Origin of the sequence: Halomonas sp. LC1 (assembly GCF_030247125.1) — a bacterium.
Taxonomy (GTDB): domain Bacteria; phylum Pseudomonadota; class Gammaproteobacteria; order Pseudomonadales; family Halomonadaceae; genus Vreelandella.
Window position 1 is genome coordinate 1 of sequence record NZ_JASSPG010000006.1, and the last position, 112,261, is coordinate 112,261.

A 112,261-nucleotide genomic window follows, 5' to 3' on the forward strand; every position below is an offset into this window, starting at 1 on the left:
TTATACCGCAAAGAACCCAGCCAGCCGGCTGGGTTTTTTGTTGCGCGCTCGAAAGCGCGCCATGACCAGCCCCGGGCACCCTGTGCTCGGGGCTTTTTGGCTGTGCCTCCCGAATGTTTAAGCACTGAAAAGTGACGCTACGGGTGCACAAAGTTTCCTTGAAACGGCTGTTTTAAAAAAATAAATAACAGGGAGTTACTGCTCTTTGGTGGCGGCAAGGCTGCCGAGCAACTAGTATGAGCGGGTACCTATCATTTAAGCAGCATCTCAGGAGGAGACGCGATATGAGTACCCCATTGATGAAGAAGCTAGCGGTTGCGCTACTGATGGCCATGATGATGGGCGGTTTAGCTGCCTGTGATAACCAGGGCCCTGCCGAAGAAGCAGGTGAAAACATCGATGAGAGCATGGAAGATGCAGGCGAAAGCCTAGAGGACATGGGTGAGAATATCGAAGAGTCTGCAGAGGAGTAAGAAAACGACTCTTTGCAGCGTACCGATATGCTACCGATATAAAAACAGCCGCTTAGAAGCGGCTGTTTTGCGTTTTGAGGCTTGGAAAGTAGTTTGGTCATGCACCTGGGTTTTGCTCGATACCCTGTAGATACCAAGGTGCCTGATCGCGCATGGCACGCGTCAAGTGCCACGTTTCGTTGAACTCGGTTTGCTCACCGTTCTCTTCCAAAATACCGTGGAAGATGACGGTGGCTTCGGCGTGGCCATCGTACTCATTGATATCGCCAAGCTCTGCAAACAGTCGCACGACCTCAGTGCGATTATTGGCAGGCTGCTCGGCGCGCTCCTGGCGAAGTAGGTTGTAGAGCTCTGGCGTCACGTACTCCTGGATTTGGTTGAAGTCGTTATTATCCCAAGCACGCTGCAGCGTCATGAAGTGCTCTTTGGCACCGCCTAGAAAACGCTCCTTGTCAAACCAAGCCGGTGTGCTTTGTAAGCCACTGGCTAAGCTGCCTGGAGACGCTGTGACGTTGTTTGGGGTGTACTGAGTCTCTTGGCGTTCGCGCTGATAGCCTGCCGGGTGGGCGGATGCAGGACGACGCTGACGCATGAAGGCGCGGAAAGCGAAGATCGCCAGCGCAGCAACGCCTACCATGACGAGCAGATCCATCAGACGCAGCTCGTCAAACGCACCACCGAAGAAGAGCGCTGCCAGCAAGCCGCCTGCCAGTAGGCCGCCCATCATGCCACCCATACCTCCACGGCGAGCAGCGGTGGCGGCGCCTGCGCCCTGCTGGGTGCTTTGTTGGGCCTGTTGCTGTGCGGGCGTGCTAACCGGTCGGTCAGCGGAGCGTGACACGCTACCCATGCTGCTACCACCACCTAGGCGGCGTGCCTCCGCGTGTTCGATGGCGGCGCTAACGCCCATAACGCTCACCAATAGCATGACAAAGAATTGCCTTAACATGTTGATTCTCCAATGAGGATGCAGGTAATGCCAACTGCTTCAGTGCGAAGCAGATAGAAAAGGGTGGGCCATCAGTTTACCGTGTAATACCTCGCCTAGGTGATGGTGAGAGTCACTATAAAGACAAAAAAAGGAGCAGAAAGTGCGTTTAGATCAGGCTCGAAGCATCTTGTTGATGATCGATTTTCAGGCGGGTTTATTGCCCGTGATCGAAGGCGGTGAGGCGGCTCTTCGAGAGGCGGCTTGGCTGGCAGGTATCGCCAACCAGTTGCAGGTGCCCGTATGGCTCACCGAGCAGTATCCCGAGCGACTAGGCGGGACCGCAGCGACCCTGCTGGAGAGCTTGGACACACATACGACATGGCAGAAGCGACACTTTAGCGTGACCGAGGAGCCCGCGTTTTCGCAGGCGCTGGCAGCGTTGGGCCGCAGCCAGGTCGTGGTGTGCGGCACGGAAGCCCATATTTGCGTATTGCAAAGTGCACTGGGCCTGTTAGCGGCAGGGTATGAGGTGTTTTGGCTGAGTGAAGGGGCCGCCAGCCGCCGTTCCGAAGAGGCGCGTCTTGCGCGCGAGCGTGCCTGTGCCCAGGGGGCGGTGGCGGTGTCTGCCGATATGGTGGCCTATGAATGGCTACACTGCTGCGATACGGCCACCTTTAAAGAGATTCACCGCCGGTATTTAAAGCCAAGATCGGCGCAAACGGTCACATTTTATTAACCTTAACGCTCCGTTTCGCGACGAGTGAATACGAGCGTATCGCCTTCGGAAGCGGCGGCATCAAAGCGGTAGCCTGCCACATCGAAATCTTTGAGCGCGTTGGGGTCATTGATCTGCTGCCGAATGATCCATGCGCTCATCAACCCCCGCGCTTTTTTCGCATAGAAACTGATGATTTTGAACGTGCCGTTTTTCTCATCCTTGAAGACGGGAGTCACCACTCGGGCATCCAGTTTTTTCGCTTCGATGGCTTTGAAGTATTCGTTGGAGGCTAGGTTTACGAGTACCTTCGACCCACTCTCGGCGATCGCGCTATTCAGGGCAGGCGTCAGGATCGGCTTCCAATAGGCGTAAAGATCCTTGCCTGCGTCGTTGGGCAGTTTGGTACCCATTTCCAGACGGTAGGCTTGGATCAAGTCCAGCGGGCGGAGCAAACCATAGAGGCCCGATAGAATGCGCAAATGCTGCTGGGCAAACCGATTGTCTGCATCGCTGAAGGTTTCGGCTTCCAGGCCAGTGTAGACGTCTCCCTGAAATGCCTGCACGGCGGGTTTGGCGTTGTCCAACGAAAAGGGTGGCTGCCACTCGGCAAAGCGAGCCGCGTTCAGGCCTGCTAGTTTGTCGCTGATGCCCATTAGGTCGCTGATTTGCTGAGGAGAGTAACCGCGTAAGATATCGATCAGCGGCTGGCTGTACTCGAGAAAATCTGGCTGGCTGACCTTCTGGGTCGTCGGGGGTGTTTCAAAATCCAGCGTTTTGGCGGGGGAAATAACGCTCAGCATGGCGTGCTCCTTGTGCCGTGACAAAAGAGGGTCGCTTCTCGGCATGAGATGCGACCACTAAATAGCTAGCAAGATTATATCAAGCCTCGGCGGCGGCCGAGGCTATCGACACGATAGGAGCCGTTAGGGGCAGGGATTCGGCATGCGACGATGGATATCGTCGATGGCGGTCAAAACGTCGTCGTCGAGCTTCAGGCTCTCACTGGCGAGGTTGCTCTCCAGCTGCTCCATCGTCGTGGCCCCAATGATATTGCTGGTCAGGAAGCTGCGTGAATTGACAAATGCCAGCGCCATTTGCGCGGGGTCGAGCCCATGCGCTTTGGCCAGGTCGACGTAGGCGTGTGTCGCGGCCTCGGCTTCGGGTGATGTGTAGCGCTTGAAGCGCTCATAGAGCGTCAAACGGCCCTTTGGCGGCTGGGCGCCGTTGAGGTACTTCCCGGACAGCACGCCAAACCCCAGCGGCGAGTAAGCCAGTAACCCGACGTCTTCGCGATGGGCAATTTCTGCCAAGCCCACTTCGAACGAACGGTTCAGCAGGTTATAAGGATTTTGGATGGAGGCAACGCGTGGCAGGCCCAGCTGGTCTGAGAGCTGCAGCATTCGCATGACGCCCCAGGGCGTTTCATTGGATAGACCGACGGCGCGAATCTTACCGGCATCGACGAGCTCTTTCAGGGCGGAGAGCGTCTCTTCCAGCGGGGTGGCGTCTTCCTGCTCCGCATGAGTATAGCCGAGCTTGCCAAAAAAGTTGGTGTGACGGTCAGGCCAGTGCAACTGGTACAGATCGACGTAGTCCGTTTGCAGGCGCTCCAGGCTGGTATCAATGGCCTGGTGGAGGTGGTCGCGGCTCATTTTAGGGCCGCCGCGAATATGTTCTAAACCTGGCCCTGCCGCTTTGGTGGCAATGATCACATCGTCGCGAGCGCCTCGAGCTTTTAACCAGCTGCCGATATAGGCTTCCGTTAACCCCTGGGTTTCCGCCTTTGGCGGAACGGGGTACATCTCCGCCGTGTCGATAAAGTTAATACCAAACGCTACTGCGCGGTCGAGCTGTTCATGAGCCTCAGCTTCGCTGTTCTGTTCACCAAACGTCATGGTGCCTAGACACAGTCGGCTGACCTCCATTCCGGTTCTACCCAGTGGGCGCGTTTGCATGGTTGTCTCCTCGCGTGGGCGAAAACGTTGCTGGAAAGTGAGCGGTGCCAATCGCCATTACCAGCCTGTGGAAGGCATGTTAGCGAGGGTCTACAAAAGCAGCAAATCAAGAGGGTTGAGTCGGGGCGAAGGCAGGCGTATGCTTGCCAGCCCATCGACCGGCCAAGCGCCGGTTTATCGCATGGTTAGCCGTCGTGGAAGGTGAGATGGTTAGCCGAAGGTCTCAACAGATAGGCAGGGTGGTTTGCCATGCCGCAGGCATCATCGTTGTTTACCCGGTTGGAATTTCGTCTAGCCGAGCAGCTGTTTCACACCCGTTGGTTACTCCCGCGTTCACCGCGTACGCAGCGCCTCACCATGCGACTGTTCAAGCGGTGTGCCGAAGCGGGGCACCCGGATGCACAGTCCATTTATGGACACATGTTGTTTCACCGCAGCTTGTCTCCACAGGACAAGGCGCGTGGCGCACGCTACGTACTGGAAGCGGCCCAGGCAGGCGATGTAAAGTCGCAGTATCAGGTGGCACAAATTCATGAACACGGCTGTGTGCAGTATCCCCGCCGTGAAGATTATGCGGTGACTTGGTACGCCCGTGCGGCGCAGGCAGGCCACTACCTGGCTGCGGAGCGTTTGGCGCGTGCCTACCGCTTGGGTGAGCTAGGCTTAGCAGTGGACCATGAGCAAGCCGACTACTGGCAGCGCATGGCCGAACGGCAGCCTGCGGTGGAAATGGCCGCCGCCTGAGCCCCGTATCCGGTGGCGAGACAGAAAAGAGGAAATCAGTGTCCGAGACGCTACCTACAGTGCTAGATATCGAAGCGTCCGGATTTGGGCGCGGCAGCTACCCGATCGAAGTGGGCATCGCCCGCGCCGACGGTAGCTGCTGCGCGTTTCTTATTCAGCCGTTGGATGAGTGGGTGCATTGGGATCCCAAAGCCGAACTGCTGCACGGCATTTCGCGTGAGCGGCTGATGAAAGAGGGTTACCCGGTGCGCCAAGTGGCCCAGTGGCTCAACGATGAGCTGCGGGAACTAGGTAAGGCGTATAGCGATAGTTGGGGCTACGATAACACCTGGCTGTCGTTACTGTTTCATCACGCTGGCATGCTGCCCCGTTTTCGTCTGGAAGCGCTGCGCATCCTGCTCAGTGAAGAGCAGCAGGCGCTGTGGAGCGATACCAAAGAGTCCGTCGTGGCCGAACGGGGCATCCACCGCCACCGTGCAGGGGAAGATGCCCGACTGCTCCAGCTTACCTATCAGCGCACTCGCACACTGACTCTCAAAGCCTAATCGTAGCTCGACGTTCGTTAATCCAACTGGGCTTCCAGCGCCTCTAAAAGACGCTCTGGCGTCGAAGCGTCGAGCAGCATGTCACGTGTCGTTTGGGCCAGAAAGCCGTGGCTGACCGTGCTATCCAAAAACGCCAGCAGCGGCGCGTAAAAGCCTTCGGTATCCAGCAGCCCCATCGGTTTGTCGTGAAGCCCCAGGTAGCCCCACGTCCAGATTTCGAACAGTTCTTCGAACGTACCAATCCCGCCCGGTAGAGCAATGAACGCATCGGCATTCGCCGCCATGGTGGCTTTGCGCTCGTGCATGTTAGGGACGCGAATCAGCTCCGTTAAGCCAAAGTGTGCCTGTTCGCGTTCGACCAAGTGATCCGGCATAACGCCGAGTACGCGACCGCCCGCCTCGAGAGCCGCATTGGCCAACTCTCCCATGAGCCCGACCCGTGCACCGCCATAGACCAAGGTGTGGCCGCGCTGCCCAAGGGCCGTGCCAAGGGAGCGCGCGGCCTGCCGGAAGGCCGGGCTGTTACCTTCCCGAGAACCGAGGTAAACACAAATACGTGACATCGTCAGGGCGTCCTTATCGCAGCGGGGTAGAGAGAAGCGGGCGGCGTTAGCCTAGGCAGCGCTGAACGTCATAGTGTTCGTCCATCCACTGGCCGATGACATTGTTCCCGCACAGATGGTGAGCGTACTGGGTGTGTAGACAGCGCACCTGCTGCCAGTTACTGATGCCGCCTACACCGCGTTCGGTGAGTACGTCGGTGTAGCCCAGGCGAGCCACTTCTTCGCGCTGAGCCTCGCTCATCGAGCGCCAGCGGGCATCGACGTAATCGCGATGACTTTGCTGATAAGCGGCGAGGAAGTCCGGCTCTTCCTGCAGACGCTGCTCGAGGGACTTGATCACGCCCACGGCTTCGATGCGCGAAATTTCGATTTTCAGCAGGTCCGAGCAGAGCCAGTACAGCGTCGGGAAAGGTTTACCATCCACGATAGGTGCCATCCGCAGTACGAGCGGCGTACCTTGGGCGTCGGTGGCTGCAACGGCTTCGATACCGCGAGGCGCTCGCCCGAGCTGTTGAGTAATGATCGCCAGCTGGCGCTCGTCGGGTGCTTGGTCGGTACGAATTACCATTGCGTCAACGTCTCACTTTCGGTCGTCTTGAACAAATTTAGTCGAACGGCCAACGGCGCGGAAAAAGCAGCGGTTGAGCTGTTCAGGAGAGGCGACGTAGCGCCACTTCTCCTCGCAGTACTCGGCGGCGCGAGCCATCAGCACGTCGTAAAGTCGATTGAACGGGGCATCATAATCGTACGGGTCTGCACCGAACAAGCGGATATGCGGGTAGTCGGCGAAGCGCTCCATGAAATAGCGCTCCAAGTCGGCTTCCACGGCGCGGTGCTGCGCCGTGTTGTCCGGATCAATCCAGAGATTATAGCGGATGACCATGGTGACTCCTGGAAGGCCCCACCATGTCAGGCGGGGGAATTAAGCGGAAGCGGGCGCCGTCTCTAAATGCGCCAACAACGCCTCACGCAGGGCACCCTCGATAGGAACGGCTCGCTTCTCCTGATGATCGTACTGCACCATCACCGTGTGCCCCAAGTTGGTTAGCGTACCATGCTGCCGGGCTTCCTGGGTGACGGTAAACGAGCTGTTGCCCAAACGGGTCAAGTAGGTACGGATTTCGATATCGTGGCCGTAAAACAGTTCAGCGCGGTAGTCCACTTCCATGCGCGCCATGATCAACCGCCACTGTTGGGGGTTCAGGTCGGGCGTGAAGAGTTTGAACAGGTCATTACGCGCCAGCTCGAACCACGCGGGGAGGCGCGTGTTATTGATGTGGCCCAAGGCATCCGTATCGTAAAACGCCGGTTCTATGGTGCGAGTAAACATGACGCGATCCTTATTATTAGTGTGCGAAGTAGCCCTGCTCCAGAATTAACCCAAGCGAGCGCTTGGTCAAGTGTTGCGGCGCTGGTGCCATGCCGTCAACTGCATCCAGCCAAGTAGCCACAGCGTGGCGGCGAGAAACCCCGCCAGCGTTCCCCAGAATAGCCCCAGCGTACTATAAGTATAAGAAACGCATAGGGTATAGCTGAGTAGCGAACCAAGGCCCATGGGGTAGTGCTTGATGACCGTAGCGACGGGAGCGTGACCGTGCCCCACGTGAAGAATCAGTAAAAATGGCAGCATGGTGACGGGAAACGCTGCCAGCGTGCCAGCCCATTCGGGCGGCAGCCAGTGGGCAATGCGCGTGATGACAAAAATGATGGCTGTGGCGAGTCCAGCCCGAGCCACCAGCGCGGGCCAAGAGAAGGTGCTGCTGGCGGTGCTCTTCACATCTGGAATGGTGCGAAACAGCCAGCTGAAGAGACCAATGGCGCACAGGGTGACCAGCGTACCGCTAAGGCGCGTGAAGTTGAATTGGGCCAGCAGCGTGCTGACCGCCAGCCACGCAGCAAAGCCCCCTAGCACGCCGCCCAATACCCCTTTGATGCCTGGCTGGCGGCCTGTGATGAGATACCCTGCGCCTAGCGCCATGGTCGCCGTGAATCCCGCTAGGGTATGCACGGCACTTTGGGTGGCAAAAGCAGGCGATATCTCCAAGCCGATAAAAAATAGCGCCAGTGCCGTGCCCAGCGGATAGCCCGAGAGCAGCCCAGCAATGCGGGGGCTAGCCCGCACGGCGACGGTGCCCAACCCCAGCACCATGCTGACGGAGAGGCCAAGCTTAGCCAGTTGCCAAGTGAGTGGAACGTCTACCATAGGGCGTTTTCCTTTCGTTATTATGGGGGCATGAACATGGCACAACGGTTATTAGCGCAATGGGGATGTACCACCGTTTCATCATTATCCGTTTGGGAGGCTTGCTGCCGTGACCCATTCTCCAGACTCAGGCGCCCATGCGCTTTCCCCGCCGCCCAAGCCCGATGGTTGCGAACTTTGTCAGCGCGCATCGCCGCTGACCAAGCATCATCTCATTCCCAGAACGCTGCACAACAAGCCGCGTTATCAAAAGCGCCATAGTCGTGAGGAGCGGCTCACGGCCATCGTGTGGCTGTGCCACCCGTGCCATAAGCACATTCACCGGCTGTACAGCGAACGTGAACTGGCCGACCGCTTTGCCAGTTTGGCGGCGCTCAAGGACGATGCCGATATTCGCGCTTTCGTCGAATGGCTGGCCACCAAGCCGGCTGGTTTCAAGCCAAAATCGCCCGTGCGCAAGCGACGCTAGACCAGTCGAAGCCCTTGCTGGTCGCGCCAAGCAGCGTCCAACGCCTCGGTGAGCGGCTCGACGAGGTGGCCGGGCAGCGCGGCACGAGCCGCCTCCAGCGAATCGAACGAGCGATTGCGTAACCAACAGTAGGCCCAGGCGCAGGCTTCCTCGTCGCTTTGCGGGGTAGGCCGAGCAGGCATTTGGTTGAGGAGAAAAACGGCCGTGCGCGGTGCCCACAGGGGCATCTCGCCCTGCTGGTCTTGGCTCCACTGCTCCAGCGTGGCTCCGCTTGGCGTGGCCTCCGGAGTGCCTAATTTGGCGACCCTAGCGGTTTCCGCCAAAATCAGCGCGAGCTGGTCGGCATCCGCCTTTCCCAGCGAGCGCCATTGCCGCAACAGCGCCGAGAGGCCTGCGCGCATCTTGGTATAAAAGTCATCTTGCGGCATGCTCAGTGTCTACTCCCGTAGAAATAAGTGAGATGTGTTATGGCGTTCGATTTTGCCACGCCCGTGGAAAGGCGCGCTCCCGAAGGACAGTATGTCTCGCAGAAGTGGCACCGCTACGCGGCGGACGTGCTGCCGCTGTGGGTCGCCGATATGGACTTTCACTCGCCGCCCGCGGTGATCGACGCGCTCCAGCGACGGGTCGCTCACGGCGTTTACGGCTACGGCGAAGTGCCCGCGACGCTGAGTGAGGCGCTGTGCCAATGGAGCGCTCATCACTATGCGTGGTCCATTGAACCCGAATGGCAGCAGTGGCTGCCGGGCGTGGTGCCTGCACTGCACTTTGCCGCCATGGCCTTGACGCAGCCTGGCGAGGGCGTGCTCACCATCGCGCCGATCTACCCGCCCTTTCTGGCCGTGGCCGAACGCACCGGGCGGCTAGCGCAGCAGGCGATGTTAGCGGAGCCTGCTGCCCCTGGCGAGCCTTGGCGGCTGGATATCGAGGCGCTGGAAGCAGCCATCACCCCGCAGACTCGGCTGCTGCTGTGGTGTCATCCGCATAACCCGACCGGGCGCGTATGGACACTGAGAGAACTTGAGCAACTCGCCGCCGTGGTCGAACGCCACGATTTATGGGTGGTCTCCGACGAGCTGCACTGTGATTTGCTGCTGGATGAAGGCGCGCGCCACCGCCCCCTGGCGGCGCTGTTTCCTGAGCTGGCCAAACGCACGATTACCCTCTGGGCACCCTCGAAAACGTTCAATCTGGCCGGGCTCACCAGCGCCTGTGCGGTCATTCCTGACCCTGCGTTGCGGCACCGTTTCGCCGAGGCTACCAAAGGCTTTTTGCCGGACGGCAACGTATTGGGCTTGGTCGCTGCCGAGGCGGCGTATCGCGAGGGCGAACCCTGGCGTCAAGCGCTGCTGGACGTTCTACGCCGCCATCGGACAGCGCTGGAAGCGCGTGTAGCAACCTGGCCTGGCGTGTCGCTGAGCGCACCAGAGTCGACCTATTTGGCGTGGCTGGATATGCGTGATGCGGGCTTGGGGGAGACCCCTGCCCAAACGCTTTTGGAAAAGGCAGGGGTAGCACTCTCTGAGGGGGCGGCTTTTGGTTGCCCTGGGTTCGTGCGGCTCAATTTCGGCACCACCGCTTCCCAACTGGAAGCGGCGTTATCACGGATGGATGCGCTGTTAAAAGCGTAACGTTGCCTTCGTCAGGCGCTATCAATAGAGCAGGGCGAACAGCTTGCGGCGGTAGGTGACCGTGAGAGGGTGGTCAGCCCCTAGCGCATCGAATACCTGTAGCAGCGTTTTGCGGGCCGCGTCATCGTTATAGGCGCGGTCCTGCTTCATCAGCGTCAGCAGTGCGTCGAGGCCGGCATCATACTGACCATCGGCCACTTGGCGCAGCGCCCGCTGGTACTGCGCTTCGCTGTCAGTGCGATCACCCAGCGCGGCAATCTCTTCCGCTGAGAGCGCCTGTTCGCTGAACTCGATGCTGGCGCGAACGCCACGAGCGGGTGCTGCATCGCGCTCCTCTGGCGGCAGGTTATCCAGCACGCTTCTCGCTTCGTCGCCGCGCCCCTCCGCCACCAGCGTTTTGGCAAAACCAATGTGGTACGCGTAATGCTCCGGGTATTGGCTCATCAGCGTTTGGTAAATTTCCCGCGCGCCTGCGGCATCGCCCGCGCTCAGGGCGTCTTCTGCCTGCTCTTCGGGGCTGGGCGGCGCGTCACCGGGAGCGGGGAAGTAGCGGTTGAGCCACTCGCGTACTTCTTTCTCTGGCAAAGCGCCCTGGAAGCTATCCACCAAGCCTCCCTGGCTCACCAGCTTCACGTCCGGCACCGAGCGCACGCCTAACTGACCTGCGATCTCTGGATTCGCTTCGACATCTAGCGTTGCCAGCAAAAACGCACCGCCGTACTCGATGGCCAGCTTCTCGAGCACTGGCATCAGGTTTTTACACGGCTCGCACCAGGGTGCCCAGCAATCCAGCAGCACCGGTACCTGCATCGAGGCTTCTAATACCTGCTGGATGTTGCCCGCGTTGAGTTCAATGATGACCTCTTCGCGCGTCACGCTGGGGCGCTCGCCACCGGTAGGCGTGGCAGTGTTCGCGACAGGGTCGGCAGTCATCGGGTTGCCGGTACGGGGATCAATAATCGACATGGGTAAACTCTGCATCGCATGGAAAAGGTTGCTCCATGATATGCAGGCAGCCGCCCGGGGATTCAAGGAAGTGAAGGGAAATAAAGCGCGGAGACGGAAGAACGCACACAAAAAAGCCGATTCTCGAAAGAATCGGCTTTTTCTATGTTTGGTAGCGGGGACCGGATTTGAACCGATGACCTTCGGGTTATGAGCCCGACGAGCTACCAGACTGCTCCACCCCGCATCAACGTGTGGCGTATTCTACGTATTTTTGACGCTAAGTCAACCCCTGCCATGAAACGTTTCCTTGCTGGCGGTCAGCTTCATCGTGCTGCAACATTGAAAGAGTAAAGCTATGCTTCCAATAGGCATAATAAAAAGCTTACTGTCGGTGTGTCGCCCAATAGAACAAGCGGCGTGCTGTGAGTGAAAGAAGCGCGAAAGCGCTTATTCAGAATGGCTTGCGACGCCATAACAGTGCTTAAGGTCCAAGCCATTTGTCATATCAGGGAGGTAGTCAATGGCCAATCAAGCCCCCGTCGCCTGGGTAACTGGTGGAACTGGTGGAATCGGGACGGCAATTTGCCGTTCGTTGGCGGATGCGGGTTATCTGGTCGTGGCGGGGTATCACAATCCCGACAAGGCCAAGACCTGGCTGGCAACACAACAAGCCGACGGCTATAACAACATCGCGCTGTCGGGTGTTGATTTATCCGACCACAATGCCTGCGTCGAAGGTGCCCGTGAGATCCATGAAACGCATGGTCCGATCAGCGTGCTGGTCAACTGTGCCGGTATCACTCGCGATGGCACCATGAAAAAAATGTCCTACGAGCAGTGGTATCAAGTCATCGATACCAACTTGAACAGCGTCTTCAACACCTGCCGCAGCGTCATCGAAATGATGCTGGAGAACGGTTACGGTCGCATCATCAACATCTCTTCCATCAACGGGCGAAAAGGCCAGTTCGGTCAGGTGAACTACGCCGCAGCCAAAGCGGGCATGCACGGCTTGACCATGTCGTTGGCGCAAGAAACGGCCACGAAGGGCATTACCGTAAACACCGTTTCGCCTGGCTACATCGCCACCGATATGATCATGAAAATTCCGGAGCAGGTGCGCGAAGCGATTCGTGAAACGATCCCGGTCAAGCGCTACGGCACTCCCGAAGAGATCGGCCGCCTGGTGACGTTCCTGGCCGATAAAGAGTCAGGTTTCATTACAGGGGCTAACATCGATATCAACGGTGGCCAATTCATGGGCTAGGCCCAAGCCATCTGACACGGGCTCTTTCCACAAGAAAGAGAACGCAAAACGGGAGGCGATCTGCCTCCCGTTTGCTATGTGACGCTCACCTATTGAGGGCTACGATTAGGGCTGCGGTGGGCGCGCTAGGCGGCCCAGTAGGTTGTCCAATTCGTTGACCTCTTGCTGCCAAAGACGGTTTGGCATGGGGCCGAGGGCCAACAGGTCGACCAGCACTTCCTCCAGTTCGTCCGCTTTGCTGCGTTCGGCGTTCAGGCCGTTATTCAAGCGCTCTACCTGAATGGCAAGCCGCAGCGGCTCGTCTCGCTGCTTAACGCTACCTAGGGCAAGCAGCGATAGATGCACCCGCAGTCGAGCCAACTGCTCCTCGACGTCGCCCTGCTGTTCGCTGGAGAGAGGCAGCGTGGTAGACGAGCGAGCCTCGTTTCGCCGTTGATGCGCATCGCCATACGTTGCGGGCAGCGGTGTGGACAGCTCGCTATTGGCGTCCACCGGCGCTGGATGACCACCACTAAGCGCCTGATGGTCGGCCGCTAGGTGCGCATTGATCAGGGGCAGGAGGGCGTGCCACTGCTGTACCTTGTCGACGACCTCAAGGCGGCTCAAGCGTTCGCGTTTGGCGCGTACGATGCCGCCAAGCCGCTTCTGCATGCCGTCGCTACGGCGGTTGCGGGGCAGCGGCTCTAGCTGCTGAAGGCTGGCTAGGTAGGCGTCCAGCCGCTCGGACTCGTCGGCGTGTGTGGGTTGCCAGCTATCCATGTCGTCGATGAGGCGCTGAAGCTGGTCAAGCGTTTGCTGCTGACGAGCGGCTTGCTCATGTTTTTGAGCGTCGCGCTGCGCAAAGAGCTGGTCACAGGCGCTGCGGAAGGTCTTCCAAAGCGCTTGCTCATCGCCCTTCGGCGCACGCCCTAGTGAACGCCACTGCTGCTGTAGCCGCTTGGTGTGTGCAATGCGCGCTGTCAGCGACTGCTCGGTATCGTTCTGTAGCGCTTGGACCTGCTCGATCAGTGCGTGCTTTTGCGCAGCAATCTGCTCGGCGCGCTGGTCGATCAGCGCTTGCAGGCGATGGCGAATCGCCCCAAAGCGGCGGCCAATGGCTTCGGCGTGCTCCCGGGGGACGGGTGAGTAGTGGCGCCACTGGTGGCGCGCTTTGTCACGAATCTCCCGCAGCACGTCGGGGTCGGCGTCCTCGGCGGGCTGAGCCAGTAGCGTTTCGAGCTGCTCACAGAGCGCTTCGCGTCCGCGCAGGTTAGCGTCGCGCTCTTGATCGAGCTGGGCGCGCCAGGGCGCCAGACGCTCATGGATACGATCGGACGCTGCCCGAAAGCGCGCGGACTGCTCTTTATTGGCCGCCGCATCGCCTAACGCCTTCCACTCTTTCACCAGTTGGCGATGATGACGGTCCAGCGCTGATTCGGCCATGTGAGGGTCGTCGGCCAGAGCGTCGATACTCGCGCAGAGCTGCTCACGCTTGGGGCCTGCCACAAAACCGCGCCAGTCGCGCAGCTCAGCAAGCCGCGCGCCAAGATGTTTCAAGCGACGCTTGAGCGGCTTGGCCTCCTCGCCCGTAAGGGCATCGAGAGTCGGCTTCAAACGTTGATGGAGGCGGCTGGCGCTCTTGAACGCGCCGCGTTCCAGCAAGTGCTCGAAATTATCGAGCTCCGCTTCAAACGCATTGAGCGACGCTCCGGTGGGGGTGGCTGCCACTGGCTGGGTAGCCAGCTGCTTTTGCGCCTGGGCAAGCAGCGCGGGCGGCGTCAGTGTCTCGGGCCAGCGGCACGCTTTGACATGCTTGGCTAGCGCCTGGTCATCGCTGTTGGCCAGGGCATGCTCCACGGCGAGGCTTTCCGATTGCCAGCGCTGCCACGCCTCCATGCTCTGTTCGTACTGCGCCAGCGACTGGCTGTAACGCTGCTGAGTGGTGTCGTTAGGGGGGTGGAGATCGGACAGCGCCTGCCAGCGCTGGCCTAAGAGCTGGCGTTGGGCGCGCAGGCTGTCGATATCCTGGGCGGTCAGTTCGTCGGCGTGGGCCAGCCCTTCCAGGGTCTCTTCTAACCCCTCTAATAAATGATCGCGAGTGCTTTCCGCTTCGGCACGGCGAGCGAGGCTTTGTTGACGCGCCTGCTCCTGGGTGTCGTGATCGTGCAGGGTTTTGCGGCAACTCAGCATGGCCTGATGGAAGCGCTGCTCCTGGCTGAGGCTGGGTGAATGGCTGAGCTGCTGCCACTCGCGCTCCAAGTGGCGCAGGCGCCCACCGTAAAGCGGCTCCCAAGGCGCACGCGCGTGCTGCTCTAATTGGTTCAATAGGTGCTCGCGCTGGGCCTGCTGCTCTTCGAGCCACTGTTCGTCGTTGCGCCGCTGGGTGAGCTGCTCCTTGGCGTAGCGCATGACCTGGCGATCACGCCGCGCCTCTTTCAATAACCGCTTGAGCGACGCCTCACCGCTAATACGCTGCGCGGCCTGATGGCGTACCGCGGCCACGCTGTTGTGGCACGCCTGGTGGACGAGATCGTCTTCATCGTGCAACTGTTCAACGGCAGTGAGCCGCAGCCCCAGGTTATCGCCCTGCAGGGCAATCGCGTTGAGCAGTCGCTGGTCGCTCAGCAGGGCTACCTGCGCTTGGCGCTGCTGTAGGTCGATATGGCCCTCGGCACCGGTGAGGCGTTGACACACGGCATTGAACCACGCTTCGTCCTCGTGATGCTGCGGATAGGCGGCCAGCAGTTTGTCGATATCGTCGAGCGCGAGCAGGGCCGCGAGCTGAATTTTACTGTCGCTGTCGCCAGCGAGAGACAGAAGGGCCTCCCGCTGCTCTGAATGCTGCGGGTCGAGGGATTGAAGTGCCTTGCGGCGCACCTCGGGATCGGGGTGTTGCCACCGAGGAGCGAACAGGCGTCGTAACAGTCCGTGCATGGATCATCCTGCTGTGAGGTGCGGAACGTAAAAAAAATCAGACATCGATGAGCAGGCGGTTGCAGTCCTCGTCGCTGTCGCTTAGCTTTGCCGTTGCGCGGTGAGTTTTCCAGCCGGCCACCCCGCAAGGCGCGAGATTGCGCTACCCTTATCTTACCTGAACATGACATGGAGTTCGGCCATGAGCCTCAACGCCAACAGTGCCGACGTAGCCTTCACCTTCAAGGGCGGCATGCTGCCGATGACCGTCATGGAGTTGACGAGCGCTGACCCGGAGCGTATCCGGCGGCAGCTTGCTGGCAAACTGTCGCAATCTCCCGCGTTCTTTCAGCATACACCCGTTGTGCTTAGCGTGGAAAAACTCGATGAGCCGCACCTCGCCCTGGAGCGGATCTGCGCAGTATGCCGTGATCACAAGCTGTTACCCGTGGCCGTCCGTGGCGGTGCCGAGCCGATTCGTCAGTCGGCGTGGGCGCTGGGGCTGGGCTGGTTTGCCCCCGTGGAAGAGGGGCGAGCCCGTGCGTTGGAAAGCGTCGAGCCCCTTGCCGACCCCGACGAGGTCGACAGCGAACCGGAGACGAGCGGTTTGGGAGCCACCCGGCTGTACCGGGGAACGGTGCGGTCCGGCCAGCAAGTGAGCGCCGCCGAGGGGGATTTGATCGTGATCGGTGCGGTCAACGCCGGCGCAGAGGTGCTGGCAGCAGGCAGTATTCACGTGTACGGGGCCCTGCGTGGCCGCGCGTTGGCCGGCATTCATGGTAATACCCAGGCAGGTATTTACTGCCGTGAGCTGGAGGCCGAGCTGCTTTCCGTAGCGGGTAACTACAAACGGCTGGAGGATATCGACTCCCAGCTATTAGGGCGGGCAGCCGAAGTCCATTTTATTAAAGAACAGTTAGATATTAAGCCGCTGGGGTAAGCCGCATGAGGGAGTGCCGGTTAGTGCTTCTTGCCTAGCGACGCCACCGCTGCGATCCGTTACAGTGTGCTGTTTTGATGACATTGATGTTCCCGTTATGCGGGCAGCGCCACGCGATCGCGCTCGCAATGAACGACTTCAAGAAGGAAGTGACTCTTGGCCAAAATTATAGTTGTGACCTCAGGTAAAGGGGGGGTCGGTAAAACCACCAGCGCCGCGGCGATTTCGACAGGGCTCGCGCTGCGTGGCAAGAAAACGGTGGTGATCGACTTCGACGTAGGATTGCGCAACCTGGACTTGATCATGGGCTGCGAGCGTCGGGTGGTGTATGACCTGGTCAACGTGATTCAAGGCGAGGCGGGGCTGAATCAAGCGCTGATCCGCGATAAGCGCGTTGAGAATCTGTTCATTTTGCCAGCCTCGCAAACCCGGGATAAGGACGCGCTCACCCAAGAGGGGGTCGAGAAGATCCTGGAGCAGTTGAAAGACGACTTCGACTATATCCTGTGCGACTCTCCCGCCGGTATCGAACGCGGTGCGCAGTTGGCGATGTACTACGCCGATGAAGCCATCGTCGTGACCAACCCGGAAGTCTCGTCGGTACGTGACTCAGACCGTATCCTGGGACTTCTGGGCTCGAAAACCCAGCGTGCCGAGCAGGGGCTTGACCCGGTAAAAGAGCACCTGCTGATTACCCGTTACAACCCTGCCCGTGTCACTTCCGGCGACATGCTGACGCTGGACGATATTCGCGAGATTCTCGCGATCGATCTACTGGGTCTGATTCCCGAATCCGAAGCCGTACTGCGTGCCTCTAACCAAGGGGTGCCCGTCACTCACGATGGTTCGAGCGATGCCGGTCAAGCGTATGCCGATACCGTGTCACGCCTGCTGGGAGAGGAGATGCCGCTGCGCTTCCATGTGATGCAGCGCAAAGGATTGCTGAGCAGGATGTTTGGGGGTAGTCGTCGATGAAACTGCTGGAGTTCTTGAAGCGTGAGCGCAAGAAATCCGCCTCGGTGGCCAAAGAACGGTTACAAATCATCGTGGCGCATCAGCGTAGCCAGCGTGGTCAGCCTGACTACATGCCGCTGCTTGAGCGCGAACTGCTCGAAGTGATTCGTCGTTATGTGCATGTGGACGACGACGCCATTCAAATTTCGCTGGATAGCGAAGATAACTGCTCGGTGCTGGAGCTCAACGTGACGCTGCCCAAAAGCTAGGCGTACACGAGCACGGTGAGGGGCGGCGAGAAGCGCCGCGGGTGTGCTAGTCTTGGGCTTTTGTTCCCATCCAGCGAAAGATGTTACGGCGCATGGGTGGGCTGTCACGCTCAAGGGAGTTTGCATCCATGGCGCCACCGAATGCCGCCCCTGCCAGTTTTCTCTGGCACGATTATGAGACCTTTGGTGCCGATCCGCGTCGCGATCGGCCCGCTCAGTTTGCTGCATTACGCACCGATGCCGACCTCAATGAAATCGGCGATCCCATCGAGCTCTACTGTAAACCCGCCGATGATTACCTGCCGCACCCTGCCGCCTGCCTGATCACCGGCATCACGCCTCAAAAAGCGCAACGTCGGGGGCTTCCCGAAGCCGAGTTCGCGCGCCAGGTACAGAGCGCCATGAGCGAGCCCGGCACCTGCGTGGCCGGCTACAATAGCCTGCGATTCGATGATGAAGTCTCCCGCCACCTGTTTTATCGTAACCTGCTCGATCCCTACGCCCGCGAGTGGCAAAACGGCAACTCCCGCTGGGATTTGATCGACGTGGTGCGGGCGTTCTATGCGCTGCGCCCAGAGGGCATCGAATGGCCCCTGCGGGAAGATGGTGCGCCCAGCTTTAAACTGGAGCACCTCACCGCGGCGAACGGCATCGCCCATGAGGGCGCCCACGATGCGGTGGCCGACGTGCGCGCTACCATTGCACTGGCGCGGCTGCTGAAAGCGCGTAATCCCAAGCTGTTCGACTACTTGCTCGGCCTGCGCGGCAAGCGCGCGGTGGCCAAGCAGCTCGACCTCCCCAGCGGCAAACCGCTGCTGCACATCTCCCGTCGTTACCCGGCCAGCCGAGGCTGTAGCGCCTTGGTGATGCCCCTGGCGGAGCACCCTACCAACCCTAACGGGGTGATCGTGTACGATTTGAGCGTCGACCCCGGCGATTTGCTGTCGCTCAGCGCCGAGCAGATTCGTGAGCGGGTGTTCGTCAGCCAGCAGGACCTTTCTGAAGGGGAGGCGCGCATCCCGCTCAAAGTCATTCATATCAACCGCTGCCCGGTGATCTTTCCAGCCACGGTGCTGAAAGACGTGGAGGGCGAGCAGAAAGGCGAGTACGGCGCGATCGTGGCGCGCTTGGGGATTGATATCGCCGCCTGCCGAGGGCACTGGAAAACCCTGCGCGAGGCCAGCGGCGTGGCGAAAAAGGTGACCGAGGTATTCAGCGGCGGCTACGAAGAGTCGCCTCAAGACCCCGATTTGATGCTCTACTCCGGCAGCTTTTTCTCTGCGGCGGATCGTCAGCAGATGGAGCGGGTGCTGGCGATGGATCCTTGGGACTTGGTGGGCCAACGCTTTGCCTTTCAAGACCCGCGCCTGGAAGAGATGCTGTTTCGCTTTCGCGCGCGCAGTTACCCGGACACCCTAGAGGGCGAAGAGCGTGAGCAGTGGGAGGCGTTTCGTTGGATGCGCATGAATGACCCGGCGCTATCGGGTTTTACGCTTAAAGCATTTGCCCGGGAAATCGAGCGTTACAATCAGCAGTCGCTCACCGATCATGAGCGGCAGATTCTCGAAGAGCTGGTGATGTTCGTCGAAGCCATGATGCCAGCCCAGGCGTTCGATGCCTGAGCTGGCGAGCGGTTAGCGTGGGTCGAAGGGCGCGAGCGTCTCACGGTAAGCGCCGATGTCGCTGGGTGCATCGCCCGGGTTGAATCGGATGTCTAGCGGGTGAGCGAGCAGCGAGGGCCACAGCGCCTGTAGCTCTTCGACGCTGACCTCGAGTGCCCGCTGTGCGATGTGCGCCTGACGGTCAAAGCGTACCTCGTCCAGTGCGGTGGCTTGCCAATAGCGGTTAGCCATGCCCTGCAGGCTGGTATCCCGCTGGCGCAGGCGGTCATGAACCGCTTGCCGGTGGGCCGCCAGCTCTTCATCGCTCAGTGTCTCGAGACGCTCACCGGCGGCTGCCATGAAAGCGTCCATTCGTTCGGCAATGGTGCCGCTATCCACATCCGGTGACTGTACGACCAGGCCAATGCCCGGCGCTTCCAGCAGCGGTGAATAGCCCGCGTTGACGATGTAGCCAAGCTGCTCCTCGGTACGCAGCTGTTGATAGAACGGCGTGTCCAGCCATTGGGCGAGCACGCTCAGGCGCGCCTGCTCGTCGATGCTGGTGTCGCGTCCCTGCAGGTAGCGCAGTACCAGTGACTCCTCACGGGTGCTATGGGGGTGAAGTACCGTTGGCTCCTCGCTCGCCTCCAATGGCGACAGAGGGGGAATGTCATCCCGCGTTAAGCGGGGTGTCAGTGCGCCGCGAATAAGGTTGGCCTGCTCCCGTGCCTGGTCGGCAGTCAGGTTACCCACGGCCATGGCGTCGATGTAAAGAGCATCGAGGAAACGCTCGCGGAAATCTTCCAGATTATGCTTCTCAAGCCGCTGGCTGGCGGCCAGCAGTTCGTCCGTCGACCACTGCGGGGAGAGCAGCGCCTCACCCAGGGCTCGGCTGGCTTGGCCGGTCAACGATGCGCGTGGCGCGTTGCGCCACTCCCGCTGTAGCTGGTAGCGCACCCGCTCAAAGGCGCCAGCAGAGATATCCGCCTGCTGAAGCTGCTCGATGGCTTGCTCGATGAGCGGCGTTTGGCCATCCCGCCAACCAGAAAACGACAGCGTCATACCGCGCGCGTGGGCGTATGCGCTAAACGACTGCCCGGCAAGCCACGCGGGGTAAAGCGACTCGTTGAGGCTGTCGTTCAGCCAGCCTGCCAACAGACGCATGAGTACCGCTTCTTCTGCCGAGTAGCTAGCGCTGGGATGCTGCAGGCTCACCCGCCACTCGACGCTGGGCGTATTGAAACGGCTCTCCTGCATGTGCCAAGCGGTAAACGTGGGCGTCTCGATCAGTGTCGAAGGCTGCTCGTCCTGGCCCGCCTGAAGGGTGAGGTCGCTGGCAACGAAGGGGTTCGGCTCGGGAAGCGCGAGACCGTCCAAGGCCTGACCGGTCGTGGTGGGCGGCAGCTCTTTCCACTGAGTGTTGAACCAGGGGGTTACGGTGTCGCTCTCTACGTCCGGCGCGGAGTAGACGCGCAGCATGTTGTCGGACGTTAGGGCGTCCAGGTAGCGCTGCTGGCGCTCGCTATCCATGCCGTCCATGCGGTACGCGGCGTATTGCACGTCCTCGACCGGGTAGCGCGAAAGGCTCATGGCTAGGCGGGTAGCCTCTTGCTGAGGAGCGCCGTGCTGCTGAAAGCGAAACGCCTGCTCGCTGAGGCTTTTTTGCTCGTCGTAGCGCCACTCGGCCAGCCCTTCTGCCCGAATCTGCTCGACCGCGGCAAACAGCGTGGCTTCGATGTCGTCGAGGCGTTCGGCACCTGCGGGCGTCAGGCTAATGGAGACGGTAAACAGCGCCTCATTGCCATCGCCGCGCCCCACGCCCGCAGAGAGCCCGTCGGCCAAGCCTGCTTCACGCAGCACGGCCAGTAGACTGCCGTCGCCCTCATCGCCCAGTAAATGCGCGATGAGCTGAGTTGGCTTGGTGCGATACTCGTCGGTAGGGTCAGGAACGGGGAAGTAGAAGCGCAGTTGGCGACGATCCTGCAGCGACTGGCGCTCGATATAGCGCGGCAGCGTGTCGGGGTCGATCAGTGGCGTGTCAATCGTGGGGGCGCTCAAGTCGTGATCGGGAATATCGGCAAACCGCTCCACCACTAAGGCTTCCAGTTCGTCGAGCGGTTGGGGGGCTACTACCGCTAAGTTCATCACGTTGGCATCGTAGTAGCGGTGGTAGAAGTCGATCACCCGCTCGCGCAGCGTTGCCTCGCCTTCGGGCGGGTTTGCCAGCGTGTCTCGGCTGCCCACTGCAAAGCCGGTGGTGGGGTTCTCCGGGTTGAGCAGTTGATTCAGCACGTCGTTCTCACGCCGCGACTCATCGCGGATGCGCGCCATGTACTCTGAGTGCACGATGTTGCGTTCGCTCTCCAGATGGTCGGCATTGAACAGCGGCGAGAGGAAAAACTCGCTAAAGCGGTCTAGTGCGCCGGGCAGCGCTGAAGGCTCAATATCGAAAAAGTAGTTGGTGTCCTGCTGAGCCGTAAAGGCGTTATGAGAGCCTGCGTTGTCGGAAATGTATTGCTGGTAAGCATCCGACTGGGGGTAGGGCTCGGTGCCCAAAAACAGCATGTGCTCCAGAAAGTGGGCCAAGCCCTGGAGGTCGTCGGGATCCTGCGCGCTGCCGACCCGCACGTTCATGGACGCGGCGGCCTTGTCGGCATCGGGGTCGCTGACCAGCAGCGCCTGTAGGCCATTGTCGAGGGTGATGACCCGGTAGTCGCGGTCATCGAAAGGACTGATGGTCGGGGTAATGGCCTCGGCGACCGGGCTCTCTTCTGCCCAGAGGGGAGTGGCGGGCGCCAAGAGCAGGCCGATGGTCAGGCCAACAACCGCGCGCCTTGCCTGCAGGCGAGGCGGAATAACAGACATAGTGGGCAACATTACGGCTCCTGTGACACGGTCCAGCGCAGCATTGGCCCTGTGGGGTGCGCGCAAGAGGGTGACTGGTAGGCAGGGTTATTCACATGCTTTGATACCGGAAAAGCGCCCAACAGTTCCAGCGGGGCGGGCATCAAAAGCGGTGTCAGCGACGCAACGTCCGTGTTGGGGTCTAGCCATTGGTGTAGCGCCTCTGGTGGAAGGATCACCGGTAAGCGATCGGTGAGCGACGATAGGCAGGCATTGGCAGGCACGCTGATCAGCGCCGTCGAGTCGGTAAAGGTGGTCAGCGTGGTGTGGTAACGACACCAAAGCGCGCCGAGCAGCAGCGGGGTGCGATTCACGTGGGTCACCAAAAACGGCTGCTTACTGCGTGCCTGGGGCTTCCACACGTAAAAGCCGCTCACCGGAATCACGCAGCGCCGCGCACTGAAGGCCTCCTGGAACATGGCGCGTTTGCTGAGCGTTTCCGCCCGCGCGCAGTGCGGGGCGTGGTCGAGAACCTTGAGCCACGGCGGCGTCAGCCCCCAAAAGAGCGGCGTGTGGGTCAACTGCCCCTGCTCTAGACGAAGGGCCGACACGGGCTGGCGCGGTGCTAAGTTGGGAGACTCGATGAGCGAAGCAGTGCTTTTGAGGTTGGGCGCAAGGCGGGCGAGCGATAGGCGCTGTACGTGTAGGCGTCCCGTCATGCCGGTCTCCTTTAGGCGCGATACCTGCGGCGCTGATGCAAAATGGCAAAGGGAAGTCGTAATACGTTAAATGTGGCGTTTTAGTGTCGAAAACAGTGTTCGATGTAAGGTATCCTATCGTATACCTTGCTCACGCTAAAGCGCGAGGAGGCATTCTTCCCTGTTTGCCGTTGACCTGAAGAGATCGCCATGGCCCGTCCTAGACAGCATGCGCCCGATGCCCTCCACGCGCAGGTCATGCACGCTTGTGATGAGTGGTTGGCTAAGCAGCCAGTCCATGGTTTATCACTGCGTGCTTTGGCCAGAGAGGTGGGCTGCGCGCCCAGTACGCTGCTAAAACTCTACGGCAGCTTTAACAATTTATTGCAGCACGTCAACGTCGAAACCCTCGCACGTTTGCAGCACACTATTACGAGCTTGGCCGAAGACGACCCCGAGCCGTGGTTGCGCTCTCTGGCCCACGCTTACTGGCGATTCGCCGAGCAGGATTGCTACCGTTGGCAGCTACTGTTCGACTACCCGCTGGCTCAGGAAGGCGAGCTGGACCAGCGTCAGAGCGATCTCATCGAAGCCCTGTTTACCCAGGTGGAAACGTCGTTAAAGCAGTACCAGCCCGTTCTGGACGATCTGGAAGCGCGCCGCCTTGGCCGCACGCTGTGGGGCAGCGTTCACGGCTTGGTGCAGCTGGGGTTGAACGAGCGGCTTGGCTACTGGCAGGGGCAGCAGCTCAAGGTCGATGAGCTGTTGGATCAACTCATGAGCACTGTGCTGGCCGGGTTACGACACCGGGGGGCAGCGACGTGACATGGGGGATCAACGCCACTCGGTGCCTGCTGCGTCGTGTCATTTACGTGGCCATGCGCGGCTGTTACCGGCTGTCGGTGCATGGTCAAGGTCACGTACCTAAACAGGGCGCGGCGCTGGTCGTCTGTAACCACGTGAGCTTTATGGATGCGCTGGTGCTGGGCGGTGGCAGCCCTCGTCCGCTGCGCTTCGTGATGGACCAGCCCATTTTTGAATCCCGCTGGCTGAAGTGGTGGTTTCAACTGGTGGGGGCGATTCCCATCGAGTCGGAGCGCCATAGCCCAGGAGCGCTGCGGCGTACCTTGGATGAAGTGAGCAAGGCGCTGCGCCAGGGCGATATCGTGATGGTGTTTCCCGAGGGGCGTTTGACCCCCGATGGCGAGATCCACACGTTCCGCCGTGGGCTCGAAACCATCCTGGCTCGTGACAATGTGCCGGTGATTCCAGCAGGGCTGGCCGGGTTGTGGGGGTCGTGGACGTCTCACTACGGCGGTAAGGCGCTGAAGAAGTGGCCGTCACGCTTTAGGGCGCCGGTGAGCCTCCATTTTGGCCCGCCCATTGCCGTCCATGAAGTCGAAGGCGTCGCGTTAAGGCGCTTTTTGGAGCAGCGTGTCAGAGCATTGAAGGCCGCAGGCGACAGCGAGATCGCCCGCAGCCAGTCAACAACGCAGAGTTAGCGGCGAGGCAGGCGCAGCTTTTGCCAGCAGCGCGCTGACGTGATCAGGTTGTCGCGAATCTCCAGAATCTCCATCCGCGTATTGCCAATTTGTAGACAGGCCGGGCCTTCCGGGAAGGCTTCCAGGTGCTCCAGAATCAATCCGTTCAGCGTCTTGGGGCCGTCGGTGGGCAACTGCCAACCGAGCATCTTATTGATCTCGCGGATATTCGCCGTGCCTTCGATGACATGGCTGCCATCGTCCTGCTGATGAATCTCGTCATCTTCGGACACGTCGGTCGTGAACTCGCCGACGATCTCTTCGAGAATATCCTCCAGCGTGACCAACCCTTCTACATCGCCGTACTCATCCACCACGATGCCGATCCGTCGCTTCTGCTTCTGAAAATTCAGCAGCTGGGTATGCAGCGGCGTTGACTCGGGAATGAAGTAGGGCTCCCGCGCTTCTTGAACGATGGCCGCTTTGGTGACTTCGCTGCGGGATAAGAAGCGTGCGGCGTTACGCAGGTGCAACATGCCAATGATGTTGTTGATATCGCCTTTGTAGACCGGCAGGCGTGTGTGCTGACTGGTCCGAATTTGAGTCAGAATATCTTCCAGCGAATCGTCCAGGTCGATGCCCAGCACTTCGTGTCGGGGCACCATGATGTCGTTCACCGTAACGTTCTCAAGGTCCAGAATCGACAGCAGCATGGCCCGGTGGCGGTAAGGGATCAGCGTGCCTGCTTCGTGCACCACGGTGCGCAGCTCGTCGCGGGTCAGGCTGTCGCCGCCGTTATCCACGCTTTTGACACCGACTAACCGCAGCAAGCCGTTCGACATCACGTTGACCAGCCATACCAAGGGGTAGAGCAGTTTGAGCAGCGGCTCCAAGGCAAAGGAAGTGGGGTAAGCGATGCGCTCGGGTTTGATGGCCGCGTACGTCTTGGGCGTCACTTCCGCGAAAATCAGAATGGTGATGGTCAGCAGTGCGGTAGAAATAGCAGGGCCTGAGACGTCGCCAAAAAAGTGAATGGCGATGATGGTGGCAATCGAGGCTGCCAGGTTATTGACGAAGTTGTTGCCAATCAGGATGACGCCAATGAGACGATCGGGCCGGGTGAGCAGGCGCATCACGCGCTTGGCGCTACGGTCGCCGCTGTTAGCCTGGTGGCTAAGCCGGTAGCGGTTGATCGACATCATGCCCGTTTCAGAACTAGAGAAGAAGGCAGACAGCAGGATGAGTAAGGCTAGCAGGCCGAACAGTAACCCCAGAGGGAAGTCGTCGCTCAAGTCGAAAATTCCTTTATGACGTATTAAGCTCGATTTGTAGAAGCATGGCAGTGGCGTGTCAAGCGCACGTGTGCGGGGGCGCTAACCGCTAAGCGCGTGGGCCTAGCGATTCAGCAGGATTTCCAGCACAAACTTACTACCAAAGTAGGCCAACAGTAGTAGGGCGCAGCCACCCAATGTCCAGCGTACGGCGCGCATGCCGCGCCAGCCAAAACGATAGCGGCCCACTAGCAGCGTCGTGAAAATAACCCACGCGCCCAGCGAAAGAGCGGTTTTATGTACCAGGTGCTGAGCAAACAGGTTATCGAGGAAGATTAAACCGCTGATAATCGAAAGGGTCAGCAGTACAACCCCTGCCCATATCAGCTCAAACAGCACGCGCTCCATGGTGGTGAGCGGCGGCAAAGACTGCACAATGCCACGGATATGGTGGTGGCGCAGTGCCTGATTCTGTAGTCCTACCAATACCGCCTGAACGGCAGCAATGGCCAGCACGGCAAAGGCCAATGCGGAGCTAACGGCATGGAGCAGGATGCCTAGTGTTAAGCCGCTATGGCTGCCCTGGCTAGGCAGCCAGGTGGCAACAATCAGGGCGATCCCAGCCAGTGGAAACAGGGCAATGCCGGCATTGAGCACAGGTTTGAATAGACTGGCCACCAGCACAACATTGACCGCTACTGCCATGAGCAGCGTCGCGCTGGTGGTGAAACCCGGCAGTAGCCCAGGCGATTCGCCAACCAGTTGGACAACGACCGGGATATGCAGCAGCAGGCCCAGCGCGCCCAGTAGGCGTACCATGCCCTGGCGGGGAGGCACCCGGCGAAACAGTGTCATGCCCTGCCAAATAGCAGCAGCGACGTAAAGTATAAAAGCGATCGTGGCGAAAGGGAGCGCCTGCATGATGCTATCCGTGCGCCTTGCAGCGCGTTGTTGAGACAATGGTTGAAAAACGGCTGATCAGTCCAGCAAATAAGTCCAGCAAAGTTAACATCTGGCCATTTAGGACGGCTTGCCTACTATAACCAATCAAAGCGGCGTCGCACAGCCATCAAGCGCCAATGGTGACGCCCATGGAGACTCGCGCCACGAGCGCGTATAATCGCGGCCACATTCGTCCGGTGAATACGCCCGGCGACAGCGACGGAGGCAGAGGCCCCATGTTTCAGAATCTGAGCGAGCGTCTTTCCCAGACGCTGAAGTCGATCAAAGGCCAAGCACGGCTAACCGACGACAATATCAAAGATACCCTACGCGAAGTACGCAAAGCGCTGCTGGAAGCCGACGTGGCGCTGCCGGTTGTCAAAGCGTTCATTGAGCGGGTGCGCGAACGGGCGGTGGGGCAAGAGGTTTCTAAAAGCCTCTCGCCGGGCCAGCAGTTCGTTAAAATCGTCCAGCAGGAGCTGGAAGCGATTATGGGCGAGGCCAACGAAGGCCTCAGCCTAAAAGGTTCCCCAGCCGTGGTGCTCATGGCGGGTTTGCAGGGGGCGGGTAAAACCACCTCCGTCGCCAAACTGGCCCGCTACCTGCGCGAGCGCGAGAAGAAAAAGGTGCTGGTGGTCTCGGCGGACGTTTACCGCCCGGCGGCCATCGACCAGCTCGAAACCCTGGCGAAAGAGGTCCAGGTCGACTTCTTCCCTTCGCGCTCGGACCAGAAGCCGGTCGACATTGCCAATGCGGCCATCAAGCACGCCAAAATACAGTTCCATGACGTCGTGCTGGTGGATACCGCAGGCCGCCTAGCCATTGACGAAGCGATGATGGCGGAAATTCAGGCGCTGCATAAGGCGATTTCCCCCCAGGAAACGCTGTTCGTCGTCGACGCCATGACCGGCCAGGATGCGGTGAATACGGCGAAAGCGTTCCACGACGCGCTGCCGCTCACCGGTGTCATCCTCACCAAGGCAGATGGCGATGCCCGTGGCGGTGCCGCGCTCTCGGTGCGCCATATTACCGGCAAGCCCATCAAGTTCATGGGTGTGGGCGAGAAGGTTGATGCGCTAGAGCCTTTCCACCCCGACCGCGTCGCGTCGCGCATCCTGGGCATGGGCGACATGCTGTCGCTGATTGAAGAGGCCGAGCGCACCGTCGATAAAGACAAAGCTGCCAAGCTCGCCAGCAAAGTCAAAAAAGGCGATGGCTTTGACCTGGAAGACTTCCGCGACCAGCTTCAGCAGCTCAAGAAAATGGGCGGTATGGGTGGCCTGCTGGGCAAGCTGCCGGGCATGGGCCAAATGGCCGAACTGGCCCAGGGCCCTGGCCCTGAAAAAGAGCTAGGCAAGCTGGAAGCGCTGATTAACTCGATGACGCCCAAAGAGCGCCGTAAGCCAGAGATTATTAACGGCTCACGTAAGCGCCGTATTGCCGCAGGTGCCGGCCTTCAGGTGCCGGACCTTAACCGCCTGCTAAAGCAACACAAGCAGATGCAGAAAATGATGAAGAAAGCGGGCAAGAAAGGCGGTATGCAGAAAATGATGCGCGGCATGTCAGGCATGATGGGCGGTGGTGGCGGCCCTGGTGGCATGGGCGGAATGGGCGGCGGCGGCGGTTTGCCCTGGCGGTAAGCGGCGCCCCTTACGTATTTTGAGCGCTTGGCAAGGTTGACGGCCTGTGAGTTTTCTGGCTGTCAGGCTTTCCAAGCCGAGCGCATTTGCGTAGAATGCGGCCTCTTCATGCGTGGGTGTTGGCAAAATGTGCGTTAGCACGGCTCCAATGCTTGCCAGTGAAGGTCCTGATGGTGCGTTGCCAAGGCTTATATAAGCAGGTGGTGCACCAAGAAAACAGTATGACGAGTGTTCTGATAGCGGTTAGCGCTATATCCCACTCTCGTAACCTCAACCGAAGGATAGTTATCGTATGGTTACCATTCGTTTGGCACGTGGTGGCGCCAAAAAGCGTCCCTTTTATCACCTGACTGTTACCGACTCTCGCAACGCCCGTGACGGCCGTTTCATCGAGCGTATTGGTTTCTTCAACCCGGTTGCCCGTGGTCAGGAAGAGCGTCTGCGCGTTGATCTGGATCGCGTGACTCACTGGCAGAGCCAAGGCGCCCAGCTGTCTGGTCGTGTTGCTGAGCTGGTTAAAGAAGCGCGCAAACAGGCCTAAGCCTGTTGCTCGTCGCAAGTCATAGCAATAGATGCTGTTGTAGCCGGAGTGGTCGTCGATGACGCGTTTTAACACTAGCCATACTGACGACACGCACGTAGTGCTTGGTAAGCTCACCAGCCCTCACGGGATTAAAGGTTGGCTAAAGGTGTACTCCTATACCAATCCCATGGACAGCATTTTAGATTACCCCGAGTGGTGGGTGCGCCAAGGGGAAACCTTGACGCGCATGACCGTGATTCAGGGGAGTCGGCAAGGCAAAGGGCTTGTCGTGCAGCTGAAGGGCATCGATGACCGAACGGCAGCCGAGGGGCTGGCGCAAGCGGATATCCTCATGCCTAAAGAGGCACTGCCTGAGCTTTCCGATGACGAATATTACTGGCATGAGCTTGAAGGTCTTACTGTCTTCACTCAGTCAGGCGAGCGGTTAGGGCAGGTCAGCTACCTGTTTGAAACCGGCGCAAACGATGTCATGGTGGTACGCGGCGATAACGACTCAATCGATAAGCGCGAGCGGCTGTTACCCTTTCTGCCCGATGATGTGATTGTTGATATCAGCCTGGAAGACGGCCGTATGGTGGTTAACTGGGACCCTGAGTTTTGATGAGCCAAGACGCTTTGAACGAACTTACGGCGACGGATACAACGGTGGCAGCAGAGGAAGCCGCAGGTAGTCAAACAGACGCACCAGCGATGTGGATTGGGGTTGTGTCACTGTTTCCTGAAATGTTCGATGCGATTACCCAGCAGGGTGTCATCGGTCGGGCGGTAGAGAAGCAGCGCATTGCCCTAGAGTTCTGGAATCCGCGGGATTACGCCACCGACCGCCACCGCCGCGTGGACGATCGCCCCTATGGCGGCGGCCCTGGTATGCTGATGAAGGTAGACACCCTCAGGGCGGCTATCTTTGATGCTCGCCAACGTGCCGAGCAGGCCACCGGCCTTACGCCGACAGTGATCTACCTATCGCCCCAAGGGCGCCGGTTGGATCAGCAGGGGGTGCAAGCACTCGCCTCGGCAGGCCCGCTGGTCGTGGTTGCTGGGCGTTATGAAGGCATCGACGAGCGTGTGGTGGAGAGTGACATCGATGAAGAGTGGTCGATTGGCGACTATGTGCTGAGTGGCGGTGAGCTGCCCGCGATGGTGCTGATCGACGCAGCGGCAAGGCTGGTACCCGGCGTGCTGGGCCACCAGGATTCCGCTATCGAAGACTCGTTTAATGACGGCTTGTTAGACTGCCCGCACTATACCCGTCCAGAAGTGATCGACGGGCGCCAAGTGCCTGAGGTGCTGCTCAGCGGAAATCATGCAGCCATCAAGCGCTGGCGGTTGAAGCAGTCGCTGGGGCGTACCTGGCAGCGTCGTCCTGACTTATTGGCAGGGCGCACTCTTAACGCCGAGCAGCAAGCGCTGCTAGACGAGTTTATCGAGGAACACGCTCTGCGCACTACCTCGGATAGCAGCGAGTAGAGCAGAGCGGCGGTGCAGGACGAATACGCAGTTAGCGTGCGTACCTGCGTCACCCATAACGACTCCCGCGTGGCTCGCTTCGAGCGCCGGGATCACGGTTTGCCCCTTCCACAACTGCGTGGCAAACCATTACGTTATTTAGGAGTTTGAAGATGAGCAGCAAGAACAAGGTGATCCAGGCGATCGAAGCCGAGCAGATGAACAAAGAGATTCCTGCTTTTGCACCGGGCGACACCATCGTCGTTCAGGTTAAAGTAAAAGAAGGTACTCGTGAGCGTCTGCAGGCGTTTGAAGGTGTGGTGATCGGCAAGCGTAACCGTGGCCTGAACTCCGCTTTCACCGTGCGTAAAATCTCCCACGGTGTTGGCGTTGAGCGTACTTTCCAGACCTACAGCCCGCTGGTTGACTCTATCGAAGTCAAGCGTCGTGGTGACGTTCGTCAAGCCAAGCTGTACTACCTGCGCGAGCGCAGCGGCAAGTCGGCGCGTATCAAGGAAAAGCTGGCTTAATCGCCACTTTTTCACGGGCGCCTGGCGCTCGGGTACGGAAAACCCCGTCACCGCTTTGCGGGGCGGGGTTTTTGTTTGTGGCCTCACCGTGAGACCGTTAGCCTATGAGCGTGATTGATGCCTATCTGGATGCCCTGTGGTTAGAGCAGGGAGCCAGCGACCATACGCTAGCGGCCTACCGGCGCGATTTAACCGCCTGGCAGCAGCAGCTTGAAAACGACGGTGACACTTTGCTCACTGCCTCGCCAGCGCGGTTTAGCATCTGGATGGAGCAGCGTCGCGAGCAGGGCTACCAGCTGCGCAGCAACGCTAGGATGCTCTCGTCGCTACGCGGCTTCTATCGTTGGGCACGGCTCTATGGCCATATTGACAGCGACCCGCTCGCTAATGTGTCACTTCCTAAAGTGCGCCCCAGCCTGCCCAATACGCTGGAGGAGGAGGAAGTAGAGCGCTTGCTGCTGGCCCCGGATGTGAGCACGCCGCTTGGCGTGCGTGATCGCACCATGCTGGAGCTGCTCTACGCCTGCGGGCTGCGGGTATCTGAGTTGGTGGGACTGACCAGTGACGCAGTGAATTTGCGTCAAGGGGTGGTGCGCGTGCGCGGTAAAGGGGATAAAGACCGCCTAGTGCCCATGGGGGAAGAGGCCGCCGAGTGGCTAGCGCGCTACTTGAAAACCGCACGCCCGGCATTAATGCAGGACCCGACGCGCCCGGCGCTGTTCCCAGGGCGGGGCGATAACGCCATGACACGGCAAACGTTTTGGCACCGCATCAAAGCCCACGCTATCACGGCGGGGATTTCGCGTCCGCTGTCGCCCCACACGCTGCGCCACGCCTTTGCAACCCATTTATTGAATCATGGGGCGAATTTGCGGGTCGTACAGCTGCTGTTAGGCCATAGCGACCTATCCACCACGCAAATTTATACCCACGTTGCCCAGGCGCGCCTGGAGCAGCTACATGCCGAACACCATCCGCGAGGTTAATGAAACAATGCGCCAACGTATGCCCTCAGTTGCGAAAACCTGTGCCCTCTGGCTGTTGCTGGCGGGCAGTGTACTGCCTGCCTTTGCCAGCGCCGATGATGCCGCCGAGCGTCTTGCTGAGACGTTGCAAGTTAACGGCCAATCAATGCCGGTAGAGCAAGTGAGCGCCACGCCGATGGAAGGGGTTTACCATGTTCGCCTTGAGAGCGGCGAGTCGTTTTACTCCAATGCGGACGGCAGCCATTTTCTGGTAGGTGACCTCTACCAAAATGCGGATAATGGTCTGGTGAATTTAACCGAGCAGTCTCGCAACCAAGAGCGTGCCGCGGCGCTGGCCACCGTCTCGGAGAGCGAGCGGGTGGTGTTTCGCAGTGTCGATGAGCCCAAGGCCACGGTGGTGGTGTTTACCGACCCCACCTGCCCCTACTGCGAGCGCCTCCATGAGACCGTGCCCGAACTCAACGAGCGTGGGATTGCGGTACACTACCTAGCCTTCCCGCGGGCCGGTATGGGGAGCGGTGCGGCTAACACTCTGGAGCAGGTATGGTGCTCGGATAACCGCAGCGAGGCGATGAATCAAGCGAAACAGGGCCAAACCATTGCCGCGTCGGCTAGCTGTGATAATCCGGTAGCTGAGCAGTACGCCCTGGGGCAAGCGCTGGGTGTACAGGGCACACCAACCATCATCCTGCCCGATGGGCAAATGGTACCTGGTTTTGTACCCCCCGACCGGCTCGTTGCCATGTTAGGCTTGGAAGATGAATAACGTCACCTAAGTGACGAACGAACACGCTGAGACACTGATTTAAGAAGCGGCACCTGCGGGTGCCCAACACGAAAGGGGAAGTATTTTGAAACCGGTAAGAGTAGGCATTTGTGGGTTAGGTACGGTAGGTGGCGGCACCTTCAACGTATTAACGCGTAACGCCGACGATATTAGTCGCCGCGCAGGCCGCCCGATTGTCATTGAGCAGGTTGCCCACCGCAGTATCCATCCCGACTGCGATATTACCGGCATTAACGCCACCACCGACGTATTCGAAGTGGCTAACAACCCCAACGTGGATGTGCTGGTAGAGCTGATTGGCGGCTACGATATCGCCCGTGAATTGGTGCTCACTGCGATTGCCAATGGCAAACACGTAGTGACCGCTAACAAGGCGCTAATCGCGGTTCACGGTAATGAGATTTTCCGCGCAGCCCATGAAAAAGGCGTGATTGTCGCCTTTGAAGCTGCTGTCGCAGGCGGTATCCCCGTCATTAAATCGCTGCGTGAAGGCCTGGGTGCCAACCGTATCGAGTGGGTGGCCGGTATTATCAACGGCACCGGCAACTTCATTCTGACCCATATGCGCGACGAAGGCCGTGCCTTTGAAGACGTGCTGGCGGAAGCCCAGGCGCTTGGCTACGCCGAAGCTGATCCCACCTTCGACGTGGAAGGGATCGACGCAGCCCACAAGCTGACCATCCTGGCCTCGATTGCCTACGGCGTGCCGCTGCAGTTTGAAAAAGCCTTCACCGAAGGGATCTCCCGCATTACTGCCGAAGACGTGGAGCAGGCCGATAACCTGGGCTACGTCATCAAGCACCTGGGGATCTCCAAGCGCACCGATCAAGGGCTGGAGCTACGGGTACACCCCACGCTGATTCCTAAAGAGCGTATGCTGGCCAATGTGCACGGTGTGAAGAATGCGATTGCGGTGATGGGCGATGCGGTTGGCCCCACGTTGTACTACGGTGCGGGTGCCGGTGCCGAGCCAACGGCTTCGGCAGTGGTCGCTGACCTACTGGACGTGGCGCGGGATATTGCCACCGACCACCACTACCGCGTGCCCTACCTGGCGTTTAGCGGCATCGATGAAGATGTTAGCCAGCTGCCGATTATGCCGATGGAAGAGATCACCACGGCCTACTACCTGCGCCTGCTGGCGGTTGACCGCCCCGGCGTGCTGGCCCGTGTCGCAACCATCCTGGCCGAGCAGGGCATCTCCATTGAGGCGCTGATCCAGAAAGAGGCCACCGAAGGTGAGCTGGTGCCGATCATTCTGCTGACCCACAGCACTAAAGAGAAGCAGATGAACGAAGCGATCCGCGAAATCGAAGCCATGGCGGACATCGCAGGCCCCGTGACGCGTATTCGCGTGGAAAGCTTGGACGAAGGAGAGTAACCCATGCGCTATATCAGCACGCGTGGCCAAGCGCCTGCCCTCTCTTTTGAAGAGGTGGTGCTCACCGGCATGGCCAGCGACGGCGGCCTCTACGTACCGGAAACGCTGCCCGAGTTCTCTCAAGAGGAGCTGGCCAGCATGGCCGGCCTCTCTTATGCCGAGATCGCCTTCCGGGTGATGAAGCCGTTTGTAAACGGTGAGATCGACGATGACACCTTCCGCCGCTTGGTAACCGAGGCGTATGCCACGTTCAACCACGACGCGGTGGTGCCGTTAAAACAGTTGGATGCCAACCACTTCCTGTTGGAGCAGTTCCACGGCCCCACCCTGGCGTTTAAAGACGTTGCCCTGCAGCTGCTTGGCCGCCTGCTGGACCACTTCCTGAAAAAGCGTGGCGAGCGCGCGGTGATTATGGGCGCCACCTCCGGCGACACCGGCTCTGCAGCCATCGAAGGCTGCCGCCACTGCGACAACCTCGATATCTTTATTCTGCACCCCCATAACCGCGTGTCCGAAGTGCAGCGTCGCCAGATGACCTCGGTGCTGGCGGACAACGTCTTCAACATCGCCATCGAGGGCAATTTCGATGATGCCCAGGCGATGGTCAAGGCCAGCTTTGCCAACCAGGCGTTCCTGAACGGCACGCGGCTTGTGGCGGTGAACTCGATCAACTGGGCGCGCATCATGGCCCAGATCGTCTACTACGTGGCCGCAGGCGTGGCCTTGGGTGCCCCCCAGCGGGAAGTGAGCTTCTGCGTGCCGTCGGCCAACTTCGGCAACGTCTTTGCGGGCTACATGGCGTACAAGATGGGCCTGCCGGTGAAGCAGTTCATTATCGCCACCAACGCCAACGACATTCTGCACCGCACCCTGGCGGCCAACGACTTCTCCAAGAAAGAGCTGGCGGCCACGCTGGCGCCTTCCATGGATATCGTTGTGTCGTCCAACTTCGAGCGCCTACTGTTTGACGCTTACGACCGTGACGGTGCCGCTGTGGCCGCGCTGCTGGAGCGCTTCCAGCAAGAGCCCACCGCGCTTGCCGACGCGCCGCTGGCCAAGCTGCGCGAGAAGTTCGCCAGCCATAGCGTGGATGATGAGACGATTCTGGAAGTGATTCGGGAAGCCCACCACCGCACCGGGGAAATTCTCGACCCGCACACGGCCACCGGCTACCGCGCCGCCGAGCGGGCGCGTGTGGATACCTCCACGCCGATGATCACCCTGGCCACCGCCCACCCGGCGAAATTTGCTGAAGCGGTGGTTAAGGCGGGCTTCCAGGGCGTTCCGCTGCCGACCCACATGGACGACCTGCTGGAGCGTGAAGAGCGCTACACGGTGCTACCGGCAGAGCTGAGCGCGGTGCAGCGGTTCGTTGCCGATAACCGTCGCTGAGGTGGCATGACCCAGGTGCCGCTCTCTGCGCGAACACTCGCTGCACACAATAGCCGTCCCCGCCTAGAGCCTCGTCCCCTGGACGAGGCCGTGTATGCCCGTGCTCAGGCCGAAGGTTTGAGCGAGCTGCAGGCGCGGCTGCTGGCGTCGCGGCTTCCAGGCTACACCGGGGAGCTGGAGCCTCTGGTATCGCCAAGCCTGCGTTATCTGGTGCATCCCGAAAAGCTTGCCGATGGCCGCCGCGCCGCTGAGCGGATCGCCCAGGCGGTCGCTGAGGGCGAATCCATTGGCATTCTGACCGACTACGATGTGGATGGAATCACCTCCCACGTGGTGATTCGGCGCACGCTGGTCGAGCTGTTCGGCGTGCCCGAGCATAAGCTGCACAGCCTGATTGGCCACCGTATTCACGATGGCTACGGCATCAGCCTGCCGCTGGTGGAGCGAACCCTCGGCTTAAAACCGCTGCCGACGCTGGTGATTACCGCCGACTGCGGCAGCTCCGATGAGCCGCGCATTGCGCGGTTAAGCGCGGCGGGTATCGATGTGGTGGTCAGCGATCACCACGCTCTGCCGCTGGAAGGCCCGCCGCCTTCCGCTTACGCCTGTGTAAACCCGACCCGTAGCGACTGCGACTACCCCGATAAAACCATCGCGGGCTGCATGGTGGCGTGGCTATTAATGTCGCTTGCCCGTAGCGTATTGGTGGAGTGGGGCGTACTGCCCGAGGCCACGCCGAAGCTTTCGCCGTGGCTCTCTTATGTCGCATTAGGCACCGTGGCGGACTGTGTATCGCTCGGCGGCAGCCCCGCCAACCGAGCGGTGGTGAGCCACGGCCTGACGCTGATTAACCGCATGGACGCCGCCTGCTGGCGGGCCATGGCAGCGCGCTTAGGGGCCGATAGCGTGCCCTTCAATGCTGAAACCTTGGCGTTTCAGATGGGTCCGAGGATCAATGCCCGTTCACGGCTAGATGACCCCTACGCGGCGCTGCATTTTATGCTGGCGGAGAGCGACAGCGTCGCTAACCGGCAGCTAGAGGTGCTTGACCAGGATAACCAGTCCCGCAAGGCGATTGAGGCGGATATGGCCGAGGAGGCGCGGGCACTGGCCGCTCCCGCCTTGGAGGCCAACGAGCCTGCGGTGGTCGTACTGCTGGAAGATGGTCACCCCGGCGTGCAGGGCATTGTGGCCTCGCGGTTGGTGCAGGCTTACGGTCGCCCGGCGGTGGTGCTGACGCGGGCGGCGGCACCCAATATGCTTACCGGCTCCGGCCGCTCTATTGACGGGCTGCATTTACGGGACGCACTACAGCGCACCTTTGAGCTTGCCCCAGAGGCACTGCTGCGCTTTGGGGGGCACAGTGGCGCTGCAGGCGTGGGCGTGCCACGGGAGCAGCTCGACACCTTCAAAGCCGCGTTTTTGCAGGCGGTCGGTGAGCAGCTTGGCGACACGCCGCTCTACCCGCGCCTGTGGACCGATGGCGAGCTCTCCACCGCACAACTCTCCCTGGCGACGCTGGTTGAAATCGAGACGCTGGGCCCCTACGGGCGGGAGTTCGACCCACCGCTGTTTGAAGGGCGCTTCATTGTGGAAGCGCTGCGCCCGGTCGGCGCAGAGGGCTCGCACCTGATGATGGAGCTCTCCATGGGGGCCGTGACCAGCAAAGCGATCTGGTTTCGTGCGCTCACGCCGGGGGAGCTGCCCTCGTTTAGCGTGGGCGATACGCTGCACTGCGCTTACAAGCTCAATCGCAACCGCTGGCGCGGTCGCGAGTCACTGCAGCTGATGGTGGAGCACGCTAGCCCCGTTTAATACTCTCCGCTATCCTCGCGTCCTTGGCCGCTTAAGCGGCCGCTCTAATAATCCCAAAAAAGGACGCACTCATGCGCATGGAAGACCTGCCTAAAGACCCCCACAAGCCCTATGAAGACATCATGGCGATGCTGTTGGGGACGCTGTTTGTTGCTCTCGGAGTGACGTTCTACACTCACGCAGTGCTGCTTACCGGCAGCACCGCAGGGATGGCGCTACTGCTCAATTACCTGACCGGGTGGGGATTTGGCGTGTGGTTTTTTGCCATCAACCTGCCGTTTTACTATCTGGCGATCAAACGCATGGGGTGGAGCTTTACGCTGCGCACCTTTGTCGCCATCGGCTTGGTCTCGCTGTTCTCCGAGCTTACTCAGGGGTGGGTCGAATTTGCCAACGTGCCGTCGCTCTACGCGGCGCTGATGGGCGGCGCATTGATGGGGATTGGCATGCTGATGCTGTTTCGCCACCGCACTAGCCTCGGCGGTATCAACATTCTCGCCCTCTACCTCCAGGACAAGCACGGCCTGCGGGCGGGCTATGTGCAGCTCGGCATCGATGGCGTGATTCTGCTGGTGGCACTCACCCAGCTACCCCTAGACCGCGTAGGCTACTCGGTGCTGGGGGCGCTGATGCTCAACTTGATCATCGCCCTGAACCACAAGCCAGGGCGTTATATCGGAGTGAGCTAGTCGGCTTAGCTGAGCCAAAACCACCAGACGATCAAGCCAATGACGGCAATACCCGCAAGGTTGATCAGTAAACTCATACGGCCTCCTGTTGGCTGGGCTTCCATAGCCGCAGGCGGTTGGCGTTGCTGACCACGGTGATCGAAGAGAGTGACATGGCAGCGCCTGCGATAATGGGAGAGAGCAACATGTCAGTCATGGGGTAGAGCACGCCAGCGGCAATCGGGATGCACAGCACGTTATAGCCAAACGCGCCGATCAGGTTCTGTTTGATGTTAGAGAGCGTGGCACGGCTCAGTTCAATCGCCGTGGCCACGCCGTGCAGCGAGCCGCGCATCAGCGTAATACCGGCGCTCTCCATGGCGATATCGGTACCCTGACCAATGGCAAAACCCACGTTGGCCCGGGCCAGCGCGGGGGCGTCGTTAATACCGTCGCCCACCATGCCGACCACTTCGCCTGCCGCTTGGCGGCGCTCAATCTCGGCGTGCTTGTCGTCGGGCGTCATGCCTGCCTTGAACTCGCTAATGCCTACCTCGCGGGCCACCGCAGAAGCGGTATGCTCGTTATCGCCCGTCAACATCACCACGGTTAACCCATCATCCTGCAAGCGCTTCACGGCGGCAGCGGCATCTTTGCGCAGCGGGTCGCTAACGCCGAAGAGGGCGGCCAGCTTGCCATTCACCGCTAAATAGACCAGCGAGCGCGCCTTGGCTTCCAGCTGGCGAATGTGCTCGTTTGCTGGGGAAAGGTCGACGCCAGATGCTTCCAATAAGCGCGCATTGCCCAGCAGCAGCGTGTCATTGGCTTGGCTGGTGCCTTTCACACCGCCGCCGGTCACGCTATCAAAGCTAGCCAGCCTATCGGCGCGGGCATCATGCTCTTCGGCGTAGGCCGTCAGCGCTTTGGCAAGGGGGTGCTCGGAGCGGCTCTCTAGGGCGGCCACCCAGGCCAGCACTTGGGTGCTGTCGTTATGCAGCACCGTTGCCTCGGTCACACGAGGTTTGCCTTCGGTCAGAGTGCCGGTCTTGTCCACCACCAGTGTGGTCAGGCGGCTCGCGGTTTGCAGCGCTTCGCCACTGCGCACCAGCACGCCATGCTCGGCGGCTTTGCCCACGCCAATCATAGTGGAAATGGGAGTGGCCAAACCCAGCGCGCAGGGGCAGGCGATAATCAGCACGGTGGTCGCGGTCACCAGCATGTGAATGACCACCGGAGCAGGCCCCAAGTTGTACCAGGCCAGCGCCGTCAGCACTGCTATGATCATCACGGCGGGCACGAACACGCCGGAGATTTTATCGGCCAGCTCGCCAATCGGCGGGCGGGAGTTTTGTGCGCTGGCCACCTGCTCGGTGATACGTCCCAGGCGGGTATCGCGGCCAATGCGGGTGGCGCGGTACACCAAGCTGCCGTTGCCATTCACCGTGCCCGCGCTCACCTCGTCATCCGCTGTTTTGTGCACCGGCACGGGTTCGCCGGTGAGCATCGACTCATCGATATAGCTCTGGCCGTCGAGCACGACACCATCCACCGGCAGCCGCTCACCGGGGCGCACGCGAATATGATCATCCAGCGCTACGTCGTCTACCGCAATCTCTTGCTCCACACCGTTACGAATGACCCGTGCCGTTTTTTCCTGTAAGTCGAGCAGGCGTTTCAGCGCGCTGCTGGTGCGGCCTCGGGCGCGTAGCTCCATAGCGTTGCCCAGCAGAATAAGCCCGACCACCATGGCCGACGCTTCAAAATAGATGCTCTGAGCCACCTCCGGCAGCCAGGGGGCGAAGAGCACCACCATCATCGAGTAGAGCCAGGCGGTGCCGGTGCCCATCGCCACTAGGGTGTCCATGTTGGCTTGATGATGCTTGAGCTGTTTCCAGGCGTTGGTGAAAAAGTGCCGCCCGGGAAAGGCCAAAATAGCGAGCGTCAGCAGGCCAATCACCAGCCAGTACAGGCGGCCAACGTCCATGGGGTGTGGGTGATAGACGAACATGCTCAGCATCAGTGGAATCGCGAGGGAGAGTGACAGCACGCTGCCCTTGAGGCGCTGGCGATAGGTAACGGCCTCTTGCGCCTCGCGAGTACGCTCGGCTTCGCGCATATCCACAATCGGCTCGGCGCGATAGCCCGCCTCGGCAACGGCGGCCATTAGCGCTTCCTGAGTAGCGCTGCCGGTGACGTGTGCGGTGTGGGTGCCAAAATTCACCGAGGCGCTGTTTACACCGTGCGTGTTGGCCAGTGCTTTTTCGACGCTTTTGACACAGCCCGCGCAGGTCATGCCGCTAATCAGCAGGCGCAGTTGGGGTGCATCCGCGTTGGCGCTCTGCGATTCAGCGAGTTCAGGCGCGTCGGGATGTAGTGCGTCACTCGCGTCGTCGCTGGGTGGATAGCCCGCTTCGTTGAGTGCACTATCCAGCGCCTGATCATCGAGGGAGCTGGCCACTTCCAGGCGCTTTTCGGCAGGGAAGCCATCCACCTGGGCGGCCGGGTCCTGGGCTTGAATGGCCTCACGCATGCGCTTGACGCAGCCCTGGCAGTTCATGCCCGGAACGGTGCGTATCAGCATCACGGTTTGTTCGGTGTCGCGCTGCATGGGGCCTCCTCAGGAAAACTTTCGATCAAACGGCACAGGCTGTGACCATCGGGGGTGCCGTCGGGCATGTCTTGCCAACTGTCGAGCGCTTGCTCCATTCGCTGGGCGAGCGCTTCGAGTTCGGCGATGCGTGCGCGTATTTGCGGCAGCCGATGAGCGAGCAGATCACGCACTAGCGGGCAGGGGGAGTCGCCTTGATCGGCATGAGCCAGAATGTCGCGAATTTCCGCGACGCTGAATCCCAGTTTTCGCGCCCGCTGAATAAAGTGCAGCCGCTCCAGGTCGTTATTAGAAAAGAGCTGGTAGCCGTTTTCAGGGTGCCTACGAGGGGAGAGCAGGCCTTCGCGTGTGTAGTGGCGAACCGTCTCTGGCGTCACGTGAGCACGCTTGGCTAGCTCCCCCACTTTTAAATCGCTCAATGACATGCCCAATCCCCGTGTAATTGACGTTCTGTGAGTGTAAAACCCTTGGGTAACCCATAGGTCAAGCGTTACCGTTGCCTCAGTCGAAAGGACTAAAACACTGATTTAAAACGGTCGTGCGACTAATGTATAAGAAAAAAACAAAATAAAACGCTCGTTTGCCCTTGAACCAAACCCGACATTGGGCGAAAACTGAGATGTAGGAACAACGCGGGTGGATGGCAGAGTCCGCCGGATCATCGGGAGAGAGGCCCACAATGCATAATAACTTCAAAAAACTAACCCTAGTGGCCGCGGTAGCAGCAGTAGCTTTTGCTAGCCAAGCCAACGCAGGCGGATATCAAATCAACGAGCAAAGCGTCAGCGGCCAGGGCTACGGCCATGCAGGACGCAGCTCCAACGTTCATGATGCTACGATCGTGTACGGTAACCCGGCGGGTATGTCGTTCCTCGACCGCGCTCAGATTACAGCGGGTGGTACTTTCCTAAGCGTCGATACGGATATTAGTAATGTCTCGGCCAACCGTACGTTGGATGTCGGGGTTGCTCAAGGCGGTGCCCCGGTAGGGACTCAGGTGCCCATAGGTGCGATTCCGGGCACGAATGATGGCGATATGGTGCCGGGTACTTTAGTGCCTTTCGCGTTCTATGCTCACCCAGTCAATGAACAACTGGCGTTTGGTTTTGGCGTTTACGCCCCGTTCGGTTCTAAAACCGAGTACGAAGATACCTTCCAAGGCCGCTACTTTGGCGACTACACCGAGCTTCGTGTAGTGAGTGCGCAGCCGACCGTCTCTTACCGCTTTAACGATCAGTGGTCGGCCGGTATCGGCATCACGTACAACCAGGTAGAAGGCGAGCTGCGTCGTCAATTGCCTACCAGCGCCGCTTTCAATGCCGCCGAAGATATAGATTCGCGGGTGGAGGGTGACGACGATGGATGGGGTTATAACCTGGGGGTGATTTATCAGCCAGTGCCCGAAACCACGCTGGGTTTGACCTATCGCTCAGCCGTGGATTACGAACTGGAAGGCACCTTCCAAGCCACGGATCCGCTGGGTAACGTAGTGCGTGCGGATACCGCTAACCTGGATCTGACTACGCCTGAAACGGTCAACTTCTCGTTGACCCAGCAGATGACGGATCGCCTGAAGCTGATGTTTGGGGCTTCCTGGGTGCGCTGGAGTCAGTTCGAGGAAATATCGATTCTGGGCAGCCAGGGTAATGAAATTACCAACGAGCAGCAGAACTATTCGAACGCTTGGGCCTTTGCGACGGGCGGCGAGTACCAGCTTACGCCGAGTCTTGCGCTGCGCGCGGGTGTGACGCTCGACTTCACACCCACCAATGACCAAGACCGTAGCGTACGTATCCCGTCCGACGAGCGCCGTATCTTCTCTATCGGGGCGGGTTGGAGCCCCACACCCGACCTGACCCTGGACTTCGCTTACTCCTACCTCACCGAGCGCAGCACCTTTGTTGAGCAAGACCGCCAAGATTTGCTTGCCAGTGCCCAAACCGGTGGTGTCCCCGTTGGCGGTGCCACTTACTCTGCGGACTACAAAAACGAAGCCCATGGCTTCGGTGCCCAGCTGACCTATCGGTTCTGATCGGCTGCTCGCGCTTACTGATCGATCTGCGACACACTGACCCGGCTTCGGCCGGGTTTTTTACGTGAGGAACGAAGGGCTGGGTGGATGCGGTGAGCGCTGGGTTTCGTTACAATGCGAGCCAGAATATCGCCGCTGGGGTAGCTCGCGCAGGTGTCTCCGCCTAACCGTGAGCCGCTCCAGCGGCGCCTGTCTCTTTTATGCCGTGTTGAATACGGCCGTGAGACATCGCCCATTACTGACCAAGGCTAGAGCGATCCATGTTGGAAACCAACCCGATTCATCACCAGATCAAGGACCTGTCTGAGCGGACAGACGTTCTTAGGGGGTATCTTTGACTATGCCGAGCGTAAAGATCGGCTAGAAGAAGTTTCCCGCGAACTCGAAGACCCCAACGTCTGGAACGACCCAGACTACGCCCAAAAGCTGGGCAAAGAGCGCGCCTCCCTCGAAGCCATCGTGGCGACCATCGACGAGCTGGACCAGGGCTTGGCGGATAGCCGCGACCTGCTGGAACTCGCCGAGATGGAAGAGGACGAAGGCACCGTCGAGGAAGTGCGTAAAGAGCTCAGCGGCTTACAGGGCGCGCTGGAAAAGCTCGAGTTTCGCCGCATGTTCTCGGGAGAGATGGACGAGAACAACGCCTATCTGGATATTCAATCGGGCTCCGGGGGCACCGAGGCGCAGGATTGGGCCAACATTCTGCTGCGCATGTACCTGCGCTGGGCCGAAAGCCACGGCTTCAAAACCGAAATCATCGAGATTTCTGCTGGGGAAGTAGCGGGCATCAAGTCGGCATCGCTGCATATTCAGGGTGACCATGCGTTTGGCTGGCTGCGCACGGAAACCGGCGTTCACCGCCTGGTGCGCAAAAGTCCGTTCGATTCCGGCGGCCGCCGTCACACCTCGTTTGCATCGGTGTTCTTGTCGCCGGAAATCGACGATAGCTTCGAGGTCGAGATCAACCCATCCGACCTGCGTGTCGATACCTACCGCTCCAGCGGTGCCGGGGGTCAGCACGTCAACACCACGGATTCCGCCGTGCGAATTACCCACGAGCCGACCGGCATTGTGGTGGCGTGCCAGAGCCAGCGTAGCCAGCATGCCAACCGCGACTTTGCTATGAAACAGTTGAAGGCGAAGCTGTGGGAACACGAAATGCAAAAGCGCAATGCGGCCAAGCAGGAGGCGGAAGACTCCAAAGCCGATATCGGTTGGGGCAGCCAAATTCGCTCTTACGTACTGGATGATCAGCGCATTAAAGACCTGCGTACCGGCGTTCAGTCCAGCAACTGCGACAAAGTGCTCGACGGCGATTTAGACCAGTTTATCGTCGCCAGCCTGAAGCAGGGTTTGTAATCTTTTTAGCGTTCGAACATGAATAGGGTGCCCGATGGCTAACCAAGACGCGTCTTCTCTCGATAATGAAAATCACCTGATCGCCGAGCGCCGTGCCAAGCTGGCGGCCCGCCGTGAGCGGGCGGCCGAGCAGGGCAAGAGCGCTTTCCCGAACGATTTCCGCCGCGACAGCCTCACCGTCGAGCTGCACAACTTGCTGGGCGAGAAAGACAAAGCCGAGCTGGAAGCGTTGAACCACCCAGCGTCGGTGGCCGGTCGTGTGATGCGCAAACGTGGTCCTTTCATCGTGATTCAGGACGTGGCGGGCCAGATCCAGCTCTACGTGGATAAAAAGGGGCTGCCGGAAGACGTGCTGGAAGACATCAAGGGCTGGGACATCGGCGATATCGTCGCCGCTCGTGGCCCGGTGCATAAGTCGGGTAAAGGCGACTTGTACGTGATGATGGTCGAGGCGCAGCTGTTGACCAAGAGTCTGCGTCCGCTGCCGGACAAGTTCCACGGCCTGACCGATCAAGAAGCCCGCTATCGCCAGCGCTACGTGGACCTGATCATGAACCCGCAGTCGCGTAAGGTCTTCGAGACCCGCGCAGCGGTGATCAGCTCCATGCGCCGTTTCTTCGAAGCCCGTGGCTTCATGGAAGTGGAAACGCCGATGCTGCAGCCGATTCCCGGCGGTGCGGCGGCGCGTCCGTTCATCACTCACCACAATGCGCTGGATATCGATATGTACCTGCGTATTGCCCCGGAGCTTTACCTGAAGCGTCTGGTGGTGGGTGGTTTCGAGAAAGTGTTCGAGATCAACCGCAACTTCCGTAACGAAGGCTTGTCCACGCGGCACAACCCCGAGTTCACCATGGTGGAGTTCTACTGGGCCTACGCCGATTACCGCGACCTTCTGGACATGACCGAAGCCATGCTGCGCACCGCGGCGCAGGAAGTGCTGGGCACTACTACGATCACGTACCAAGGGGCCAGCTACGATTTCGGCCAGCCCTTCAAGCGTCTCACCCTGCGCCAAGCGATTCTGGATCACGGCGACGGCATCACCGACGCCGAGCTGGACACCCTGGATGCTGCCCGTGCTGCGGCAGAAAAGCTCGGTATCAAGGTCAAAGAGAGCTGGGGGCTAGGTAAAGTTCAAACCGAGATTTTTGAAGAAGTGGCGGAACACAAGCTGGACCAGCCGACGTTCATCACCGAATACCCGGCCGAAGTCAGCCCGCTGGCGCGTCGTAACGATGCGGACCCCTTCGTCACGGATCGCTTCGAGTTCTTCGTCGGTGGCCGCGAGATCGCCAACGGCTTCTCGGAGCTGAACGACGCCGAAGACCAAGCAGAGCGTTTCCGCGAACAGGCGGCCGAAAAAGACGCCGGTGACCTGGAAGCCATGTACTATGATGCCGACTACGTGCGCGCCTTGGAGTACGGCATGCCGCCGACGGCGGGCGAGGGCATCGGCATTGACCGCTTGGTGATGCTGTTTACCGATAGCCCCTCCATTCGAGATGTGCTGCTGTTCCCGGCCATGCGTCCCGAAGTGGATTGACGCTCAACTGGGCGGGTTGCGGACGAAAAGTTGGTAAGGGCGCGATTTAGCGCCCATAATGGTCAACGTTTCGACGGCGAGGAGAATCCCATGAAACTGCTAAATCGCTCTGCCCTGAGCGTCAGGCCGACCCAGACCTTCGTGGACTGGATCAATGCGCTCGAACCCACCATGGGAGACGACGACCTGACCCTGGACGACGTCGAACGTGAAAGTACGGTATACCTGATCCCCGAGATGGATACCCCAGAGGCGTTGGAGACGTTCGTGCGTGAGCGTCACGTAGAAATCCTAGAGACCGAGCTGCGCGCTTGGGAAGAGGATGAGCGTCAGTGGCCAGAAAAACTCGATTGGTCGCTGTTTCAGGACTTCCTGCGCGTGGAGCACAGCTACCTCGCCATCGACCTGGACGACGAAACGGCTCTGGAAATCTCGGATGTTGACGACGCACTGCTGCTCGACAACGAACAAGATTAGCGTGCTATTATTTTTAGCATGAGCGCACTGTAAAACCGGCTTCGGCCGGTTTTGCCGTTTCAGAGGGTGTTGTTCAGGAATTCATCACCATGCGACTGTTTGAAACTCGCCCCGGCGACGATGGGCTGCCCGGGCCTGAGCGTTTGTTGGCCGTGCTGGCGCTAGTGACCGGCACGCTGATGGCGGTAGTCGATACCACCATGATCAATTTGGCCTTGCCGACCATCGCGGCGGACCTAGACGTCTCGGCATCCCGGGCGGTGTGGATCACCAATCTCTTTCAGGTCGTCTGTGCGGCCTTTTTGCTCGTGTTTGCCGGAATCAGCGAGTTGATCACTCGCCGACGGCTGTATCTGTTTGGCTTGGCCACTTTCGTGCTGGCGGCACTCGGTGCCGCGCTGTCGCGTAACCTCGAAACGCTGCTCGTTTTTCGTGCGCTGCAGGGCTTGGGCGCGGCGGCCACGCTCTCCATCGGGCCGTCGCTCTATCGCGCTATTTTTCCCTCTCGGCTGCTTGGCAGCGCGCTGGGGCTGAGCGCTCTGGTCGTGGCTGGCGGCTATGCCGCAGGCCCCACGCTCAGCGGTGTGATTCTCTCGTTCGTGGAGTGGCCGTGGCTGTTCGCGCTCAACCTGCCGCTGGGGCTCTGCTCACTCTGGCTGGCGCGACGCGCACTGCCGAAAGAGACGCCGCGACAAGGCAGCTTCGATACGCTGGGGGCGCTCTACTCGATGCTGATGCTGGCGAGCTTTTTTATCGCCATGGACGCCGTGGGACACGCCGCGCCGGTGTGGCAGAGCGGCGGTTGGGGGCTACTGGCAGTGGCAGCCTGCGTGCTGTTCGTGCGTCGCCAGCACCGGGCACCTTACCCGTTGCTGCCGCTCAGTGTGTTTGCCGAGAAGCGCTTTACGCTGGCGGTGTCGGCCTCCGGTTTGGCGTTTATCGGTCAGGGGCTCACCTTTGTAGCGCTGTCGTTTTTCTACCAAGAACAGATGGGGTTTTCGCCTCTGGAGACGGCGTGGCTGTTCACGCCATGGCCGCTGGCGATCATGCTGGTGGGGCCCGTCGCAGGGCGCTTGGCGGATCGCGTTAACCCCAGCCTGCTGTCGAGTACGGGACTGGTCCTGCTAATCGTCGGGCTGGTGGCGCTGGCGCTGGTGGACGAGAGCACGGGAGTGGTGGGTAGCCTGTGGCGGACGGCACTCTGCGGGATCGGCTTTGGGCTTTTTCAGCCGCCGAATAACCGCGAAATGATGGGCAGCCTGCCGCCAGAGCGCAGCGCCAACGTCTCCGGTGTGATGAGTACGACCCGTACGGTGGGGCAATCCTTCGGGGTGGCGCTCGTGGGGGCGGCGCTGGCGCTGGGAGCGCCGATACAGGTCACGCTGTGGCTGGGGGCAGGAACGACGCTGTTGGCGCTGCTGGCGAGCCTGTCTCGGGTGTCGCTGGCCCAGCGGGCGCTCATCGAGCGGCGGGCATCGTCTGTTGGGAAGTAAGGGCGTACAATAGAGGCGTTGCTGACGGAAGGAGAGTCCCATGGCGATACAGACACAAATTGAGCAAAAGTTGGCGTCGCTAACCCCAGACGTGCTCCAAGTCGAGAACGAGAGCCACATGCATAACGTGCCGGCCAACTCTGAAACGCACTTCAAAGTCACCCTGGTAAGCGATAGCTTCGACGGCATGATGCCGGTGAAGCGTCACCAGCAAATATACGCCCTGTTGGCCGACGAGCTCTCGGGCCCGGTCCACGCGCTGGCGTTACATCTCTATACGCCCCGTGAGTGGCAGGCGCGCGGCAGCGAGCGTCCCAACTCTCCCAACTGTCGTGGCGGCGGCCAGTGACCCCAGAAGTCACTCGTCGGCACTATCTGGATGCCATGGGCATTACGTCCTGGGCGTCCCGTTATCAGTTGCCCAACGCCCTGCCAACCGGCGCCTGTGAGTGGGAGGACGCACCGGCCAAAGCGGCCCCGCGCGAGCGCCTGCAGGCGTTGCTGGACGACGCCCCTGCGCCTCGCCCGCCGCGTCAAGCCGATGCCGAGCCAAACGCGCCGTCGGTGACGTCGCCTTCAGCCGTCAAAGCGCTGTTAGGGCAGGCCGTGACGGCGCCTCAACCGGAAGCCGCCCCTGCGCCTGAACCGGCGGCCCCGCCCCGCGAGCGCGCCAAACCGCTGAACTTCCGTCTTTCCTGCGTCTGTCTTGGCGGGCGGTGGTTGAGTCTCTGTGAAGGCACGCTATCGGTGGTGGAACAACAGCTGCTGGCCAATATACTGCGTGCTGCGGGCATATGGCGCGGTGAGCTGCCGACGGTGACTCACTTCACCTGGCCACCCATGGCCACCGCTTTCGAGCCGGAAGAGCCCCTCGAAGAAGCCCAAGAGGGCGTGGCGGCGTTCATTGCCGGGGCAGCAAGTCGGCAAGGCTGGCAACTAGAGCAAGTGCTGTGGTGGGGCGCAGAGACGGCCTCGCCCGACTTGGCGCGCGTCATCGCACTTAATGAAGGGCAGAGCCAAACGCTCGCGCTACCGGTTTGGCAGGGCCCCTTGCTGGCAGCGCTCATCCAGAACGCTAGCGCCAAGCGCGCGCTATGGCCCCATTTGGTGGCATTAGGCAAGCAGTGGGGCAAGGTGTGATTCGTCGGCTGAGCGCGGTCGACCGAGCGCCTTTGCTCGCGCTCGAAGTCCTTGCGCAAAGCGGCGCCAGTGGCCAGCAGCTAGAGGAGGCGCTGGCCGATGAGCAAGCGTGGATCTTGGGGGATTGGCAGGGCGACGCGCTCGCAGGCTACGCCCTGATCGCGAAACTACCGTTCGATGCCGAATTACAGGCCATTGGCGTGCGGCCTGATTGCCAGGGGCAAGGCATAGGGCGACGCTTGTTGGATGAGATTATTGCTGTGGCAACGGGCTGGCAAGCCGAGCGATTACTGCTGGAAGTGCGCGCCGGAAACCAGCGAGCTCTTGCGCTCTATCGGCAGGTAGGTTTTCAGGAAGATGGTCGTCGGAAGGGCTACTACCCGGCCGCCAACGGCGCGACCGGGCGGGAAGATGCGCTACTGATGTCTCGAACGCTGGCTTAGGACGCGCTGCTGTCGTCCATACCGTCGAACTTGCTGAGCACACCCTGCAAACGGCGCTCCCACTCTTCGCGCTCTTGTTTTAGCTGCGCATTTTCGTTGCGCAACTCTTCGTTTTCCAGCTTCATCATCTCCAACGCCTCGACGGTGTCGGTGACTTTCTGCTCCAACTGATTGAACAACTCAAGGCTCATGCCTACCTCCAGTAACGAACGACAGGCGGCTGCCTGTCGTCTTGCCATAAAATGGATCGCGATGTGTGACGTAATGGGGCGAGCGTAACGCCGCTGTTACTTGGCGGCAAGCGCTTTACGCGGGTAACCGTCGATAGAGCCTGGCCATGCTTTCACCTGCCTGGGTTTCACGATGGAGCTGCCAGTTGGCCGGTACCGTTGGTGTCAGGCTCTGTTCGGTTTCCAAGTAGATCATCGCTTCCTTGGCTAACCATCCGTGTGCTTCTAATGCGCTGCAGCAAGACGCGGCCCATCCCTGGTGGAAGGGCGGATCGAGAAACACCACGTCCATCGGCTGTCCTGGCGACGCGACGAACGCTAGGGCATCGGCGGTGATGACCTTGCCCTGCGCGGCTTTCAAGGTGGTGAGGTTCTCACGAATATGCGACGCCACCTGGGCGTCACGCTCGACGAACGTGACCTCGGCGGCCCCCCGTGAGAGCGACTCGATGCCTAGCGCGCCGGTGCCTGCAAACAGGTCCAGCACCTGCTTGCCGTAGAGGGCCTGGCCTAGCCAATTGAACAGCGTTTCGCGTACGCGGTCCGGCGTGGGACGCAGGCCCGGGCGGTCGAGTACGGGTAGCTGACGGCGGCGAAAATCACCGCCGATGATGCGCAGCTTCCCCGGCAGTTTGGCTTGGCCGCGAGAGGATGTCGATGGGCGCGAGGAAGCGCGAGAAGGGTGTTGTCGTTTCATATCGCGATTGTAGCGGGCTACTTATCCAAAGTCTTGGTCTGCGGTGGTAGGATAATCCCAATGATCACCTATTTAGTCGGATGACACCTATGTTCGGTTTTTTCAAACGTAAGAAAAAGCACGACTCCCAGCAGGAGCCTCAAGACGCCCAGGAGCAGCCAGCGCTGCCGGAAGAGCCCGAAGGCGCGCCCGATACGGCGCCTGAGGCGGAGGTTTCAGCCCCGGCGACATCGCCGGCCGAGCCGCAGGAAGAAGAATCCCTTAAGCCGGCAGCGCGCGAGGACGCCGACGCGCTCGCTCAGGGGCAGTCGCCCGAGCCGGTGAACAAAGAGGACGTGCAGCCCACCGGGGTCGATGAGGACGTGGCCCCGGCGCCGATGATGGATACTGTGCCAGAGCCAGAGCCAGAGCCAGAGCCAGAGCCAGAGCCAGAGCCAGAGCCAGAGCCAGAGCCAGAGCCAGAGCCCGCCGCGAAGCCAGCCCTTCAAGAGAAGCCGGTGGCGGAAAAGGGCGAAAAGAAAGGCTGGTTTGCGCGCATCAAGTCTGGTCTAGGGAAAACTCGCGCCAACCTGACCGACGGTCTGGCCGATCTGTTCCTGGGCAAAAAGCATATCGATGACGAGCTGCTGGAAGATCTGGAAACTCAGCTGCTCATGGCCGATGTGGGTATCGAAGCGACGAGCGAGATCATCGAGCGTTTGGAAGCGCGGGTGTCCCGCAAAGAGCTGAACAACCCCGAGGCGCTCTACCGTGGCCTGCAGGAAGAGTTAGCCGCGCTGCTGGCCCCCGTGTCGGCTCCGCTCAGCTTCGAGAAAGAGAGTGATGGCCCCTTCGTGATTTTGGTGGTCGGGGTCAATGGCGTTGGTAAGACCACCACCATCGGTAAGCTCACCCAGCGCTTTCAGCGCGAAGGTAAGAGCGTCATGCTGGCGGCCGGGGATACTTTCCGTGCCGCGGCGGTCGAGCAGTTGAAGGTGTGGGGCGAGCGGAACAGTGTGCCGGTTATTGCTCAGCATACCGGTGCCGACAGCGCTTCGGTGATATACGACGCGGTGGCGGCCGCCAAGTCTCGCGGCGTGGACGTGCTGATCGCCGATACTGCCGGGCGGTTGCACAACAAGAGCCACCTGATGGAAGAGTTGAAAAAAGTCCATCGGGTAATGCAGAAGCTCGATGACACAGCGCCCCACGAGGTCATGCTGGTACTGGATGCGGGCACGGGGCAGAACGCCATTTCCCAGGCCACGACCTTCAACGAAGCGGTGCCGATTAGCGGGATTACTCTGACCAAGCTGGATGGCACCGCCAAAGGCGGCATCATCTTCGCGCTGGCAAAGCAGCTCGAGACGCCGATCCGCTTCATTGGGGTAGGCGAAGGTCTGGACGACCTGCGCCCCTTCAACGCTAACGATTTCGTCAACGCGCTATTTGACCGCCAGGGAGACGATGGCCGCGCATGATTGCCTTTGAGCACGTGGGGAAGCGCTACGGAGGGCGCTTCGAGGCGCTGGCACACCTGAACTTTCGCGTCGCGAGAGGTGAAATGGTGTTTCTCACCGGCCACTCGGGAGCGGGAAAAAGTTCGCTGCTGCGCTTGATCATGCGGCTGGAAAAACCCAGCCGGGGACGCGTCGTCGTGGCCGGGCACGACATCGCCCAGCTCCACGCCAGCCAAGTGCCGTTCTACCGCCGTCAGATTGGCGTGGTGTTTCAGGATCATCAGCTGCTGTTCGATCGTAGCGTGTTTCACAACGTCTCGCTGCCGCTGGACATTCAGGGGGTGGAACCCCGCGAAGCGGCCCGGCGCGTGCGCGCCGCGCTGGACAAGGTTGGCCTGTTACACCGTGAAAAAGCCTTGCCCATCGAGCTGTCGGGCGGTGAGCAGCAGCGCGTGGGCATCGCCCGCGCCGTGGTTAACAAACCCGCACTGCTGCTGGCCGACGAACCCACCGGAAACCTCGACCCCCAGCTCTCTGCCGATATCATGGCGCTATTCGAAGACTTTAACCGTATCGGCACCACGGTGATGATTGCGAGTCACGACTTGGCGCTGATCGCGCGCCTACGTCATCGAATTCTGCGCCTGCGTGATGGGCGTCTCGTCGCCGATGAGGGGGCCGTATGAAGCGCTCGACCACCCCTCGCCAAAGCGGCGCTGCTCCGCGTCCGCGCGCCGCCCGCGCGCCCGTGAAGCCCGCTACGCCTACACCCGAGAAAACGCCCCGCAGCGGCGCTCGCTCTCAGCAAACGCGCGTTAGCAGTCGCCTGCGAGCGTGGGGCCGTCACCATCGCGCCATGGCGCTGGATAGCCTTTTTCGACTGGTGCGCTACCCGCTGGGCAACTTGCTGACCATGCTGGCGATTGCCATCGCCCTGGTGCTTCCCGCAGCCCTGTGGCTGACGCTGGACAGCGCCAAGCTGCTGGACGCCGAGCTGGATGAAAGCGCATCGCTCACCGTGTACCTCGAGATGGGCGTCGACGCAGCGCAAGCGTCCCGAATCGAAGAGGCGGTGAGCGCTGATGACGGCGTGGCCAAGACGCGCATGATTAGCCCTGAGCAAGGCATGGCGGATTTTCAGCAGTCGCTGGGTATCGACGATACCCTAGCAGGGCTCGAGGACAATCCGCTCCCCGCGAGCATCGTCATTTCCCCCCAAGATGTAGAGCCCGCTGCGATGGCCGAACTGGCCGAGCGATTGGAGGGGTTAGCTGGCATCGACGAAGTCCGCGTGGATTTAGCCTGGGTCGAGCGGCTGCGCCATTTGGCGGCACTCGGCCGCCGCGTTGCGCTGGCGCTGGGCGTGCTGTTCGGTTTCGGTGTGCTGCTGGTCGTTGGCAATACCATCCGCTTGGCGGTGGAGAGTCGGCGTCGAGAAATCGAAGTGGTGATGCTGATCGGCGCGACACACGCCTTCGTGCGTCGACCCTTCTTGTACAGCGGTGCCTGGTATGGCGCGGGGGGAGGGCTCCTGGCGCTGGGGCTGTTGGCCTTGGGCAACCACTGGCTATCGTTGCCAGTGGCCGCGCTGGCGGCCAGCTACGGTGCCAGCTTCAGCTTGCCGCAGTTGGACGTGACAGGCTCTACAATTCTGCTATCTTGCAGTACACTACTTGGCTGGCTAGGCGCTTGGCTTGCCGTCACGCGTCATCTGTCCAGTATTCGCCCGCGCTGAGCCGACGCCTGCACCGCTGTCATCATAGAGTTACATGCAGCGTCTAGACTCGATACCCTGTGTCATGCGGGCAACCACGGGGAATATCTACCCCCGTTGGTCGATGCAGTGTTGGCATCGGTCATTTGAACCTTAGGCTTCGACTAAGGTCTTAAGCGTTAATGCAAGACGTTTGGCAGCACGTATTCACGTCACGCCAGCACGTCAACCACGATAGGTTTTAAGGGAGACCACCTGCACATGAGCACTAGTCTTCTACCGGTGGGACAGCTTTCGCCAGGTAACGACCTGGGAGGCTATATTCAAGCGGTGAATGGCATCGCTGTGCTGAGCGTCGAGGAAGAGCGCGAGCTAGCGTTCCGCCTCTACGATGAGGGCGATCTGGAGGCAGCGCGCCGGTTGGTGCTGTCGCACCTGCGGTTTGTGGTGCACATTGCCCGCAGCTACTCAGGCTACGGCCTGCCGCAAGCGGACTTGATCCAAGAAGGCAACGTAGGCTTGATGAAAGCCGTGAAGCGCTTCGACCCGAATCAAGGGGTGCGCTTGGTGTCGTTCGCCGTGCATTGGATCAAAGCCGAGATTCATGAGTTCGTGCTGCGTAACTGGCGTATCGTCAAAATCGCCACCACCAAGGCGCAGCGTAAGCTGTTCTTCAACCTGCGCAGCGCGAAAAAGCGTTTGGCATGGCTGAACAACGACGAGGTCGATGCGATTGCCAAAGACCTCGACGTGAAGCCGGAAGTCGTGCGCGATATGGAAGGCCGCCTCTCGGCATTCGATGCCGGGTACGATGCGTCGCCCAGCGACGACGAAGAGAGCACGTACCAAGCGCCAGCGTACTTCCTCGACGATGCCTCCGCCGACCCGGCAACGCAGCTCGAAGATAGTGACTTCGAAGAGGACTCCACGCGCCGTCTTCAATTGGCGCTCAAAGGGCTGGATGAGCGCTCGCGGGATATTCTGCAGCGCCGCTGGCTCACCGACGATAAAGCCACGCTGCACGATTTGGCCGATGTGTACGGCGTTAGCGCCGAGCGTATTCGCCAGCTCGAAAAGAACGCCATGAAGAAGCTTCGCCAGAAAATGGGCGACGCGGTGATCGCAGCGTAACGCTGAGTCGTCACGATAAAAAACGCCCCGACGGTTCGCACCGCCGGGGCGTTTTCGTTTGCCTCGTTCGTCTGTCACGTCATGCAGGTTGGGCCGTGGCCCGTAACAGCTGGCCCGAGATCAGCGTCCACTGGTCGTCCCAATACTCGGTAGGTAGCCGCTTGAAGTCGCTGCGTACGTATTGCGAAATACGCCCCTCGGCCTGAGCGATCAACAAATTGGCGGCGGCCGAGGCGGAAATGCTGGTGCGCAGCCCTTCGCGCAGCTCGGCTTCACGGAGCACCTGCTTGAGCTGGGTCTCTAGGCGCTCGAAGAGCTGGTGTACCCGCTGGCGCAGTCGAGCGGTCTCTCCGGTGAGCACATCGCCTCCCAGTACCCTGGCAAGCCCTGGGTTCTTCTCGGCAAACCCAAGCAGGAGCGAGAGAATCGTTCCGCAGCGGGTGGTTGCGTCGGGAATATCATCGAGAATGCGGGTGATTCGGGCGAAAATGCTCTCTTCGATAAAGTCGATCAAGCCCTCGAACATGCGCGCCTTGCTGGGAAAATGGCGATACAGCGCCGCTTCGGAAACGCCCACTTGGCGCGCCAGGGCAGCCGTGGTGATGCGTTTACCGCTATCCTCTTCCAGCATGATGGCCAGCGCCTGCAGTATCTGCTCGCGGCGGCGAGGTTTGCGATCGTCACTCATGACTCTTGCCCTCCGTCGCGATTAGCCTGCGTCAGTGATCAGGGTGCCTACCCCGGCGTTGGTGAAAATTTCCAGCAGTACGGCGTGGGGCACACGCCCATCGATGATGTGGGCGCTGTTCACGCCGCCTTTCACCGCGTCCAGCGCGCAGCGGATCTTGGGGAGCATCCCGCCGTAGATGGTGCCGTCGGCAATCAGACCGTCCACCTGAGCGGTCGTGAGCCCGGTCAGGACCTTGCCTTCGCTGTTCATCAAGCCTGCCACATTGGTGAGCAGCATCAGCTTTTCGGCGTTCAGCGCTTCGGCCAGCTTTCCTGCCACCAGGTCGGCGTTGATGTTGTAGCTGTTCCCTTCGTCATCAACCCCGATAGGCGCGATGACCGGGATGAAGTCGCGAGCGGCCAGCATCTCGATGAGGTCGGTGGAGATCGACTCCACTTCGCCCACGTGGCCAATATCGATGATCTCCGGCGCGGTCATCTCCGGGCTTTGGTGCTCTACCTTGAGCTGGCGAGCGCGAATTTGAGCGCCATCTTTTCCGGTCAAACCAATCGCTTTGCCGCCGCTTTGGTTGATCAGGTTGACGATGCTCTTGTTGACCAAGCCGCCCAGTACCATCTCGACCACGTCCATGGTTTGGGAGTCGGTGACCCGCATGCCGTTGACGAAGCGGGATTCGATATTGAGCTTCTCCAGCAGGCTGCCAATTTGCGGGCCGCCGCCGTGCACCACTACCGGGTTGATGCCAACCTCTTTCATCAGCACGATGTTACGAGCAAACGAGTCGATCAGCGTGTCTTCGGTCATGGCGTTGCCGCCGTATTTGACGACGACGGTTTTACCGGAAAATTGCTGAATATAGGGAAGTGCTTCTGACAGCACCTCCACAACGACCTGAGGGTCGCGGCTAGCTGAACTCATGACGATGTCCCTTGGCTCTTTTTTAATGTCGGTTGCGTCGCTGTGCGCGGCTGGCAATCACAGCCTGTTTAACACGTCGCGCGTTCTAAAGGCGCGATCATGCCGTTGTGGTGGCCGGTATGGTCAGTGTAGGTGCGACACCGTGCAGCGCGTTTGCAAAGCGTTCACGGATGCGAGCAAGTGCTTCGCTGTCCTTTCCCTCGAAACGCAGAACCAGTGCAGGCGTCGTGTTTGAGGCGCGGCATAATCCCCAGCCGTCTGGGTAATCAACGCGAATGCCATCCAGCGTGGTTTTGATACCTTCGCCGAAGTCGCCCTCTCTGGCAAGCGTCTCGATAATGGCAAATTTTTCTTCATCGGCAACGCTGATATTGATCTCTGGCGTGCTGACATCCTGGGGGAACTGGTCGAAAAAAGCGTCCGCATCGCCTTGGAACTGGGAAAGGATCTCCAGCAGTCGAGCGGCCGAGTAGAGGCCATCATCGAAACCGTACCAGCGCTCTTTGAAAAAGAGATGACCGCTCATTTCACCGCCCAGCAGCGCGCCGGTCTCTTTCATCCGCGCTTTGATGAGCGAGTGGCCGGTGCGCCACATCTCGGGATCACCGCCTGCCTCGCTAATCACCTTCGCTAGGTTGCCGGTGCACTTGATATCGAAGACGACTTTGGCGCCCGGGTTGCGCGACAGCATATCGGTGGCAAACAGCATCATCAGGTGGTCGGGATAAATCATGCGCCCTCGGGGCGTGACGACGCCTAGACGGTCACCGTCGCCATCGAAGGCCAGGCCGATGTCGGCACCGGTCTGTTGAACATGGCGAATCAGGTCCTGCAGATTTTCAGGCTTACCGGGGTCGGGGTGATGGTTGGGGAAGCGCCCATCGATCTCGGCGAACAGCGGCGTGGTGGCGACGCCCAAACGTTCGACGAGCTGGGGGCCTAATTCGCCTGCCACACCGTTGCCGCAATCCACCACGGCGCTGAGCGGGCGTGCCAGCGTCACATCGCTCAAGATGCGCTCCAGGTAGGTGGCGCGCAAATCGTGGTGGCGAACGCTACCGTTGCCTTGAGTGAAATTACCTGCCTGAATGCGCTCAAAGAGCGCAGTAATCGCGTCGCCCGATAAGGTGTCCCCCGCCAGGACGATTTTAAAGCCATTGTAGTCCGGCGGGTTGTGGCTACCGGTGAGCATCACGCCTGAGCGGCTCTCTGCCAGCGTATGCGTGGCAAAGTAGAGGACCGGTGTGGGCACCATGCCGATGTCGATCACGTCCCGCCCTGCGGCCTGTAGGCCGCGAATGAGCGCCGCCTGCAGGCGCGGCCCAGACGTGCGGCCATCCCGGGCCACGATCACCGTCTGTTCGCCACGAGCGGCCGCTTCGGAGCCGACGGCGCGGCCAATCAGCTCGGTGGTGGCGTCGTCAAGTGTGTCATCTACTACGCCGCGAATGTCGTAGGCGCGAAATATCGAAGCGGGTACGGTCATCATCGATCCTTGAAAACGCTGATAGGGGAGTGAGTCGGCGCGTTATTGACGCCCGGTGCTGCCAAAACCGCCGCTGCCGCGGGACGAGTCGGTGAAGCGATCGACGAGGTCGAGATCAGCTTGCACCACGGGCACCAGAACGTATTGGGCGAGCCGTTCGAAGGGGGTGATCGTGAAGCTGGCCTGACCGCGGTTCCAGACCGAGATCATCAGCTCGCCCTGGTAGTCGGAGTCGATCAAACCTACCAGATTGCCCAGTACGATGCCGTGTTTATGGCCAAGGCCAGAGCGCGGCAAAATCATGCCCGCTAAGCCTGGGTCTTCGATATAGATGGCCAGCCCGGTGCGCACGAGCTGACACTTGCCAGGGGCGAGCGTCAGCGGCTCATCCAGCAACGCCCGTAAATCCATGCCTGCAGAGCCTGCCGTGGCGTAGGTGGGCAGATAGTCATGCAGACGCTCGTCCAAAACGTGGCACTGTAGGCGCGGGCGGGGGCTACTCATGGTCAGGCTCCAGAGGTGGTCAAGGAGAGTTGTGTGAAAGCGCGTTGAACGATCAGCGCGGCCAACTGGGTTTTGAGTTGCGGCGCCGCCGCCCATTGCTCGCTTCCATGGGGCGTTCGCCATAGCAGGAGCGCTGCGTTGTCGTCGCTGCCAAAGCCCAGGCCCTGCTGGGAAACGTCGTTGGCGACGATCATGTCGAGCCCTTTGCGGGTGAGCTTGTCCTGGGCGTAGCGATCCACGTCCTGGGTCTCGGCGGCAAAGCCCACGACGAACGGGCGCTGGCCGTCTGGCAGTGCCGCCACGTCGGCAATGATGTCGGGGTTTTTCACCAGCGTGAGCGTCAGGGTGTCCTGGTCGTCGGTTTTTTTCAGCTTGTGCTCGGCCGCATGGGCGGCGCGGTAATCGGCCACCGCTGCGCAACCAATGAACAGTGCTGCCGTTGGGGCGAGACGCAGCGCTGCCTCGTGCATCTGCAGGGCCGTATCGACGCTGATCCGCTCGACCCCCTGAGGGGTGGGCAGATTGACCGGGCCGCTGATCAGCGTAACCCGTGCCCCTTGCGCGGCGGCTTCGGCTGCCAGGGCATAGCCCATCTTGCCTGAGCTGTGATTCGACAGGTAGCGGACGGGGTCTAATGCTTCCCGGGTAGGGCCAGCAGTAATCACCACGTGCGGAGCATCTTGGGAGGCAATGGACGGTGGAGCAAAATGGCGGCGAAGCGCTTCAGTGATCTCCTCAGGCTCGCTCATTCGCCCTGGGCCGACGTCACCGCAAGCTTGGTCGCCTGCGGCGGGGCCAATGAGCTGCCAGCCGTCGCTGGCCAGCTGGGCGACGTTGCGCTGAGTGGCGGGGTGGCGCCACATGGCTTGATTCATCGCTGGCGCGATGAGTCGTGGCGCCTCGGAGGCCAAGCAGAGCGTAGTGAGCAGGTCATCCGCCATGCCGTGCACCAGCCGCGCGATCAGGTCGGCCGTGGCCGGGGCGATGACGATGGCATCCGCCCAGCGGGCGAGCTCGATGTGTCCCATGCCGGCTTCCGCGTCAGGATCGAGGAGCGAGGTCCGCACGGGCTCGCCCGAGAGCGCCTGAAGCGTGAGGGGCGTGATGAAGGCTTGGGCCCCCTCGGTCATGACCACGCGCACTTCGCAGCCCGCCTGCTTGAGCAGCCGTACGATCAGCGCGCTTTTGTACGCCGCGATGCCCGCGCTAACGCCGAGCAGCAGGCGCTTACCCGCAAGTGACGACAAAGGGGAGTGCGAAAGTGAGGCCATGGTGGGCAGTCCAGTGTGACGATCAACAAGGGGCTTACCATACCATTTGACCGATTATTTTGGCATGCTCAGGCGAGCGCTAATAAAGCTAGGTAAAGTGAGGTGTGCGGTAGGCATCGCTCATCAAGTGTAGAGGCAGGGAGGCGTCGAATGGGAATTAATCACTGGCCTGAGGGCGAGCGGCCACGGGAAAAACTGCTCAATATGGGCGCTCAGGCGCTCTCGGATGCGGAGCTTCTGGCTATTTTTCTTCGCGTAGGGGTGCAGGGGCGCTCTGCGGTGGATTTGGCGCGGGACCTGCTTACCAGTTTCGGGGGATTAAGGCAGTTGCTGGAAGCCGACCAAACCCAGTTCTGTGCCGCTCGTGGGCTGGGGAGCGCTAAATTTGCGCAACTACAGGCCACACTTGAGCTTTCAAGGCGGCATTTAGCCAGCCAACTGGCGCGTGGCAATGCGTTAACCTCACCTGCCTTAGTGCGTCACTACCTGAGCTCTCAGCTGCGTCATTTGGGGCATGAAGAGTTCGCGGTACTTTTTTTGGATACGCAGCACCGAATTATTCGCTATGAATCCCTGTTTCGCGGTACCCTAGACAGCGCATCCGTTTATCCCCGCGAAGTTGCCAAGCGTGCGCTGGAACTACACGCTGGCGCTGTCATCCTGGCCCACAATCACCCCTCGGGTGTGGCTGAGCCCAGCGATGCCGATCGACGTATCACCGAACGCTTGAAAGATGCCCTTGCACTCTTTGACGTGCGGGTTCTCGATCATTTTGTGGTGGGAGACGGAGACGTGGTGTCGTTTGCCGAGCGTGGCTGGCTATAGCCGTCATATCAGCAGGAGAAAACGTGCGGCGGGTCGTAAGGCCAATGCCTCTTTTCTAAGTAAATTGTCCAAAAACGCGCTTTTTTGGCCTTTTTGGGCGGTTTCGCTTGCTGGTAGCTAGGTGCTCTGGTATAAAGTGCCACCTTTGAACTTGGGTTGAATAACGGATTTGGGTACAGCTAGGCGGTTAACTGCGTCGACTCCCTCCCTGCTCCGGTTTGCCCGACAGTTTTGAACAACTCGCCAAGCGGTTGGAGGCTCTCATGTCCAAAGTATGTCAGGTTACCGGCAAGCGTCCGGTAACTGGTAATAACGTTTCTCACTCCCAGCGTAAGACACGTCGTCGTTTCTTGCCGAACCTGCACACCCATCGTTTTTGGGTTGAATCCGAAAACCGCTTCGTCAAGCTGCGCGTTTCCTCCAAAGGCATGCGCATCATCGACAAGAAAGGTATCGAGACGGTTCTGGCCGACATCCGCAAACGCGGCGACGCTATCTAAGCTAGCTTCTGCTAAGCACTTTTGGGAGAGTTAAACCATGCGCGATAAGATCAAGCTGGTGTCTAGTGCCGGTACTGGCCACTTCTACACCACTGATAAGAACAAGCGGAACACCCCGGATAAGTTCGAATTCAAGAAATACGACCCGGTGGTCCGTAAGCACGTCATCTACAAGGAAGCCAAGATCAAGTAATCGCGGTTACGATGATCGGCTTTCACCGCAGGCGAGCGCCTGTTGAAAAACCCGGCCTAAAGCCGGGTTTTTGCATGTCTGTCGTTAGTGCCCTGGCTGGTCCTGGCTGTCACGGCGCTGTCATCATAGGCTTTCATCATGCCCGAACTGCCTGAAGTAGAAACCACACGACGTGGCATTGCCCCCTATCTCGAAGGGCAAGAGATTACCGAAGTGCGAGTGCGCCAGCCGCGCTTGCGCGTGCCGGTGCCTGACGATCTGGCCGATCGCCTGATCGGCGCGCGCGTCGGCGAGCTGGCGCGCCGCGCCAAGTATTTGCAGATGCCGCTAGCTATGCCCGATGGCCATGCCACGCTGCTGTGGCACTTGGGCATGTCGGGAAGCCTGCGTATTGCGCGCCTGGGCGACGTGCCTAAAAAACACGATCATGTGGATCTTGTGACGGCCAGCGGCTATGTGCTGCGCTACCATGACCCGCGGCGGTTTGGTTTCGTCGACTGGCAGCAGGGCGACGGCAGTCGCGATACCCGCCTTGCGCATCTTGGCCCCGAGCCGCTGAGCGAGGCCTTCGATGGCCAGTGGCTCTACCGCCTGTCCCGTGACAAGCGCGTGGCAGTCAAACCCTTTTTGATGGATAACCGTGTGGTCGTGGGTGCGGGCAATATCTATGCCGCTGAAGCGCTGTTCATGGCTGGTATCGACCCGCGCCGTGCGGCGGGGCGTATCTCCCGGGCGCGCTACGATGCGCTGGCGGCCGCCGTCAAAGAAGTCTTGGCGGCAGCCATTACCCAGGGCGGCACCACGCTGCGCGATTTCGTCAGCGGCCAAGGAGAGCCCGGTTATTTCGCCCAGCGGCTGAACGTTTACGGTCGCCACGGGCAGCCCTGCCTGCGCTGTGGCAGCGAGCTGAGGCGGATCACTCTGGGCCAGCGGGCCAGCGTGTTTTGCCCCGGCTGCCAGCGCTAATCGCCGCCTTGGGCGGCGACCTGTTTTGCTTATGCGGGCAGCGCGTCGACGTTGCTCGCCTGCTCTTTTGGAGATTGTTGTGACTCAACGCCTGCGCCTGAACAAGAACGCCGATCGCCGCTTGAAGGCTGGCCATCTGTGGATCTACTCCAACGAAGTCGATATCAAAGAGACGCCGCTGAAAAACTTTGCGGCGGGTGAGCCTGCGCTCGTGGAGGCGTCCAACGGAAAAACGCTGGGCGTGGCTTACGTGAATCCCCACTCGTTGATCTGTGGGCGCGTCATGTCCCGCGATCCTGAAATGCGCCTGGACCGCTCGCTGTTCGTGCATCGTTTCAATCAAGCGCTCGCGCTGCGTCAGCGCGTGTTCGATCAGCCGTTCTATCGTCTGATTCACGGTGAAGGCGATCTGCTGCCGGGCTTGGTGATCGACCGGTTTGGCGATGTGCTGGTGGTGCAGCTCAACACCGCCGGTATGCAGGCACTGGCAGAGGAGATCGTCGATGCGCTGGAGAAAGTCGTCAAGCCGAGCGCCATCGTCTTCCGTAACGACACCGGTGGCCGCCGTCAGGAGGGTCTGGAAGCCCACGTGGAAGTGGTCAAAGGCACGCTGCCCGATGAAGTGCTGCTGGTCGAAAATGGCGTCACCTTTGCCGTGCCGGTGCTGAACGGCCAGAAAACCGGCTGGTTCTACGATCATCGCGTCAACCGCGCTTGGCTCAACAGCCAAGTGGCGGGTAAGCGCGTACTGGATGTCTTCAGCTACGTGGGTGGCTGGGGCGTTCAGGCAGCGGCCAGCGGTGCCTCAGAAGTGCTCTGCGTGGACGCATCCGGTGCGGCGTTGGAGCAGGTGGCGCGCAACGCCGAACTCAACGGTGTTCAAGAGCAGGTGGCGATTGGCGAAGGCGACGCCTTTGAAGCCCTGGCGGCATTGAAGGCGGATGGCGAGCAGTTCGACGTGGTGATTCTCGATCCGCCTGCGTTCATCAAAAAGCGCAAGGACATTCCCAACGGTGAGCGCGCCTACTCGCGTCTCAATCGTGAGGCGATGCGTTTGCTGGGCCGCGACGGCCTGCTGCTGTCGGCGTCGTGTTCCATGCACTTGGCGTCCGAGCGCTTGGTCGACGTAGTCCGTGGCGCGGTGCGCCACCAGGATCGTCACGGCCAGGTCATCTTCCAGGGCCACCAAGGGCCGGATCATCCGGTACATCCGGCCATTCCGGAAACGGCCTATTTGAAGGCGCTGGGCGTTCGCGTATTCCGCGATTGACCCCCCGCTAACCGTCAATATGAGGTAGAACAAGGAGAGAGCCACATGGAGTGGGCATTGCCAGACCCGTTTGTGATCGACCTGAAGGTGCTGCCCGAGGCGATCGATGCCTATCAGCACGTCAATAACAGCGAGTACTTGCGCTGGGTTGAGCAAATTAGCTGGGCGCACTCCGAGGCACTGGGGCTCTCTCTTGAGCGCTACCGAACGCTGGACAGGGCAATGGTGGTACACCGCCATGAGCTGGACTATCTCGCACCCGCCTTTTCCGGCGATGCGCTGCAGCTTGCGACTTGGATCGTCGCCTGCGACGGCCGGTTTAGCCTAACCCGTCGCTTTCAGTTGAAGCGTGTGGAGGATGGCAAAACGCTGCTCAACGCCCGCACCCGATTTGCGTGCGTGGCCCTCTCCAGCGGCCGCCCGAAGCGTTTGCCCGACGAGTATCAGCGTATCTATGGCAGTGCGGTGATCGAGGAGCGATGAGGCGGCGCTGAGGAGCGTCGATTTTTTCGTGTGCCGCGCTCACGCACTAGATCTTTCTGTTAAAAAACGCCTTAGCCGGCGTTTTTTTCGTTTTGATTCATAGGGGTGGTGGTTCTCACCGGCTGTGCTGTAATGCAGTGAGCGACGTGTCGTTCATCCGAACTGTGGAGAATTCAGCCATGAAAATTGCCGTTCCCAAAGAGATCAAAAATCACGAGTACCGTGTCGCCCTTACGCCGACAGGGGTGCGCGAGCTAACCGGGCGTGGCCACCATGTCTACGTGGAGAGTGGCGCGGGCGACGGCGCAGGCTTTCCCGATAGCGCTTATCAAAGCGCGGGCGCCACCATCGAAAAAAGCGTGGAGGCGCTGTGGCAACACGCCGAGCTGATCTTGAAAGTCAAAGAGCCGCAGCCAGAGGAAGTCGCGCGTCTCACCCCGGAGCATACGCTGTTTACCTACTTGCACTTGGCCGCTGAAAAGTCCCTCACCCAAGGGCTAATAGAAAGTGGTGCCACTTGTATTGCCTACGAAACCATTACCGATGCCAAAGGCGGCCTGCCACTGCTTGCCCCCATGAGCACCGTCGCTGGCCGAATGGCCGTACAGGCGGGGGCGCATAGCCTGGAGAAAGCGCAGGGCGGTTCTGGCGTACTGCTGCCGGGTGTCCCCGGTGTGTCGCCAGGCAAGGTGACAGTGATCGGCGGTGGCGTGGTGGGCGAGAACGCTGCTCGCATGGCGCTGGGACTGGGCGCGGACGTCACGATTCTGGATAAATCCATTGCCCGGCTGGAAGTGCTGGATGATCGCTATCAGGGGCGCATCAAAACCGTTTACTCCACGGCCGACGCGCTGGATCACGCGGTACGAGAGTCGGACATGATCGTGGGGGCCGTGCTCATTCCGGGGGCTGCAGCCCCCAAGCTGATCACGCGCGCCATGCTGGCAGACATGAAGCCGGGGAGCGTACTGGTAGACGTGGCGATCGATCAGGGCGGTTGTTTCGAAACTAGCCGGCCCACCACCCACGCCGAGCCGACGTATCTCGTGGATGGCATCGTTCACTACTGCGTGGCCAACATGCCCGGCGCCGTAGCGCGGACCTCTACGCTAGGGCTGACCAATGCCACTCTCCCTTTCGTGCTGGCGCTCGCCGATAAAGGTTGGCAACGAGCCCTCGCCGACGATGCGCACTTTTTACCCGGCTTGAACGTACATAACGGTCAGATCACGTACCGCGCGGTCGCAGAGGCCTTTGGGTTGGAGAGCGTGGACCCCGGCAGTGTAGTGGGATGATAAAGGGGTGAAGCGTGGTCTAGCGCTCAATAGTGGGGCGGAACGTCATCTTCAGGGCGGAAACTGCCTTGGGTATCACCCGCCTGGAGCGCCTGATGCTGTTCCCGTAGCCGTTCGCGCATCAAGGCGCTAAGTTGCTCGAGTTTTTCCAAGCGGCGCTCTTGCTGGGCGACCGCTTGGTCGAGCGTATCCAACCAGTGTTCCTGATAAGCCAGCCGACTCTCCATCGATTCAAGACGTTGAGTGAGCTCGGCAGGCGATAATTCGTTTGTCATGATAACATCGTCACCTTGTGTAGTATGCTCGGTACTGTTAGGAATGGGCCTGGTAGTTCGAGTATTGTCCTTCGTCTGTTACCCATACAACAAGAGAGCTTTCATCATCTATGAACCCAAAAGTTGTTTTTCGCTGTTTCTTTATCAGTATCTTACTCGCCGCCCCCACGCCGCTTTTGTTGGCGGGGATCGTTCATTTAACCAATGCACCGATGGCTGATCAGTGGTTGGCCGAAGCGGCGTTTAGTGTGTATGCCGCCGTGGCCCTTGGCTGCTTTGTCATGTTGTTTGTGGGCACGTTAGCCGCAGCGGCTCTGGCACCGCCGATGGTGGTGAAAGCGGATGTGGCACGAGTAAAACCAGCACCGCGCCAGCCTCAAGCGCCTGCTCCGGTGGCGGAAGATGATGAAGAGGAAGATATCATCGACCCCAACGATGGCCGTGAAGAGGGAGAGGTCAAGTGGTTCAACACCAATAAAGGGTACGGCTTCATTACCCGCGATAACGGGGAAGACGTGTTCGTTCACTTCCGTGCGATTCGTGGCCGTGGCCCGCGCATGCTGGCTGAAGGTCAGATCGTTCGCTATCACGTCATTAAAAACGATCGCGGTCTGCAGGCCGATGACGTCAGCATTATCGAGTAAGCGTTCAGGCGCTGCCGCATAGGCGCAGCGCTAACGGGCGTGTCGGCGTGCCGATAGAGAAAACCCCCGCAACGTGCGGGGGTTTTTGCGTTTAGCGGCCTGAGTCCGGCCATTCGATGGCGCTCTCCTGCCCGCCGGGCAGCACTTGCCAAAAGCGGTCAGGGTCATCGCCGGGGTGCCAGCCTCCCAGCGAGCAGCGGACTTCCACCTGCAGCGCTTCGGCGGCGTGCTGGGCGCACTCTTGGTCGGTGTGCCACGGCGTCTGGCTGCTGTCGAACCAGAGACTGGCAAAACCATCGGCAGCGTTGTCCACCAGCAGCACCGGCACGCTATCGCCCTGATGTTGGCCGCGGGTTTTCCATTTCCCCTTGCCTGCCGGGCTGAGGGGTGGTGCGCTCAGGACCTCGGCCAGCCAAGCATTGACGTCATCCAGCGTGACCCGCGCCAGATACACTTCGATATCCGGAAACCGCTCCATCATACGCTTACCTCATCGGTGGTCAGCAGCGCTTGCAGGGTTGCTTCGTAGATGCGGCTCAGCCCATCCAAATCGCTGGCCCGCACGCGCTCGTTCACCTTGTGGATGGTGTCATTGAGCGGTCCGAGTTCGACCACCTGGGCGCCTAGGGTGGCAATGAAACGGCCATCGGAGGTGCCGCCGCTGGTGGAGAGCTGCGGACGCTCACCGGTCACGGCTTCCACGCCACGAATCGCCGCATCCACCAGCTCGCCTTCTGCGGTCAGGAATGGCTCGCCGTTCAGGGTCCAATCAATGTGGTACTCGAGGCCGTGCTGATCCAGAATCGCCTCGGTGCGTGAGCGCAGCTCGTCATGGGTGACTTCGGTGGAGTAGCGGAAGTTGAACACCACCTCTACCTCGCCAGGAATCACGTTGGTGGCTCCGGTACCGGCACGCATGTTCGAGATCTGAAAACTGGTCGCAGGGAAGAAGTCGTTGCCTGCATCCCAATGCTCGTTGACGAGCGCATCCAGGGCGGGCATCGCTTGGTGAATCGGGTTGCGCGCTAGGTGGGGGTAGGCCACATGGCCCTGCACGCCTTTCACATGCAGCACGCCGCCCAAAGAGCCACGGCGCCCGTTTTTGATCACGTCGCCCAGGCGAGCGGTAGACGAGGGCTCGCCCACGATGCAGTAGTCCAAGCGTTCATTGCGCTCGCGAAGGTGTTCGACCACCGCGCGGGTGCCGTCGATGGCGGGCCCCTCTTCATCGGAGGTAATCAAAAACGCGATCCGCCCCTCGTGGTCGGGGTAGCGGGCGACAAAGCGCTCCACCGCCGTCAGCATCGCTGCCAGGCTGCCTTTCATGTCCGCCGCGCCGCGCCCGCACAGCATGCCTTGGTCGTCGATACAGGGCTCGAAAGGCGGAAATTCCCAGTTGGTGTGTGGCCCGCTGGGCACCACGTCGGTGTGTCCGGCAAAGGCAATCACCGGGCCGTGATGACCGCGTACGGCCCAAAAGTTCTTCACGTCGCCAAAGGGGAGCTGCTCGATATGGAAACCGAGCGCCGTTAAGCGCTCGATCATCAGGTTCTGGCAGCCTTCATCGTCGGGTGTCACCGATGCCCGGCTAAGCAGCTCGAACGCCAGCGTCAGCGTCGGCGACAGTGAGTCAGGCTCAGTTATGGGCATGCAGCGCCTCGTTCAGCGCAATGGCGCTTTTATTGGTCAGGCACTCGATGCGGCCACTCTGTGAGTTGCGGCGCAGCAGCAGGTCGTCTTGGCCTGCCAGCTCGCGGGCGGCAACGGTATTGACTTCCTGGCCCTGGTCATCCAATAGCGTCACTTTGGAGCCTGCGGTGATGTAGAGGCCAGCTTCGACGGTGCAACGGTCACCCAGCGGAATGCCGATGCCGGCATTGGCACCAATTAGGCAGCCTTCGCCCACCTTGATGATGATGTTGCCGCCGCCCGATAGCGTGCCCATGGTCGAGCAACCGCCGCCCAGGTCAGAACCTTTGCCGACCATCACACCTGCGGAAATGCGTCCTTCGATCATGCCGGGGCCTTCGGTGCCCGCGTTGAAGTTGACGAACCCTTCATGCATGACCGTGGTGCCTTCGCCCAGGTAAGCGCCCAGACGTACGCGGGCGGTGTCGCCGATGCGGATGCCGGTGGGCACGACGTAGTCGGTCATTTTGGGGAATTTGTCCACGCAGTCGACGGACAGCGTGCGGCCAGCCAAGCGTGCCTTGAGACGGCGGGCGGGCAGCTCTTCAATGTCGATGGCGCCTTCGTTGGTCCAGGCGATGTTTCGCAGCAGGCCGAACATGCCGGTCAGGTCCAGACCGTGAGGCTTCACCAGGCGATGCGACAGCAGGTGCAGCTTCAGGTACACCTCAGGGGCGGTTTGCGGCGGCTGGTCGCTCTCCAGGAACATCGCCACCAGCGGGCGCTGGCTAGTGGCCAGCGACTCGGCCAGGGCGGCCTGCTCGGAGTGGCCTGCCGCTTCCAGCGCTTTGGCCAGGCGGGTGCAGTCTTCCGGCAGGAAGCTCACCGGGGCATTGCCTGTCGGTGCATCCAGCGCTTCTTTGGCGGCGGCGACCAGGCTCGCATCCGGATTGAGCAGCGGGGCCGGGTAGTAGATTTCCAGCCAGTCGCCCTGGGTGTTTTGGGTGCCGATTCCAAGCGCGAAGCTCAGCATAACGCGTATTCCTTAGAGGTTAGTGAGAGAAAGTGAGTGAGAGAAGTCGAGTCCAGGTTAGCCGCTTAGCGTGTCATAGTCGCCGTCACGGTAGCCGATCATGATGGTGCCGTCGTCGAGTTCCAGCAGCGGCCGCTTGAGCAGTGTCGGGTGCTGGAGCAGCAGCTGACGCGCCGAGTTGGCATCGTAATCCTTCTCTTCGTCAGAAAGATCCCGCCAGGTTTTGCTGCGCTTGTTGATTACCTCGACCAGCGGAACACGGTTCAGGATGTGTTCGAGTAGCGCCGCCGAAAGGCCATCTTTACGCAGGTCGTGGGTTTTATACATCAGCGCTTTGTCGTCCAGCGCTTTGCGCGCTTTGCGGCAGGTGTCGCAGTTATGAATGATGTAGAGCGTCAGCATAGAGCCTCCTGTCGTCGTCTTAGGCGGCGCGGACTAGCCGCGCTCGATCAGTTGGCGAAGGCGCGTGGCCGCTTCCAAAGTCGGCTCAAGCTCCGCCACTAAGGCTAAGCGTAGCCGACCCGCGCCAGGATTATGGCCGTTGTGGCCTGGGCGGCCCATTAAACTGCCAGGAAGCACGCTCACGTGTTGTTCGCTGAATAGCCGCTGGGTAAAGGCGATATCGTCGCCGCCCGGCACCGCAGGCCAGAGGTAGAAGCTCGCTTCGGGGGTGGGGAAGTCCATCACCGGGGCGAGTACTTCCGTCACCGCGCTGAACTTTTCCCGGTAGGCGTCGCGGTTGGCGCGCACGTGGGTTTCGTCCTGCCAAGCTGCGATGGACGCGTGCTGAAGCGGCAGCGACATGGCGCAGCCGTGATAGGTGCGGTAGCGCTTGAACGGGGCGAGTAGGTCCGCATCGCCCGACACGAAGCCGGAGCGTAGGCCCGGCAGGTTGGAGCGCTTGGAGAGCGAGTGGAAGACCACGCAGCGGCGGTAGTCATTGCGGCCAAGCTCGGCACAGGCCTGTAAAAGCCCGGGCGGCGGCGTGTTCTCGTCTAGGTAAAGCTCGGAGTAGCACTCGTCGGAAGCGATGATGAAGTCGTGCTCATCGGCCAGGGCAATCAGCTGTTTGAACTCGGCCAGCGGCGTGACGGCCCCGGTCGGGTTGCCCGGCGAGCAGAGAAACACGATCTGCACGTCGCGCCAAGTGTCGGCGCTGACCGCTGAAAAATCGGGGCGGAAGCCGTTTTCGGCGGTGCAGTCCAGGTAGAGCGGCTGGCCGCCTGCCAGTAGCGTCGCGCCTTCGTAAATCTGGTAGAACGGATTGGGCACGGCCACCTTGGCGGGGCGCGTTCGATCCAGCGCGGTCTGCACGAAGGCGAAGATCGCTTCGCGAGTGCCGTTCACCGGCAGTACCTGGCGTTCGGCGTCCAGCCCCGCGAGGCCAAAGCGCTGGGTCGCCCAGGCGGCGATGGTCTCACGTAGCGCGGGCAGGCCGTTGGTGGCCGGATAGCGGGCCATGTCGAGCTGGTGGGCAATGAGAGCGTCCAGCGCGCCTTGATAGGGGGAGTGCTGAGGTTCGCCGATCGTCAGCGGAATATGCGTCAGTCCCGCCGGGGGCGTGAGTGTCGCTTTGAGGGCGGCCAGCTTTTCAAACGGATAGGGGTGTAGGGCGTTGAGATCAGGGTTCATGGCGCGTCCGTTGAGAGCGTAAGGGCGGGAGCGGTAGGCAAAACCATTTATCGAACCGCCGATTATAGGCAAGCCCTGGGGCAGGCTCAAACCTAACCACCAGGGCAGGGCGACTTTATGGTTTAGACGCCTAGCACTTCTATCAGCCGTTCGCGAAGCTGCTGCTGGCGTTCGGGGTCGGTGAGCGGCTCGCCTGCCTTGGTGGTAATGAAGAACACGTCCTCTACCCGCTCGCCCAACGTGGCGATCTTGGCAGCCGAGAGGGCAATATCCTGCTCCATGAAGATGCGCCCTACCCGAGCCAGCAGGCCGGGGCGGTCGGGGGCGGTCAGTTCCAGCAGGGTACGCTCGTTGGCCGGGTCCTGTTCGATCACCACTTCGGTTGGCACTTTGAAGTGCTTGAGCTGGCGCGGCGTGTGTCGGGTGACGATCTCGGGGTAGTCGTCTGGGTCGTCCAGCTCTTCTACCAGGTGGCTGCGCATCTCTTCGATGCGCTCCGCGTCGCGAATCGGCTGACCGTGGCTATCCAGCACGATGAAGGTGTTGAGCGTCCAGTCGTTGTGCGACGTGGCAATGCGCGCATCGTGAATCGAGAGCCCGAGCTGTTCCATGGCGGCGGCGGTGGCGGCGAACAAGTCATCCACCGAGCGGGTGTGAATGAACACTTTGGTGCCGCCTTCGGCCATGTCGGCGGTGGGCGCGCTGATCAACACCAGCGGCAGCGGCGAGGGCTGGTGCGCCAGAATGCCTTGTGTCTGCCAGACGATCTCGCTGGGCGCGTACTGCAGGAAGTAATCTTCCCCCAGCGACTCCCACAGCTGGTCGATTTGGCCACTATCGACGCCCACCGTTTGTAGCAGCGAGCGTGCCTCAGTGCGGGTTTCGCGCACCCAGTCGTCGCGATCCGGCGGGTTTTTTAGCCCGCGCCGCAAAGCGCGTTTGGTTTCGGCGTGGAGCTGGCGCAATAGAGATGCCCGCCAGCCGTTCCATAGGGTGGGGTTGGTGGCGTTGATGTCAGCGACGGTGAGCACGTAGAGGTAGTCCAGGCGGGTCTCGTCGCGCACGATCAGTGCGAAGTCGCGGATTACGTCGGGGTCGCTGATATCACGCTTCTGGGCAGTCATCGACATCAGCAGATGATGCTCCACCAGCCAGCTCACTAGGTTGGTGTCGTGCTGGGAAATGTGGTGGCGATGACAGAATTGCTCGACATCCCGTGCGCCGATTTCGGAGTGGTCGCCGCCACGGCCTTTGCCGATGTCGTGGAACAGGCCCGCAATCCACAGCAGGTCCAGCTTGGGTAACTGGTGGATGAGCGTCGCTGCCACGGGGAAGTCGCCCTTGGCCTCTGGCTTGCGGAAACCGTGCAGGAATTTCAGTAGGCGCAGGGTATGGGCATCGACCGTGTAGATATGGAACAGGTCGTGCTGCATCAGCCCCACGGCGCGACCAAACTCCGGCAGGTACTTGCCGAGAATGCCGTAGCGGTTCATGCGTCGCAGCTGGCGAGGAACGTTCCCCGGTGCCCGCATGATGGCCATGAAGAGTCGCTGGTGGCGCGGGTCTTCCCGGTAGTGATCGTCGATTTGATGGCGATGGTCACGAATCAGCCGAATGGTGTCGGCGCGAACCCCCTCGATCTCCGGGTGCTTGGCCATCAGCAGGAAGAGTTCCAGCATGGCCGCGGGGCGCTCGCGAAAGAGGTTGCGCGAACGTACCTGGATATAGCCGCCCTTGGTTTCGAAGCGCTCGTTGAGCTTGACGGTTTCCAATGACTCCTTGCCGCGCAGAATCACTTCGTCAAAGTGCTGCAGCAGCATGTCGTTGAGCCCGGCAAGGGCCGTTACATGGCGATAGTAACGCTTCATGAACTGCTCGACGGCGAGCCGTTCGGGAGTGTCCTTGAAGCCGAACATCTCGGCAATGGTGCGCTGGTGATCGAACAGCAGCCGATCTTCGGCTCGGCCTGTGAGCATGTGCAGGGCGTAGCGCACCTGCCAGAGAAACGCCTGGCCCTGGCTAAGAATGCGCAGCTCGGCGTCGTTCATGAAGCCGTTGGCGACGATGTCGGTGTACTGCTCGGTGCCAAAATGGCGCTTGGCCACCCAGCCAATCATCTGGATATCGCGTAGGCCGCCGGGGGAGCTTTTGAGGTTGGGCTCCAGGTGGTACTCGGAGTTGTTGTAGCGGTAGTGGCGGGCGATCTGCTCCTGCCACTTGGCCTCGAAAAAGCGGTCGGCGGGCCACAGGTTCGGCGTGCTCAAGCGTTCGCGCATTTTCTCGCGCAGGCTCTCCGGTCCGGCGATGAGGCGCGACTCCAGCAGGTTGGTGATCACCGTCACGTCTGCTTCAGCTTCCCGTTCGCAGTCGTTGAGTGAGCGCACGCTGTGGCCGATCTCCAGGCCGATATCCCAGAGAAAGGTGATAAAAGCGCTCAGCGGCTCCCGGTAGGGGGTGTCATCGTCGTGTTCGAGCAGTAGGAGGAGGTCGATGTCCGAGTGGGGATGCAGTTCACCACGCCCGTAGCCTCCCACCGCTACCAGCGCGACGCCGTCGTCGGGCCAAGCGTGCTGGGCCCAGGCAATGGCGAGAAGCTGGTCGAGATACCACGCCCGGCCGCGGACTAGGTCGCGGATATCGGCACCGGCGCGAAACTGCTCGTCCAGCCGTGCCTGAATGTCTCGTAAAGCCGCTTTGAAGGGGGCGATGGGAGAGCGTGACCCGGCAAGCTCGGTGCGAAACAGATCGAGATCGTAAAGCGACGTGTCCGGCTCGAACCGGTAGTGGTGAAGAAGCATCAGCGATTCAGGAAGCTAAAGTCTTCGTCGCTGCGTGCCGTCAGCACGTCAACGCCGGTGTCGGTGACGAGCAGGGTGTGCTCCCACTGGGCCGATAGGCTGCGATCTTTGGTGACGGCGGTCCAGCCATCGCGCAGTACCTTGGTTTTGTAACCGCCCACGTTGATCATCGGCTCGATGGTGAAGCACATGCCCGCTTCCAGGCGGATGTCGGCATCGGGGGCGTAGCCGTCGTAGTGCAGGAACTGCGGGTCTTCGTGAAAGTCGGCACCAATGCCGTGGCCGCAGAAATCACGTACCACCGAGTAACCATGGGCTTCGGCGTGCTGCTGAATCACACGGGCAAGCTCAGAAAGACGCACGCCAGGCTTGACCAGCTCGATGCTTTTATAAAGGCACTCTTGGGTGATGCGGCACAGGCGTTCGCCCTGAATGGTGTCGCCCACCACGAACATCACGCTGGAGTCGCCGTGGTAGCCATCGGGCGTGCGTACGGTGATGTCCAGGTTCATGATGTCGCCGTTTTTGAGCTTTTTGGCGTCATCGGGGATGCCGTGGCACACCACATGGTTGATGGAGGTACAGGTTGCTTTGGGAAAGCCGTGGTAGTTCAGCGGTGCCGGCGTCGAGCCCAGCTCGTTAACGATGTACTCGTGGCACAGGCGGTCGATCTCGCCGGTGCTGATGCCCGCTTTGACGTGGGGCGTGATCATTTCGATAACGCTGGCCGCCTGGCGACCGGCTTCGCGCATTTTCTCGATTTCAGAAGGCGTCTTGATGGGAACGTTCATGAATTCTCGATGTGGCTTCTGGGTAAGTGATGAGCGGCCAATTGCGCGTTGAAACGCGCCTGCGGCTTCATCTTGGCAATGATCTATGGTATAAAGCCGCGCGCTTTCCTGCAATCGCCATCCAATGCTTCTTTACTGGCTGGCGCGGCGCGAAAGGGCAACGAGATCGCAACGCAGCACCGCTGGGTTGCACAACAGCAAGCCTTGAAAACACACATGCACCGGCACATGGTCCCGGGTGCCTTTAGCGACGTTCGAGGACGCTACTGGTCGGATCCATGGGGTGCGTGGAGGCCTAACCCGAGTTTCAGGAGTTTTACCATGTCTCACGTCAATATGCGTGACCTGCTGAAAGCAGGTGCTCACTTCGGTCACCAAACCAAGTACTGGAATCCGAAGATGGGTAAATTCATCTTCGGCGCGCGCAACAAGATTCACATCATCAACCTCGAGCACACCCTGCCGGCGCTGAACGAAGCGATCGACGTGGTCGAGAAGATGGCGGCATCCAACAACAAAATTCTGTTTGTTGGCACCAAGCGCAGCGCTAGCAAGATCATCAAAGAAGAAGCGAATCGCGTTGGCCAGCCGTTCGTCAACCATCGCTGGTTGGGCGGCATGCTGACCAACTTCAAGACCATTCGTCAGTCCATCAAGCGTCTGCGTGACCTGGAAGTCATGCGCGAAGACGGCACCTTCGAGAAGCTGACCAAGAAAGAAGTCTTGATGGCAACGCGTGAGCAAGAGAAGCTTGAGCGTTCTATCGGCGGTATCAAGAACATGGGCGGCCTGCCGGACGCACTGTTCGTTATCGACGTTGACCACGAGCGCATCGCGATCAACGAAGCCAACAAGCTGGGTATCCCGGTCATTGGCGTGGTAGATACCAACTCCAACCCGGATGGCGTTGATTACGTGATCCCGGGTAACGATGACTCCATTCGTGCCATCCAGATCTACGTGAAGGCGATTGCCGACGCGTGTGGCCGTGCGAAAGAAGGTCGTCCGGACGAGTTCGTCGAAGTGACTGAAGAAGAAGCCGCTTCTGCCGACACAAACGCTGCCGCCGAGTAAGGCGACAGGGGTGCGGCGGGCAGGTTGAGCCGCATCGTGTTAAGAGGGGGCCTTATGCCCCCTTTTTCCCGCTTTGGGTTCGCCCTGGCGGGCCGATCACGCCGGATCAATGCCGGCAAGCGCTCTGCAAAGTGATACGCAACGGTCATTTATCGTGCTTATACTCTGTAGCGCGTTTAACTCTCAGTTAGAACCATTTCCGAGGTGAAATCTCATGGCAGCTATCAGCGCCTCTCAGGTGAAGGAACTGCGCGAACGTACCGGTCTTGGCATGATGGAGTGTAAAAAAGCACTCACCGAAGCCGACGGTGACATCGAAGTCGCGATCGAAAACCTGCGTAAAAGCTCTGGTCTTAAAGCCGCGAAGAAGGCGGGTCGTACCGCTGCTGAAGGTGCGGTCGTTACTCGCGTAGCAGACGATGGCAGCTACGGCGTCATGGTCGAAATCAACTCTGAGACCGATTTCGTTGCCCGTGACGACAACTTCATCGACTTCTCCAACAAGATCGCGGATGCGTTCTTTGCGGCGAAGAACGAAGACGTGGCCGCGGTGATGGCGGGTGACCTTGAGTCCGCTCGTGAGCAGCTGGTTCAGAAAATCGGCGAAAACATCGGCGTACGTCGTGCCGTTGTCGTCGATGCCGTTGACGGTGGTCTGGTGGGCGAATACGTTCACGGCGGCCGCATTGGCGTTCTGACCGTCCTGAAAGGCGGCACCAGCGAAGCAGCCAAAGACGTTGCCATGCACGTTGCTGCGATCAACCCGGCCGTTGCCCATCCGGAAGAGATGCCGCAAGAGCAGCTGGACAAAGAGAAAGCGATCATCCTGGCCCAGCCGGACATGGCCGGTAAGCCTGAGCAGATCGCTGAGAAGATGGTTCAAGGCCGCCTGAAGAAGTACCTGGCCGAGAACAGCCTGACCGAACAGCCGTTCGTCAAAGACCCGAACCAATCTGTTGCTGAGTTCGTCAAAGCAGCCGGTGGCGAAGTGGTCAGCTTCACTCGCTTTGAAGTGGGCGAAGGCATCGAGAAAGAAGAAGTCGACTTCGCTAAAGAAGTCATGGAACAGGCTGGCCGTCGCTAAGGTCAGAGGTTCCAGCAAGAAGATGGCGTGCGCGCGAGCGCACGCCTTCGTGTATCCGGCCCCTGTGAAATACAGGCGCTAGCTCGCCCACCTGTGCCCAGGTCTGCCCCAGGAGAGATGCCATGTCACGTGATATTCAAGAGCCTACCCCTACTGCTGCCCCCAAAATCGATAAGTCGAAGTCGAAATACAAACGTATTTTGCTGAAGCTGTCGGGCGAAGCGCTGATGGGTGAGCACGATTTTGGTATTGATCCGAAAGTGCTGGATCGTATGGCGCTCGAGATCGGCCAACTGGTCGGTATTGGCGTACAGGTCGGTATCGTGATCGGTGGCGGTAACCTGTTCCGTGGCGCGGCGCTCAACGAGGCCGGTATGGATCGGGTCACGGGTGACCACATGGGAATGCTGGCAACGGTGATGAATGCGCTCGCCATGCGCGATGCGCTGGAGCGCTCCAACATTCGCTCCCGCGTGATGTCAGCGATTCCCATGAGTGGTGTGGTGGAGCATTACGACCGCCGCACTGCCATCCGCTATTTAACGTCGGGCGACGTGGTGCTGTTCTCTGCGGGCACCGGAAACCCGTTCTTCACCACGGACTCTGCGGCCTGTTTGCGCGGCATCGAAGTGGATGTCGACGTCGTCATCAAGGCCACCAAGGTGGATGGCGTGTACAATAAGGACCCGGTGAAGCACCCCGACGCCGTAAAATACGACCAGCTCTCCTATGACGACGCTCTGGACCAGAAGCTGGGCGTAATGGATTTGACCGCAATCTGCCTGGTACGTGACCATAATATGCCGGTGCGGGTATTTGATATGAACAAGCCTGGTGCCCTGCTTAACCTCGTGGTTGGAGGCAAGGAAGGCACGCTGATAGACAGAGGGTAACAACGTGATCAACGACATCAAGAAAGATGCAGAGTCTCGCATGAAGAAGAGCGTTGAGGCGCTGCACAGCAACTTCAACAAGATCCGCACGGGCCGTGCTCACCCTAGCATCCTGGATGCCGTGACCGTCGAGTATTACGGTGGTCAAGTGCCGCTGAACCAAGTGGCGTCCGTGAACGTTGAAGATGCGCGTACCTTGACCGTGGCTCCTTGGGAGCAGGGAATGGTGCCGAAAATCGAAAAAGCGATCATGACCTCTGACCTGGGTCTGAACCCGTCCAGCGCCGGTAACGTGATTCGTGTACCGATGCCGATGCTGACCGAAGAGACCCGTAAAGGCTACATCAAGCAGGCGCGTAGCGAAGCGGAAACGGCGCGTGTGGCCGTGCGTAACGTGCGTCGTGATGCCAACGGTGATTTCAAATCCTTGCTCAAGGACAAAGAGATCACCGAAGACGATCAGCGTCAGGGCGAAGACGAGATCCAGAAGCTGACCGACAAATATATCGCTGAGATCGACAAGGCGCTGGCCGCAAAAGAACAGGATCTCATGCAGGTATAACCCCCTGCGTTCACTCTGCCACGGGCGGCTTGGCCGCTCGTGGGCCATCGCTTGGCTTACTTATGACTGATCTTTGGTGCGAGAACCCATGACGTCTCCGCAGCTTCCCCAAGAGCAGCTGGGTGGCACGACGCTTTCTCGATCCGAGGAAGCGCTGCCGTCCCATGTTGCTATCATTATGGATGGTAACAACCGCTGGGCGCGGGCACGTGGGCTGTCCGGTGTACGCGGTCACCGCGCCGGTGTCGAAGCCGTGCGCGCAGTGATCGGGCGCGCGGCAGAGCGAGGCGTCCCGACGCTGAGCCTGTTCGCGTTCTCCAGCGAGAATTGGAAGCGTCCCGCCGCTGAGGTGAACGCGCTCATGGAGCTGTTTTTGATGGCGCTCAAGCGCGAAGTCAAAAAGCTCAACGAGCGCAATATCCGCCTGTCGATTATTGGCGAGCAGCGTGGCTTTTCCCATGCGATTCAAAAGCATATCCAGCGCGCCGAAGCGCTGACCGCCGATAATACCGGCATGCATCTGGTGATTGCCGCGAACTACGGTGGCCAGTGGGACATCGCCCGTGCCGCCCGCCAGCTTGCCGAGCAGGTGGCCGCCGGAGAGCTGTCGCCCGAGGCCATCGACGAAGCACGCTTGGATGCGGCCATGAACACCGACCAAGTACCGCCGGTGGATCTATGTATCCGTACCAGCGGCGAGCAGCGGCTCTCGAACTTCATGCTCTGGCAATTGGCCTATGCCGAACTGCATTTTTCGCCCTTATTATGGCCAGATTTCGATGGGGCGGCCTTCGACCAAGCACTCGACGATTTCTGCTTACGACGTCGCCGCTTTGGAATGACCGACGAACAAATAGAGGCGCAAGGTGCTTAAACAGCGGATGATCACCGCAGCCTGGTTGGCGCCTGTGACGCTGATCGGTCTGTTCGGCTTACAGGGAGGTGCCTTTGCGCTGTTTACAGCGCTGATCGTGCTGTTAGGTACCTGGGAGTGGACCAACCTGGCGGGCGTAGGCGCTTCGCGTACCCGGCTGGCACTGGTCGCGGGAATGGCGGTGCTGCTGGCGCTTTTATGGCTCGGCGGCGCGGCGTATGCGGTGTGGCCGCTGTGGCTCGCTGCTGCCGGTTGGCTACTCAATCTCTACTGGGTGACCCAGTACCCCCACAGCAGCCAGCAGTGGCACACAACGTCGCGCCGCCTGCTGATGGGCGTTTGGGTGTTACTGCCGTGCTGGGTGGGTTTCAATGTACTGCGCGATAGCGGTGCGGTGTGGCTGCTGTTCGTGCTACTGCTGGTCTGGACGGCCGATATCGGCGCCTATTTTGCCGGCCGTCGCTGGGGCAAGCGCAAGCTGGCCCCACGGGTGAGCCCGGGAAAATCCTGGGAAGGCGTCTACGGCGGGTTGGCCGCCACGACGCTGCTGGCGATGCTCTTTGCGCTTTGGCAGCCTCTTGGACCCATGGGCGGGGTAGCGCTGGTGGTGATTACTGCCGTGGTGACGCTGACCTCCGTGCTAGGGGATCTGTTTGAAAGCATGTTGAAGCGCTACCGCAATATCAAAGACTCCAGCCAGCTACTGCCGGGCCACGGTGGTGTGTTGGACCGTATCGATAGCCTGACCGCAGCTATTCCCATCTTCGCGCTGTTCTATCTGCAGGTACTGTCACTTCAGGTGAGCGCGCTATGAGTCACGTCTCAGTTCAGTCGGTCACCGTGCTCGGTGCGACCGGCTCCATCGGTAAAAGCACCCTGGATGTCATCGCCCGTCACCCCGACCGTTACCGTGTGCATGCGCTGACGGCGCATACGTCGAAAGAGTCGTTGCTCGACCAGTGCATCGCGCACTCACCGCAGTTTGCCGTGCTGGATACCGATGCCGATGCCCAGTGGTTGCAGCGAGCGCTGCGCCGCGCAGGTGTCAGCACAACGGCGCTGGCTGGGCAGGAGGCGCTGTGTGAGGTTGCGCGGGCGGCAGAGGTCGATACCGTGATGGCAGCGATCGTTGGGGCGGCGGGGCTGTTGCCCTCACTGGCGGCCGCCGAGGCGGGCAAGCGCGTCCTGCTGGCCAACAAAGAAGCGCTGGTGATGAGCGGTGCGCTGTTCATGGACGCCGTCGCGCGCTCTGGGGCCACGCTGCTGCCGATCGATTCTGAACATAATGCCATCTACCAGTGTCTACCCAGCGAGCATCGTGGCGGGTTAGCCAAGCATGGTGTGCGGCAGCTGCTGTTGACGGCCTCCGGTGGGCCATTCCGTGGCTGGTCGGCGGAGCAGATCGCCAGTGCCACGCCCGATCAAGCCTGTGCGCATCCCAACTGGTCCATGGGTCGCAAGATTTCGGTGGATAGCGCGTCGCTGATGAATAAAGGCCTCGAACTCATCGAAGCATGTTGGCTGTTCGATGCCACGCCCGAGCAGATTCAGGTGGTCGTCCATCCGCAGAGCGTCATTCACTCCATGGCGGCCTACGACGATGGGTCGGTGATCGCCCAGTTGGGGAATCCCGACATGCGAACGCCCATCGCCTATGGCTTGGCTTGGCCTGAACGGATCGACGCCGGCGTGGAAACGCTCGACCTGTTCCAAGTCGCCCGGCTCGATTTCGAAGCCCCTGACGAGACACGCTTTCCCTGTCTGCGCTTGGCCCGGGAGGCCATGCAGGCCGGTGGCGCGGCCCCGGCGGTGTTGAACGCGGCCAACGAAGTGGCCGTCGAGGCCTTCTTGGCGGGGCACATCACGTTCGGGGCGATTCCAGCGCTGGTCGCAACGGTCATGGGGCTGGCGTATCCCGGTCAAGCCGATTCGCTGGAGCGAGTGCTGGCGGCGGACCGCTGGGCGCGCGAGCAAGCGGCACTCACCTTACGTCAGTTAACCGCTTAGTCTCAGTCAACGCTGAGCAGCGCGTCGTGGAAAGGAGCGAAAAGTGGGCCTGATACAGAATATCTTAGCCGTCATCGTCGTGTTGGGACTGCTAGTGACCTTTCATGAGTTTGGTCACTTCTGGGTGGCGCGTCGCTGTGGCGTCAAAGTGCTGCGGTTTTCGGTAGGGTTTGGTAAGCCGCTGTGGTCGACGGTGGATCGCCACGGCACCGAGTTTGCGGTGGCGGCCATTCCGCTGGGCGGCTACGTCAAGATGCTAGACGAGCGCGAAGCGCCGGTGCCAGACGATCAGTTGCATCACGCCTTCAACCGCAAGACCGTGTGGCAGCGCATTGCGATCGTCGCCGCAGGCCCCATTGCCAACTTCCTACTCGCCATCGTCGCCTACTGGGCGCTGTTCGTGGCGGGCACGACGACCGTGGCCCCCCTCGTAGGCGAGATCACTCCGAACTCGCCCGCTGCTCAGGCTGGCTTGGAACAGGGAAGTGAGATCACCGCCATTCAGGGCGAGTCGATGCGCTCCTGGGAGGAGATCAACCTGAAACTGGTGTCCATGATCGGTTTCAGCGGCGACCTCACCATCGAGGCCATGCCGGAGGGAGCAAGTGCGACGCGCGGCTATCAGCTGCCGGTCGATGATTACATGGTACGCCAAGACCCACCGCAGCCACTGCAAACGCTGGGCTTCTCTCCTTGGCAGCCTAACGTGCCGGCGGTGCTTGGTCAGGTCGTCGAAGGACAAGCGGCCGAGGCGGCCGGGCTTAGAGCCGGTGATCGTATCGTCTCGCTCAACGGTGAACCCATCGACGACTGGATGCAGTTTGTCGCGGTGATTCGCGATAGCGCTGGCGAGACCCTGCGCGTTGGGTACCAGCGTGATGGGGAGCAGGGCACGCTTTCGCTCACCCCAGGACGTAATACGCTGGAGAGTGGTGACGAGGTTGGGTACATTGGAGCCGGTGCAGAGCCGTTTAGCTGGCCTGAGTCGCTGCAGCGCGAGATCCGCTACGGGCCGATCGAGGCCGTCGGGCAAGCGCTGTCACGCACCGGTGAGATGGTTCTGCTGACGGTGGATGCGATCCGTAAGATGTTGGTAGGGCTGATCTCCCCGTCCAACTTGTCCGGGCCGATCACCATCGCACAAATTTCCGGCGATTCGGCACGCGCGGGGGTAGAAGCCTTCGTGGGCTTTCTCGCGTATCTTTCGATCAGTTTAGGGGTGCTGAATTTGCTGCCCATCCCCGTGCTCGATGGCGGTCATCTGCTTTACTATTTCGTCGAGGTATTACGTGGGCGGCCGGTTTCTGAGCAAACACAAGCGATAGGGCTGCGCATCGGGTTAGCCATGGTCGGCACCCTGATGTTGATGGCGCTCTATTTCGATTTGATGCGCCTGTGGTAATAACGCGTGTAGCGCGCAGGATGCCTTGTCATCTGCCTGCACAAATGTATATGGTGCCTGTCTTAACCGACGGGCAGACCAACGCGAGCGAACTGACTGCATGAAAATCAAGACCCTTGGAATGGCGGCACTCTTGCTGGTAGGCGCCAGCGGCGCCCAAGCACAATCCTTTGATGTTTCAGACATTCGTGTGGAAGGACTGCAGCGGGTTTCCGCCGCCTCGGTCTTTAATGCGTTTCCCGTGAGCGCGAACGACCGCGTCGACGAGCAGCAGCTCGCCGCCGCCGCACGGGACCTGTTCGCGACCGGACTGTTTGAAGACGTCTCGTTGGCCCGGGAAGGCGACGTGCTGGTGATCCAAGTGGTCGAGCGGCCTACCATTGCGCGCTTGAACATCGAAGGCAATGACCAGATCTCCGATGAAGATCTGCGCAACGGCCTGCGCGAATCGGGCCTGTCGGAAGGCCAAGTGCTACAGCTCTCCACCCTCGACGAGATCGAGCGTGAACTCGAGGGCGTGTATCAAGCCCAGGGGCGCTATAGCGCCGGTATCAATGTGGACGTCGAGGAGATCGATGAAGGCCGCGTACAGGTCAACATCGATATCAACGAAGGCGAAGTCGCCAAGATTCGTCAGATCAACATCGTCGGCAACCAGGATTTCGACGATGAAACTCTGCGGGACGTTTTCGAGTTGAATGACCGCCCAGGGCGCATCTTCGGCTGGTTCTCCAACGACGAGTACTCTCGGGAAGCGCTTTCTGGCGATATCGAGCGTCTACGGTCATTCTATCTGGACCGTGGCTACGTCAACTTTGACGTCACGTCGACCCAGGTATCGATTGGCCCCGAGAAGTCCGACATCTTCATCACCCTCAATATCGATGAAGGCGGTCAGTACCGTGTAGGCGATATCCGCTTTGCCGGCGATCTGCAGATCAGCGAAAACGAAGCCCGCAACCTGCTCGAAATCAACAGCGGCGATATCTTCTCCCGTGGCGATGTCAACGCCTCGACGGAAGCGCTGCGCCAGCGCCTGGGCGCGGAAGGCTTCGCCTTTGCCGAGGTGCAGGGCATTCCTGAAGTGGCCGATGACGGCGAAACGGTCAATCTCGTGATCGCCGTGAATCCAGGTCAGCGCGCTTACGTGCGTCGTATCGAGTTCTACGGCAATACCACGACCCAAGACGAAGTGCTGCGTCGTGAGATGATCCAGCTCGAAGGTGCCCCGGCATCGACGGAGTCGATCACTCAGTCGCGTCAGCGTCTGGAGCGTTTGGGCTTCTTTAGCCAAGTGGAAGTCGACACGCAGCCGGTGCCGGGTGAGCCCGATCTGCTGGACGTGACCTATAACGTGGAAGAGCAGCCTTCAGGTTCGGTCTCTGCCAGCGTCGGCTTTTCGCAGAGCGCGGGCGTGATCTACGGGGTCGGCCTGGCTCAAAACAACTTCCTCGGCACCGGTAACCGCGTCAACGTCGGCGCCCAGCGCAGTGACACCTTCACCAGCGTCAATTTTGCTTTCACCGATCCTTACTGGACGCTGGACGGCATCTCTCGCGGGTACAACGTGTTCTACCGCGAAACCGACTACGCCGACTCCGATATCTCGACCTTCTCGACCGATGCCTACGGTGCCGGTATCAACTTCGGCTACCCCATCAGCGAGTTGTCGCGTCTGAATTTTGGTGCCAGTGTCGAAGACGTCACGGTGAAGACCTACTTCGACACCGCCTCTGAAATCCGCCGCTATGTGGAAGATCAGGGCGAAAACGCACAAAGCCTCAAGCTGACCGCGAGCTGGACACGCAACAACCTGAACCGCGGCATCATGCCGACCGCCGGTAACTACCAGCGCGTCTCGTTGGAAACCGGCGTGCCGGGTAGCGATGCGGAGTACTACAAACTCCAGGCCCGCGCACAGCAGCTCTTCCCGTTTAACGATGACGAAACCTGGGCGCTGAAGTTCAGCGGTAATCTGGGCTATGCCGATACGCTGGGCAGCAACGACCCCTACCCCTTCTACGAAAACTTCTACGCAGGCGGCCTGGGCTCGGTGCGTGGTTTTACCTCCAACACCTTGGGCGAGCGCACCACGCCCGCCCGTGAGGGTGGCCGTGACCGCACCTTGGGCGGTAACGTACTGGTAGAAGGCTCCGCCGAAGTGCTCTTCCCGATGCCGTTCGTAGAGAACCAGCGCTCGGTGCAGCCTTCGCTGTTCTTAGATGCCGGTAACACCTTCTTGAGCTCGTGCTACGACGTGCTCGACGCCGATGCAGGACGCCAGCAGTGCAGCTCCGGCGTGGATCTAGGCGACTTGCGCTACAGCGTGGGTGTGGGTCTTTCGTGGCTGACGCCGGTGGGCCCGCTGACGTTCAGCGTGGCTGAGCCGCTGAATGACGAAAGTGGTGACGATACACAGTTCTTCCAGTTCTCGCTGGGTCAAACGTTCTAATTTAAGGAGTATCACCATGATGCGTAAACTGACCGCTGCTGTGTGTCTATTGGGGGCGATGACCCTCCCGGCCTACGCCGCTGAAGTCGCGGTGTTGGATTGGCGTGCGGCACTGATGAATACTCAGTCGGCCCAATCCTCGCTGAGCCAGCTCGAAGGGCAGATCGGCAGCCAGCAGCGCGAAGCCGAAGCGCTGGGTGGCGAGCTGCAGCAACTCCAGACGCGCCTTCAGCAGGAAGGCGAGACCATGTCGCAATCCGAGCGCGAGTCGCTGATTGCTGAACTGCAGGAGAAGGGCGGCCGCTTCGAACAGCTGCGCCGTGAAGTGCTGCAGGCACAGCAGGCTTCCGAGCAGCAGTTCCTGCAAGGGGCCGAAGCCAAGCTGGAGCAAGCAGTAGAGCAGGTGCTGGAGCGTCACAACATCGACGTGCTAGTGGAGCCGCAAGGCGTACTGCACTCCTCGACGGACCTGCCCAACGTGACGAACGAAGTCACTCAGATTTTCGATTCGCTGAACTAATTTTATGACCCTCGGTGCGGCTTAGCCGCACCACTGCTTCCTTGGGCTCCCATGACGCACGCTTCTCACTACCTCACCCTTGCGGATATCGCACGTCATCTCGACGTTGATTTCGAAGGCGACGCCAATCAGCCAATCCGCGGTTTGGCAACGCTCAAGGAAGCAGCGTCGGATCAGGTCGCTTTTCTAGCCAATCGCGCCTACTTGAAAGACTTGGCCACGACGAAGGCGGCGGCCGTTCTGCTGCATCCAGAGCATGGCAAGAACTGCCCGGTGCCACGCTTGGAGATTGAAAACCCCTACTTGGGTTACGCCAAGCTGTCGCAACTGTTCGATCCGTTACCGGCGCGAGACGTGCCGGGCATTCACCCCTCTGCCGTCGTCGCCGATGGCGTCACGCTGGGCGACGGTGTCTGTGTGCAAGCGAATGCGGTGATCGAGTCTGGCGTCGTGCTGGGAGATCGCGTGGTCGTCGGGGCAGGCAGCGTGATCGGCGCGGACTGCGTGATTGGCGACGACACGCGGCTACACGCCAATGTCACCGTGTGCCACGGCGTCGTGATGGGCAAGCGCGTCATCCTGCAAAGCGGCTGTGTGATTGGCGGTGACGGCTTCGGCTTTGCTCACGATGGGGCAGGCTGGCACAAGATTGCGCAACTGGGTGGCGTGGTGCTTGGCGATGACGTGGAAGTCGGCAGCTGCTCCAGCATCGACCGGGGCGCGCTGGGGGATACGGTGATTGGTAACGATGTCAAAATCGACAGCCAAGTCCAGATTGCGCACAACGTCACCATTGGTGACCACAGCGCGCTGGCAGGCTGTGTTGGCATCGCCGGCTCTACCAAAGTGGGCAAGCACTGTATGCTGGGCGGCGGTGTCGGGCTGTCGGGCCACCTGACCATTTGCGATGGCGTTCAGGTCACGGGCATGAGTTTGGTCACCAATTCGATTCACGAGCCGGGGGTGTACTCGTCGGGTACCGGCGCCATGAGCAACACCCAGTGGCGAAAAAATGCGGTGCGCTTCAAGCAGCTCGACGATATTGCCAAGCGCTTGGCGCGGGTGGAAAAAAGCCAGCGAGAATCGTGAAGAAAGAAGGATTTCCTGAGGGAGTGGCTTGAGGCTTCATAGCAGCAGGTTATAATCCACTGCCTTTTTACCAGTAGGATTACTGGTGCGCGCCTGATACTGCTCAGGCCTTTTGTCATTTTAGAGGTCGTTACGATGGTTATGGATATCAACGAAATTCGCGAATACTTGCCCCACCGCTATCCGTTCTTGCTGGTGGATCGAGTCACGCAGTTAACCGTGGGCGAAACCATCGTTGCGTACAAAAACGTGAGCATCAATGAGCCGTTCTTCAACGGCCATTTTCCTCACCACCCCATCATGCCCGGTGTACTGGTCGTTGAAGCGCTGGCTCAGGTATGCGGTATCCTAGGGTTCAAAACGGTCAATAAGCTGCCGGCTGACGGCTATGTATACTACCTCGTAGGCAGCGACAATGTCCGCTTCAAGCGTCCTGTCATGCCGGGTGATCAACTGACGCTGGAGGCGAACGTGATTCGCGGCAAGCGCGGTATCTGGAAGTTTGCCTGCCGTGCCACGGTAGACGGCGAGCTGGCCTGCGAAGCAGAAATCATTTGTGCCGAGAGGAAGGTGGCTTGATACATCCTACTGCTTTGGTCGACCCAGCGGCACGGCTTGCTGATGACGTTGAGGTTGGCCCGTTCAGCGTGATTGGGCCTGACGTCACGATTGGCGCAGGCTCGGTCATCGGCCCCCATGTGGTGATAAAAGGCCCCACGGTGTTGGGGGAGCGTACGCGTATCTTTCAGTTTGCCTCGGTGGGCGAAGACTGCCAGGACAAGAAGTACGCAGGTGAACCGACGCGCCTAGTGATGGGTGATGACAACGTGATTCGCGAGGGCGTAACGCTGCATCGCGGCACCGTGCAAGACCGAAGCGAAACCACCATCGGCTCCCGTAACCTGTTCATGGCCTACGTACACGTGGGCCATGACTGCGTCATTGGCAACGACTGTATTCTTGCCAACCAGGTGACGCTGGCGGGCCACGTGACGCTGGGCGATCATGCCATTTTGGGTGGCCTGGCCGCCGTGCACCAATTCTGCCATTTTGGCGACCATGCCATGGCGGGGGGGGGCTCGATCATCACCAAGGACACTCCGGCCTACGTGATGATCAACGGTAATCCGGCAGAAGCGCGCGGGCTGAACCTCGTCGGCTTGAAACGCCGTGGGTTTAGTCGCGAAGCGATCGCCGCGCTAACCTCTGCTTACAAGCTGGTGTATCGCCAAGGCTTGACCGTCGAACAAGCGGTCAGTGAAATGCGCAGCCGTTTCGATCTACCGGAAGTCGCGCTGTTTGCCGACTCTATCGAGCGTTCAACCCGCGGTATCGTTCGCTAACCTTTTTCTAACCGGCTCTCCCGTCACTATGACACTGCAGCGCGTATACCTTGTGGCAGGCGAACTCTCTGGCGATATCCTCGGTGCGGGATTGATGCAGGCGCTGCGCGCCCGTCACCCCCAGGTGGAGTTTCGCGGTATGGGCGGTCCCCGTATGGAGGCCCAAGGCCTGAAGAGCCGTTTCCCCCTTGAAACCCTCTCGGTGATGGGGTTGGTCGAGGTGCTCAAGCACCTGCCAGAACTGGTTCGCGTGCGTCGCACCCTGCGCGAAGAGGCGCTGGCCTGGCAGCCGGACGTCATGATCGGTATCGATGCACCGGACTTCAACATTGGGCTGGAGAAGCAGCTGCGTGCCGCTGGCGTCACGACGGCCCACTACGTGAGCCCCTCGGTATGGGCGTGGCGGCAGGGGCGGGTGAAGAAGATCGCCAGCGCCGTGGATGCCATGCTTACGCTGCTGCCCTTCGAGGCGGACTTCTATCATCGCCACCGAGTGCCGGTCGCCTTCGTAGGCCATCCGCTTGCCGACGAGCTGCCGCTGGAGAATGATCGTGCCGAGGCCCGCCGTACGCTAGGGTTGAACGCGGACGCGCCGGTTCTAGCGCTGCTGCCCGGCTCCCGGCGGAACGAAATCCGTTTTATGGGTGCCACCTTCTTAGATGCGGTGACGCTGCTGTGCCAGCGCCACACAGGGTTGCAGGTGGTGATACCTGCGGCCACCGCCCAGCGCTATACCGAGCTTGGCGAGCTGCTATCAGGCTACCCCGCGTTGGCCCAGCGGGTCACGCTTCTGGAGGGCCAAGCCCGCGAGGCGATGGTCGCCAGCGATGCGGTACTGCTGACCTCCGGTACGGCGGCGCTAGAGGCCATGCTCTGCCATCGCGCTATGCTGGTGGCGTACAAAATGGCGCCCGCGACCCATTGGCTCGCCAAACGGCTGGTGAAAACCCAGTGGATCTCACTACCCAATTTGATTGCCCAGGAGAGCGTGGTGCCTGAGCTGATTCAGCACGCGGCCACGCCGGAGGCGATTGCCGAGCAGATAAGCCAGCTACTTAGCGATGCCAAGACGCGTCACGCTCTGGAGGCACGCTTTGCCGCGATGCATGCCACGCTGCAGCGCACGGCCAGCGAGCGCGCCGCGCAGGCGATTACCGCCTTGGTTGCAGGCGAGCCGCTGGAGGCTAAACCGGATGGCGACTAAACCAGCCGACTTTCCGCCGCTCGTGGTGGAGTATGCGGGGGATTTTCTGGCGGGGGTCGATGAGGTCGGCCGTGGGCCGCTGGTGGGGAGCGTGGTAGCCGCCGCCGTGATTCTGGACCCCAAGGCACCTATCGACGGCTTAACCGACTCCAAGAAGCTCACTGCCCGCAGGCGTGAGTCGTTGGATGTGCTCATTCGCGAGCGTGCGCTGGCGTTTGCAGTGGCGGAGGCGAGCGCTGAAGAGGTCGACTCGCTCAATATCTATCATGCGACGCATCTGGCCATGCGCCGCGCGGTGGATGCGCTGCTTCCCCAGGCCGAATACCTGCTGGTGGATGGCAACCGCCTGCCGGGGCACGCGCTGCCGGGCCAGGCCGTGGTGAAGGGCGACGCCCGCCACCCCGCGATTGCCGCCGCCTCGATTCTGGCCAAGGTGGCGCGGGATGCACAAATGGCCGAACTGGATCTGCGCTATCCTGAATATGGGTTTGCCCGCCACAAAGGGTACCCCACCAAAGAGCACCTGGCGGCGCTGGAAGCCCACGGTGCACTGGCCGAGCACCGCAAAAGCTTCGCGCCCGTACAGCGCCAGTTAGCGCTGCTGTAGTCGCACACTTCATTTTGTTAAGCGTTCAATGCTGAGAGTCCCATGACGGTTCCGTTCGTTCATCTTCGTTTGCACAGTGAATACTCTCTGGTCGATGGCTTGGTTAAACTCAAGTCACTGGTCAGCACGACCGCTGAGCGCGGGATGCCGGCGCTGGCGCTCACCGACGAAGCCAACCTGTTTGGTTTGGTCAAATTCTACAAAGCCGCTCAGGGCGCCGGGTTGAAGCCGATCATTGGCAGCGATCTCTGGCTCTCAAATCCCCACGACGATGCCCACCCGTACCGCATCACGCTGCTAGCGATGAACGATGTGGGCTATCGAAACCTGACCGAGCTGATCTCCAAGGGCTGGACCGATGGCCAGCGCCAGGGGCGGGCAATCCTCGATAAACAGTGGGTGCTGGCGCAAAGCGAGGGGTTGATTGCCCTGTCGGGCGGGCGCGAAGGCGAGATTGGCCGCCATCTGCTCTCCGAGCACGAGCGGGAAGCGCGCCAACTGCTGGAAGAGTGGCAGCAGGCGTTTCCCGACCGCTTCTACCTGGAACTCATCCGCACCGGCAGACCTCTGGAAGAGGCGTGCGTACACGCCAGCGTTCAACTGGCGATCGACACCGGCACGCCCGTCGTCGCCACCAACGACGTGCGCTTTCTAGAGCGTGAAGACTTCTGGGCCCACGAAACCCGCGTTGCCATTGGTGAGGGGAAGGCGCTGGACGACCCGCGCCGCGAGCGCCGCTACACCGAAGAGCAGTACCTCAAAAGCCCGGAAGAGATGGCAGCGCTGTTTGCCGATATTCCCGAAGCGCTGGAAAACAGCGTGATGATTGCCGAGCGGTGCAGCGTCGATGTGCGCTTGGGAGAGATCTTTCTGCCCGAGTTCGGCATTCCTGAAGGCATGACCCAGGATGAGTTCTTTCGCAAGGTCTCCCACGATGGCTTGACGGAGCGGCTCGATTTCCTGTTCCCCGCCGAGCAGTACCCGAGAGACAGTGACGCGTTTCGCGAGATCGACCAGCGCTACCGCGACCGGCTGGAGTTCGAGCTCAACGTTATCATTCAGATGGGGTTCCCTGGTTACTTCCTGATCGTGATGGACTTTATCCAGTGGGCCAAGGACAACAACGTGCCGGTAGGCCCGGGGCGTGGCTCCGGTGCGGGGTCTCTGGTGGCCTATGCGCAAAAAATCACCGACCTGGACCCCATCGGCTACGATCTGCTGTTCGAGCGCTTTCTTAACCCTGAGCGTGTCTCCATGCCCGACTTCGACGTCGATTTCTGCATGGAGAAGCGCGACAAAGTCATCGAGTACGTGGCTGACCGCTATGGCCGTAACGCGGTCTCCCAGATCGTCACCTTCGGCACCATGGCCGCCAAAGCCGTGGTGCGCGACGTTGCCCGCGCTCAGGGAAAGCCCTACTCACTGGGGGATAAGCTCTCCAAGCTGATTCCCTTTGAAGTGGGCATGACGCTGGCCAAAGCCATCGAGCAAGAGCCAGCCCTCAAGGAGTTCATCGAGAACGACGAAGAGGCCGAAGAGATCTGGGAAATGGCCCTGAAGCTCGAGGGCACCACGCGCGGTACCGGCAAGCACGCGGGCGGCGTGGTGATCGCCCCCACCAAACTCACCGACTTTTCGCCGCTGCTGTGCGACGAAGATGGCTCGGGGCTGGTGGTGCAGTTCGATAAGAACGACATCGAAGACGCCGGGCTGGTGAAGTTCGACTTCCTGGGCTTGCGCACGCTGACCATCATCGACTGGGCGCTGGAGATGGTGGACAAGGTGCGCGACGCTGCTGGCCAAGGCCCGCTCAATATCGACGCCATCCCCCTGGACGACGGCAAAACCTTCGAGATGCTCAAACGGGCGGAGACCACCGCGGTCTTCCAGCTCGAATCCCGCGGGATGAAGGAGCTGATCAAGCGCCTGCTGCCGGACTCGCTGGACGATATGATCGCCTTGGTGGCCCTATTCCGCCCCGGTCCGCTGCAGTCGGGCATGGTGGATGACTTCATCAACCGGAAACATGGCCGGGCGGAAGTCTCTTATCCACACCCGGATTATCAGCACGATCTGTTGAAACCGGTGCTGACGCCCACCTACGGGATCATTCTCTACCAAGAGCAGGTCATGCAGATCGCTCAGGTGATGGCAGGGTACACCCTTGGCCAAGCCGACATGCTGCGCCGTGCCATGGGTAAGAAAAAACCCGAAGAGATGGCCAAGCAGCGGGCAGGCTTCATGGAAGGCTGCGCGGCCAACGGCATCGATAAGGATCTGGCGGGCAACATCTTCGACCTGGTAGAGAAGTTCGCCGGTTACGGCTTCAACAAATCACACTCGGCAGCCTACGCGCTGGTGTCGTATCAGACCGCATGGCTGAAGGCGCACTATCCAGGCCCCTTCATGGCGGCGGTGATGTCCACGGAGATGGACAACCTGGACAAAGTGGTGCCGCTGATCGAAGAGTGCCGCCACTTGAAGCTCACCGTGACGCCGCCGGATGTCAACGTAGGTGGCTACAAGTTCACCGTGGATACCGACGGCCGGGTGGTGTACGGCTTGGGGGCGATCCGTGGCGTCGGTGAAGGGCCGATTGGTGCCATCGTCGAAGCGCGTCAGGCCGACGGGCCGTTCAACGATCTGTTCGACTTCTGCCGTCGTATCGATCCGAAACGGATGAACAAGCGCACCCTGGAAGCGCTGATACGCTCTGGCGCGTTGGATAATCTGGGGCCCAATCGGGCGGTGCTGTTCGCGGCGATGGAAGATGCGCTGAAGGCCGCCGCACAAAATCATGCTAACCAGAACCTGGGCATGATGGACATGTTTGGCGATGCCTTTGCTGCCGAGGAAGAGACCAGCGATGTCTACGCCGAGTATCGTCATGTGCGCGAATGGACCGACCGTGAGCGGCTCTCCGGTGAAAAGGACACCCTGGGGCTCTACCTGACCGGACACCCCATCGACGAGTACGAACGCGAACTCAAACGCTTCGTGTCGACCCGTATCAGCGATTTGAAACCCTCCCGGGAGCCGCAGCGGGTAGCGGGCTTGGTGGTCGCCATGCGCACCATGAAGTCCAAACGTGGCGACACCATGGCATTCATCACCCTGGACGACCGCACCGGACGTATTGAAGCGTCGCTGTTCGGCGAACTTTTCGAGCAGCTACGCGGCCAAATCGAATCGGATCAAGTGATCATCGTGGAGGGCGAAGTTTCCAGCGACGACTTCTCCGGCGGCCTGCGCCTGCGCGGTAAAGACGTGACGCCGATGGTCACGGCCCGCGTGCGCTACGGCCAAGCCGTCGAGCTAGCGCTGGATGCCGGACAGATCAATGGCCGCTTGGTCGACAGCCTGCGGGATAGTTTGACGCCCTTTCGGGATGACACTGGACTGCCCGTGCGGCTGCAGTACCGCCATCCGGACGCGGTCGCTTGGCTGGAGCTGGCCGAGGAGTGGAAGGTTGCGCCGAGCGATGATCTGCTGCTTGCGCTGCGTGATGTGCAAGGGCAGGTAGGCGTCCAGCTACGCTACCGTTAATCACCCCGCGTGTGAGCGCTCCAGGGCGCTCGTGCGGAATTGGGCGGGCATTGCCTTGCGTGGCAGGGTCAGGGTGCGATAATGGCGCCCAATATGCGCGTTTCGACAAGGCTTATTTTTTATAGGCAGCTTACAGGCAGAGCCGATGAATCCTAACTATCTCGATTTTGAACAGCCCGTTGCCGAACTCCAGGCAAAAATTGAGGAGCTGCGTTTGGTGAGTTCCGACAGCCAAGTGAATCTCTCTGATGAGATTTCACGGCTGGAGGAGAAGAGCCGCAAGTTGACGGAATCCATCTTCAAAGACCTGACACCGTGGCAGGTGTCGCAGCTTTCGCGGCATCCCCAGCGTCCTTACACGCTGGATTACTTAGCGCACATCTTCACCGATTTCGACGAGCTGCACGGCGACCGTAACTTTGCCGACGATGCCGCTCTGGTCGGCGGGATCGCCCGCTTGAACGATGCCCCGGTCATGGTGATTGGACATCAGAAAGGCCGCGACGTAAAAGAGAAGGTGCGCCGTAATTTCGGCATGCCACGCCCGGAAGGCTACCGCAAGGCCTGTCGCCTGATGGAGATGGCCGAGCGTTTCAAGATGCCGATTTTGACCTTCATCGACACCCCAGGGGCCTATCCGGGTATCGACGCCGAAGAGCGCGGCCAGTCGGAAGCGATTGCCTATAACCTGGCGGTCATGTCGCGCTTGAAGACACCGATCATCTCCACCGTGGTGGGCGAGGGCGGCTCCGGCGGCGCGCTGGCGATCGGCGTGTGCGACGAGCTGCACATGCTGCAGTACTCCACCTATTCGGTGATTTCTCCGGAAGGCTGTGCCTCCATTTTGTGGAAGAGTGCCGAGAAAGCCTCCGACGCGGCCCAGGCCATGGGCATCACCGCCGAGCGTTTGAAAGAGCTGGGCTTCGTGGACTCGCTGATCAAAGAGCCGCTGGGCGGCGCTCATCGTCATCCGGTCGACACCGCTGCACGGGTGAAGGATGCGCTGTCGGCTAGTCTCGAACGACTGCAGGCGCTGGATAGCGACGCCCTGTTAGAGCGCCGCTACGCGCGCTTGATGAGCTATGGCGCCCCAGCCGCCTAACCGGCTCTTAGGCCTGCTCGATGACGCCCTGGCGGAGACCCCGCCGGGGCGTTGCGTTTGGGTCGCCCTCTCCGGCGGACTGGACTCCTCGCTGCTGCTGGCGCTGGCTGCCGAGGTGTGTCGCGGCAGCGGCCATAGGCTGCGCGCGCTGCATGTCAATCACTGTCTTCAAGCCGCTTCCAGCGCCTTCGAGCGTCACTGCCAGCAGCTGTGCGAGCACCAGGGCGTCCCACTCACCATCGAGCGTGTGACCGTCGATGAGCAGGGGGACGGGGTGGAAGCCGCTGCCCGGCGTGCCCGCTACGCGGCCTTTGCGCTGCATGTGCCTGCGGGTGACACCCTATGGCTGGCGCAGCATCAGGACGATCAGGCAGAAACGTTGCTGCTGGCGGCGCTGCGGGGCAGCGGCATTCGCGGGCTGGCAGGCATGCCATACCGACGGGAGTGGCAGGGCATTACGCTACTACGCCCGTGGCTTGGCGTCAGTCGCCAAACGTTGGCCGATACGGCTCACGCGCTATCGCTTGACTGGTGTGAAGACCCCAGCAATCGCGATGTGGCGTTTGATCGTAATCGCTTGCGCCATGAGGTCTTGCCAACGTTGGCGCAGCGCTGGCCAGGGGCGGTGCGCTCGCTGGCCCAAAGCGCAGGGTGGGCTGGCGAGGCCGATGCGCTGCTGGCCAGCTACGCCGCCGATGAGTTGGCCGCACTCACGCTAGCGCCGGGCTGCCTCGACGCGTCGGCACTGGTGGCGCTGCCAATGCCCCGCCAGCGCCTGCTGGTGCGTACGCTCTGCCAGCAACGAGGGCTGCCAACGCCTCCCCAAGCGCGTTTGACCAGCTTGCTCGACCAGCTGAACGCTGCCCGGGATGCTCAGGTGCTTGTGGAGTGGCCCGGTGCCCAGGCGCGGGTGTGGCGTCGCAGGCTTTATCTCATGACACCTGTGAGCGCGCTACCGCATTGGCAAATGCCTTGGGACGGCACGCCGGGGGTGACAACGCCCCTGGGGCCGCTGCAGCTTCGCCTGGCTGACGATAGCGATTCAGTCGCCCCCGTCATGCTGCGCAGGCGACGAGGCGGCGAGGTGCTCGACCTGCCAGGGCGTGGTCGACGCGACCTAAAACGCTGGCTGCAAGAGCAGGCACTGCCACCCTGGGAGAGGGAGCGTTTGGTGATCGTCATGGCGGGGGAGCGTTGTCTGGGGGTGCTGCAACCGCCTGCCCAAGTGCTCTGGCAGGCGGAAGGGACTGTGTTTCAGCGCGAGGGTTAGGCAGGGTTGTTCAAGTGGAGCACAAACCCTGCATTGGCCATGAAGGCCTGCTCCTGCTCCAAATCGGTGCTGAGCAGCGTGGGTTCATCGCTGGGGGGCAGCGTGATGGTCAGCGACTCGTCTTGGCTGTCCGCGTTGATGTCAGGCGGTAAGGGAGCGCCTTCCGGGCGGGAGTGGTTGATCAAGACGGCGAGGCGCAGCAGGCGAGCCAGTTTGGCGGCGCTTGGCTGCTGCGAGGCCGGCAGGGCTTGCCACTCCTTGGTCGGGAATTTACGCCGATGGGCGCGCACCAAAAACGCCAGCAACCGCTGCTCAGGGCGAGAAAAACCGGCCAGGTCGGAGTGTTCGAGAAGATAAGCGCCGTGGCGATGAAACTGGCTGTGAGAGATCGCCAGTCCGATTTCATGCACATGGCTGGCCCAGGTCAGGTAGTGGCCCTGCTCGGCGGTCAGTTTCCATGCCGTTTTGACCTCATCGAACAGACGCGTGGCCGTATCGGCCACGTTTTCCGCTTGGCGTGTATCGACATCGTAGACCCGTTTGAGCATCTCCAGTGTGTTGGAGCGGGTGTCTTCGGCGCTATTGCGCCCGGCCATGTCGTACAACACGCCTTCGCGCAGCGCGCCATCGGCAAAGCGCATCTGCTCGAGATCGAAAGCCTCGAAGATGGCGCTCAAGATGGCAATGCCCGCAGGGAAAACGCGCGCCCGATCGGGTTTCAAACCCTCCAGTTCGACTTTGTCGAGCTGTTTGCACTTGAGCAGCCGCTCGCGCAGCTTCTTGAGTCCGCTGCGCGTGATCACTCCCTCTTGTGGCGTGTCACCATAGGCGAACAGGACGCTAGCGGCGGCCTTGATCGTGCCGCTGGAGCCCACGGGGTCGTCCCAACCCAAGCGCTGGTAGGGGCGCTGGATGTTGGCCAGCTCCGAGAGGGCCGCCAGCTCGGCGCGGCGCATGCGTTTTTCGGTCAATTCGCCGTCGGCGAAAAAGCGACCGGTAAAGGTGACGCATCCCATGCGCAGGCTCTCCAGCGCTTTGGGTTCGAAGGCCTCGCCGATAATGAACTCGGTGGACCCGCCGCCAATATCGACAATCAGGCGGCGGCCGCTTTCTGCCAGCGCGTGAGCGGCGCCCAGGTAAATCAAGCGGGCTTCTTCGCGTCCGGCAATGATCTCGATGGCGTGGCCGAGCTGGGCTTCCGCGCGCTCGATGAACGTTTGGCTATTGTGAGCGTCACGCAAGGCGTTAGTGCCCACGACGCGAAGGTTAGGGCCTTCGATATCGGTCAAAAACGGCGCAAAGCGGCCCAGGCAGTCGAGCGCGCGCTGCATGGCGGCCTCGCTGAGGTAACCGTTCTCGTCTAGTCCTGCCGCCAGTTGGACCTTTTCACCCAAGCGTGCCACTACTTGTAAACGTTCGTTCTGGTAGTTGGCCACCAGCAGGTGAAAGCTATTGGAGCCAAGGTCAATGGCGGCTAGGCGCTGCGGCTCACCGCTCTCGAACTCGGCAGTGGGGGCGGCGATGGGGAGCGAAATGTCCTTGGGCATGAGCTATCCTTCAAATTGGCTATGCCAAGGTTGCGGTGACCTCTGACTATTGTCAATTGCCAAAGGCTTGCGTTTGTCGCGGGCCTTGACTACCATCGAGCTACTGGCTTGATCCGAGTTGGCTTGTTCGTCTTAACAAGCGCACTGACTCGGGCACCCCGAGCAGTACGTATCCAGATGGCATCAGCCAGATGTCCAAGTCGTCAGATAACCCGCTGAAACGCATTCTCCGTGCCAATCAGATTAACTAGTTTATTTGCACCCTCATGCTAAGCAGTCAGTAATGCCACGTCTACGTGTTCGGCATTGTCGCGGCGACTGCCCAGCTTTTATCACTCGAGCGTGTGCCTAGATGGGGTCTGAACGCATCACTCGGCGCTTAGCCCTATGATTTCGGCCACGCCTCCTGTCTTATTCCCGGCGCCTAGCGCCTAGCTTTCATGAGCAATTTTCTAACACACCGATGAATCTCACTGAACTCAAGCAAAAAACCGTTCCCGAGCTGCTCGATATCGCCCGCGAAATGGGCATCGACAACCTGGCCCGTTCGCGCAAGCAGGACATCATTTTCGCCATCCTCAAGAAGCACGCCAAAAGTGGCGAGGATATCTACGGCGACGGTGTGCTGGAAATTCTTCAGGATGGCTTTGGCTTCCTGCGGAGCGCCGACAGCTCGTACCTCGCCGGACCGGACGATATCTACGTATCGCCTTCACAGATTCGTCGTTTCAATCTGCGCAAGGGCGACTCCATTTCCGGCAAAATCCGTCCGCCCAAAGAGGGTGAGCGCTACTTTGCCCTGCTCAAAGTCAGCCAGATCAACTTTGATCGCCCGGAAAACGCCAAGCACAAGATTCTCTTCGAGAACTTGACGCCGCTGTTCCCGGACGACCGTCTGCGCATGGAGATCGGCAACGGGTCGACCGAAGACCTGACGGCCCGAATCATCGATTTGACTGCGCCGATTGGTAAGGGCCAGCGCGGCCTGCTGGTGTCTCCGCCGAAAGCAGGTAAGACGCTGATGTTGCAGAATATTGCTACCTCCATCACGCGTAATAACCCCGAGTGTCATCTGATCGTGCTGCTGATCGATGAGCGCCCGGAGGAAGTCACCGAGATGTCCCGCACCGTGCGCGGTGAAGTGGTCGCTTCCACCTTCGATGAGCCGCCTGCCCGCCACGTGCAGGTAGCCGAAATGGTCATCGAAAAAGCTAAGCGCTTGGTAGAGCACAAGAAAGACGTCGTGATTCTGCTCGACTCCATCACTCGTCTCGCACGTGCCTACAACACCGTGGTACCCAGCTCTGGCAAGGTGCTCACCGGTGGTGTGGATGCCCACGCGCTCGAGAAGCCGAAACGCTTCTTTGGTGCCGCGCGTAACATCGAAGAGGGCGGCAGCCTGACGATCATCGCTACCGCGCTGGTCGATACCGGTTCGAAAATGGACGAAGTCATCTTCGAAGAGTTCAAGGGCACCGGTAACATGGAAGCGCACCTGGACCGCAAGCTGGCGGAAAAACGCGTCTTCCCGGCCATCAATATTCGCCGCAGCGGTACGCGTCGCGAAGACCTGCTGGCCTCTGAGGATGAAATGCAGCGCATGTGGATTCTGCGTAAACTGCTCAACCCGATGGAAGATACGGCGGCCACCGAGTTCTTGATTGATCGTCTGAAAGACACCAAGACCAATCTGGAATTCTTTGAAGCCATGAAGCGCCGCTAAGGCGCTTTGCATAGGCGTAGCGCCAAACGGCATCAGACAGCCGGGTTGAGGAGAGGGCATTGAAGTACAACGACTTGCGCGACTTTATTGCGGCGCTAGAGGCCAAGGGTGAGCTAAAGCGCATCACGGCCGAAGTAGATCCCTACTTGGAAATCACCGAAATCTGCGACCGCACGCTGCGTGCCGGTGGCCCTGCACTGCTGTTCGAAAATGTGAAGGGTCACGACATGCCGCTGTTGGGCAACCTGTTCGGTACTCCGAAACGGGTAGCGCTGGGCATGGGGCAGGATTCGGTCGAGGCGCTACGAGAAGTGGGCAAACTGCTGGCTTTCTTGAAGGAGCCGGACCCGCCCAAAGGCCTGAAAGATGCCTGGGACAAACTGCCGATCTTCAAGCAGGTGCTAAGCATGGGGCCCAAAAGCGTCAAGCGTGCGCCGGTACAGGAAGTCGTTTACGAAGGCGATGACGTGGACTTGGGCCGCTTGCCGATCCAGCACTGCTGGCCGGGCGATGCGGCACCGCTCGTCACTTGGCCGCTGGTGATCACCAAAGGGCCGCACAAAAAGCGCCAGAACCTGGGGATCTATCGTCAGCAGAAAATCGGCAAGAATCGCCTCATCATGCGCTGGCTCTCCCACCGCGGCGGCGCACTGGATTTTCTCGAGTTCCAAAAAGCCCATCCCGGTGAGCCGTTCCCCGTGGCGGTGGCGCTAGGCGCTGACCCAGCGACCATTCTTGGCGCAGTGACGCCGGTACCCGACACGCTGTCAGAGTACGCCTTTGCAGGTTTGCTACGCGGTTCGCGCACCGAGCTAGTCAAGTGCGGCCATGCGGATCTGGAGGTTCCTGCCTCCAGCGAAATCATTCTGGAAGGCTTCATCTACCCAGACGATATGGCACCGGAAGGGCCATTTGGTGACCACACGGGGTACTACAACGAGGTGGATCACTTCCCGGTCTTTACCGTGACGCGGATGACCATGCGTCGCGATGCGATCTATCACTCCACCTACACCGGCCGTCCGCCTGATGAGCCTGCCATTTTGGGCGTAGCGCTCAACGAAGTGTTCGTGCCCATCCTGTGCAAGCAGTTCCCTGAAATCGTCGATTTCTACCTGCCGCCAGAGGGCTGCTCCTACCGTATGGCAGTCGTCACCATGAATAAGCAGTACCCCGGCCACGCCAAGCGCGTGATGATGGGGGTATGGAGCTTCCTGCGACAGTTCATGTACACCAAGTTCGTCATCGTGCTGGATGACGATGTGGATGCACGCAACTGGGAAGACGTGATGTGGGCGATCACTACGCGCATGGATCCCGCTCGTGACACGGTGATGGTGGAAAACACGCCCATCGACTATCTCGACTTTGCGTCGCCGGTGTCTGGGCTTGGCTCCAAAATGGGCTTGGACGCGACCAATAAGTGGCCCGGCGAAACCGACCGTGAGTGGGGAACGCCCATCGTCATGGACGAGGCGGTGAAAACCCGTGTCGACGAGCGCTGGGACGAGCTGGGCATCGACATTCCGTTACCCACACCGCGCCACGGTTAACCGGCCGTGCGGGCCGAACGATTTTCCATAAAGAGGCTTTCATGAGCGCTACGTTAACGTGCAAAACGCTAACCTGCCAAGTCACGGCCGTTGAGGATCTCAATCCTGACGTGTTCAAAGTGACCCTCGCCGGGCGCGCCGAAGCAATGCAGCACGCCCCTGGTCAATACCTCGAGTTAATGCTGGACGAGGCGACGTGGGTGCCGTTCTCGATTGCGAGCTGCGACCGGGGCGACGGTACACTAGAGCTGCAGATTCAGCACTGGCCCGAGCGGGACAACTCCCAGCGCCTGCGCCAACTGCTGCAGGTGGCGAATCAGCTCACCGTTCGTCTGCCGAGCGGTGAGTGCGTGTTGGATACACAAAGCGAGCGCCCGCTGCTGCTGATTGCCGCTGGCACGGGGTTTGCTCAAATGAAGGCCATCATCGAGGCCGCACTGCGTGATCAGCCTGCACGGCCCATTTCCCTATGGTGGGCGAACCGCGAGCATCGCGACCTGTATGCAGAAGATCTCGCCTGTGCGTGGGCACAGCAGCATGATCAGGTGGCGTTTCATGCAGTCACCGAGTTTCCGCTCACCGAGCCGCTCGCACCTGGGGAGCGAATCACTCACCACCAGGGCCGCGTCGATTTGGTGCTGGAGAGCGAACTGGCTAAGGCCCCCATCACGCCAAGCGACTGTGATGTCTACCTCTCGGGCTCGCCGGGCATGGTCTACGCCTGCGTGGACGTACTGGAGCGCTTGGGCGTGAACAGCGAGCGAATGTTCTCGGATGTATTTGCCTACGCTCCCCGGCCTCACTAGAATAATCCATCACTTTTGGCGTACGGCCCGTGCCGTGAACTCGACCCATTATGAGGAGGCTGTCATGGCCCATCACGACGACAATTTCAAAGACGACTCTGGCATCCTGCCGATTATTCTCGGTATTGTGATTCTGGTCGGTATGAGCGCGCTGCCCGCCACCATTGGCTGGATTCAGGCGTTCGGCAGCTAATCATTTGCCTGATCTAACCGGCGCGTAATTCCCGGTTGCCATTTGGCGAATGCGCAGGCAGGATAAAGACAGTTCGTTATTGATCGATTGAGGAAGCCCTATGTCACACGCCACGCTGCTATCAAGCGTCACCGCTAAACCGGAAACGGTGGCGTGTGCTTGGGCGAGCGTGGGGACGACTCAATTCGGTTACTATGCAGCGTATTGGTTTAGCCACGGTGTGCCCCTGGCCGACGCCTAACGTCGCGCCAGCAGGCACACCGCCTAGGTTGCCTGCCGCATGCAAAGAAGCCTCGGTGGGTAACTCCACCGAGGCTTCTTTCGTTTCATTCATCCGCATTTTTCATAGGTAGATTATCAAGGAGCTGCACCATGTCTTACCGCGCTTACTCCATCGCTAGCCCCAACACCATCCGTTATCCCGGTTATGGCTATGGCTGGCGATTTAGCGTCGCGCGGTCGGTGCAAGCTGCCACCTCCGACCGTGCCCATTTGGGTGGCAAGTTGGTGATGCGATGTCACGCGTTATGTCATACGAATTCGGAGAGTTAACCTATGAATGCCCCTATCAACACCGCTTGTTCCTCTACTGCCCAGGCCTCCACACTAATGTCTGCAACGGCGCTACCGCTACCGGCTGAACTGCGGCAACGGGTGGTGGTGAACAGCACCCTCAGCGCACAAATTGACCATCAGCGCCAAGCGGTACAGCGCATTTTCAATGGGCAGGATGACCGCTTGCTCGTTGTGGTAGGCCCGTGCTCGATCCACGACCCCGATGCTGCACTGGAGTACGCGGATCGGCTAGCAGCGCTTAGCGATGAGGTCAGCGAGCAGATTTTGCCGGTGATGCGAGTGTACGTTGAAAAGCCGCGCACCACGGTCGGTTGGAAGGGGCTGGCTTACGACCCTGATCTTGATGGCAGCGGCGACATGCCGCGCGGTATCGCCCTTTCCCGTGAGCTTATGCACGCCGTCGCCTCCCGTGGCCTGCCGGTAGCCACCGAGCTGTTACAGCCCTTGTTAGCCCCGTACCTGGATGACCTGCTGAGCTGGGTAGCGATTGGGGCGCGCACGACGGAATCCCAGCTGCACCGGGAGCTGGCCAGCGACCTCAGCGCTGCCGTAGGCTTCAAGAATGCCACCAGTGGCGATGTGCAGGTGGCGATCGATGCCATGCAGGCGGCAGCCCACTCCCATCAGCGTTTTGCCATGGATGCCCAGGGGCGTCCCATCATGCAGGAGAGCGCCGGCAACCCGCATACCCATGTGGTGCTACGCGGCGGCCATGGCGAGCCCAATTACCAAGCCCACCATGTGCGCAGCGCGGTCAATACGCTGCGCGAAGCGGGTCAGAATCCGCGTTTGATGGTGGATTGCAGTCACGCCAATGCACGCAAGGATCACCGCCGCCAAAGCGAAGTGATGCTGGATGTGCTGGCCCAGCGTCAAGCAGGGGATACCAATCTGGTCGCGTTGATGCTGGAGAGCCACCTGTTCGAAGGCAAGCAAGCGCTGGCGCCCAAGGCGCTACGTTACGGCGTCTCGGTCACCGACGCCTGCGTGAGCTGGGAAACCACCGAGCGATTGCTGAAGACCGCCGCTGAACGTATTGCCTGATGTTCGGACAACGCCTAGCGCGTTGACTGCCCCGGCCAGCCCCGTATCATAACGATTCCCTTTGATGACGAGGTTGGCCATGGCCTTTTCCCTTGAACAGCACGACCCCGATACGTACCGGCGCAAGGCCCGCATCATCAGCGTGGCGATGGCCGGGCAGCTGATTATTTTTGGCCTGCTGTTTTCCATGCTCCTCACCACGACCTTTGGTAGCAGCGTCTGGCTGAACGCGCTGGGCGTATTGTTGGGCTTGCTTGCCACCAGCGCTATGTTCGCGGCACTAAGAGAGCGCCCCTGGATGGCCGAGATGCGCTATGTTTGGCAACTCAAGCACCACCTGTCGCGTATCAGCAGCTACCTGCAGCCGCTACGTCGCGCAGTGGAAGACGATAACCGCCTAGCGCTGGATATTCTGACCTTTTACCATCAGGGCATGGCCCAGCTTGCCGAGCTGAATGGCCGTACCACCGATGACGATGCCGAGCGGTTAGCGGAAAAAATGCAGGTCAAAGTGAAGCGTGAAGCGTTAGGCCTACCCAAAGACGTCACCACGTTCGACCCACACGACCTGAGCGCTTTTAAGAAGTAAACCGTGCATTAAGACATATAATGAGGGATCTGACAGGGAGCACGTTCGATGAAGGCTAATGCTGCATTACGACGATTCACCACGGCAGCGGCTGCCGGTGTGCTGCTAGCTGGTTGCGCCACCCGTGCGCCCGACCCTGAGCCGCCGGTAAAAACCACCGTACAAAGCAGCGCACCGCTACTGCCTTCGGTGCTGTTTCCCGGTAGTGCCGAGCGCTTTCAAGCTTGGAACTGCCAACCAGCCAATCAAGACTTGGTCACGGCCGTCAATGGGGAAGAGTTACGGCTGTGGTCGCTACATGGCGCGTGGCGATTGCCTCAAGCCGTCGTGGCCAGCGATGCCCGCTATCAGGATGGCGATATCAGCTTCTGGAATCGCGGCGACCAGGCGCAAATCGAAACGCCCCGTGGGCAGCTACAGTGCCAGCAGGGAGTTCAGCGGGAGATCGCGACGCGTAGCAGCCACCCTGGCGTGATGCTGCTCGCTCGCGGTAACGAGCCCGGCTGGACGATCGAGCTGGCGAACGATGCGCCAGTAATGACCTGGACTACCAACTACGGCAGCGACACCACCACCATGCCTTATATGGTCAGCGTGATGGACAACGAGGCAGGCAGGGTAGTGATCGAGAACGCTAACGCCGAGCAGTTTTTCCGCGTGCGCATTGAATCAGGTGCCTGCTTCGATGACATGAGCGGCGAGCCTTATCCTGCTCGCGTGACGCTCACCATTGGCGGCGAGCAGTACAAAGGGTGTGGCCAGGGCATCGCGCCCTAGTCATCACGCCCTAGCCATCACGACCCGGCCCACTAGCAGCGGTATAGAAACGGCTCTGCGCGCCACTGTGGTTCCACGTAATCGCTGGCGCACAGCGCCGAGACATCACCACCCGCTCGGGCCGCCAGCCGCGCCAGTGTGGCTAGGTGTAACCCCCTGGGGGAGCGCACCTCTTCGCTGATGGCCACCGGCATCCAGCGATCGCCCTCACGGATTGCCAAGGTGAAGTTGAAGGGGTGAAAGCCTGGGAAGCCCAACCGAATGTCGGTGGCGATCAGCGTCTCTTGGCCATTGATATCACGGGTTTCGAAACGTAAAAACGGCCCGGTGAACCACGTCAGCCGCTGCCCTAGCGGTCCCTCCAAAGCGTTGGCCTCCAGTTCGACGTTACGACGCAGCGGTTCCAGTGCGGGGACTCGGTCACGATCGAATACACTGATCAAACTCTCGTAATAGCGGTCTTCATCGATGACCGTTGCCCGCCATAGTGCGATATTGAACGGCGTGGGTTGGATGAGTACTGGGGCCGCTTGTAAGTCCGCCTCGGCTAGGGCTGGCGTTAGGCGCTGCTCGACGCTCCATTTGGCACCTGCGGCCATCATGAGGTAAGCGCAGGAGATCAGCAGCCCCGTGCGGCAGGCACTGCGTACCTTGCCCGACACGCTGCCGATGATCAGCGCCATAAGCAGCGGTAGCGTGTAGAACGGATCGATGATGAAGACGATAGGCCACGCGGCGGGCGGTGCATCTAACGGCCAGAGCAGCTGAGTACCATAGGTGGTCAGCGAATCAAGCAGTGGGTGTGTCACCAGAATTAGCGTGAAAAAGCACCACCAGCGACCCAACGAGATGTCCCGCGCTGGAGCAAAGCGGGCACTCAGCACGGCCAGCAGCGTGGCGAAGCCGGTTAGCACGAACAGCGAATGGCTGAAGCCACGGTGCTCAGTGACATTGGCTATGGCATCACCATAATCCAGCGCGACGTCCAAATCGGGCAGGGTGCCTAGCAGCGCACCGATCAGAATGGCCTTGCGGCCCAGGCGCCTACCTAACACGGCACCACCTACCGCTGCGCCAAGCGCCGCTTGCGTAATCGAATCCACAGACCTCTCCTCGACGTGCTGATAGCGAATCGTGATTGTCACTGAAGAGTGACACACTAGATGAACAGCCGTGACGCTATTATACAACGTGTCTACTTTCTATTTTACTGTCGCACTATTGTCTATGTTTTAATGGTGCTACGTGACCGGCTCGGCACCGCACTCGGCGGTAGCACGGGATATAATTACCATTCTTCAATGAAGAGGAAATGACATGCAGTTTTTACACACCATGGTACGTGTCAGCGACTTAGACGCCTCGCTTCACTTTTATTGTGACCTGCTCGGCCTGAAAGAAGTGCGCCGCAAAGAGAACGAAAAGGGCCGTTTTACGCTGGTGTTCCTGGCGGCTCCTGAAGATGAAGCGCGCTCCGAGCGCCTCACGGCCCCTGAGCTTGAGCTGACCTACAACTGGGACCCAGAGGAGTACACCGGCGGTCGTAATTTTGGACACCTAGCCTACCGGGTCGATGACATTTACGCCCTTTGCCAGCATCTGCAGGATAACGGCGTCACCATCAACCGCCCCCCCCGCGATGGCCACATGGCCTTCGTGAAGTCGCCGGACGGCATCTCCGTGGAGTTGCTGCAAAAAGGCGATGCGTTGGCCCCCCAGGAGCCTTGGGCCTCCATGGAAAACAGCGGTAGCTGGTAAAACTACTCTCGGTGGCGCTCTTTATAGATGTCGCCACTGAACTCCATATGGAGTTCAACCGCCTCGCCATAGGGGTTCATTGCGCGTAGCTCCACATGGCGAGGCTTGTACTCGACGCCGCCCAGCGGTTGATAACCCGCCTGCTCGGCGCGCTGCATAAAAAAAGCATCGCTATTAGGCCGCTCGGTGAGCGGAGGCGCGGAGACTGGGACGGAGCGGTTCAAGCGGTCTCCGGGTAAGCGAGACGCGTAGGGCTCCTCCACTTCGACGAGCGTTTCACCGATCACCAGCCAGCGAGCCTGCATGCGCTGGCCCGTCGGCAGGCCAAACACACCGATCTCATCACCCGCGTTCGCAGTGAGTGCTGAACGCCCCTCCGGCCAGGTATCGACCAATACTCGGCCACTCTCATCTTCAAGAATGAAGCTATTACCGAACCGCTCGCTAATGCGGCCTTTCAAGTAAACCCCCGCGCTTTGCGCAGTGGCAATCGGGGTGGCGGGCGTCTCCGGAGACGGTGGTGCCGCAAGCACCGGTAAGCCCAGCAGCGGCAGCGTGAGTGTACACAGCAACAAGCCGCGCATCGTGTTCACCCAGGGTAACCAAACACGCCGTTTTAGCAGTACGATAGAGAACATCATAGGTCGGGCCTCACTTAGCGCCAATGCAACGAGTATACGCACCGAAAGCTGACGATAACCTGAATGGCGCGCTTGTTCAGTCAAGGTTAAGGCGCTTCCCGTTATAGTGTTGGATTACTCTTAGAGTATGGCGTTTGCCAGGAGTCTTTTATGAACAGTGGCCATCGTGGCAGCGTGCTTCGCTGCGCCCTGCTGAGCACACTCTTGTTCGTCAGCGTTCCCACCCCGGGGGTCGCTCAATCCGCCCTGACGGTGGATGACGCCATCGCCGTGGTACAGCAGCGCTATGAGGGCGAACTACTCGATATCGAAATGAAAAGCGGACGTGGCTGGGAAAATAGCGAGCAGGTGTATGAGCTGCGCCTGCTGACGGCCCAAGGCAACGTACTCAAAATTCGCATTGCCCGAGAAGATGGTCGTTTTCTTGAAATTGACGGCAGGGGCCAAATTGAGGCGCGTTTGCCGCCTACCCGCGATAACGGCGGAGCCTAATAATGCGAGTGTTAGTGGTCGAAGATGAGCAGCATCTCGCGGCTCAAATGCGTGAAGCGCTTGAGGGTAATGGTTTCGTCGTCGATGTTGTCAACGACGGTAACGAAGCCGTGTACATGGGCAATCACGAGACCTATGACGCGGCGGTGCTGGATCTGGGTCTGCCTGGGCGGGATGGCTTAAGTGTTCTGCACGATTGGCGACAACATGGCCGCACGCTACCGGTGGTGATTTTGACCGCCCGGGATGGCTGGAGTGAGAAGGTGCAGGGGTTCCGCGCCGGGGCGGATGATTATGTCACCAAACCCTTTCGCATGGAGGAGATTATCATGCGGCTGCGTGCGCTGATTCGCCGTGCGTCTGGCCACGCTGATGTGATGATCCGCAGCGGCGAGCTAGAGTACGACACTCAGCTAGGCACCTTCCATCTCGCAGGCCTGCCGTTAAAACTTACCGCCTTTGAACATCAGCTACTCGTGTATCTGATTCATAACGCTGAGCGGGTGGTCAGTCGTACCGAGCTCTCCGAACATCTCTACTCTTACGATAACGACCGTGACCATAATTCTCTCGAAGTGATCATCAGTCGGTTGCGGCGCAAAGTGGGGGCAGAGCGTATCGAAACCCTGCGTGGTCAGGGGTATCGGCTGTGCGACCGCTCGTGAAGCTGTCACTGCGAGCGCGTCTGCTAGGGTCCGCTGGCCTATGGAGTGCCATTGCGTTAGTGGGCGTGGGGCTATTTATCTACTGGCTGTTCAAAGATCACGCCGAGCGCACCTTTGACGCCCGGCTGGACGCCAACCTACTGGGGCTGATGGCCTCTGTAGAGTTCAATGAGCAGGGTCAGTTGATCAAAACCCGTGATATTGGCGGCCCTCAGTTCGATCGCGCCTACTCGGGGTGGTATTGGCAAATTGCCCACGACGATGAGGTGCTGATTGCCTCGCGTTCGCTGCTGAATGCCAGCCTGCCCGCGCTGACCAGCGATGTTTCTCAGGCGCTGGCGCTCACCGGGCCAGAGGGCGAAGCGCTACGCGCCCGGGGCCGTCACTTCTCAGCCCCAGGCAGCGGCCCGCCGTTGAGTATCACCGTGGCCGGCCCACAAAACGACATTGATGATGCCCTGTCGCGCATCGTCCTTCCTTTAGTAGCTTCGCTGGCGCTGCTGGGAATCGGGCTAGCGGTGGCGGTGTGGTGGCAAGTTCGCTGGGGGTTAAAGCCGCTCACCCGGCTGCGTCGCGACCTTCTTGCGGTACGCCAGGGGTACCGCGAACAGTTAGCCCACGCCACGGTGGAAGAGCTACAGCCGCTGGTGGATGAGATCAATGCGCTGGTGACCCATAACCGAGAGGTGATTGCTCGCAGTCGTCAACATGTGGGCAACTTGGCTCACGGCCTCAAAACGCCCCTCGCCATGTTAGCCAACAGCCTATCGGCTCAGCAGGCGCATGACGCCACCACTGAGGAGGCATTGTCACGTCTGCAGCGTCTGGTCGATCACCATTTGCGCCGCGCTCGGGCCGTCGGTGCGGGCTACCACATGGGCGAGCGCACCCAGGTAGCAGACACGTTAGAGGGGCTAGTGAGCGTGATGCGCCATGTATACGTCCGCGGCCCCGCACCACTCCATATCAGCGTTCAGTGCGATGATGCGCTAGCGTTTCGAGGTGAGTCCCAGGATCTCGATGAGCTGTTAGGCAACCTGCTGGATAACGCCTGCAAGTGGGCGCGTCAGCAGGTGATGATCGAGGCACGCCGGGTATCGCCAGAGCAACTGACCGTGGTGATTAGCGATGACGGCCCGGGTATGCCCGAAACCCAGCGGCTAAAAGCCGTAAAGCGGGGCGAGCGCTTCGATGAATCGACCCCCGGCGATGGTTTGGGGCTCGCCATCGTGCAGGATCTGGCTCGGCTTTACGGTGGGCATTTGGCGCTTGCCGCTAACTCGCCCAGCGGGTTACGCGTCGAGCTGACGCTACCCGCCGCCGAAAGGCCGCCCAAGGGCGACCTTTCAGGTACATCGTAACGCTAAAAGAGCGGTGAGTTTATTCAGCGGGCCACGCGGGGAGGCGTTTTTCGCGGTAAACGTCGCCGCGGTAGTCCACATGCAGTATGACCTGCTCTTCGGCGTCATTCTGCGCCATCCACTCCATATGGCGGCCCTTGAAGTCGACCAGAGCGGTATTACGGTAGCCCTGTTCGCTCAGCGCGTTCTCCACGTCATTCTGCTCTAGGGTCGACAGGCTCTCATCGCGGTGAGGGCGGTCATGCCCAGGACGTTTGATGTGCCATTCCAGTAACTCACCGTCCGGTGAGAAGACGCTGTGAACGTCGACACCTTCCCCATTAATGCTAGTAATGCGGTAAACATCTTCGTGGCGCTTCAGTTCAATCATCTCACCGAAGCCTTGTTCATCGAGCTGGCGCTGTAGCGCCTCGACGTCGGGGGCGACGACGCGCGCTTGTGGCTGGTCACCGTTATCGGGCTCATCTGCCGAGCCGCGAAGCGACGAAGCGGTGACGGTATCGCCTTCCAAGCGGCCTTCCACCATAATGTCGTCGCCTACTTGGAAGCGCTCACCACTGTTGCCTTGCGGGCGAACCAGCAGACGACGGTCGCCTTCATCGACCACGAGCAGGTCATTGAAGCGTTCGACCACTTCGCCGTTGATGCGCACCTCTTCCTGCGCCGCCAGCGGAGCGGAGAGGGCAAGGGTGCAGATGGCAGCAGCCAGGGCTTTTAATGGAGTCGGTTGCATAGCGGTTTCCTCTTGTTGGCAAGTTGGGGCAAGCTTGTGAAGCGATAGCCCCGCAAGTGACAATGCCAAGCCTACGCAACCGCTGCTGAACCGAGACTAAATCACCGGTTCAAGTTTGATTCAGGATTAACGAGCTGATCGGATAAGGGAGTCGAGATGACATCACAGGGCATGAAAGGATGGCTAGCCGCGCTAAGCATGGTCACGCTGGCAGGCTGCAGCAGCGCACCGCAGCAAGAGCGCATCGACGCGCCGCAAGGCGGCACGCTCTCTGGGCCAGTGGTCGAGCAGCGCTGGAACTTACTGTTGGTAGGGACCGATGAACGGCTCTCCATGCCCGAGACGCCGTTTTTCCGCATCGGCCGCGACGGCAAGGTGAGCGGCTCGGATGGCTGCAACCAGTTCACCGGCAAGGTGAGCCTGGGCGAAAGCCAGCGCATCAAGTTCAGCGAACTGGCCTCCACCCGAATGGCCTGCCCCAATATGGAAGACGCCAAGCGGGTCACCGATATGCTGGATACCGCGTATCGTTACTTGATCGACCACGACCGTTTGGTGTTCTTCGGACCGGATAGCCGTGTGCTCGGCGGTTGGCGGGAAGCTAACTAAGCCGCTATCGGCTTAGTCATTAAAAGGCGGATTGAAGCGAGCGATAAAACGCGCATCAATCCGCTTTTTCCACTGCCATACCCAGCGCCCCGAAAAGCCAATCGCTCCACGGCTGGCAATGGCGTGACCGTCGCCGGTGCCAATCAGTGCCAGCACGCGACGCGGAGGTTGCCACGGGGTGAGCTGTTTGCCGTGACAGGCAGCCCGTAAATTCTCTGCCAAGACGGGCCCCATGCGCACCGCATAAACGCCTGCCTTAGGCAGCGGGGAAGAGCGCAGCGTAGCGCAGTCGCCAGCGGCAAAGATGCCCGGTTGGCCGATGACCTCAAGTGACGTCTCCACCGGGATAAAGCCGTGCTCATTCAACGGCAGCGCCGTTTGCTGCAGCCACGTTTGGCCCACGGCTCCGGTCGCCCAGAGCACGATATCCGCGGCGATGTGGTTGCCGGTGTCGGTTTGCACGCCGCCGGGTACCAAGGCGTGCCCTCGCACGCCTGTATCGACGCGCACGCCCGCACGTGTGAGCGCTCGCGCCGTTAACCGGCGGGGCAGCCAGCCAGCGCCGGGCAGCAGCGTTTTGGCGGCGCTGATCAGCTCGCCTTGCCAGTGAATGTCCGGGCGCTGCTGGCGAAGCTGCGCCAGGACGCTCATCAGCGTCTCGCAGCCTGCTGCGCCGCCGCCTACGCTCACTACGTTCTGGAACACTCCTGCAGGCAGTTTGGCGACCTCTTCGCGTAATGCTTGCCAACGGTGGTGCAACGAGCTGAGCGGGCGCATGGCCAGCAGCGTGGGCAGCGTATTCGCCTCAATACCTTTTGGCCCGATCCCCTCATCGCTTTGCGGGGCAATAACTTTCGGCAACGCGAGCGTCGAGCCGACGTTAAAAGAGGCCACGTCAAACGCAATCACGCTGCCATCCGCCAGCGTTACCTGACGCTCGCTCGTACTGAACGCTACGGCTGGAGAAGCAATAAAGCGAGCCCCCGCCCGCTGGCAGAGCGCCGCGATATCCATCTGAGTCTCCCGCAGCGTGCACTCTCCAGAGAGCCAAGCAGGCACGCTGCCCGAGTAGGCGGCCAGTTGGCTGTCGCTCACGACGGTGATCGATACCGCTTTATCCGGGCGTTGAGCAAACGCCTCCAGTACGAAGGCGTGGGCGTGACCCGCGCCGATGAGCAGTAGCTGCATGTCCGCCTCCTTGAGCGAGCGATGAGACGACGTTGTTAGCGCATTGTTATTTACCGATAGTCACTCGATTTTTGCCAGCTTTCTTGGCCAAGTACATACCGTGATCGGCGCGTTCCACCAAATGACGCACTGTATCTCCAGTCTTCTTCGACGTAAGGCCAATGCTGATCGTCACGGGGAGCGGCAGTTTGAAAGGTGTCGTTGACACAATACTGCAAAGACGTTGTGCAAGAAGCAAGCTGGCAGCGGTATCTGTCTCTCGAATGATGATGAGGAACTCTTCTCCTCCCCAGCGGCCAAGATGATCCTCTTCACGAAGCGTGTTTTGGACAACTTGGCTTAGACGCCTCAGGACGTCGTCCCCCACAGAATGGCCGAACGTATCATTGATATTTTTGAAGTCGTCAACATCGAACAGTATGACAGATAGGGAGACGTCCGAATCGATTAGGCGGCTCAGTGTCATTTCTGTGTAGTGCCGATTCCAACACTGGGTTAATGGATCGGTGCGGGCTAATGTTTGCAAGCGTTGATTGCTGTGCGTCAACTGCTGATTCAAGTAAACGGCGTCCATGGCGGTAATCGCCATGGCAATATGGTCGCCTAACTCCGTCATCGTGGCCATTTCCAATGGTGACCAGTAACCCATAGGATCAACATTGGCCGAGAAGTTCTCTGGCAGATGAGAGAGGGGAGTGTGACGAAAAAGAAAGAGCCAGCTTGGCGTGACGCATGAGATATCTAGCCTTGTTGCTACGCCGCCTTGGCACATGCCGTCGAGCTCTACGGTCGCATCATTAGTATTCCCTCTTGTTAGAGTTTCAAGAGCATTGAGAATGTGTCGTTCGGAGGGACAGTCACCAAAACTGTGCATTTGATGATTTCTTAGGAGGGCAATGCCTTGCGATTCGAACAGTTTGCATAGCCGCTCTCCGTGATGTCGGACAATGTCTTTGAAGTCAGAAAAACGCTTGATGTCACTAGAGAGTTGTTGGCGGTATCGTTTTAAGCCTGCTCGGCGCTCAGCCAGTTGCTCCATGGTTAATAGACCTAGTCGCTGCGCCGCAATCGTAATGACCAAGCGACTCCAGCGGGATGAGACGAGGTGATAAGAGGGGGGGAGAGCTATGTAGCCCCATGTCTCTGCTTCACATTTTAATTCATAATATTGCAGCTCCGACGCCAACAATGTGCTGACCGAGCGGATAGAGATAAGACGTGGGTGCGCTTTTAGGGAGCATGCGGATGGAAAAACGTGTATCAAACGCAACTCCATAGTCTTGGTATGACGGTATATAGCAATGGGCATTTTGTGGGTCATTCGGTGAAGCGCGCATGTTAGCTGCTCAAAAAGCGCCGTCAGAGACGGCGCGTGGCTGATTTTCATCAGAGAGTCGTATAGGTCGCCGTGCTCATGGAGCAGGTGTTGACGCTGTTCGCTCATCCTGAATGACTCCTCAAAACACGAGATAGCACGTCCATGTTGGCCATAGGCCGAGCGCCACTTCACATCAAAATTGAATTAATGATTCAATCAAAAGGTAAATCATTATTCAACAACTATTGAATAATCGATTCACATTGGCGGCATGAATGAAAAAATCATGTTTGCCGAGCGCTTAAAATCCTCTATGCAAGCGGCGGGGTACGACACTCGGCCCTCCGTGCTAGAGCGTGAATTCAATTTGCGCTACTGGGGAAAACCGATCACCTTCCAGGCCGTTAGGCGCTGGTTGCGAGGAGACTCGATTCCAAGTCAGGAAAAACTGCAGGTGCTGGCGCGTTGGTTATCTGTCACGCCCCATTATCTGCGTTATGGCGGGGCAGAAGATAACGCCGTTAAGGAGCCGCAGGGGCAGTGGGAAACCTCGCTGACTAGAGAAGAGCATCATCTTCTCGCAATGTATAAGACGCTGCCGCAGCCTCAGCGTAAAAT

General features: G+C 60.2%; 114 protein-coding genes and 1 tRNA gene (1 of these 115 cut by a window edge). 76 read left to right on the top strand and 39 right to left on the bottom strand.

Annotated features, from left to right (window positions below; translation table 11 throughout):
• The first annotated feature begins 284 nt into the window (after positions 1–284).
• On the top strand, positions 285–473 hold the full coding sequence (locus tag QIT27_RS10535; protein ID WP_159340823.1) for a hypothetical protein: 189 nt from the start codon (positions 285–287) through the stop codon (positions 471–473).
• Positions 474–570: 97 nt separating this feature from the next.
• On the opposite strand, the gene QIT27_RS10540 is transcribed toward QIT27_RS10535, so the two are convergent.
• Positions 571–1,422, bottom strand: coding sequence for a Tim44 domain-containing protein (locus tag QIT27_RS10540; RefSeq protein ID WP_285263772.1), 852 nt, complete (start codon positions 1,420–1,422; stop codon positions 571–573).
• Positions 1,423–1,564: 142 nt separating this feature from the next.
• On the opposite strand from QIT27_RS10540, the gene QIT27_RS10545 reads away from it, so the two are divergent.
• Positions 1,565–2,140: an isochorismatase family protein gene (locus QIT27_RS10545; RefSeq protein ID WP_285263773.1), complete on the top strand. Its 576-nt coding sequence runs from the start codon at positions 1,565–1,567 to the stop codon at positions 2,138–2,140.
• Between the two features lie 2 nt (positions 2,141–2,142).
• Here the strand turns inward: QIT27_RS10545 and yaaA are convergent, their stop codons facing one another.
• Together yaaA and QIT27_RS10555 are read right to left on the bottom strand one after the other, a co-directional pair.
• The gene (gene yaaA / locus QIT27_RS10550) at positions 2,143–2,922 is read right to left on the bottom strand and encodes a peroxide stress protein YaaA (RefSeq protein ID WP_159340826.1); all 780 of its coding nucleotides are present in this window, start codon (positions 2,920–2,922) and stop codon (positions 2,143–2,145) included.
• A gap of 123 nt (positions 2,923–3,045) precedes the next feature.
• A complete protein-coding gene (locus QIT27_RS10555; protein WP_159340827.1) occupies positions 3,046–4,077 on the bottom strand; it encodes an NADP(H)-dependent aldo-keto reductase in 1,032 nt (343 codons plus the stop codon).
• Positions 4,078–4,326: 249 nt separating this feature from the next.
• On the opposite strand from QIT27_RS10555, the gene QIT27_RS10560 reads away from it, so the two are divergent.
• Together QIT27_RS10560 and QIT27_RS10565 are read left to right on the top strand one after the other, a co-directional pair.
• Complete coding sequence (locus QIT27_RS10560; RefSeq protein WP_159340828.1) at positions 4,327–4,821, top strand: tetratricopeptide repeat protein; 495 nt, start codon at positions 4,327–4,329, stop codon at positions 4,819–4,821.
• A 38-nt stretch (positions 4,822–4,859) separates the two neighbouring features.
• Entirely contained in the window at positions 4,860–5,366 is a 507-nt protein-coding gene (locus tag QIT27_RS10565; protein WP_159340829.1) for a hypothetical protein, read from the top strand.
• 17 nt (positions 5,367–5,383) lie between these two features.
• Here the strand turns inward: QIT27_RS10565 and QIT27_RS10570 are convergent, their stop codons facing one another.
• The 5 genes from QIT27_RS10570 to QIT27_RS10590 form a co-directional block, all read right to left on the bottom strand.
• Positions 5,384–5,929, bottom strand: coding sequence for an LOG family protein (locus QIT27_RS10570; RefSeq protein WP_285263774.1), 546 nt, complete (start codon positions 5,927–5,929; stop codon positions 5,384–5,386).
• A 46-nt stretch (positions 5,930–5,975) separates the two neighbouring features.
• Positions 5,976–6,497: a DUF501 domain-containing protein gene (locus QIT27_RS10575; RefSeq protein WP_253019146.1), complete on the bottom strand. Its 522-nt coding sequence runs from the start codon at positions 6,495–6,497 to the stop codon at positions 5,976–5,978.
• A 12-nt stretch (positions 6,498–6,509) separates the two neighbouring features.
• Complete coding sequence (locus tag QIT27_RS10580; RefSeq protein WP_285263775.1) at positions 6,510–6,812, bottom strand: hypothetical protein; 303 nt, start codon at positions 6,810–6,812, stop codon at positions 6,510–6,512.
• A gap of 39 nt (positions 6,813–6,851) precedes the next feature.
• Positions 6,852–7,259, bottom strand: coding sequence for an acyl-CoA thioesterase (locus QIT27_RS10585; RefSeq protein ID WP_159340832.1), 408 nt, complete (start codon positions 7,257–7,259; stop codon positions 6,852–6,854).
• 66 nt (positions 7,260–7,325) lie between these two features.
• Entirely contained in the window at positions 7,326–8,132 is an 807-nt protein-coding gene (locus QIT27_RS10590; RefSeq protein ID WP_285263776.1) for a hypothetical protein, read from the bottom strand.
• 109 nt (positions 8,133–8,241) lie between these two features.
• On the opposite strand from QIT27_RS10590, the gene QIT27_RS10595 reads away from it, so the two are divergent.
• Positions 8,242–8,601 (top strand): hypothetical protein, encoded by a 360-nt coding sequence (locus tag QIT27_RS10595; protein ID WP_159340834.1) that lies wholly within the window; start codon positions 8,242–8,244, stop codon positions 8,599–8,601.
• Here QIT27_RS10595 and QIT27_RS10600 read toward each other — a convergent pair.
• Complete coding sequence (locus QIT27_RS10600; protein ID WP_159340835.1) at positions 8,598–9,029, bottom strand: hypothetical protein; 432 nt, start codon at positions 9,027–9,029, stop codon at positions 8,598–8,600. The genes QIT27_RS10595 and QIT27_RS10600 overlap by 4 nt on opposite strands.
• A 39-nt stretch (positions 9,030–9,068) precedes the next feature.
• On the opposite strand from QIT27_RS10600, the gene QIT27_RS10605 reads away from it, so the two are divergent.
• Positions 9,069–10,232, top strand: coding sequence for a MalY/PatB family protein (locus QIT27_RS10605; protein WP_285263777.1), 1,164 nt, complete (start codon positions 9,069–9,071; stop codon positions 10,230–10,232).
• Positions 10,233–10,253: 21 nt separating this feature from the next.
• Here QIT27_RS10605 and QIT27_RS10610 read toward each other — a convergent pair whose 3' ends face one another.
• Both QIT27_RS10610 and QIT27_RS10615 read right to left on the bottom strand, forming a co-directional pair.
• The gene (locus tag QIT27_RS10610; RefSeq protein WP_159340837.1) at positions 10,254–11,198 is read right to left on the bottom strand and encodes a thioredoxin family protein; all 945 of its coding nucleotides are present in this window, start codon (positions 11,196–11,198) and stop codon (positions 10,254–10,256) included.
• A gap of 149 nt (positions 11,199–11,347) precedes the next feature.
• A tRNA-Met gene (locus QIT27_RS10615) sits at positions 11,348–11,424 on the bottom strand.
• 276 nt (positions 11,425–11,700) lie between these two features.
• Between QIT27_RS10615 and phbB the strand changes: the two genes are divergently transcribed.
• The gene (gene phbB, locus QIT27_RS10620; RefSeq protein WP_159340906.1) at positions 11,701–12,447 is read left to right on the top strand and encodes an acetoacetyl-CoA reductase; all 747 of its coding nucleotides are present in this window, start codon (positions 11,701–11,703) and stop codon (positions 12,445–12,447) included.
• 105 nt (positions 12,448–12,552) lie between these two features.
• Here phbB and QIT27_RS10625 read toward each other — a convergent pair whose 3' ends face one another.
• Positions 12,553–15,360: a DUF349 domain-containing protein gene (locus QIT27_RS10625; protein ID WP_285263778.1), complete on the bottom strand. Its 2,808-nt coding sequence runs from the start codon at positions 15,358–15,360 to the stop codon at positions 12,553–12,555.
• Between the two features lie 181 nt (positions 15,361–15,541).
• Here QIT27_RS10625 and minC point away from each other — a divergent pair, with 181 nt between their 5' ends.
• The 4 genes from minC to sbcB all read left to right on the top strand — a co-directional run bounded on the left by minC (position 15,542) and on the right by sbcB (position 19,124).
• Positions 15,542–16,279, top strand: a complete 738-nt coding sequence (gene minC, locus QIT27_RS10630; protein ID WP_285263779.1) for a septum site-determining protein MinC — start codon at positions 15,542–15,544, stop codon at positions 16,277–16,279.
• Between the two features lie 156 nt (positions 16,280–16,435).
• Positions 16,436–17,254, top strand: a complete 819-nt coding sequence (gene minD / locus QIT27_RS10635; protein WP_285263780.1) for a septum site-determining protein MinD — start codon at positions 16,436–16,438, stop codon at positions 17,252–17,254.
• The gene (gene minE, locus QIT27_RS10640; protein WP_016915987.1) at positions 17,251–17,502 is read left to right on the top strand and encodes a cell division topological specificity factor MinE; all 252 of its coding nucleotides are present in this window, start codon (positions 17,251–17,253) and stop codon (positions 17,500–17,502) included. The genes minD and minE overlap by 4 nt, the downstream gene beginning before the upstream one ends.
• A gap of 128 nt (positions 17,503–17,630) precedes the next feature.
• Positions 17,631–19,124, top strand: coding sequence for an exodeoxyribonuclease I (sbcB, locus tag QIT27_RS10645; protein WP_285263781.1), 1,494 nt, complete (start codon positions 17,631–17,633; stop codon positions 19,122–19,124).
• Between the two features lie 12 nt (positions 19,125–19,136).
• On the opposite strand, the gene QIT27_RS10650 is transcribed toward sbcB, so the two are convergent.
• Positions 19,137–21,980, bottom strand: a complete 2,844-nt coding sequence (locus QIT27_RS10650) for an insulinase family protein (RefSeq protein ID WP_285263782.1) — start codon at positions 21,978–21,980, stop codon at positions 19,137–19,139.
• Positions 21,980–22,666: an SOS response-associated peptidase gene (locus QIT27_RS10655; protein ID WP_285263783.1), complete on the bottom strand. Its 687-nt coding sequence runs from the start codon at positions 22,664–22,666 to the stop codon at positions 21,980–21,982. The genes QIT27_RS10650 and QIT27_RS10655 overlap by 1 nt, the downstream gene beginning before the upstream one ends.
• A 189-nt stretch (positions 22,667–22,855) precedes the next feature.
• Here QIT27_RS10655 and QIT27_RS10660 point away from each other — a divergent pair, with 189 nt between their 5' ends.
• Both QIT27_RS10660 and QIT27_RS10665 read left to right on the top strand, forming a co-directional pair.
• Positions 22,856–23,470, top strand: a complete 615-nt coding sequence (locus QIT27_RS10660) for a TetR/AcrR family transcriptional regulator (protein ID WP_159340918.1) — start codon at positions 22,856–22,858, stop codon at positions 23,468–23,470.
• A 53-nt stretch (positions 23,471–23,523) separates the two neighbouring features.
• Positions 23,524–24,147 (top strand): 1-acyl-sn-glycerol-3-phosphate acyltransferase, encoded by a 624-nt coding sequence (locus tag QIT27_RS10665; protein WP_290441535.1) that lies wholly within the window; start codon positions 23,524–23,526, stop codon positions 24,145–24,147.
• On the opposite strand, the gene QIT27_RS10670 is transcribed toward QIT27_RS10665, so the two are convergent.
• On the bottom strand, positions 24,144–25,418 hold the full coding sequence (locus QIT27_RS10670; protein WP_159340922.1) for an HlyC/CorC family transporter: 1,275 nt from the start codon (positions 25,416–25,418) through the stop codon (positions 24,144–24,146). The genes QIT27_RS10665 and QIT27_RS10670 overlap by 4 nt on opposite strands.
• A gap of 102 nt (positions 25,419–25,520) precedes the next feature.
• Positions 25,521–26,318, bottom strand: a complete 798-nt coding sequence (locus QIT27_RS10675; RefSeq protein ID WP_285263784.1) for a cytochrome C assembly family protein — start codon at positions 26,316–26,318, stop codon at positions 25,521–25,523.
• A gap of 257 nt (positions 26,319–26,575) precedes the next feature.
• Here QIT27_RS10675 and ffh point away from each other — a divergent pair, with 257 nt between their 5' ends.
• From ffh to QIT27_RS10730, 11 genes are all read left to right on the top strand, one after another.
• Positions 26,576–27,979, top strand: a complete 1,404-nt coding sequence (gene ffh / locus QIT27_RS10680; protein ID WP_285263950.1) for a signal recognition particle protein — start codon at positions 26,576–26,578, stop codon at positions 27,977–27,979.
• Between the two features lie 292 nt (positions 27,980–28,271).
• Positions 28,272–28,520: a 30S ribosomal protein S16 gene (gene rpsP / locus QIT27_RS10685; RefSeq protein ID WP_009098555.1), complete on the top strand. Its 249-nt coding sequence runs from the start codon at positions 28,272–28,274 to the stop codon at positions 28,518–28,520.
• A gap of 58 nt (positions 28,521–28,578) precedes the next feature.
• The gene (gene rimM / locus QIT27_RS10690) at positions 28,579–29,124 is read left to right on the top strand and encodes a ribosome maturation factor RimM (protein ID WP_285263785.1); all 546 of its coding nucleotides are present in this window, start codon (positions 28,579–28,581) and stop codon (positions 29,122–29,124) included.
• Between the two features lie 89 nt (positions 29,125–29,213).
• Positions 29,214–29,990: a tRNA (guanosine(37)-N1)-methyltransferase TrmD gene (gene trmD / locus QIT27_RS10695; protein ID WP_285263951.1), complete on the top strand. Its 777-nt coding sequence runs from the start codon at positions 29,214–29,216 to the stop codon at positions 29,988–29,990.
• A 152-nt stretch (positions 29,991–30,142) separates the two neighbouring features.
• Positions 30,143–30,499 (top strand): 50S ribosomal protein L19, encoded by a 357-nt coding sequence (rplS, locus tag QIT27_RS10700; RefSeq protein ID WP_285263786.1) that lies wholly within the window; start codon positions 30,143–30,145, stop codon positions 30,497–30,499.
• A gap of 104 nt (positions 30,500–30,603) precedes the next feature.
• Positions 30,604–31,485, top strand: coding sequence for a site-specific tyrosine recombinase XerD (gene xerD, locus QIT27_RS10705; RefSeq protein WP_285263787.1), 882 nt, complete (start codon positions 30,604–30,606; stop codon positions 31,483–31,485).
• On the top strand, positions 31,460–32,251 hold the full coding sequence (locus QIT27_RS10710) for a DsbC family protein (RefSeq protein ID WP_502875200.1): 792 nt from the start codon (positions 31,460–31,462) through the stop codon (positions 32,249–32,251). The genes xerD and QIT27_RS10710 overlap by 26 nt, the downstream gene beginning before the upstream one ends.
• An 85-nt stretch (positions 32,252–32,336) precedes the next feature.
• Positions 32,337–33,653, top strand: a complete 1,317-nt coding sequence (locus QIT27_RS10715) for a homoserine dehydrogenase (RefSeq protein WP_285263789.1) — start codon at positions 32,337–32,339, stop codon at positions 33,651–33,653.
• Between the two features lie 3 nt (positions 33,654–33,656).
• Positions 33,657–35,045, top strand: coding sequence for a threonine synthase (gene thrC, locus QIT27_RS10720; RefSeq protein WP_285263790.1), 1,389 nt, complete (start codon positions 33,657–33,659; stop codon positions 35,043–35,045).
• A gap of 6 nt (positions 35,046–35,051) precedes the next feature.
• A complete protein-coding gene (locus QIT27_RS10725; RefSeq protein WP_285263791.1) occupies positions 35,052–36,860 on the top strand; it encodes a single-stranded-DNA-specific exonuclease RecJ in 1,809 nt (602 codons plus the stop codon).
• A 71-nt stretch (positions 36,861–36,931) separates the two neighbouring features.
• Positions 36,932–37,549 (top strand): YitT family protein, encoded by a 618-nt coding sequence (locus QIT27_RS10730; RefSeq protein ID WP_044629615.1) that lies wholly within the window; start codon positions 36,932–36,934, stop codon positions 37,547–37,549.
• A 73-nt stretch (positions 37,550–37,622) separates the two neighbouring features.
• Here QIT27_RS10730 and QIT27_RS10735 read toward each other — a convergent pair whose 3' ends face one another.
• Positions 37,623–40,136 (bottom strand): heavy metal translocating P-type ATPase, encoded by a 2,514-nt coding sequence (locus QIT27_RS10735; RefSeq protein ID WP_285263792.1) that lies wholly within the window; start codon positions 40,134–40,136, stop codon positions 37,623–37,625.
• Entirely contained in the window at positions 40,109–40,561 is a 453-nt protein-coding gene (locus QIT27_RS10740; RefSeq protein WP_285263793.1) for a MerR family transcriptional regulator, read from the bottom strand. Before QIT27_RS10740 ends, QIT27_RS10735 begins: the two co-directional genes overlap by 28 nt.
• Before the next feature lie 254 nt (positions 40,562–40,815).
• Here QIT27_RS10740 and QIT27_RS10745 point away from each other — a divergent pair, with 254 nt between their 5' ends.
• From QIT27_RS10745 to rimI, 8 genes are all read left to right on the top strand, one after another.
• Positions 40,816–42,168 carry an OmpP1/FadL family transporter gene (locus tag QIT27_RS10745; protein ID WP_159340944.1) on the top strand — a complete coding sequence of 451 codons (1,353 nt, stop codon included), beginning with the start codon at positions 40,816–40,818 and terminating at the stop codon, positions 42,166–42,168.
• A 260-nt stretch (positions 42,169–42,428) separates the two neighbouring features.
• A protein-coding gene (gene prfB, locus QIT27_RS10750) for a peptide chain release factor 2 (protein ID WP_350338771.1) occupies positions 42,429–43,527 on the top strand; the annotation gives its coding sequence in 2 pieces (ribosomal slippage) (positions 42,429–42,503 and positions 42,505–43,527; 1,098 coding nt in all).
• A 34-nt stretch (positions 43,528–43,561) separates the two neighbouring features.
• On the top strand, positions 43,562–45,073 hold the full coding sequence (gene lysS, locus QIT27_RS10755; RefSeq protein WP_253019131.1) for a lysine--tRNA ligase: 1,512 nt from the start codon (positions 43,562–43,564) through the stop codon (positions 45,071–45,073).
• A gap of 90 nt (positions 45,074–45,163) precedes the next feature.
• Complete coding sequence (locus tag QIT27_RS10760; protein ID WP_062359457.1) at positions 45,164–45,550, top strand: hypothetical protein; 387 nt, start codon at positions 45,164–45,166, stop codon at positions 45,548–45,550.
• Between the two features lie 89 nt (positions 45,551–45,639).
• A complete protein-coding gene (locus tag QIT27_RS10765) occupies positions 45,640–47,043 on the top strand; it encodes an MFS transporter (protein ID WP_253019130.1) in 1,404 nt (467 codons plus the stop codon).
• A gap of 40 nt (positions 47,044–47,083) precedes the next feature.
• Positions 47,084–47,392 carry a BolA family protein gene (locus QIT27_RS10770; protein WP_285263794.1) on the top strand — a complete coding sequence of 103 codons (309 nt, stop codon included), beginning with the start codon at positions 47,084–47,086 and terminating at the stop codon, positions 47,390–47,392.
• Positions 47,389–48,183, top strand: coding sequence for a hypothetical protein (locus tag QIT27_RS10775; RefSeq protein WP_285263795.1), 795 nt, complete (start codon positions 47,389–47,391; stop codon positions 48,181–48,183). The genes QIT27_RS10770 and QIT27_RS10775 overlap by 4 nt, the downstream gene beginning before the upstream one ends.
• Complete coding sequence (gene rimI, locus QIT27_RS10780) at positions 48,138–48,626, top strand: ribosomal protein S18-alanine N-acetyltransferase (protein ID WP_285263796.1); 489 nt, start codon at positions 48,138–48,140, stop codon at positions 48,624–48,626. The genes QIT27_RS10775 and rimI overlap by 46 nt, the downstream gene beginning before the upstream one ends.
• Here the strand turns inward: rimI and QIT27_RS10785 are convergent.
• Both QIT27_RS10785 and rsmD read right to left on the bottom strand, forming a co-directional pair.
• Positions 48,623–48,817 carry a cell division protein ZapB gene (locus QIT27_RS10785; protein WP_159340955.1) on the bottom strand — a complete coding sequence of 65 codons (195 nt, stop codon included), beginning with the start codon at positions 48,815–48,817 and terminating at the stop codon, positions 48,623–48,625. The two genes, rimI and QIT27_RS10785, sit on opposite strands and share 4 nt — an antisense overlap.
• A 115-nt stretch (positions 48,818–48,932) precedes the next feature.
• On the bottom strand, positions 48,933–49,553 hold the full coding sequence (rsmD, locus tag QIT27_RS10790) for a 16S rRNA (guanine(966)-N(2))-methyltransferase RsmD (protein ID WP_285263797.1): 621 nt from the start codon (positions 49,551–49,553) through the stop codon (positions 48,933–48,935).
• Positions 49,554–49,642: 89 nt separating this feature from the next.
• On the opposite strand from rsmD, the gene ftsY reads away from it, so the two are divergent.
• From ftsY to rpoH, 4 genes are all read left to right on the top strand, one after another.
• Positions 49,643–51,013 (top strand): signal recognition particle-docking protein FtsY, encoded by a 1,371-nt coding sequence (gene ftsY / locus QIT27_RS10795; RefSeq protein WP_285263798.1) that lies wholly within the window; start codon positions 49,643–49,645, stop codon positions 51,011–51,013.
• The gene (ftsE, locus tag QIT27_RS10800; protein WP_159340963.1) at positions 51,010–51,678 is read left to right on the top strand and encodes a cell division ATP-binding protein FtsE; all 669 of its coding nucleotides are present in this window, start codon (positions 51,010–51,012) and stop codon (positions 51,676–51,678) included. The genes ftsY and ftsE overlap by 4 nt, the downstream gene beginning before the upstream one ends.
• Entirely contained in the window at positions 51,675–52,727 is a 1,053-nt protein-coding gene (gene ftsX / locus QIT27_RS10805) for a permease-like cell division protein FtsX (RefSeq protein WP_253019126.1), read from the top strand. Before ftsE ends, ftsX begins: the two co-directional genes overlap by 4 nt.
• A 240-nt stretch (positions 52,728–52,967) precedes the next feature.
• Positions 52,968–53,837: an RNA polymerase sigma factor RpoH gene (rpoH, locus tag QIT27_RS10810; RefSeq protein ID WP_159340967.1), complete on the top strand. Its 870-nt coding sequence runs from the start codon at positions 52,968–52,970 to the stop codon at positions 53,835–53,837.
• Positions 53,838–53,916: 79 nt separating this feature from the next.
• Here rpoH and slmA read toward each other — a convergent pair whose 3' ends face one another.
• The 5 genes from slmA to coaBC all read right to left on the bottom strand — a co-directional run bounded on the left by slmA (position 53,917) and on the right by coaBC (position 58,707).
• The gene (gene slmA, locus QIT27_RS10815) at positions 53,917–54,525 is read right to left on the bottom strand and encodes a nucleoid occlusion factor SlmA (protein ID WP_159340969.1); all 609 of its coding nucleotides are present in this window, start codon (positions 54,523–54,525) and stop codon (positions 53,917–53,919) included.
• Positions 54,526–54,546: 21 nt separating this feature from the next.
• Positions 54,547–55,446 (bottom strand): acetylglutamate kinase, encoded by a 900-nt coding sequence (gene argB, locus QIT27_RS10820; RefSeq protein ID WP_159340971.1) that lies wholly within the window; start codon positions 55,444–55,446, stop codon positions 54,547–54,549.
• Between the two features lie 97 nt (positions 55,447–55,543).
• Positions 55,544–56,932, bottom strand: coding sequence for a phosphomannomutase/phosphoglucomutase (locus tag QIT27_RS10825; RefSeq protein WP_285263799.1), 1,389 nt, complete (start codon positions 56,930–56,932; stop codon positions 55,544–55,546).
• A 42-nt stretch (positions 56,933–56,974) separates the two neighbouring features.
• Entirely contained in the window at positions 56,975–57,436 is a 462-nt protein-coding gene (gene dut, locus QIT27_RS10830) for a dUTP diphosphatase (protein ID WP_285263800.1), read from the bottom strand.
• A 2-nt stretch (positions 57,437–57,438) separates the two neighbouring features.
• Positions 57,439–58,707: a bifunctional phosphopantothenoylcysteine decarboxylase/phosphopantothenate--cysteine ligase CoaBC gene (gene coaBC / locus QIT27_RS10835; RefSeq protein ID WP_285263801.1), complete on the bottom strand. Its 1,269-nt coding sequence runs from the start codon at positions 58,705–58,707 to the stop codon at positions 57,439–57,441.
• A gap of 150 nt (positions 58,708–58,857) precedes the next feature.
• Here coaBC and radC point away from each other — a divergent pair, with 150 nt between their 5' ends.
• From radC to ald, 7 genes are all read left to right on the top strand, one after another.
• Positions 58,858–59,532, top strand: coding sequence for a RadC family protein (radC, locus tag QIT27_RS10840; RefSeq protein ID WP_159340979.1), 675 nt, complete (start codon positions 58,858–58,860; stop codon positions 59,530–59,532).
• Positions 59,533–59,795: 263 nt separating this feature from the next.
• On the top strand, positions 59,796–60,032 hold the full coding sequence (gene rpmB / locus QIT27_RS10845) for a 50S ribosomal protein L28 (RefSeq protein ID WP_038481085.1): 237 nt from the start codon (positions 59,796–59,798) through the stop codon (positions 60,030–60,032).
• Between the two features lie 37 nt (positions 60,033–60,069).
• Positions 60,070–60,225, top strand: a complete 156-nt coding sequence (rpmG, locus tag QIT27_RS10850) for a 50S ribosomal protein L33 (RefSeq protein WP_009098622.1) — start codon at positions 60,070–60,072, stop codon at positions 60,223–60,225.
• A gap of 138 nt (positions 60,226–60,363) precedes the next feature.
• Positions 60,364–61,191, top strand: a complete 828-nt coding sequence (mutM, locus tag QIT27_RS10855; RefSeq protein ID WP_253019122.1) for a bifunctional DNA-formamidopyrimidine glycosylase/DNA-(apurinic or apyrimidinic site) lyase — start codon at positions 60,364–60,366, stop codon at positions 61,189–61,191.
• Positions 61,192–61,270: 79 nt separating this feature from the next.
• Positions 61,271–62,461 (top strand): class I SAM-dependent rRNA methyltransferase, encoded by a 1,191-nt coding sequence (locus QIT27_RS10860; RefSeq protein ID WP_159340983.1) that lies wholly within the window; start codon positions 61,271–61,273, stop codon positions 62,459–62,461.
• A 45-nt stretch (positions 62,462–62,506) separates the two neighbouring features.
• Positions 62,507–62,944: an acyl-CoA thioesterase gene (locus tag QIT27_RS10865; protein WP_253019121.1), complete on the top strand. Its 438-nt coding sequence runs from the start codon at positions 62,507–62,509 to the stop codon at positions 62,942–62,944.
• Positions 62,945–63,123: 179 nt separating this feature from the next.
• Entirely contained in the window at positions 63,124–64,239 is a 1,116-nt protein-coding gene (gene ald / locus QIT27_RS10870) for an alanine dehydrogenase (RefSeq protein WP_285263802.1), read from the top strand.
• Between the two features lie 26 nt (positions 64,240–64,265).
• On the opposite strand, the gene QIT27_RS10875 is transcribed toward ald, so the two are convergent.
• Positions 64,266–64,514 (bottom strand): SlyX family protein, encoded by a 249-nt coding sequence (locus QIT27_RS10875; RefSeq protein WP_159340989.1) that lies wholly within the window; start codon positions 64,512–64,514, stop codon positions 64,266–64,268.
• Between the two features lie 110 nt (positions 64,515–64,624).
• Here QIT27_RS10875 and QIT27_RS10880 point away from each other — a divergent pair, with 110 nt between their 5' ends.
• Positions 64,625–65,158, top strand: a complete 534-nt coding sequence (locus QIT27_RS10880; RefSeq protein WP_159340991.1) for a cold-shock protein — start codon at positions 64,625–64,627, stop codon at positions 65,156–65,158.
• A 91-nt stretch (positions 65,159–65,249) separates the two neighbouring features.
• Here the strand turns inward: QIT27_RS10880 and QIT27_RS10885 are convergent, their stop codons facing one another.
• The 7 genes from QIT27_RS10885 to map form a co-directional block, all read right to left on the bottom strand.
• On the bottom strand, positions 65,250–65,639 hold the full coding sequence (locus QIT27_RS10885) for a hypothetical protein (protein WP_159340993.1): 390 nt from the start codon (positions 65,637–65,639) through the stop codon (positions 65,250–65,252).
• On the bottom strand, positions 65,636–66,808 hold the full coding sequence (gene dapE, locus QIT27_RS10890; protein ID WP_285263803.1) for a succinyl-diaminopimelate desuccinylase: 1,173 nt from the start codon (positions 66,806–66,808) through the stop codon (positions 65,636–65,638). Before dapE ends, QIT27_RS10885 begins: the two co-directional genes overlap by 4 nt.
• Complete coding sequence (gene dapD / locus QIT27_RS10895) at positions 66,795–67,820, bottom strand: 2,3,4,5-tetrahydropyridine-2,6-dicarboxylate N-succinyltransferase (RefSeq protein ID WP_285263804.1); 1,026 nt, start codon at positions 67,818–67,820, stop codon at positions 66,795–66,797. Before dapD ends, dapE begins: the two co-directional genes overlap by 14 nt.
• A gap of 57 nt (positions 67,821–67,877) precedes the next feature.
• Positions 67,878–68,222 carry a Spx/MgsR family RNA polymerase-binding regulatory protein gene (locus QIT27_RS10900; RefSeq protein ID WP_253019117.1) on the bottom strand — a complete coding sequence of 115 codons (345 nt, stop codon included), beginning with the start codon at positions 68,220–68,222 and terminating at the stop codon, positions 67,878–67,880.
• Between the two features lie 33 nt (positions 68,223–68,255).
• A complete protein-coding gene (dapC, locus tag QIT27_RS10905) occupies positions 68,256–69,452 on the bottom strand; it encodes a succinyldiaminopimelate transaminase (protein WP_285263805.1) in 1,197 nt (398 codons plus the stop codon).
• 122 nt (positions 69,453–69,574) lie between these two features.
• The gene (locus tag QIT27_RS10910; protein WP_285263806.1) at positions 69,575–72,250 is read right to left on the bottom strand and encodes a [protein-PII] uridylyltransferase; all 2,676 of its coding nucleotides are present in this window, start codon (positions 72,248–72,250) and stop codon (positions 69,575–69,577) included.
• Entirely contained in the window at positions 72,250–73,041 is a 792-nt protein-coding gene (map, locus tag QIT27_RS10915; RefSeq protein WP_159341004.1) for a type I methionyl aminopeptidase, read from the bottom strand. Before map ends, QIT27_RS10910 begins: the two co-directional genes overlap by 1 nt.
• 321 nt (positions 73,042–73,362) lie before the next feature.
• On the opposite strand from map, the gene rpsB reads away from it, so the two are divergent.
• The 18 genes from rpsB to tilS all read left to right on the top strand — a co-directional run bounded on the left by rpsB (position 73,363) and on the right by tilS (position 94,070).
• The gene (gene rpsB, locus QIT27_RS10920) at positions 73,363–74,115 is read left to right on the top strand and encodes a 30S ribosomal protein S2 (RefSeq protein ID WP_159341006.1); all 753 of its coding nucleotides are present in this window, start codon (positions 73,363–73,365) and stop codon (positions 74,113–74,115) included.
• 214 nt (positions 74,116–74,329) lie between these two features.
• Positions 74,330–75,199, top strand: a complete 870-nt coding sequence (tsf, locus tag QIT27_RS10925) for a translation elongation factor Ts (protein ID WP_253019114.1) — start codon at positions 74,330–74,332, stop codon at positions 75,197–75,199.
• Between the two features lie 122 nt (positions 75,200–75,321).
• Positions 75,322–76,092, top strand: coding sequence for a UMP kinase (pyrH, locus tag QIT27_RS10930; protein ID WP_285263807.1), 771 nt, complete (start codon positions 75,322–75,324; stop codon positions 76,090–76,092).
• 4 nt (positions 76,093–76,096) lie between these two features.
• Positions 76,097–76,654, top strand: coding sequence for a ribosome recycling factor (gene frr, locus QIT27_RS10935; protein ID WP_159341010.1), 558 nt, complete (start codon positions 76,097–76,099; stop codon positions 76,652–76,654).
• A gap of 88 nt (positions 76,655–76,742) precedes the next feature.
• On the top strand, positions 76,743–77,528 hold the full coding sequence (gene uppS / locus QIT27_RS10940) for a polyprenyl diphosphate synthase (RefSeq protein ID WP_285263808.1): 786 nt from the start codon (positions 76,743–76,745) through the stop codon (positions 77,526–77,528).
• Positions 77,521–78,342: a phosphatidate cytidylyltransferase gene (locus tag QIT27_RS10945; protein ID WP_253019112.1), complete on the top strand. Its 822-nt coding sequence runs from the start codon at positions 77,521–77,523 to the stop codon at positions 78,340–78,342. The genes uppS and QIT27_RS10945 overlap by 8 nt, the downstream gene beginning before the upstream one ends.
• Positions 78,339–79,535 carry a 1-deoxy-D-xylulose-5-phosphate reductoisomerase gene (gene ispC / locus QIT27_RS10950; protein ID WP_285263809.1) on the top strand — a complete coding sequence of 399 codons (1,197 nt, stop codon included), beginning with the start codon at positions 78,339–78,341 and terminating at the stop codon, positions 79,533–79,535. The genes QIT27_RS10945 and ispC overlap by 4 nt, the downstream gene beginning before the upstream one ends.
• A 43-nt stretch (positions 79,536–79,578) precedes the next feature.
• Complete coding sequence (gene rseP, locus QIT27_RS10955; protein WP_159341023.1) at positions 79,579–80,937, top strand: RIP metalloprotease RseP; 1,359 nt, start codon at positions 79,579–79,581, stop codon at positions 80,935–80,937.
• 100 nt (positions 80,938–81,037) lie between these two features.
• Positions 81,038–83,389 carry an outer membrane protein assembly factor BamA gene (bamA, locus tag QIT27_RS10960; RefSeq protein WP_502875202.1) on the top strand — a complete coding sequence of 784 codons (2,352 nt, stop codon included), beginning with the start codon at positions 81,038–81,040 and terminating at the stop codon, positions 83,387–83,389.
• A 19-nt stretch (positions 83,390–83,408) separates the two neighbouring features.
• A complete protein-coding gene (locus tag QIT27_RS10965) occupies positions 83,409–83,909 on the top strand; it encodes an OmpH/Skp family outer membrane protein (RefSeq protein WP_253019156.1) in 501 nt (166 codons plus the stop codon).
• 51 nt (positions 83,910–83,960) lie between these two features.
• Complete coding sequence (gene lpxD, locus QIT27_RS10970) at positions 83,961–84,998, top strand: UDP-3-O-(3-hydroxymyristoyl)glucosamine N-acyltransferase (protein ID WP_285263810.1); 1,038 nt, start codon at positions 83,961–83,963, stop codon at positions 84,996–84,998.
• Between the two features lie 135 nt (positions 84,999–85,133).
• Complete coding sequence (fabZ, locus tag QIT27_RS10975) at positions 85,134–85,577, top strand: 3-hydroxyacyl-ACP dehydratase FabZ (protein WP_044629712.1); 444 nt, start codon at positions 85,134–85,136, stop codon at positions 85,575–85,577.
• Positions 85,574–86,341 (top strand): acyl-ACP--UDP-N-acetylglucosamine O-acyltransferase, encoded by a 768-nt coding sequence (gene lpxA / locus QIT27_RS10980; RefSeq protein WP_253019109.1) that lies wholly within the window; start codon positions 85,574–85,576, stop codon positions 86,339–86,341. Before fabZ ends, lpxA begins: the two co-directional genes overlap by 4 nt.
• Before the next feature lie 28 nt (positions 86,342–86,369).
• Positions 86,370–87,545, top strand: a complete 1,176-nt coding sequence (gene lpxB, locus QIT27_RS10985; protein WP_285263811.1) for a lipid-A-disaccharide synthase — start codon at positions 86,370–86,372, stop codon at positions 87,543–87,545.
• Positions 87,535–88,152 (top strand): ribonuclease HII, encoded by a 618-nt coding sequence (rnhB, locus tag QIT27_RS10990; RefSeq protein WP_253019107.1) that lies wholly within the window; start codon positions 87,535–87,537, stop codon positions 88,150–88,152. The genes lpxB and rnhB overlap by 11 nt, the downstream gene beginning before the upstream one ends.
• 42 nt (positions 88,153–88,194) lie before the next feature.
• A complete protein-coding gene (dnaE, locus tag QIT27_RS10995) occupies positions 88,195–91,698 on the top strand; it encodes a DNA polymerase III subunit alpha (protein WP_159341031.1) in 3,504 nt (1,167 codons plus the stop codon).
• Between the two features lie 145 nt (positions 91,699–91,843).
• Positions 91,844–92,800, top strand: a complete 957-nt coding sequence (accA, locus tag QIT27_RS11000; RefSeq protein WP_159341033.1) for an acetyl-CoA carboxylase carboxyl transferase subunit alpha — start codon at positions 91,844–91,846, stop codon at positions 92,798–92,800.
• Entirely contained in the window at positions 92,781–94,070 is a 1,290-nt protein-coding gene (gene tilS, locus QIT27_RS11005) for a tRNA lysidine(34) synthetase TilS (protein WP_285263812.1), read from the top strand. Before accA ends, tilS begins: the two co-directional genes overlap by 20 nt.
• Here the strand turns inward: tilS and ppx are convergent.
• A complete protein-coding gene (gene ppx / locus QIT27_RS11010) occupies positions 94,067–95,617 on the bottom strand; it encodes an exopolyphosphatase (protein ID WP_285263813.1) in 1,551 nt (516 codons plus the stop codon). The genes tilS and ppx overlap by 4 nt on opposite strands.
• 463 nt (positions 95,618–96,080) lie before the next feature.
• On the opposite strand from ppx, the gene rho reads away from it, so the two are divergent.
• From rho to QIT27_RS11050, 8 genes are all read left to right on the top strand, one after another.
• Positions 96,081–97,340, top strand: coding sequence for a transcription termination factor Rho (gene rho / locus QIT27_RS11015; RefSeq protein ID WP_038481222.1), 1,260 nt, complete (start codon positions 96,081–96,083; stop codon positions 97,338–97,340).
• A gap of 59 nt (positions 97,341–97,399) precedes the next feature.
• Positions 97,400–98,893 carry a 4-hydroxy-3-polyprenylbenzoate decarboxylase gene (gene ubiD, locus QIT27_RS11020; protein WP_285263814.1) on the top strand — a complete coding sequence of 498 codons (1,494 nt, stop codon included), beginning with the start codon at positions 97,400–97,402 and terminating at the stop codon, positions 98,891–98,893.
• 41 nt (positions 98,894–98,934) lie between these two features.
• Positions 98,935–99,699, top strand: coding sequence for an NAD(P)H-flavin reductase (locus tag QIT27_RS11025; RefSeq protein WP_159341041.1), 765 nt, complete (start codon positions 98,935–98,937; stop codon positions 99,697–99,699).
• A gap of 64 nt (positions 99,700–99,763) precedes the next feature.
• The gene (locus QIT27_RS11030; RefSeq protein WP_285263815.1) at positions 99,764–99,892 is read left to right on the top strand and encodes a hypothetical protein; all 129 of its coding nucleotides are present in this window, start codon (positions 99,764–99,766) and stop codon (positions 99,890–99,892) included.
• A 100-nt stretch (positions 99,893–99,992) separates the two neighbouring features.
• The gene (locus QIT27_RS11035) at positions 99,993–100,133 is read left to right on the top strand and encodes a hypothetical protein (RefSeq protein ID WP_159341043.1); all 141 of its coding nucleotides are present in this window, start codon (positions 99,993–99,995) and stop codon (positions 100,131–100,133) included.
• A gap of 314 nt (positions 100,134–100,447) precedes the next feature.
• A complete protein-coding gene (locus tag QIT27_RS11040; protein WP_285263816.1) occupies positions 100,448–101,512 on the top strand; it encodes a 3-deoxy-7-phosphoheptulonate synthase in 1,065 nt (354 codons plus the stop codon).
• A gap of 79 nt (positions 101,513–101,591) precedes the next feature.
• A complete protein-coding gene (locus QIT27_RS11045) occupies positions 101,592–102,101 on the top strand; it encodes a DUF3087 family protein (protein WP_159341047.1) in 510 nt (169 codons plus the stop codon).
• Positions 102,102–102,149: 48 nt separating this feature from the next.
• Positions 102,150–102,878: an MliC family protein gene (locus QIT27_RS11050; protein ID WP_285263817.1), complete on the top strand. Its 729-nt coding sequence runs from the start codon at positions 102,150–102,152 to the stop codon at positions 102,876–102,878.
• A gap of 32 nt (positions 102,879–102,910) precedes the next feature.
• Here the strand turns inward: QIT27_RS11050 and QIT27_RS11055 are convergent, their stop codons facing one another.
• Positions 102,911–103,981 (bottom strand): metal-dependent hydrolase, encoded by a 1,071-nt coding sequence (locus tag QIT27_RS11055; RefSeq protein ID WP_285263818.1) that lies wholly within the window; start codon positions 103,979–103,981, stop codon positions 102,911–102,913.
• A gap of 214 nt (positions 103,982–104,195) precedes the next feature.
• On the opposite strand from QIT27_RS11055, the gene gloA reads away from it, so the two are divergent.
• Positions 104,196–104,636: a lactoylglutathione lyase gene (gene gloA, locus QIT27_RS11060; protein ID WP_253019098.1), complete on the top strand. Its 441-nt coding sequence runs from the start codon at positions 104,196–104,198 to the stop codon at positions 104,634–104,636.
• Between the two features lie 2 nt (positions 104,637–104,638).
• Here gloA and QIT27_RS11065 read toward each other — a convergent pair whose 3' ends face one another.
• Positions 104,639–105,277 (bottom strand): hypothetical protein, encoded by a 639-nt coding sequence (locus QIT27_RS11065; protein ID WP_285263819.1) that lies wholly within the window; start codon positions 105,275–105,277, stop codon positions 104,639–104,641.
• Between the two features lie 150 nt (positions 105,278–105,427).
• On the opposite strand from QIT27_RS11065, the gene QIT27_RS11070 reads away from it, so the two are divergent.
• From QIT27_RS11070 to QIT27_RS11080, 3 genes are read left to right on the top strand one after another with little or no spacing between them, the layout of a single operon-like run.
• On the top strand, positions 105,428–105,769 hold the full coding sequence (locus QIT27_RS11070) for a Cys/Met metabolism pyridoxal-phosphate-dependent enzyme (RefSeq protein WP_159341056.1): 342 nt from the start codon (positions 105,428–105,430) through the stop codon (positions 105,767–105,769).
• 2 nt (positions 105,770–105,771) lie between these two features.
• Positions 105,772–106,434 (top strand): response regulator transcription factor, encoded by a 663-nt coding sequence (locus tag QIT27_RS11075; RefSeq protein ID WP_159341058.1) that lies wholly within the window; start codon positions 105,772–105,774, stop codon positions 106,432–106,434.
• Positions 106,419–107,795 (top strand): ATP-binding protein, encoded by a 1,377-nt coding sequence (locus tag QIT27_RS11080; RefSeq protein ID WP_285263820.1) that lies wholly within the window; start codon positions 106,419–106,421, stop codon positions 107,793–107,795. The genes QIT27_RS11075 and QIT27_RS11080 overlap by 16 nt, the downstream gene beginning before the upstream one ends.
• A 19-nt stretch (positions 107,796–107,814) precedes the next feature.
• Here the strand turns inward: QIT27_RS11080 and QIT27_RS11085 are convergent, their stop codons facing one another.
• The gene (locus tag QIT27_RS11085) at positions 107,815–108,528 is read right to left on the bottom strand and encodes a hypothetical protein (protein ID WP_285263821.1); all 714 of its coding nucleotides are present in this window, start codon (positions 108,526–108,528) and stop codon (positions 107,815–107,817) included.
• 156 nt (positions 108,529–108,684) lie between these two features.
• Here QIT27_RS11085 and QIT27_RS11090 point away from each other — a divergent pair, with 156 nt between their 5' ends.
• Entirely contained in the window at positions 108,685–109,137 is a 453-nt protein-coding gene (locus QIT27_RS11090) for an META domain-containing protein (protein WP_285263822.1), read from the top strand.
• A 12-nt stretch (positions 109,138–109,149) separates the two neighbouring features.
• Here QIT27_RS11090 and QIT27_RS11095 read toward each other — a convergent pair whose 3' ends face one another.
• The gene (locus QIT27_RS11095) at positions 109,150–110,325 is read right to left on the bottom strand and encodes an FAD-dependent oxidoreductase (protein ID WP_285263823.1); all 1,176 of its coding nucleotides are present in this window, start codon (positions 110,323–110,325) and stop codon (positions 109,150–109,152) included.
• Positions 110,326–110,371: 46 nt separating this feature from the next.
• Positions 110,372–111,769: a GGDEF domain-containing protein gene (locus QIT27_RS11100; RefSeq protein ID WP_285263824.1), complete on the bottom strand. Its 1,398-nt coding sequence runs from the start codon at positions 111,767–111,769 to the stop codon at positions 110,372–110,374.
• 160 nt (positions 111,770–111,929) lie between these two features.
• On the opposite strand from QIT27_RS11100, the gene QIT27_RS11105 reads away from it, so the two are divergent.
• Positions 111,930–112,261: the 5' portion of a transcriptional regulator gene (locus tag QIT27_RS11105; RefSeq protein ID WP_254436444.1), read on the top strand. Its footprint extends 70 nt past the window's final position; 332 of the gene's 402 nt are visible here — the first part of the coding sequence; it begins with the start codon at positions 111,930–111,932; the stop codon falls past the right edge of the window.

Coding starts and splice junctions, on each gene's coding strand:
- QIT27_RS10730 (WP_044629615.1), top strand. CDS start 36,932: ATGCGCATGGAAGACCTGCCTAAAGACCCCCACAAGCCCTATGAAGAC.
- QIT27_RS10900 (WP_253019117.1), bottom strand. CDS start 68,222: ATGCTGACGCTCTACATCATTCATAACTGCGACACCTGCCGCAAAGCG.
- QIT27_RS10745 (WP_159340944.1), top strand. CDS start 40,816: ATGCATAATAACTTCAAAAAACTAACCCTAGTGGCCGCGGTAGCAGCA.
- QIT27_RS10865 (WP_253019121.1), top strand. CDS start 62,507: ATGGAGTGGGCATTGCCAGACCCGTTTGTGATCGACCTGAAGGTGCTG.
- lysS (WP_253019131.1), top strand. CDS start 43,562: ATGGCTAACCAAGACGCGTCTTCTCTCGATAATGAAAATCACCTGATC.
- QIT27_RS10625 (WP_285263778.1), bottom strand. CDS start 15,360: ATGCACGGACTGTTACGACGCCTGTTCGCTCCTCGGTGGCAACACCCC.
- QIT27_RS11030 (WP_285263815.1), top strand. CDS start 99,764: ATGGCCCATCACGACGACAATTTCAAAGACGACTCTGGCATCCTGCCG.
- trmD (WP_285263951.1), top strand. CDS start 29,214: ATGTGGATTGGGGTTGTGTCACTGTTTCCTGAAATGTTCGATGCGATT.
- fabZ (WP_044629712.1), top strand. CDS start 85,134: ATGGTTATGGATATCAACGAAATTCGCGAATACTTGCCCCACCGCTAT.
- QIT27_RS10650 (WP_285263782.1), bottom strand. CDS start 21,980: ATGTTGCCCACTATGTCTGTTATTCCGCCTCGCCTGCAGGCAAGGCGC.
- ppx (WP_285263813.1), bottom strand. CDS start 95,617: ATGCCCAAGGACATTTCGCTCCCCATCGCCGCCCCCACTGCCGAGTTC.
- QIT27_RS11035 (WP_159341043.1), top strand. CDS start 99,993: ATGTCACACGCCACGCTGCTATCAAGCGTCACCGCTAAACCGGAAACG.
- rpmB (WP_038481085.1), top strand. CDS start 59,796: ATGTCCAAAGTATGTCAGGTTACCGGCAAGCGTCCGGTAACTGGTAAT.
- rpmG (WP_009098622.1), top strand. CDS start 60,070: ATGCGCGATAAGATCAAGCTGGTGTCTAGTGCCGGTACTGGCCACTTC.
- dapD (WP_285263804.1), bottom strand. CDS start 67,820: ATGCTGAGCTTCGCGCTTGGAATCGGCACCCAAAACACCCAGGGCGAC.
- ftsX (WP_253019126.1), top strand. CDS start 51,675: ATGAAGCGCTCGACCACCCCTCGCCAAAGCGGCGCTGCTCCGCGTCCG.
- QIT27_RS10710 (WP_502875200.1), top strand. CDS start 31,460: ATGCCGAACACCATCCGCGAGGTTAATGAAACAATGCGCCAACGTATG.
- ald (WP_285263802.1), top strand. CDS start 63,124: ATGAAAATTGCCGTTCCCAAAGAGATCAAAAATCACGAGTACCGTGTC.
- QIT27_RS11045 (WP_159341047.1), top strand. CDS start 101,592: ATGGCCTTTTCCCTTGAACAGCACGACCCCGATACGTACCGGCGCAAG.
- QIT27_RS11040 (WP_285263816.1), top strand. CDS start 100,448: ATGAATGCCCCTATCAACACCGCTTGTTCCTCTACTGCCCAGGCCTCC.
- rnhB (WP_253019107.1), top strand. CDS start 87,535: ATGGCGACTAAACCAGCCGACTTTCCGCCGCTCGTGGTGGAGTATGCG.
- rpoH (WP_159340967.1), top strand. CDS start 52,968: ATGAGCACTAGTCTTCTACCGGTGGGACAGCTTTCGCCAGGTAACGAC.
- coaBC (WP_285263801.1), bottom strand. CDS start 58,707: ATGGCCTCACTTTCGCACTCCCCTTTGTCGTCACTTGCGGGTAAGCGC.
- ftsY (WP_285263798.1), top strand. CDS start 49,643: ATGTTCGGTTTTTTCAAACGTAAGAAAAAGCACGACTCCCAGCAGGAG.
- rimM (WP_285263785.1), top strand. CDS start 28,579: ATGACGCGTTTTAACACTAGCCATACTGACGACACGCACGTAGTGCTT.
- QIT27_RS10590 (WP_285263776.1), bottom strand. CDS start 8,132: ATGGTAGACGTTCCACTCACTTGGCAACTGGCTAAGCTTGGCCTCTCC.
- phbB (WP_159340906.1), top strand. CDS start 11,701: ATGGCCAATCAAGCCCCCGTCGCCTGGGTAACTGGTGGAACTGGTGGA.
- QIT27_RS10765 (WP_253019130.1), top strand. CDS start 45,640: ATGCGACTGTTTGAAACTCGCCCCGGCGACGATGGGCTGCCCGGGCCT.
- QIT27_RS10585 (WP_159340832.1), bottom strand. CDS start 7,259: ATGTTTACTCGCACCATAGAACCGGCGTTTTACGATACGGATGCCTTG.
- sbcB (WP_285263781.1), top strand. CDS start 17,631: ATGGCGCCACCGAATGCCGCCCCTGCCAGTTTTCTCTGGCACGATTAT.
- minC (WP_285263779.1), top strand. CDS start 15,542: ATGAGCCTCAACGCCAACAGTGCCGACGTAGCCTTCACCTTCAAGGGC.
- QIT27_RS11070 (WP_159341056.1), top strand. CDS start 105,428: ATGAACAGTGGCCATCGTGGCAGCGTGCTTCGCTGCGCCCTGCTGAGC.
- rho (WP_038481222.1), top strand. CDS start 96,081: ATGAATCTCACTGAACTCAAGCAAAAAACCGTTCCCGAGCTGCTCGAT.
- QIT27_RS10555 (WP_159340827.1), bottom strand. CDS start 4,077: ATGCAAACGCGCCCACTGGGTAGAACCGGAATGGAGGTCAGCCGACTG.
- QIT27_RS10770 (WP_285263794.1), top strand. CDS start 47,084: ATGGCGATACAGACACAAATTGAGCAAAAGTTGGCGTCGCTAACCCCA.
- QIT27_RS10735 (WP_285263792.1), bottom strand. CDS start 40,136: ATGCAGCGCGACACCGAACAAACCGTGATGCTGATACGCACCGTTCCG.
- QIT27_RS11095 (WP_285263823.1), bottom strand. CDS start 110,325: ATGCAGCTACTGCTCATCGGCGCGGGTCACGCCCACGCCTTCGTACTG.
- radC (WP_159340979.1), top strand. CDS start 58,858: ATGGGAATTAATCACTGGCCTGAGGGCGAGCGGCCACGGGAAAAACTG.
- QIT27_RS11025 (WP_159341041.1), top strand. CDS start 98,935: ATGAGCGCTACGTTAACGTGCAAAACGCTAACCTGCCAAGTCACGGCC.
- argB (WP_159340971.1), bottom strand. CDS start 55,446: ATGAGTTCAGCTAGCCGCGACCCTCAGGTCGTTGTGGAGGTGCTGTCA.
- gloA (WP_253019098.1), top strand. CDS start 104,196: ATGCAGTTTTTACACACCATGGTACGTGTCAGCGACTTAGACGCCTCG.
- minE (WP_016915987.1), top strand. CDS start 17,251: ATGAAACTGCTGGAGTTCTTGAAGCGTGAGCGCAAGAAATCCGCCTCG.
- QIT27_RS10885 (WP_159340993.1), bottom strand. CDS start 65,639: ATGATGGAGCGGTTTCCGGATATCGAAGTGTATCTGGCGCGGGTCACG.
- QIT27_RS10560 (WP_159340828.1), top strand. CDS start 4,327: ATGCCGCAGGCATCATCGTTGTTTACCCGGTTGGAATTTCGTCTAGCC.
- QIT27_RS10760 (WP_062359457.1), top strand. CDS start 45,164: ATGAAACTGCTAAATCGCTCTGCCCTGAGCGTCAGGCCGACCCAGACC.
- QIT27_RS10880 (WP_159340991.1), top strand. CDS start 64,625: ATGAACCCAAAAGTTGTTTTTCGCTGTTTCTTTATCAGTATCTTACTC.
- QIT27_RS10965 (WP_253019156.1), top strand. CDS start 83,409: ATGCGTAAACTGACCGCTGCTGTGTGTCTATTGGGGGCGATGACCCTC.
- slmA (WP_159340969.1), bottom strand. CDS start 54,525: ATGAGTGACGATCGCAAACCTCGCCGCCGCGAGCAGATACTGCAGGCG.
- ffh (WP_285263950.1), top strand. CDS start 26,576: ATGTTTCAGAATCTGAGCGAGCGTCTTTCCCAGACGCTGAAGTCGATC.
- dnaE (WP_159341031.1), top strand. CDS start 88,195: ATGACGGTTCCGTTCGTTCATCTTCGTTTGCACAGTGAATACTCTCTG.
- rplS (WP_285263786.1), top strand. CDS start 30,143: ATGAGCAGCAAGAACAAGGTGATCCAGGCGATCGAAGCCGAGCAGATG.
- QIT27_RS11075 (WP_159341058.1), top strand. CDS start 105,772: ATGCGAGTGTTAGTGGTCGAAGATGAGCAGCATCTCGCGGCTCAAATG.
- QIT27_RS10825 (WP_285263799.1), bottom strand. CDS start 56,932: ATGACCGTACCCGCTTCGATATTTCGCGCCTACGACATTCGCGGCGTA.
- lpxD (WP_285263810.1), top strand. CDS start 83,961: ATGACGCACGCTTCTCACTACCTCACCCTTGCGGATATCGCACGTCAT.
- QIT27_RS10605 (WP_285263777.1), top strand. CDS start 9,069: ATGGCGTTCGATTTTGCCACGCCCGTGGAAAGGCGCGCTCCCGAAGGA.
- xerD (WP_285263787.1), top strand. CDS start 30,604: ATGAGCGTGATTGATGCCTATCTGGATGCCCTGTGGTTAGAGCAGGGA.
- ispC (WP_285263809.1), top strand. CDS start 78,339: ATGAGTCACGTCTCAGTTCAGTCGGTCACCGTGCTCGGTGCGACCGGC.
- rpsB (WP_159341006.1), top strand. CDS start 73,363: ATGTCTCACGTCAATATGCGTGACCTGCTGAAAGCAGGTGCTCACTTC.
- QIT27_RS11050 (WP_285263817.1), top strand. CDS start 102,150: ATGAAGGCTAATGCTGCATTACGACGATTCACCACGGCAGCGGCTGCC.
- rimI (WP_285263796.1), top strand. CDS start 48,138: ATGGCCCCATTTGGTGGCATTAGGCAAGCAGTGGGGCAAGGTGTGATT.
- dapC (WP_285263805.1), bottom strand. CDS start 69,452: ATGAACCCTGATCTCAACGCCCTACACCCCTATCCGTTTGAAAAGCTG.
- QIT27_RS10540 (WP_285263772.1), bottom strand. CDS start 1,422: ATGTTAAGGCAATTCTTTGTCATGCTATTGGTGAGCGTTATGGGCGTT.
- QIT27_RS10875 (WP_159340989.1), bottom strand. CDS start 64,514: ATGACAAACGAATTATCGCCTGCCGAGCTCACTCAACGTCTTGAATCG.
- tsf (WP_253019114.1), top strand. CDS start 74,330: ATGGCAGCTATCAGCGCCTCTCAGGTGAAGGAACTGCGCGAACGTACC.
- pyrH (WP_285263807.1), top strand. CDS start 75,322: ATGTCACGTGATATTCAAGAGCCTACCCCTACTGCTGCCCCCAAAATC.
- yaaA (WP_159340826.1), bottom strand. CDS start 2,922: ATGCTGAGCGTTATTTCCCCCGCCAAAACGCTGGATTTTGAAACACCC.
- map (WP_159341004.1), bottom strand. CDS start 73,041: ATGAACGTTCCCATCAAGACGCCTTCTGAAATCGAGAAAATGCGCGAA.
- uppS (WP_285263808.1), top strand. CDS start 76,743: ATGACGTCTCCGCAGCTTCCCCAAGAGCAGCTGGGTGGCACGACGCTT.
- QIT27_RS11090 (WP_285263822.1), top strand. CDS start 108,685: ATGACATCACAGGGCATGAAAGGATGGCTAGCCGCGCTAAGCATGGTC.
- dapE (WP_285263803.1), bottom strand. CDS start 66,808: ATGCCCATAACTGAGCCTGACTCACTGTCGCCGACGCTGACGCTGGCG.
- QIT27_RS10570 (WP_285263774.1), bottom strand. CDS start 5,929: ATGTCACGTATTTGTGTTTACCTCGGTTCTCGGGAAGGTAACAGCCCG.
- QIT27_RS11065 (WP_285263819.1), bottom strand. CDS start 105,277: ATGATGTTCTCTATCGTACTGCTAAAACGGCGTGTTTGGTTACCCTGG.
- accA (WP_159341033.1), top strand. CDS start 91,844: ATGAATCCTAACTATCTCGATTTTGAACAGCCCGTTGCCGAACTCCAG.
- rpsP (WP_009098555.1), top strand. CDS start 28,272: ATGGTTACCATTCGTTTGGCACGTGGTGGCGCCAAAAAGCGTCCCTTT.
- dut (WP_285263800.1), bottom strand. CDS start 57,436: ATGAGTAGCCCCCGCCCGCGCCTACAGTGCCACGTTTTGGACGAGCGT.
- QIT27_RS10535 (WP_159340823.1), top strand. CDS start 285: ATGAGTACCCCATTGATGAAGAAGCTAGCGGTTGCGCTACTGATGGCC.
- QIT27_RS10575 (WP_253019146.1), bottom strand. CDS start 6,497: ATGGTAATTCGTACCGACCAAGCACCCGACGAGCGCCAGCTGGCGATC.
- QIT27_RS10610 (WP_159340837.1), bottom strand. CDS start 11,198: ATGTCGATTATTGATCCCCGTACCGGCAACCCGATGACTGCCGACCCT.
- QIT27_RS10725 (WP_285263791.1), top strand. CDS start 35,052: ATGACCCAGGTGCCGCTCTCTGCGCGAACACTCGCTGCACACAATAGC.
- bamA (WP_502875202.1), top strand. CDS start 81,038: ATGAAAATCAAGACCCTTGGAATGGCGGCACTCTTGCTGGTAGGCGCC.
- QIT27_RS10740 (WP_285263793.1), bottom strand. CDS start 40,561: ATGTCATTGAGCGATTTAAAAGTGGGGGAGCTAGCCAAGCGTGCTCAC.
- QIT27_RS10785 (WP_159340955.1), bottom strand. CDS start 48,817: ATGAGCCTTGAGTTGTTCAATCAGTTGGAGCAGAAAGTCACCGACACC.
- QIT27_RS10580 (WP_285263775.1), bottom strand. CDS start 6,812: ATGGTCATCCGCTATAATCTCTGGATTGATCCGGACAACACGGCGCAG.
- QIT27_RS11100 (WP_285263824.1), bottom strand. CDS start 111,769: ATGAGCGAACAGCGTCAACACCTGCTCCATGAGCACGGCGACCTATAC.
- QIT27_RS10655 (WP_285263783.1), bottom strand. CDS start 22,666: ATGACGGGACGCCTACACGTACAGCGCCTATCGCTCGCCCGCCTTGCG.
- QIT27_RS11085 (WP_285263821.1), bottom strand. CDS start 108,528: ATGCAACCGACTCCATTAAAAGCCCTGGCTGCTGCCATCTGCACCCTT.
- mutM (WP_253019122.1), top strand. CDS start 60,364: ATGCCCGAACTGCCTGAAGTAGAAACCACACGACGTGGCATTGCCCCC.
- QIT27_RS10910 (WP_285263806.1), bottom strand. CDS start 72,250: ATGCTTCTTCACCACTACCGGTTCGAGCCGGACACGTCGCTTTACGAT.
- lpxB (WP_285263811.1), top strand. CDS start 86,370: ATGACACTGCAGCGCGTATACCTTGTGGCAGGCGAACTCTCTGGCGAT.
- thrC (WP_285263790.1), top strand. CDS start 33,657: ATGCGCTATATCAGCACGCGTGGCCAAGCGCCTGCCCTCTCTTTTGAA.
- tilS (WP_285263812.1), top strand. CDS start 92,781: ATGGCGCCCCAGCCGCCTAACCGGCTCTTAGGCCTGCTCGATGACGCC.
- ftsE (WP_159340963.1), top strand. CDS start 51,010: ATGATTGCCTTTGAGCACGTGGGGAAGCGCTACGGAGGGCGCTTCGAG.
- rsmD (WP_285263797.1), bottom strand. CDS start 49,553: ATGAAACGACAACACCCTTCTCGCGCTTCCTCGCGCCCATCGACATCC.
- QIT27_RS10675 (WP_285263784.1), bottom strand. CDS start 26,318: ATGCAGGCGCTCCCTTTCGCCACGATCGCTTTTATACTTTACGTCGCT.
- QIT27_RS10600 (WP_159340835.1), bottom strand. CDS start 9,029: ATGCCGCAAGATGACTTTTATACCAAGATGCGCGCAGGCCTCTCGGCG.
- QIT27_RS10665 (WP_290441535.1), top strand. CDS start 23,524: ATGCGCGGCTGTTACCGGCTGTCGGTGCATGGTCAAGGTCACGTACCT.
- QIT27_RS10660 (WP_159340918.1), top strand. CDS start 22,856: ATGGCCCGTCCTAGACAGCATGCGCCCGATGCCCTCCACGCGCAGGTC.